General features: G+C 42.8%; 121 protein-coding genes, 2 tRNA genes and 2 pseudogenes (2 of these 125 running past the window's edge). 92 read left to right on the top strand and 33 right to left on the bottom strand.

Annotated elements, in window-relative coordinates; all coding sequences use genetic code 11:
• The 8 genes from NXZ84_RS09530 to NXZ84_RS09495 all read left to right on the top strand — a co-directional run.
• A protein-coding gene (locus tag NXZ84_RS09530) for a GNAT family N-acetyltransferase (protein WP_258840018.1) crosses the window boundary here: on the top strand, positions 1-143 show its end. The gene continues 421 nt to the left of window position 1, outside the view; the window shows 143 of its 564 coding nt (coding positions 422-564); its start codon lies beyond the left edge, outside the window; it ends in the stop codon at positions 141-143.
• Positions 144-260: 117 nt separating this feature from the next.
• Positions 261-761, top strand: coding sequence for a GNAT family N-acetyltransferase (locus NXZ84_RS09525; protein ID WP_258840017.1), 501 nt, complete (start codon positions 261-263; stop codon positions 759-761).
• A 198-nt stretch (positions 762-959) separates the two neighbouring features.
• Positions 960-1604, top strand: a complete 645-nt coding sequence (locus NXZ84_RS09520; protein ID WP_258840016.1) for a hypothetical protein — start codon at positions 960-962, stop codon at positions 1602-1604.
• Between the two features lie 4 nt (positions 1605-1608).
• The gene (locus NXZ84_RS09515) at positions 1609-3303 is read left to right on the top strand and encodes a GMC family oxidoreductase N-terminal domain-containing protein (protein WP_258840015.1); all 1695 of its coding nucleotides are present in this window, start codon (positions 1609-1611) and stop codon (positions 3301-3303) included.
• A gap of 152 nt (positions 3304-3455) precedes the next feature.
• On the top strand, positions 3456-5069 hold the full coding sequence (locus tag NXZ84_RS09510; RefSeq protein WP_258840014.1) for a long-chain fatty acid--CoA ligase: 1614 nt from the start codon (positions 3456-3458) through the stop codon (positions 5067-5069).
• 118 nt (positions 5070-5187) lie between these two features.
• A complete protein-coding gene (locus tag NXZ84_RS09505; RefSeq protein ID WP_258840013.1) occupies positions 5188-6591 on the top strand; it encodes a cobyrinic acid a,c-diamide synthase CobB in 1404 nt (467 codons plus the stop codon).
• 68 nt (positions 6592-6659) lie between these two features.
• The gene (locus NXZ84_RS09500; RefSeq protein ID WP_258840012.1) at positions 6660-7724 is read left to right on the top strand and encodes a type III polyketide synthase; all 1065 of its coding nucleotides are present in this window, start codon (positions 6660-6662) and stop codon (positions 7722-7724) included.
• A gap of 124 nt (positions 7725-7848) precedes the next feature.
• Positions 7849-8412, top strand: a complete 564-nt coding sequence (locus NXZ84_RS09495; RefSeq protein ID WP_258840011.1) for an isoprenylcysteine carboxyl methyltransferase family protein — start codon at positions 7849-7851, stop codon at positions 8410-8412.
• Between the two features lie 83 nt (positions 8413-8495).
• Here the strand turns inward: NXZ84_RS09495 and NXZ84_RS09490 are convergent, their stop codons facing one another.
• Entirely contained in the window at positions 8496-10049 is a 1554-nt protein-coding gene (locus NXZ84_RS09490) for an FAD-dependent thymidylate synthase (RefSeq protein ID WP_258840010.1), read from the bottom strand.
• Between the two features lie 284 nt (positions 10050-10333).
• Between NXZ84_RS09490 and NXZ84_RS09485 the strand changes: the two genes are divergently transcribed.
• The 9 genes from NXZ84_RS09485 (at position 10334) to NXZ84_RS09445 (ending at position 19116) form a co-directional block, all read left to right on the top strand.
• On the top strand, positions 10334-11353 hold the full coding sequence (locus tag NXZ84_RS09485) for an ABC transporter ATP-binding protein (protein WP_258840009.1): 1020 nt from the start codon (positions 10334-10336) through the stop codon (positions 11351-11353).
• On the top strand, positions 11322-12293 hold the full coding sequence (locus NXZ84_RS09480; protein WP_258840008.1) for an ABC transporter ATP-binding protein: 972 nt from the start codon (positions 11322-11324) through the stop codon (positions 12291-12293). Before NXZ84_RS09485 ends, NXZ84_RS09480 begins: the two co-directional genes overlap by 32 nt.
• Before the next feature lie 104 nt (positions 12294-12397).
• A complete protein-coding gene (locus tag NXZ84_RS09475) occupies positions 12398-14011 on the top strand; it encodes an ABC transporter substrate-binding protein (RefSeq protein WP_258840007.1) in 1614 nt (537 codons plus the stop codon).
• 74 nt (positions 14012-14085) lie between these two features.
• On the top strand, positions 14086-15096 hold the full coding sequence (locus tag NXZ84_RS09470) for an ABC transporter permease (RefSeq protein WP_258840006.1): 1011 nt from the start codon (positions 14086-14088) through the stop codon (positions 15094-15096).
• Between the two features lie 5 nt (positions 15097-15101).
• Positions 15102-16013 carry an ABC transporter permease gene (locus NXZ84_RS09465; RefSeq protein WP_396654017.1) on the top strand — a complete coding sequence of 304 codons (912 nt, stop codon included), beginning with the start codon at positions 15102-15104 and terminating at the stop codon, positions 16011-16013.
• Positions 16014-16040: 27 nt separating this feature from the next.
• The gene (locus tag NXZ84_RS09460; protein WP_258840005.1) at positions 16041-17000 is read left to right on the top strand and encodes an MBL fold metallo-hydrolase; all 960 of its coding nucleotides are present in this window, start codon (positions 16041-16043) and stop codon (positions 16998-17000) included.
• Between the two features lies 1 nt (position 17001).
• Positions 17002-17235, top strand: coding sequence for a glutaredoxin family protein (locus NXZ84_RS09455; protein WP_258840004.1), 234 nt, complete (start codon positions 17002-17004; stop codon positions 17233-17235).
• A gap of 241 nt (positions 17236-17476) precedes the next feature.
• A complete protein-coding gene (locus tag NXZ84_RS09450) occupies positions 17477-19003 on the top strand; it encodes a sodium-dependent transporter (protein ID WP_258840003.1) in 1527 nt (508 codons plus the stop codon).
• Entirely contained in the window at positions 19000-19116 is a 117-nt protein-coding gene (locus NXZ84_RS09445; RefSeq protein WP_258840002.1) for a MetS family NSS transporter small subunit, read from the top strand. The genes NXZ84_RS09450 and NXZ84_RS09445 overlap by 4 nt, the downstream gene beginning before the upstream one ends.
• A gap of 86 nt (positions 19117-19202) precedes the next feature.
• Here NXZ84_RS09445 and NXZ84_RS09440 read toward each other — a convergent pair whose 3' ends face one another.
• On the bottom strand, positions 19203-20204 hold the full coding sequence (locus NXZ84_RS09440; protein WP_258840001.1) for a M23 family metallopeptidase: 1002 nt from the start codon (positions 20202-20204) through the stop codon (positions 19203-19205).
• Between the two features lie 173 nt (positions 20205-20377).
• On the opposite strand from NXZ84_RS09440, the gene lipA reads away from it, so the two are divergent.
• Positions 20378-21286 carry a lipoyl synthase gene (gene lipA / locus NXZ84_RS09435; RefSeq protein ID WP_258840000.1) on the top strand — a complete coding sequence of 303 codons (909 nt, stop codon included), beginning with the start codon at positions 20378-20380 and terminating at the stop codon, positions 21284-21286.
• Positions 21287-21350: 64 nt separating this feature from the next.
• Here lipA and NXZ84_RS09430 read toward each other — a convergent pair whose 3' ends face one another.
• Positions 21351-21932, bottom strand: a complete 582-nt coding sequence (locus NXZ84_RS09430) for a YhcN/YlaJ family sporulation lipoprotein (RefSeq protein WP_258839999.1) — start codon at positions 21930-21932, stop codon at positions 21351-21353.
• On the opposite strand from NXZ84_RS09430, the gene NXZ84_RS09425 reads away from it, so the two are divergent.
• Positions 21921-22358, top strand: coding sequence for a YutD family protein (locus NXZ84_RS09425; RefSeq protein WP_258839998.1), 438 nt, complete (start codon positions 21921-21923; stop codon positions 22356-22358). The genes NXZ84_RS09430 and NXZ84_RS09425 overlap by 12 nt on opposite strands.
• 76 nt (positions 22359-22434) lie before the next feature.
• On the opposite strand, the gene NXZ84_RS09420 is transcribed toward NXZ84_RS09425, so the two are convergent.
• The 4 genes from NXZ84_RS09420 to NXZ84_RS09405 all read right to left on the bottom strand — a co-directional run bounded on the left by NXZ84_RS09420 (position 22435) and on the right by NXZ84_RS09405 (position 25023).
• Positions 22435-22737, bottom strand: a complete 303-nt coding sequence (locus NXZ84_RS09420) for a hypothetical protein (protein WP_258839997.1) — start codon at positions 22735-22737, stop codon at positions 22435-22437.
• 80 nt (positions 22738-22817) lie between these two features.
• A complete protein-coding gene (locus NXZ84_RS09415) occupies positions 22818-23087 on the bottom strand; it encodes a DUF3055 domain-containing protein (RefSeq protein ID WP_258840380.1) in 270 nt (89 codons plus the stop codon).
• Between the two features lie 61 nt (positions 23088-23148).
• Entirely contained in the window at positions 23149-23787 is a 639-nt protein-coding gene (locus tag NXZ84_RS09410) for a helix-turn-helix domain-containing protein (RefSeq protein WP_258839996.1), read from the bottom strand.
• Between the two features lie 186 nt (positions 23788-23973).
• Entirely contained in the window at positions 23974-25023 is a 1050-nt protein-coding gene (locus NXZ84_RS09405; protein ID WP_258839995.1) for an acyltransferase family protein, read from the bottom strand.
• A gap of 249 nt (positions 25024-25272) precedes the next feature.
• Here NXZ84_RS09405 and NXZ84_RS09400 point away from each other — a divergent pair, with 249 nt between their 5' ends.
• From NXZ84_RS09400 to NXZ84_RS09380, 5 genes are read left to right on the top strand one after another with little or no spacing between them, the layout of a single operon-like run.
• Entirely contained in the window at positions 25273-25725 is a 453-nt protein-coding gene (locus NXZ84_RS09400) for a DUF86 domain-containing protein (protein WP_258839994.1), read from the top strand.
• A 47-nt stretch (positions 25726-25772) separates the two neighbouring features.
• Complete coding sequence (locus NXZ84_RS09395) at positions 25773-26501, top strand: class I SAM-dependent methyltransferase (protein WP_258839993.1); 729 nt, start codon at positions 25773-25775, stop codon at positions 26499-26501.
• A 33-nt stretch (positions 26502-26534) separates the two neighbouring features.
• Positions 26535-27500 carry an MBL fold metallo-hydrolase gene (locus NXZ84_RS09390; RefSeq protein ID WP_258839992.1) on the top strand — a complete coding sequence of 322 codons (966 nt, stop codon included), beginning with the start codon at positions 26535-26537 and terminating at the stop codon, positions 27498-27500.
• A 35-nt stretch (positions 27501-27535) separates the two neighbouring features.
• Positions 27536-28426, top strand: coding sequence for an SDR family oxidoreductase (locus NXZ84_RS09385; RefSeq protein WP_258839991.1), 891 nt, complete (start codon positions 27536-27538; stop codon positions 28424-28426).
• A gap of 25 nt (positions 28427-28451) precedes the next feature.
• A complete protein-coding gene (locus NXZ84_RS09380) occupies positions 28452-29531 on the top strand; it encodes a phosphotransferase (RefSeq protein ID WP_258839990.1) in 1080 nt (359 codons plus the stop codon).
• Between the two features lie 95 nt (positions 29532-29626).
• Here NXZ84_RS09380 and NXZ84_RS09375 read toward each other — a convergent pair whose 3' ends face one another.
• Positions 29627-30001, bottom strand: a complete 375-nt coding sequence (locus NXZ84_RS09375; RefSeq protein WP_258839989.1) for a DUF3899 domain-containing protein — start codon at positions 29999-30001, stop codon at positions 29627-29629.
• Between the two features lie 353 nt (positions 30002-30354).
• Here NXZ84_RS09375 and NXZ84_RS09370 point away from each other — a divergent pair, with 353 nt between their 5' ends.
• The 6 genes from NXZ84_RS09370 to NXZ84_RS09345 all read left to right on the top strand — a co-directional run bounded on the left by NXZ84_RS09370 (position 30355) and on the right by NXZ84_RS09345 (position 38202).
• Positions 30355-32019 (top strand): peptide ABC transporter substrate-binding protein, encoded by a 1665-nt coding sequence (locus tag NXZ84_RS09370; protein ID WP_258839988.1) that lies wholly within the window; start codon positions 30355-30357, stop codon positions 32017-32019.
• Between the two features lie 92 nt (positions 32020-32111).
• Positions 32112-33044 carry an ABC transporter permease gene (locus NXZ84_RS09365; RefSeq protein WP_258839987.1) on the top strand — a complete coding sequence of 311 codons (933 nt, stop codon included), beginning with the start codon at positions 32112-32114 and terminating at the stop codon, positions 33042-33044.
• A gap of 1 nt (position 33045) precedes the next feature.
• Positions 33046-33969 carry an ABC transporter permease gene (locus tag NXZ84_RS09360; RefSeq protein ID WP_258839986.1) on the top strand — a complete coding sequence of 308 codons (924 nt, stop codon included), beginning with the start codon at positions 33046-33048 and terminating at the stop codon, positions 33967-33969.
• 15 nt (positions 33970-33984) lie between these two features.
• The gene (locus tag NXZ84_RS09355) at positions 33985-35007 is read left to right on the top strand and encodes an ABC transporter ATP-binding protein (protein ID WP_258839985.1); all 1023 of its coding nucleotides are present in this window, start codon (positions 33985-33987) and stop codon (positions 35005-35007) included.
• Positions 35008-35207: 200 nt separating this feature from the next.
• A complete protein-coding gene (locus tag NXZ84_RS09350; protein WP_258839984.1) occupies positions 35208-36833 on the top strand; it encodes a peptide ABC transporter substrate-binding protein in 1626 nt (541 codons plus the stop codon).
• A gap of 352 nt (positions 36834-37185) precedes the next feature.
• Positions 37186-38202: an ABC transporter ATP-binding protein gene (locus tag NXZ84_RS09345; protein WP_258839983.1), complete on the top strand. Its 1017-nt coding sequence runs from the start codon at positions 37186-37188 to the stop codon at positions 38200-38202.
• Positions 38203-38268: 66 nt separating this feature from the next.
• On the opposite strand, the gene NXZ84_RS09340 is transcribed toward NXZ84_RS09345, so the two are convergent.
• Positions 38269-38550, bottom strand: coding sequence for a NifU family protein (locus NXZ84_RS09340; protein WP_258839982.1), 282 nt, complete (start codon positions 38548-38550; stop codon positions 38269-38271).
• Positions 38551-38746: 196 nt separating this feature from the next.
• Between NXZ84_RS09340 and NXZ84_RS09335 the strand changes: the two genes are divergently transcribed.
• From NXZ84_RS09335 to NXZ84_RS09320, 4 genes are all read left to right on the top strand, one after another.
• Positions 38747-39679, top strand: a complete 933-nt coding sequence (locus NXZ84_RS09335) for a PLP-dependent cysteine synthase family protein (RefSeq protein ID WP_258839981.1) — start codon at positions 38747-38749, stop codon at positions 39677-39679.
• Positions 39680-40822: a bifunctional cystathionine gamma-lyase/homocysteine desulfhydrase gene (locus tag NXZ84_RS09330; protein WP_258839980.1), complete on the top strand. Its 1143-nt coding sequence runs from the start codon at positions 39680-39682 to the stop codon at positions 40820-40822.
• A 37-nt stretch (positions 40823-40859) separates the two neighbouring features.
• Positions 40860-41183, top strand: a complete 324-nt coding sequence (locus NXZ84_RS09325; RefSeq protein WP_258839979.1) for a DUF1462 family protein — start codon at positions 40860-40862, stop codon at positions 41181-41183.
• Between the two features lie 82 nt (positions 41184-41265).
• Positions 41266-41523: a DUF1450 domain-containing protein gene (locus NXZ84_RS09320; RefSeq protein WP_258839978.1), complete on the top strand. Its 258-nt coding sequence runs from the start codon at positions 41266-41268 to the stop codon at positions 41521-41523.
• 53 nt (positions 41524-41576) lie between these two features.
• Here the strand turns inward: NXZ84_RS09320 and NXZ84_RS09315 are convergent, their stop codons facing one another.
• Positions 41577-42647, bottom strand: a complete 1071-nt coding sequence (locus NXZ84_RS09315; protein ID WP_258839977.1) for an aminopeptidase — start codon at positions 42645-42647, stop codon at positions 41577-41579.
• A gap of 254 nt (positions 42648-42901) precedes the next feature.
• Between NXZ84_RS09315 and NXZ84_RS09310 the strand changes: the two genes are divergently transcribed.
• Both NXZ84_RS09310 and NXZ84_RS09305 read left to right on the top strand, forming a co-directional pair.
• Positions 42902-43120, top strand: coding sequence for an aspartyl-phosphate phosphatase Spo0E family protein (locus NXZ84_RS09310; RefSeq protein WP_258839976.1), 219 nt, complete (start codon positions 42902-42904; stop codon positions 43118-43120).
• 95 nt (positions 43121-43215) lie between these two features.
• Positions 43216-43566, top strand: coding sequence for a HesB/IscA family protein (locus NXZ84_RS09305; protein ID WP_258839975.1), 351 nt, complete (start codon positions 43216-43218; stop codon positions 43564-43566).
• Positions 43567-43626: 60 nt separating this feature from the next.
• On the opposite strand, the gene NXZ84_RS09300 is transcribed toward NXZ84_RS09305, so the two are convergent.
• Positions 43627-44052 carry a hypothetical protein gene (locus tag NXZ84_RS09300; protein WP_258839974.1) on the bottom strand — a complete coding sequence of 142 codons (426 nt, stop codon included), beginning with the start codon at positions 44050-44052 and terminating at the stop codon, positions 43627-43629.
• 212 nt (positions 44053-44264) lie between these two features.
• On the opposite strand from NXZ84_RS09300, the gene NXZ84_RS09295 reads away from it, so the two are divergent.
• The 3 genes from NXZ84_RS09295 to NXZ84_RS09285 all read left to right on the top strand — a co-directional run bounded on the left by NXZ84_RS09295 (position 44265) and on the right by NXZ84_RS09285 (position 45926).
• Positions 44265-44567 carry a hypothetical protein gene (locus tag NXZ84_RS09295; RefSeq protein WP_258839973.1) on the top strand — a complete coding sequence of 101 codons (303 nt, stop codon included), beginning with the start codon at positions 44265-44267 and terminating at the stop codon, positions 44565-44567.
• A 146-nt stretch (positions 44568-44713) separates the two neighbouring features.
• Positions 44714-45265: a GNAT family N-acetyltransferase gene (locus NXZ84_RS09290; protein WP_258839972.1), complete on the top strand. Its 552-nt coding sequence runs from the start codon at positions 44714-44716 to the stop codon at positions 45263-45265.
• A gap of 154 nt (positions 45266-45419) precedes the next feature.
• The gene (locus tag NXZ84_RS09285) at positions 45420-45926 is read left to right on the top strand and encodes a DUF2179 domain-containing protein (RefSeq protein ID WP_258839971.1); all 507 of its coding nucleotides are present in this window, start codon (positions 45420-45422) and stop codon (positions 45924-45926) included.
• 44 nt (positions 45927-45970) lie between these two features.
• On the opposite strand, the gene NXZ84_RS09280 is transcribed toward NXZ84_RS09285, so the two are convergent.
• The 3 genes from NXZ84_RS09280 to NXZ84_RS09270 all read right to left on the bottom strand — a co-directional run bounded on the left by NXZ84_RS09280 (position 45971) and on the right by NXZ84_RS09270 (position 47510).
• Positions 45971-46216, bottom strand: coding sequence for a hypothetical protein (locus NXZ84_RS09280; protein ID WP_258839970.1), 246 nt, complete (start codon positions 46214-46216; stop codon positions 45971-45973).
• Position 46217: 1 nt separating this feature from the next.
• Positions 46218-46418, bottom strand: a complete 201-nt coding sequence (locus NXZ84_RS09275) for a hypothetical protein (protein ID WP_258839969.1) — start codon at positions 46416-46418, stop codon at positions 46218-46220.
• Between the two features lie 102 nt (positions 46419-46520).
• Positions 46521-47510, bottom strand: coding sequence for an NAD(P)/FAD-dependent oxidoreductase (locus tag NXZ84_RS09270; protein WP_258839968.1), 990 nt, complete (start codon positions 47508-47510; stop codon positions 46521-46523).
• 274 nt (positions 47511-47784) lie between these two features.
• Between NXZ84_RS09270 and NXZ84_RS09265 the strand changes: the two genes are divergently transcribed.
• On the top strand, positions 47785-48981 hold the full coding sequence (locus NXZ84_RS09265; protein WP_258839967.1) for an NAD(P)/FAD-dependent oxidoreductase: 1197 nt from the start codon (positions 47785-47787) through the stop codon (positions 48979-48981).
• Positions 48982-49256: 275 nt separating this feature from the next.
• Complete coding sequence (locus tag NXZ84_RS09260; RefSeq protein ID WP_396654036.1) at positions 49257-49409, top strand: YuiA family protein; 153 nt, start codon at positions 49257-49259, stop codon at positions 49407-49409.
• 83 nt (positions 49410-49492) lie between these two features.
• On the opposite strand, the gene NXZ84_RS09255 is transcribed toward NXZ84_RS09260, so the two are convergent.
• The gene (locus NXZ84_RS09255; protein ID WP_258839966.1) at positions 49493-50242 is read right to left on the bottom strand and encodes a chlorite dismutase family protein; all 750 of its coding nucleotides are present in this window, start codon (positions 50240-50242) and stop codon (positions 49493-49495) included.
• A 200-nt stretch (positions 50243-50442) separates the two neighbouring features.
• Here NXZ84_RS09255 and NXZ84_RS09250 point away from each other — a divergent pair, with 200 nt between their 5' ends.
• Positions 50443-50712 (top strand): YuiB family protein, encoded by a 270-nt coding sequence (locus tag NXZ84_RS09250; protein ID WP_309495820.1) that lies wholly within the window; start codon positions 50443-50445, stop codon positions 50710-50712.
• 28 nt (positions 50713-50740) lie between these two features.
• On the opposite strand, the gene NXZ84_RS09245 is transcribed toward NXZ84_RS09250, so the two are convergent.
• Together NXZ84_RS09245 and NXZ84_RS09240 are read right to left on the bottom strand one after the other, a co-directional pair.
• Positions 50741-51568: a cobalamin-binding protein gene (locus NXZ84_RS09245; protein ID WP_258839964.1), complete on the bottom strand. Its 828-nt coding sequence runs from the start codon at positions 51566-51568 to the stop codon at positions 50741-50743.
• Positions 51569-51604: 36 nt separating this feature from the next.
• On the bottom strand, positions 51605-52087 hold the full coding sequence (locus NXZ84_RS09240; protein ID WP_258839963.1) for a divergent PAP2 family protein: 483 nt from the start codon (positions 52085-52087) through the stop codon (positions 51605-51607).
• Between the two features lie 595 nt (positions 52088-52682).
• Here NXZ84_RS09240 and NXZ84_RS09235 point away from each other — a divergent pair.
• A complete protein-coding gene (locus NXZ84_RS09235; protein WP_258839962.1) occupies positions 52683-53372 on the top strand; it encodes a TerC family protein in 690 nt (229 codons plus the stop codon).
• Between the two features lie 52 nt (positions 53373-53424).
• On the opposite strand, the gene NXZ84_RS09230 is transcribed toward NXZ84_RS09235, so the two are convergent.
• Entirely contained in the window at positions 53425-54681 is a 1257-nt protein-coding gene (locus NXZ84_RS09230) for a tetratricopeptide repeat protein (RefSeq protein ID WP_258839961.1), read from the bottom strand.
• Positions 54682-55048: 367 nt separating this feature from the next.
• On the opposite strand from NXZ84_RS09230, the gene NXZ84_RS09225 reads away from it, so the two are divergent.
• Entirely contained in the window at positions 55049-56257 is a 1209-nt protein-coding gene (locus tag NXZ84_RS09225) for an MFS transporter (protein WP_258839960.1), read from the top strand.
• Positions 56258-56262: 5 nt separating this feature from the next.
• On the opposite strand, the gene NXZ84_RS09220 is transcribed toward NXZ84_RS09225, so the two are convergent.
• Positions 56263-57057, bottom strand: coding sequence for a divergent polysaccharide deacetylase family protein (locus tag NXZ84_RS09220; RefSeq protein WP_258839959.1), 795 nt, complete (start codon positions 57055-57057; stop codon positions 56263-56265).
• A 199-nt stretch (positions 57058-57256) separates the two neighbouring features.
• Between NXZ84_RS09220 and NXZ84_RS09215 the strand changes: the two genes are divergently transcribed.
• Positions 57257-57802 carry a hypothetical protein gene (locus tag NXZ84_RS09215; RefSeq protein ID WP_258839958.1) on the top strand — a complete coding sequence of 182 codons (546 nt, stop codon included), beginning with the start codon at positions 57257-57259 and terminating at the stop codon, positions 57800-57802.
• Positions 57803-57877: 75 nt separating this feature from the next.
• On the opposite strand, the gene NXZ84_RS09210 is transcribed toward NXZ84_RS09215, so the two are convergent.
• The 4 genes from NXZ84_RS09210 to NXZ84_RS09195 form a co-directional block, all read right to left on the bottom strand.
• Complete coding sequence (locus NXZ84_RS09210; RefSeq protein ID WP_258839957.1) at positions 57878-59416, bottom strand: multicopper oxidase family protein; 1539 nt, start codon at positions 59414-59416, stop codon at positions 57878-57880.
• A gap of 162 nt (positions 59417-59578) precedes the next feature.
• Entirely contained in the window at positions 59579-60733 is a 1155-nt protein-coding gene (locus NXZ84_RS09205; RefSeq protein ID WP_258839956.1) for a thiolase family protein, read from the bottom strand.
• A 74-nt stretch (positions 60734-60807) separates the two neighbouring features.
• Entirely contained in the window at positions 60808-61662 is an 855-nt protein-coding gene (locus tag NXZ84_RS09200) for a 3-hydroxyacyl-CoA dehydrogenase family protein (protein ID WP_258839955.1), read from the bottom strand.
• Positions 61663-61680: 18 nt separating this feature from the next.
• On the bottom strand, positions 61681-62826 hold the full coding sequence (locus tag NXZ84_RS09195) for an acyl-CoA dehydrogenase family protein (RefSeq protein WP_258839954.1): 1146 nt from the start codon (positions 62824-62826) through the stop codon (positions 61681-61683).
• Between the two features lie 235 nt (positions 62827-63061).
• On the opposite strand from NXZ84_RS09195, the gene NXZ84_RS09190 reads away from it, so the two are divergent.
• Positions 63062-65125 carry a thioredoxin domain-containing protein gene (locus NXZ84_RS09190; protein ID WP_258839953.1) on the top strand — a complete coding sequence of 688 codons (2064 nt, stop codon included), beginning with the start codon at positions 63062-63064 and terminating at the stop codon, positions 65123-65125.
• Positions 65126-65178: 53 nt separating this feature from the next.
• Here the strand turns inward: NXZ84_RS09190 and NXZ84_RS09185 are convergent, their stop codons facing one another.
• On the bottom strand, positions 65179-65409 hold the full coding sequence (locus NXZ84_RS09185) for a YhzD family protein (RefSeq protein WP_258839952.1): 231 nt from the start codon (positions 65407-65409) through the stop codon (positions 65179-65181).
• 70 nt (positions 65410-65479) lie between these two features.
• Positions 65480-66319 (bottom strand): mechanosensitive ion channel family protein, encoded by an 840-nt coding sequence (locus NXZ84_RS09180; protein ID WP_258839951.1) that lies wholly within the window; start codon positions 66317-66319, stop codon positions 65480-65482.
• A 195-nt stretch (positions 66320-66514) separates the two neighbouring features.
• On the opposite strand from NXZ84_RS09180, the gene NXZ84_RS09175 reads away from it, so the two are divergent.
• On the top strand, positions 66515-67825 hold the full coding sequence (locus NXZ84_RS09175; protein WP_483869637.1) for an NCS2 family permease: 1311 nt from the start codon (positions 66515-66517) through the stop codon (positions 67823-67825).
• A 130-nt stretch (positions 67826-67955) separates the two neighbouring features.
• On the top strand, positions 67956-69146 hold the full coding sequence (locus tag NXZ84_RS09170) for an MFS transporter (RefSeq protein WP_258839949.1): 1191 nt from the start codon (positions 67956-67958) through the stop codon (positions 69144-69146).
• Positions 69147-69151: 5 nt separating this feature from the next.
• Here NXZ84_RS09170 and NXZ84_RS09165 read toward each other — a convergent pair whose 3' ends face one another.
• Positions 69152-69709 (bottom strand): hypothetical protein, encoded by a 558-nt coding sequence (locus tag NXZ84_RS09165; RefSeq protein WP_258839948.1) that lies wholly within the window; start codon positions 69707-69709, stop codon positions 69152-69154.
• Positions 69710-69853: 144 nt separating this feature from the next.
• On the opposite strand from NXZ84_RS09165, the gene NXZ84_RS09160 reads away from it, so the two are divergent.
• The gene (locus NXZ84_RS09160) at positions 69854-70390 is read left to right on the top strand and encodes a GNAT family N-acetyltransferase (protein WP_258839947.1); all 537 of its coding nucleotides are present in this window, start codon (positions 69854-69856) and stop codon (positions 70388-70390) included.
• A gap of 48 nt (positions 70391-70438) precedes the next feature.
• Here NXZ84_RS09160 and typA read toward each other — a convergent pair whose 3' ends face one another.
• A complete protein-coding gene (typA, locus tag NXZ84_RS09155; RefSeq protein ID WP_258839946.1) occupies positions 70439-72265 on the bottom strand; it encodes a translational GTPase TypA in 1827 nt (608 codons plus the stop codon).
• Positions 72266-72557: 292 nt separating this feature from the next.
• On the opposite strand from typA, the gene NXZ84_RS09150 reads away from it, so the two are divergent.
• From NXZ84_RS09150 to NXZ84_RS09140, 3 genes are all read left to right on the top strand, one after another.
• Positions 72558-72908, top strand: coding sequence for a DUF4870 domain-containing protein (locus tag NXZ84_RS09150; protein ID WP_258839945.1), 351 nt, complete (start codon positions 72558-72560; stop codon positions 72906-72908).
• A 30-nt stretch (positions 72909-72938) separates the two neighbouring features.
• Positions 72939-73517, top strand: a complete 579-nt coding sequence (locus NXZ84_RS09145; protein WP_258839944.1) for a YdcF family protein — start codon at positions 72939-72941, stop codon at positions 73515-73517.
• Between the two features lie 110 nt (positions 73518-73627).
• Positions 73628-73984 carry a DUF4870 domain-containing protein gene (locus NXZ84_RS09140; protein ID WP_258839943.1) on the top strand — a complete coding sequence of 119 codons (357 nt, stop codon included), beginning with the start codon at positions 73628-73630 and terminating at the stop codon, positions 73982-73984.
• A 57-nt stretch (positions 73985-74041) separates the two neighbouring features.
• Here NXZ84_RS09140 and NXZ84_RS09135 read toward each other — a convergent pair whose 3' ends face one another.
• On the bottom strand, positions 74042-74776 hold the full coding sequence (locus NXZ84_RS09135) for a hypothetical protein (protein ID WP_258839942.1): 735 nt from the start codon (positions 74774-74776) through the stop codon (positions 74042-74044).
• A 237-nt stretch (positions 74777-75013) separates the two neighbouring features.
• Between NXZ84_RS09135 and NXZ84_RS09130 the strand changes: the two genes are divergently transcribed.
• The 11 genes from NXZ84_RS09130 (at position 75014) to NXZ84_RS09080 (ending at position 83386) form a co-directional block, all read left to right on the top strand.
• A complete protein-coding gene (locus NXZ84_RS09130; RefSeq protein WP_258839941.1) occupies positions 75014-75601 on the top strand; it encodes a TetR/AcrR family transcriptional regulator in 588 nt (195 codons plus the stop codon).
• A 41-nt stretch (positions 75602-75642) separates the two neighbouring features.
• Positions 75643-76551: a 1,2-phenylacetyl-CoA epoxidase subunit PaaA gene (gene paaA / locus NXZ84_RS09125; protein WP_309495818.1), complete on the top strand. Its 909-nt coding sequence runs from the start codon at positions 75643-75645 to the stop codon at positions 76549-76551.
• Positions 76552-76569: 18 nt separating this feature from the next.
• Positions 76570-76938 (top strand): phenylacetic acid degradation protein, encoded by a 369-nt coding sequence (locus tag NXZ84_RS09120; RefSeq protein WP_258839939.1) that lies wholly within the window; start codon positions 76570-76572, stop codon positions 76936-76938.
• A 2-nt stretch (positions 76939-76940) separates the two neighbouring features.
• Entirely contained in the window at positions 76941-77726 is a 786-nt protein-coding gene (gene paaC / locus NXZ84_RS09115) for a 1,2-phenylacetyl-CoA epoxidase subunit PaaC (RefSeq protein ID WP_258840378.1), read from the top strand.
• Positions 77707-78237, top strand: coding sequence for a 1,2-phenylacetyl-CoA epoxidase subunit PaaD (gene paaD / locus NXZ84_RS09110; protein WP_258839938.1), 531 nt, complete (start codon positions 77707-77709; stop codon positions 78235-78237). The genes paaC and paaD overlap by 20 nt, the downstream gene beginning before the upstream one ends.
• Positions 78238-78339: 102 nt before the next feature.
• Entirely contained in the window at positions 78340-78660 is a 321-nt protein-coding gene (locus tag NXZ84_RS09105; protein WP_258839937.1) for an EthD family reductase, read from the top strand.
• Positions 78657-79511 carry a 3-hydroxyacyl-CoA dehydrogenase family protein gene (locus NXZ84_RS09100; protein WP_258839936.1) on the top strand — a complete coding sequence of 285 codons (855 nt, stop codon included), beginning with the start codon at positions 78657-78659 and terminating at the stop codon, positions 79509-79511. Before NXZ84_RS09105 ends, NXZ84_RS09100 begins: the two co-directional genes overlap by 4 nt.
• Positions 79501-80238, top strand: coding sequence for a 3-hydroxyacyl-CoA dehydrogenase family protein (locus NXZ84_RS09095; RefSeq protein WP_258839935.1), 738 nt, complete (start codon positions 79501-79503; stop codon positions 80236-80238). The genes NXZ84_RS09100 and NXZ84_RS09095 overlap by 11 nt, the downstream gene beginning before the upstream one ends.
• A complete protein-coding gene (locus NXZ84_RS09090; protein WP_258840377.1) occupies positions 80231-81436 on the top strand; it encodes a thiolase family protein in 1206 nt (401 codons plus the stop codon). Before NXZ84_RS09095 ends, NXZ84_RS09090 begins: the two co-directional genes overlap by 8 nt.
• 48 nt (positions 81437-81484) lie before the next feature.
• A complete protein-coding gene (locus NXZ84_RS09085; RefSeq protein ID WP_258839934.1) occupies positions 81485-82978 on the top strand; it encodes an aldehyde dehydrogenase family protein in 1494 nt (497 codons plus the stop codon).
• A 15-nt stretch (positions 82979-82993) separates the two neighbouring features.
• Complete coding sequence (locus tag NXZ84_RS09080; RefSeq protein WP_258839933.1) at positions 82994-83386, top strand: thioesterase family protein; 393 nt, start codon at positions 82994-82996, stop codon at positions 83384-83386.
• Positions 83387-83457: 71 nt separating this feature from the next.
• Here the strand turns inward: NXZ84_RS09080 and NXZ84_RS09075 are convergent, their stop codons facing one another.
• Positions 83458-83790, bottom strand: a complete 333-nt coding sequence (locus NXZ84_RS09075) for a hypothetical protein (RefSeq protein WP_258839932.1) — start codon at positions 83788-83790, stop codon at positions 83458-83460.
• Positions 83791-83994: 204 nt separating this feature from the next.
• On the opposite strand from NXZ84_RS09075, the gene NXZ84_RS09070 reads away from it, so the two are divergent.
• The 4 genes from NXZ84_RS09070 to NXZ84_RS09055 all read left to right on the top strand — a co-directional run bounded on the left by NXZ84_RS09070 (position 83995) and on the right by NXZ84_RS09055 (position 87852).
• Entirely contained in the window at positions 83995-84987 is a 993-nt protein-coding gene (locus NXZ84_RS09070; RefSeq protein ID WP_258839931.1) for a LacI family DNA-binding transcriptional regulator, read from the top strand.
• A gap of 162 nt (positions 84988-85149) precedes the next feature.
• Positions 85150-85234: transfer RNA gene (locus NXZ84_RS09065), tRNA-Leu, on the top strand.
• Positions 85235-85578: 344 nt separating this feature from the next.
• Positions 85579-85655: transfer RNA gene (locus tag NXZ84_RS09060), tRNA-Pro, on the top strand.
• A 214-nt stretch (positions 85656-85869) separates the two neighbouring features.
• Complete coding sequence (locus NXZ84_RS09055) at positions 85870-87852, top strand: SBBP repeat-containing protein (RefSeq protein ID WP_258839930.1); 1983 nt, start codon at positions 85870-85872, stop codon at positions 87850-87852.
• Positions 87853-87996: 144 nt separating this feature from the next.
• Here the strand turns inward: NXZ84_RS09055 and NXZ84_RS09050 are convergent, their stop codons facing one another.
• The gene (locus tag NXZ84_RS09050; RefSeq protein WP_258839929.1) at positions 87997-88680 is read right to left on the bottom strand and encodes a B3/B4 domain-containing protein; all 684 of its coding nucleotides are present in this window, start codon (positions 88678-88680) and stop codon (positions 87997-87999) included.
• Between the two features lie 114 nt (positions 88681-88794).
• Here NXZ84_RS09050 and NXZ84_RS09045 point away from each other — a divergent pair, with 114 nt between their 5' ends.
• The 12 genes and pseudogenes from NXZ84_RS09045 (at position 88795) to NXZ84_RS08990 (ending at position 101148) form a co-directional block, all read left to right on the top strand.
• Positions 88795-90498 (top strand): ABC-ATPase domain-containing protein, encoded by a 1704-nt coding sequence (locus tag NXZ84_RS09045; RefSeq protein WP_258839928.1) that lies wholly within the window; start codon positions 88795-88797, stop codon positions 90496-90498.
• Positions 90499-90509: 11 nt separating this feature from the next.
• Positions 90510-90944 carry a ribonuclease HI gene (gene rnhA, locus NXZ84_RS09040; protein WP_258839927.1) on the top strand — a complete coding sequence of 145 codons (435 nt, stop codon included), beginning with the start codon at positions 90510-90512 and terminating at the stop codon, positions 90942-90944.
• Between the two features lie 150 nt (positions 90945-91094).
• Positions 91095-92270, top strand: a complete 1176-nt coding sequence (gene queG / locus NXZ84_RS09035; RefSeq protein WP_258839926.1) for a tRNA epoxyqueuosine(34) reductase QueG — start codon at positions 91095-91097, stop codon at positions 92268-92270.
• Positions 92271-92287: 17 nt separating this feature from the next.
• Positions 92288-92830, top strand: a complete 543-nt coding sequence (locus tag NXZ84_RS09030) for a methylated-DNA--[protein]-cysteine S-methyltransferase (RefSeq protein ID WP_258839925.1) — start codon at positions 92288-92290, stop codon at positions 92828-92830.
• Positions 92831-92966: 136 nt separating this feature from the next.
• Positions 92967-93482, top strand: coding sequence for an amidase domain-containing protein (locus NXZ84_RS09025; RefSeq protein WP_258839924.1), 516 nt, complete (start codon positions 92967-92969; stop codon positions 93480-93482).
• A 42-nt stretch (positions 93483-93524) separates the two neighbouring features.
• Entirely contained in the window at positions 93525-93989 is a 465-nt protein-coding gene (locus NXZ84_RS09020; protein ID WP_258839923.1) for a tRNA (cytidine(34)-2'-O)-methyltransferase, read from the top strand.
• 27 nt (positions 93990-94016) lie between these two features.
• Positions 94017-94742, top strand: coding sequence for an HAD family hydrolase (locus NXZ84_RS09015; protein ID WP_258839922.1), 726 nt, complete (start codon positions 94017-94019; stop codon positions 94740-94742).
• 320 nt (positions 94743-95062) lie between these two features.
• Entirely contained in the window at positions 95063-96961 is a 1899-nt protein-coding gene (locus tag NXZ84_RS09010; RefSeq protein ID WP_258839921.1) for a PrkA family serine protein kinase, read from the top strand.
• 25 nt (positions 96962-96986) lie between these two features.
• Positions 96987-97658: pseudogene (locus NXZ84_RS09005) on the top strand (DUF444 family protein); the annotation flags it as partial.
• 634 nt (positions 97659-98292) lie between these two features.
• A complete protein-coding gene (locus NXZ84_RS09000; RefSeq protein WP_258839920.1) occupies positions 98293-98607 on the top strand; it encodes a hypothetical protein in 315 nt (104 codons plus the stop codon).
• A 463-nt stretch (positions 98608-99070) separates the two neighbouring features.
• Complete coding sequence (locus NXZ84_RS08995) at positions 99071-99598, top strand: hypothetical protein (protein WP_258839919.1); 528 nt, start codon at positions 99071-99073, stop codon at positions 99596-99598.
• A gap of 1160 nt (positions 99599-100758) precedes the next feature.
• Positions 100759-101148, top strand: a complete 390-nt coding sequence (locus NXZ84_RS08990) for a phBC6A51 family helix-turn-helix protein (protein ID WP_258839918.1) — start codon at positions 100759-100761, stop codon at positions 101146-101148.
• Positions 101149-101927: 779 nt separating this feature from the next.
• Here the strand turns inward: NXZ84_RS08990 and NXZ84_RS08985 are convergent.
• Positions 101928-102272, bottom strand: coding sequence for a hypothetical protein (locus tag NXZ84_RS08985; protein ID WP_258839917.1), 345 nt, complete (start codon positions 102270-102272; stop codon positions 101928-101930).
• 1210 nt (positions 102273-103482) lie between these two features.
• Between NXZ84_RS08985 and NXZ84_RS08980 the strand changes: the two genes are divergently transcribed.
• The 9 genes from NXZ84_RS08980 (at position 103483) to NXZ84_RS08940 (ending at position 108464) form a co-directional block, all read left to right on the top strand.
• Positions 103483-104328, top strand: a complete 846-nt coding sequence (locus NXZ84_RS08980) for a DUF6973 domain-containing protein (protein ID WP_258839916.1) — start codon at positions 103483-103485, stop codon at positions 104326-104328.
• A 20-nt stretch (positions 104329-104348) separates the two neighbouring features.
• Complete coding sequence (locus NXZ84_RS08975) at positions 104349-104624, top strand: hypothetical protein (RefSeq protein WP_258839915.1); 276 nt, start codon at positions 104349-104351, stop codon at positions 104622-104624.
• Positions 104625-104990: 366 nt separating this feature from the next.
• A complete protein-coding gene (locus NXZ84_RS08970) occupies positions 104991-105209 on the top strand; it encodes a hypothetical protein (RefSeq protein ID WP_258839914.1) in 219 nt (72 codons plus the stop codon).
• A 9-nt stretch (positions 105210-105218) separates the two neighbouring features.
• Entirely contained in the window at positions 105219-105659 is a 441-nt protein-coding gene (locus tag NXZ84_RS08965; protein ID WP_258839913.1) for a hypothetical protein, read from the top strand.
• A 23-nt stretch (positions 105660-105682) separates the two neighbouring features.
• On the top strand, positions 105683-105868 hold the full coding sequence (locus NXZ84_RS08960) for a hypothetical protein (RefSeq protein WP_258839912.1): 186 nt from the start codon (positions 105683-105685) through the stop codon (positions 105866-105868).
• Between the two features lie 33 nt (positions 105869-105901).
• Entirely contained in the window at positions 105902-106387 is a 486-nt protein-coding gene (locus tag NXZ84_RS08955) for a hypothetical protein (RefSeq protein WP_258839911.1), read from the top strand.
• A gap of 5 nt (positions 106388-106392) precedes the next feature.
• On the top strand, positions 106393-106848 hold the full coding sequence (locus NXZ84_RS08950; protein ID WP_258839910.1) for an SMI1/KNR4 family protein: 456 nt from the start codon (positions 106393-106395) through the stop codon (positions 106846-106848).
• Between the two features lie 262 nt (positions 106849-107110).
• Complete coding sequence (locus NXZ84_RS08945) at positions 107111-108055, top strand: PrsW family intramembrane metalloprotease (RefSeq protein WP_258839909.1); 945 nt, start codon at positions 107111-107113, stop codon at positions 108053-108055.
• A gap of 10 nt (positions 108056-108065) precedes the next feature.
• Positions 108066-108464, top strand: coding sequence for an SMI1/KNR4 family protein (locus tag NXZ84_RS08940; protein ID WP_258839908.1), 399 nt, complete (start codon positions 108066-108068; stop codon positions 108462-108464).
• 67 nt (positions 108465-108531) lie between these two features.
• Here NXZ84_RS08940 and NXZ84_RS08935 read toward each other — a convergent pair whose 3' ends face one another.
• Positions 108532-109089 carry a tyrosine-type recombinase/integrase gene (locus NXZ84_RS08935; RefSeq protein WP_258839907.1) on the bottom strand — a complete coding sequence of 186 codons (558 nt, stop codon included), beginning with the start codon at positions 109087-109089 and terminating at the stop codon, positions 108532-108534.
• 1594 nt (positions 109090-110683) lie between these two features.
• Here NXZ84_RS08935 and NXZ84_RS08930 point away from each other — a divergent pair.
• The 4 genes and pseudogenes from NXZ84_RS08930 to NXZ84_RS08915 all read left to right on the top strand — a co-directional run.
• Positions 110684-111229, top strand: coding sequence for a hypothetical protein (locus NXZ84_RS08930; protein ID WP_258839906.1), 546 nt, complete (start codon positions 110684-110686; stop codon positions 111227-111229).
• Between the two features lie 1071 nt (positions 111230-112300).
• Complete coding sequence (locus NXZ84_RS08925) at positions 112301-112483, top strand: hypothetical protein (RefSeq protein WP_258839905.1); 183 nt, start codon at positions 112301-112303, stop codon at positions 112481-112483.
• A 53-nt stretch (positions 112484-112536) separates the two neighbouring features.
• The gene (locus NXZ84_RS08920) at positions 112537-114072 is read left to right on the top strand and encodes a recombinase family protein (protein ID WP_258839904.1); all 1536 of its coding nucleotides are present in this window, start codon (positions 112537-112539) and stop codon (positions 114070-114072) included.
• A 26-nt stretch (positions 114073-114098) separates the two neighbouring features.
• A pseudogene (locus NXZ84_RS08915) lies at positions 114099-114470 on the top strand (DUF444 family protein); the annotation flags it as partial.
• 52 nt (positions 114471-114522) lie between these two features.
• Here NXZ84_RS08915 and NXZ84_RS08910 read toward each other — a convergent pair.
• Positions 114523-115343, bottom strand: the 3' portion of a protein-coding gene (locus NXZ84_RS08910; RefSeq protein WP_258840376.1) for a recombinase family protein. The gene runs 727 nt beyond the window's last position; the window shows 821 of its 1548 coding nt (coding positions 728-1548); its start codon lies off the right edge, out of view; the stop codon is at positions 114523-114525.

The following is a 115343-nucleotide window of genomic DNA, read 5'->3' as shown; positions in this document are numbered from 1 at the left end:
GCCGAGCTGTGGCTGAGCGCTTAGGTTTCCGTTTAGAGGGGACGATTAAAGAGGGAACACCTGTGGGTGGGGAATATGAAGATAGATTAATTTTTAGAATGTTGGCGTCAGAGTGGAAGAATCGAGGTACGATTGAGGGATAGGTATTTCAGTGTTTAGATTAATTACCCAGCGCGACGAAGTCATCTCTGCGGTGGGTTGTTTGTAATCCTTCGTGAAAAATGAATGACGATGGCTGATGGGAAAGAGGTAATAAATAAATGAAAATGCGAATGCTTGTTAAGGAAGATGTTTACTCATTTTTACATTTACGTATGCAAGCACTGCGTGAGCATCCCGACGCGTTTTGTGAGGATGAAGATGATTTTGCTCGAAAGTCACGTGAGCGGTTAGAAAGGGAGATTGAATCGGACTGTCATCATTTTATCTTAGGGGCTTTTCAAGGAACAGATTTAGTGGGGATGGTTGGTTTTCAGCGTGAGGAGGGGAGAAAAATCAATCATAAAGCGGTGGTATGGGGCATGTATATCATTCCAGAACTGAGAGGGAGTAGAGTGGGGCAAGCGCTGTTAGAAGAGGTGATTGCGCGCGCACGTGCCATAGAAGGAGTGGAACAGATACAATTAGCGGTTGGAAGTTGGAATAATGGAGCAAAGAAGTTGTACGAACGTTGTGGATTCCGGTCATGGGGTGTTGAACCGGGAGCGATGAAAGTGGGTCAACGTTATATAGATGAGGAGTGGATGGTGTTATCGTTGTGACGGATGAGGGCATGTGACTGACGGTATGTGAGTTCATGCTCTTAAGCTTGCGTAATTCAAACAAAATGATGTAGTTGTAATGTAGTGAATCATGTAGGTTCAGCCAGCAGTTACGTGATTTAGATCTTACTAGGTATATCAGTGCATTTGAGCTAATACATACATATTACGATGTCATAGCTCTCGAGGAGTACATCTATGAACACGCATGTTCTCCCCTTGCTTCAACCTTATTTTTTTATGAAAGAAACGTATCAAGCTTTTGCTGAAACGGTGATCCCATATACACCGAGCAGCGAGGATCGGAAGTGGGAAGCGAGCGGGGCAGCGGCAGAACGGATTGATGAGTTTCTGATCTGGGAGATGAACCGGTTGTTTGCGATAAAGGTGTCAGAGCGAATGGTAAATGTCCCACTCGCTCTACCAACTGCTGCGATGTTAAATATGGCGGCAAAATATTATATTCAAGATAAGAACATTCAGTCAAGGGTTAACGAGAGGATAGATAGAAGGTTATTTGCAGAACTACCTCCTTTTAATCGCATGGACTGTTTTTATCAACTTATGAATGACCAATTTCCACATGTGATGTTTGCTTGGCCATTTCAACAGTATAAGGAGCTCGTCACATTGGCAAGTGAAACCTTGTTTCGACTTGTATTTATTGGATACTATTCAGAGTGGTCAGGGTATCAGACTGGAGCACATCACATGCCGCTCGAGCTAAAGCTTCATCAAATTCCTATAAGTTGGTTACAAACGGGCTATCCCGGCCCCGCTGATGGTTACCGTGATTTGCGGGGGTATTTGATTCCACCGACACGTAAAGAAGGAGATGAGTAAATAAATGGATGCGGATGTTATTGTGATTGGTGCAGGTGGGGGCGGAGCCGTTATAGCAAAGGAATTAGGGGAGCGAGGAGTTCAAGTATTGGTGTTAGAAGCAGGTCCGTGGTATGGAAATAAAAAATGGAAGCGTCCGGAAAATGAAAGGGGAGCACAATCTAGTTGGGATTACAATGATTTGGATGGCGCACTATATAAATCACAGTTAAATGCATTGGAGTATAACATGAATGACTATACGTATGGGCGTTTTCGGTGGGGGCCGGCCAATCGTCATCGAGCCCCATGGATGCGAGTAGGAAGAGAAGGGATGGGTATTTGGCAGAGTGCGGGCGTGGGAGGAACGACGCTTCATTACACTGCAAATTCCCCTCGTGCTTTTCCCTTGCGTATCGATGGTGAATGGCCGCTTTTTTACGATGATCTACTCCCTTACTATGAACGGGTGGAGGCAACCCTTCCTGTCCATTTTGCACCGACGACCTCTAAAGAAGAGGTTTTTTATTATGCGGCAAAGAAGGCAGGGTGGAACTTTACTCCTACATTAAACGTGACAGAGGCTGGATATCGTCCACAGCCGAATGCGATTCTTCCGCCTAATAAAGAGCTGATGAACCCGAAATACTCACTCTCTCAACTAGCACATATGGAAGGGTGTACACTAGCTGGACATTGTGAGAGTGGCTGTGCTGTTGGACCTTCGCTAGAAAAATCAGCGAAGCGTTCTACCAATGTAAGTTATATTCCGCTCGCTATGCGCACTGGTAATGTGGTCATTCGTCCCAACACATTTGTGACAAAGATATGGAGTGAACGTAAAGCTGATGGGAATATACATGTAACGGGTGTAACGATACGTGATACGTGGACAGGGAAGAACGAAAAACTTACTAGCATGGTGGTTGTGATGGCTGCAGGTGGAATTGAGTCACCACGATTGTGGTTAAATTCAGACTTACCATTTAATGAGTGGGTGGGTAGGGGACTCACGAGTCACTACATGAATTGGATTGTAGGTATCTTCTCAGAGCAACAATTAATCCGCTTGCTGGGAAAGCCAGAGGTGTCCCCGTTCGTCGGTCCTTCTTCAGGTGGGCGCTTAGATATTCCTGGGCTGGGATCAGTAACTGTAGCGGGTTTAGATCCAACGCTATTCTCCTCTTTTACATATGGATATGGGCGATCTGATTCTCCGTGGGTAGAGAAACCGCATCCCACAGAGGGGGTGTATCGTGGACGTATGGGTGGGGCAAAGATGAAGGAGTTGATGGCACGTTATCGACAGTCCCTCGGGATGGCAGTCATTACAGATGATGAAGTAGATCCTGCTAACCATGTTAGAATTAACTCATCTATAAGTGATGAACACGGACCGATTCCAGTCGTTCGATATGTACCGACTACAACCACTATCAGACGTCGTCAACGATTAACTAAGATAGCGATTTCTCTATTGCAACAAGCGGGGGCAGAGACGATCATTGATAGTGATTGGGGAAACTCTTTTATCCATTTGCAGTGCACGATGCGCATGGGATATGTGGTGGATTCGTATGGGGAGGCGTATCAAGTGAAGAAGTTGTATGTGGCAGATAATAGTGTTCATACAAATTCTTTGGGTGGCCCAAATCCGACATTGACGACACAAGCTCTCGCCGTGCGAACTGCTGAAAAGATGATAGAGCGATATTTTTGAAATAAGTCTTTCGTTCTTTTTCCTTCATCTTACAAATTGATTAAATCCACTACACAAATGAGGTATTTTAATATAAAATGGAAGGGAATTAAAATTCGATTAATATAGGGTTATCGTATTATTCTGTATTTAGAGCTGAGGGGGCGATGGTTATGAAAGCGACGATGATGGAGTATCCATTAACTTTGGTTCATTTGTTAGAGCGAGCAGGCGAGCAATTTGGAGCAGCGGAGATTGTAAGTCGTATGCCTGATAAATCATTACATCGGCATACGTATGGGGATTTCTATCGGAGAACACGTGCTTTGGCAGAATCACTGCAGAAAGCTGGATTGAAGCGCGGGGAGCGAGTGGGTACTCTTATGTGGAATCATTATGCTCACCTCGAAGCTTACTTTGGAATTCCAGTAGCAGGTGGCGTTTTGCATACGTTAAATATTCGTTTGCATCCAAGTGAAATCGCTTACATTATAAATCATGCAGAAGATCGCTTCTTGATCGTAGATGATATTCTTCTCCCACTTTATGAAGCGATAAAGTCGCAGGTAAAGGTGGAGCGGGTATTTGTTGTTCCTCTAACGGGCCAACCCATTCCAGAAGGATATGAAAATTACGAGAGTCTATTAGAAGAAGCGACAGGTGAGTTTACGTATCCCGAGTTGGAAGAGAATGAGCCAGCAGGAATGTGCTATACCTCTGGCACGACAGGCCAACCAAAGGGGGTTGTTTATTCTCACCGATCTACTATCTTACACTCTTTCGCATCTGCTCTTCCAGACGCATTAGGGGTGAGCCAAGCAGATACTGTTTGCGCAGTAGTACCGATGTTCCATGTTAATGCATGGGGATTACCGTTTACTTGCACCATGATAGGTGTGAAACAGGTGTTCCCAGGTCCACATCTAGATCCAGTTAGTTTGCTGGACTTGTATGAAGCAGAGAAAGTGGGGATGACAGCAGGTATACCGACGATTTGGCTGGGAATCCTTCAAGCTTTAAATAAATTTCCTGGGAAATGGAGTTTGGTGGACAATCTGCGACTCGTCGTAGGTGGCTCAGCAGCGCCTGAGTCATTGATTCGTGGATTAGACAAACATGGCTTGGAAGTGCGTCACTGCTGGGGGATGACAGAGACAAGTCCATTGGGCTCGGGAGCGATAATAAAGCCCCACCTCATAGAGAATGATGAGGATAAAATTTATCAATTACGAGCTACTCAAGGGTATTCTGTTGCATTTGTCGATACTCGTATTCGAGTAGAAGATAAAGTACAGCCTTGGGATGGTGAATCAATAGGTGAGTTGGAGGTACGTGGTCCATGGATCGCGGCAAGTTATTACAATCACCCGGGAAGCGAACATTCCTGGAGTGAAGATGGTTGGTTTAAAACGGGTGACATGGCGACGATTGATAAGGATGGATATATTAATATTGTGGATCGAACCAAGGATTTAATCAAATCGGGTGGGGAGTGGATCAGTTCTGTTGCTCTGGAGAACACCTTGATGGGTCATCCAGATATTGCCGAAGCGGCTGCCATTGGAGTTCCACATCCCAAGTGGCAGGAGCGGCCTCTGGTTGTTGCAGTTCCAGCAGAAGGGAAGAAGCCGACTGTAGAAGAATTAAATGACTACCTCAGCACGAAGTTTGAAAGTTGGATGATTCCAGATGCCTACGTATTTGTAGATGAAATCCCACGCTCTTCCGCAGGTAAATTTCTTAAGCGTGCTTTGCGGGAGCAATATAAAAATTGGAACTGGGAATAGAGTAATGTAGTCTCAGTATGTCATTCATTGAAGTTATTATGGTGGGTATTTACCGGGAGAATGGAAGGTCAAAACCTTCTACTCTCCCGGTTTGCTTTGAGAGGAGAGGGGAAATAAGATGGGTTGTTCTTATACACGTCCGCGCATTCTGATTGCAGGGACGGGAAGTGGTGTAGGGAAATCGACAGTTACTTTGGGAATAATGGCGGCTTTTCAGCGAAGAGGCCTCCGTGTACAGGGATTTAAGTGTGGTCCGGATTATTTAGATCCTACATATCAAACGGCAGTAACAAAGGTTCCTGCGCGCAATGTAGATTCGTGGATGGTAGGGAGGACGAAGGTACAATCTATTCTAATTACGGGGAGTGAAGAGGCTGACATCTCTGTTATTGAGGGAATGATGGGATTATATGATGGGGTGAATACGCTAACGGAAGAGGGAAGTACTGCTGAGATTGCACAGCTGTTGGATTCACCTGTGGTATTGATCGTTGATGTGTGGAATATGTCACGGAGTGCAGCGGCGGTAGTAATGGGTTTTCAACAGCTGAATCGGAAAGTGAAATTGGCTGGAGTGGTGTTGAATCGGGTAGGGAGTGATGGGCACTATACCGAGGTAAAAGCGGTTATTGAAAAATGTGCTCATGTGCCAGTTGTGGGATATCTTAAGTATGATACTTCGCTTGCCATCCCGGAAAGACACTTGGGCGTAGTCCCAACGATCGAACGAGGAGATTTAAACTCCTTTTTTACTCACCTGGCTGAAGTGGTCGAGCAGAGTATTGACCTGGATGTACTCCTTGATATTGCTGAAGGTGCCCCAATAATAGAGGTGAAGGAAGAAAGTTTATCGCTAGAAAAAAATAAATATCCTGAAGTGGTTATTGCAGTCGCGAAGGATGAGGCTTTTCATTTTTACTATCATGATAATTTACAACTACTAACTAGAGCAGGGGCAACGATTACTTACTTCAGTCCAGTTGCAGGAGAAGAAATACCAATAGAAGCGGATGGTTTATATATTGGTGGAGGGTTTCCTGAAGAATATGTGAGGCAACTAAGCACGGCAGAACAGACGAGGCATTCAATTAAACGCGCTTACGAGGAGGGGATGCCTATATATGCCGAGTGTGGCGGCTATATGTATTTGTCGCATTCATTGACGACGATCGCAGGAGAACGCTATCCGATGGTGGGGATTATTCCTGCACATATACAGATGGAGAAGCGATTACAAGCGCTGGGATATCGTGAGGTAATCGCAATTGGAGATCAGCTTTTACTCAAACAGGGGGAGAAAGTGAGAGGTCATGAGTTTCGCTATTCTTATATTGAAAAAGAAGCAGACTGGCAAGATGCATTTACGTTTTTTCAAGGGGAAAAAGCAGTGTGTGAGGGGTATCAAAGGGGGAACGTGTTAGGGAGTTATATCCACTTGTATTTTCCTTCCTATCCTGTGATCGCATATCGATGGTTGGAAGCGTGCACATCATATCGAAAATATAAGCAAGGTGAGGTATAGCGCTATATGGATATGATTGGTTATAAAAGGGCATGTTAAGGCTATCCATTTTTAGTGGGAGGTTTATTATGTCTCGGATTGAAGCTGTAGGAACAGCTGTCCCTCCATATCGTTTGACACAAGGGGAGGCAAAGGAATTTGCCCGAACGTTGTTTCACGAAGTATTTTCTGATGTGGATCGTTTACTGCGTGTGTTTGATCGAACACATATAGAACAACGATATATGAGTCGTCCGCGCTCGTGGTTTGAACAGGAGCGGTCGTTTTCCGAACGTAATCAAGCTTACATAGAAATAGCGTGTCAATTGGGAGAGAAGGCAATTCGTCAATGTTTAGATGAAGCGAAGATAGGTGTAAGTGAAGTGGATCATCTCGTTTTTGTTTCCACATCAGGCATCGCAACTCCAAGTATTGATGCTCATATGATAAATCAGCTTTCATTTTCCCCTCATCTCAAAAGGACCCCAATCTGGGGGTTAGGATGTGCGGGGGGCGCTGTGGGACTGGCACGCGCTTTTGATTTTGCTAAAGCGAATCCGAAAAGTAGAATTCTACTACTAGCGGTGGAATTATGTACCCTCACATTTTCAAGAAGAGACCGGTCGAAAAGCAACTTGATTGCTACATCGCTCTTTGCAGATGGAGCGGCCGCAGTGTTGATAGTAGGCGAAGAAGTTGAGAATCGTTCTTCTACACCTGTTCCTCATATTGTGGATAGTATGAGTCAGACATGGGAGGATTCTTTAGATGTGATGGGATGGGAAGTAAATGAGGATGGACTTAAAGTTGTTTTTTCACGGGATATCCCTACGATTGTGCGGAGATCCATCCCTACGGTGGTGGAGCAATTTTTAGAGCGTTCAAAGCTGACATTAAACGATATTAGCCGCTTTGTCACCCACCCTGGAGGGGCAAAGGTATTAGAAGCATATCAACAAGCGCTCGGACTGGGCGAGGGAAAGTTAGAGTCTGCACAAAAGGTACTGCGCTCTTATGGCAATATGTCTTCGGTTACTGTACTTTTTGTGCTTCAAGAGGAATGCAAGCAAGTTGCTAAGGCAGGTCAGTATGGGCTGTTATCTGCTTTAGGTCCTGGTTTTAGTGCGGAGCAAGTATTATTGCAATGGCGGTAAGAAGTGTTGTCAGTGATGAGTAAAGCCCCGTGTGTGGAGTGATCTGATCGGACTTTACATAGGAGAAAGACGGATGAGTAGTCATTGCTTCAGTATATAATCGTGGTTGCTAGGAGGGTGAGATATGAATGAGTGGTTTTATATCATCGTGGGGATAGTCGTGGTGCAGCGGCTTGTGGAGTTGTGGATATCGAAACAAAATGCAGATTGGATGAAGTCAGAAGGGGGATACGAGGTAGGAAGGCAACATTATCCTCTGATTGTGGTGCTTCATGTTTGTTTCTTTCTCAGTTTATGGATTGAAGCTGGGATGGGGAGCACCATAATCCCCTCGTGGTGGATGTTGGCGGCATCTTTGTTTGTGTTGGCGCAGGGATTACGTATATGGTGTTTACTTTCATTAGGTAAGTATTGGAATACACGTATCTGGATTGTACCTGGACACCAGCCAGTTACCAAAGGGCCTTATCAATATATGCGGCATCCAAACTATGTCATAGTGGGAATTGAAATGCTAGCGTTACCGCTCATTTTCGGTGCATATGGGACGGCTGTTACATTTTCATTGTTGCATGCAGCAGTTACGACGTTTGTTCGTGTGCCTGTGGAAGAGGAGGCTTTAATAGCTAAGACTCCTTATTTGGAAGAGATGCAAACACGTCGCCGTTTTTTGTATTGGCGGAGATAGATGAAGAAGAAGGGTAATATAGAGAGGCTTACATAAAGCGCCAGCGAAGTTAAACTTACGCTGGCGCTTTGCTGTTGATTGCGTTATAATCTCCGTTTGGCATATCGAGCCAGTATAGGATGTTGATTTGACCAGGTTGAGAGCAACTCTTCAAATACAATACGAATATCCCACTGTGCTTCAGGAGAAGTGCGGAGGTTGATCAGATGATACATTTCCCACATCGAAGCAGTCATCGTGATTTGACGGTGATGTGCATTGGTGACACAGTATGGTGCGATTAGAGGATGAGATTGTGCCAGCTGCTGCTGTATCGTAGTAGCTTGCTCGATAAAGGAAGAGTAAAGCTTTGTAAGTCCCGCTTCTTTAATATGAGGGGGAATGGTATATCCAAAGCGCGTGGTGGGTTCCCCATATGTAAAGCGGGCTCCGCGGTTGTGACGCAGTAACTGATGCCAGTTTGCTTCAGAGATTTTCATCTCCACTTGATAGTGGACATGTTGGAACAGTTCCATCGGATTATCGAAGAATTGTAAATGCTGAAGAGCATCTTGCATTCTTTCTTCCTTCTCTCCGATAGTAAGAGACTTGGAATGTGTATGTGCTTCCTCATAGGAATAGCCCAAATGAATCAAAAGTTGCTCCATCAGTTTGTTTAATGTTGTTTCATAATCGGGTAGCTCGGTAAAACGAGCACTGGGTTGGTGGGTTGTCCCACTAATCTGTTCTGTAGGAGCAGCTTCTCTTTTTGCTAGTGCTTGCCGAGAGTGATGCAGATATTGATTAGGTTTTACATGGCGCAATAATGTAGGTATCACTTGGGATATCTCTTTTTCCAATGCATGAGCTAGTCGCTGTGATTCAGGATAGGGACTGGTTAGAAGGCGTACGAGCGTATCGCGTAAAGCACGGCCATTGCCTGTCATCCCTAAGCTTGTTTGTGTGGCAAGAGTTAAGACATAACGAGCATCTTCAAAAGCAATTTTTTCTATGCGTGATTGAAATGCCCGTTCACTTTCTTTTTCTCCTTGCGACAGGGTGCTCTTAAGGTGAGGGATAAGTTGGGTCAACAGTTGTTCGTATACGGTATATGCCTCTTCGTTTAGTCGAATATACGTTTCTTTTGTTTGGGGATCGCTCTCTAGTTCCGGAGGAAGGTAATACTCTCCCCGTTTAGGACGCTGGTAGCGCTGACTGTATTCGGTGAAGCTATTAAAGGAATTGGCCAGCTCTAACTCAGCCGAGGCGAGACGACTAATCTTTTCTACGCCGATATGGGCAATTGCGTGCTCAGCTACGCTAGAGTGACCATAACCTACTACCCATTTCTCATGGAAACGAGAAGCTTTTTGTGAAACGAGCCGTGCACCGTGGGCATGGTGATCAGAGACTGCCAATTCTTCGTCGGCTAAAAGTTTGGCCAGATTGTCTCGAAAACTAGCCGAACTACGACTAACATAGGCAAATATGACTGCGATCACTTCTTCGGGCAGGTTGAAAATCGTATACACGTTTTCATCAAGATTGGACACATATTGGGACAGGTCGATTGTATTAGTTGAATTTGATGACATGAGAAAAGACGGTGTTGTGCCATTTGTAACTGTAAGATGGAACTCCCGTCTAAACACCTCCATATATAGGGATGGGCAAACAAATAACATTCAATACTATCTATTTTACCAGATTCGTAGCTCCACATGAGGATAATCTTCTACCTTGATTTTACAGGGATGTATTGCTTGTTCTAGTGTCAAGATTGTTGCATAGAGTGACTATACGAAGAAAGGAGATCGAAAAAATTATTCATCAGAGGAAGGGTTTTTATAAGTTATATCGAATAAATAATAGTTAATAGACTATTTCATATCATATTTTCTTTCAGTACTATAAGACTTTTGTTTAATTGAGGTGTATCGACATGTCTGAGCAAGCACTATTAAAAATTTCGCAGCTAGGGATCCATTTTCATACAGACAAGGGGAAAGTGAAGGCTGTCGATGGTGTGGATTTAACTGTGCAAGAGACTGAGATCGTCGGAATTGTTGGCGAATCAGGGTGTGGAAAGAGTGTTACCTCTCTTTCGATAATGGGCTTGGTACCGCAACCACCAGGTGAGATAACGGGATCGATCCGCTTTAATAATGAAGATTTAACGAGAGTTTCAGATAGAAAAATGCGCGCATTGCGCGGTAATGAGATCGCGATGATCTTTCAAGAACCAATGACTTCTCTTAACCCTGTGTTTACGATTGGTGATCAGATGATCGAAACGATTCGCATACATACACGGGTGTCTAAGCGAGAGGCGAGTGCACGTGCGCTGGAAATGTTGGATAAAGTCGGGATCACACGTAAAGGGATTTTAAAGGAGTATCCACACCAGCTCTCTGGTGGCATGAGACAACGAGTGATGATTGCGATGGCGATGGTTTTACAGCCACGATTGTTAATTGCTGATGAACCAACCACTGCACTGGATGTAACGATTCAGGCGCAAATTTTGGATTTGATGCGTGAGTTAAATCAGGAATTTAAAACCGCTATCATGCTAATTACACACGATATGGGTGTTGTGGCAGAGATGTGTGATCGCATCGTGGTGATGTATGCCGGACAGATCGTGGAAGAGGCGAAAAGTCGGCAGCTCTTTCAAAAGCCTACTCATCCATATACACAAGGGCTACTAAAATCCATTCCGAATATTAATAACAAGAAGAGCGAGCGCTTGTACTCTATCCCGGGACAAGTGCCAAGCCCTATTCAGATGCCAACGGGATGTCGTTTTGCCGACCGTTGCGAACATGTGATGAGTAAGTGCATTGAAGAAGCCCCACCACTCATTGAATCAGATACTCAACATTATAGTCGCTGTTGGTTATATGGAGCAGAGGAGGAAGCAGACAAAAATGGAATCAGCAACGCTCTTGCAAGTTCGTAATCTCAAGAAGTCCTTTCCTATTAGAGGAGGTATATGGGGGAAAAAGGTTGGAGAAGTAAAAGCAGTTGAAGATGTATCCTTTAACGTCCGCTCAGGAGAAACATTGGGTTTAGTGGGAGAGAGTGGCTGCGGAAAGTCCACCACAGGCAGGGCGTTGATGAGATTGATCGAGCCCACTAGCGGAGAGATTGAATTTGATGGCATCTCATTGATGGGATTAAATACGGAGGAGATGCGAAAGCAGAGACGAAACCTGCAGATGGTATTTCAGGACCCATTTGCTTCCCTCAATCCAAGGAAGAAGATTAAAAGCATCTTAGAAGAGCCGATGAAGGTGCATGGATTGGGGGCTAATCAGTTAGAGCGACAGGAACGCGTGCGAGAATTATTAGAAGTAGTTGGATTAAAAGGTGATTATGCTAACCGATATCCACATCAATTTAGTGGTGGTCAGCGACAGCGGGTTGGAATTGCTCGTGCGTTGAGTGTTCATCCCAAATTGATCGTAGCAGATGAACCAGTATCAGCGCTAGATGTGTCGGTACAGTCCCAAGTACTTAATCTGATGGAAGATTTGCAAGAAAAGTATGCCCTAACTTATCTTTTTATCGCCCATGATCTTAGTGTGGTACACCATATCGCAGATCGAGTTGGGGTCATGTATTTGGGGCGTTTGGTGGAGTTGGCAGACCGCGATGAGCTGTACGATCATCCCCAACATCCATATACGCAAGCATTGTTATCAGCCGTCCCGATCCCCAATCCGGAGGCTAAGTCGGAGCGAATTATTTTACAAGGGGATGTACCAAGCCCGGCTGATCCACCGAATGGGTGTGCTTTTCATCCGCGTTGCCCCCATGTGATGGAAGTTTGTCGCACCACCCGTCCAGAGTTCAAGGATCATGGCAATGGGCATTTTGCCGCGTGTCACTTGCTGTAGCCGTAAAGGAGGTGTTGGGGAAAACAAAGGATAGACCAAAGTAGGTATGATGTTAGCTGTTCTTGCAGACTGAATAATATAGAGAATTTAAGGAGGAGTATGCTATGCCGAGACGAAAGCATCTGATCATAACGCTTGCCTTATTATTTATTCTTTCCACCATCCTAGCCGCGTGCGGCTCTTCTGAACAACAAGCGGATCAAGGAAGCACTCTGGTATTTGGGCGTGGGGGAGACTCTGATTCATTGGATCCTGCTCAGGTGACAGATGGTGAATCGATTAAAGTGACACAAAATTTGTATGAGACACTGGTGAAATATAAGAAAGAAAACACGGAAGTAGAACCTGGATTGGCGACGGAATGGGAACCATCGGAAGATGGACTTACCTGGACATTTAAACTGCGTGAAGGTGTAAAATTTCACGACGGCACCGACTTTAATGCAGAAGCCGTTGTGTTCAACTTCAACCGCTGGATGGATAAGAATAACGAATATCATAAGGGCGGAGAATTCCCTTACTACGGATATATGTTTGGTGGTTATAAAGGGGATGAAGGCCACGTCATTAAAAGCGTAAAAGCGATGGATGATTATACCGTTGAATTTACATTAGAGAAGCCTCAAGGTCCGTTTTTGAATAACCTAGGAATGCCGGCTTTTGGGATCGCTTCACCCACAGCAGTAAAGAAAGATCCTGAGAAGTTTGGTGAAAATCCAGTTGGTACAGGTCCATTCGCCTTTGTAGAATGGAAGAAAGAAGATAGCATCACGTTGAAGAAAAATACGGAGTATTGGGATGAAGGAAAACCATCTCTGGATCGAGTTATCTTCCGTTCTATTCCAGATAATGCAGGGAGACTGACAGCATTAAAATCAGGGGATATTGATTTGATGGATGGATTAAATCCTGATGCAACCCAATCGATTGAAGATGATGACAAACTTAGTCTTTATACCCGTCCACCTATGAATGTTGGCTACCTTGCTTTTAACACGGAAAAGAAACCTTTTGATAATGTGAAAGTGCGCCAGGCGCTCAACCATGCGGTAAATAAAGAAGGGTTGATCAAAAGCTTCTACAATGGGTTGGCTGAACCAGCAAAAAATCCAATGCCACCTTCATTGTGGGGCTATAATGATGAGATAACTGATTACGAGTATGATCTTGACCAAGCGAAAAAATTGTTAAAAGAAGCAGGATACGAAGATGGCTTTAAAATGGAATTGTGGGCGATGCCAGTGCCACGTCCATATATGCCGGATGGTAAGAAAATTGCTGAGTATTTAAGTGCTGATTTTGAAAAGTTGGGGATTGAAGTAGAGATTATCAGCATGGAATGGCAAACATATCTTGAGAAAACCGGTAAGGGTGAACATGAGGCTGCACTCTTAGGTTGGACGGGTGATAATGGTGACCCAGACAACTTCTTGTATGTTCTGTTGGATCAAACGAATGCCAAAGGTCCTGATGCGGGGAACATCGCATTTTATAAAAGCGAAGAATTGCATAAACTTTTGTCAAAAGCGCAAGGCTTATCTGACAAAGAAGAACGTGCCAAATTGTATAAAGAAGCTCAAAAAGTGATTAAAAAAGATGCTCCTTGGGTTCCTATGGTTCATTCTACACCACCACTTGCATCCCAATCGTACGTGAAAGGGTTTATACCGCATCCGACGGGAAGTGAAAGTTTAGAAAATGTCTCGATTGAAAAGTAAGTACTAAAGGATGGGGTGGCAAGCGCCAATCGCGTGCCACCTCTTTGTGATTGAGCAAAGGAGGATTTAACCAAATGTTGAGCTACACCATCCGTAGATTATTACAACTCATCCCAGTACTGTTCGGCATATCGCTCCTTACATTCTCAATTGTACATGCCATTCCGGGTGATCCTGCTCGCGCAATTTTAGGCACGAAAGCGACAGCTGGACAAATTGCGGAAGTGCGTGAAGAGCTAGGCTTAAACGAACCATTGGTGATGCAGTATGTGGACTATGTAAAAAATTTATTTCAAGGGGACTTAGGAAAATCATACTTGACTAACCGGGATATCGGAGAGGAAATGTTCCCCTATTTGGCGGCAACGGCAGAATTGGCATTTGTTGCATTGGCATTGGCCACTTTTTTCGGAATGAACTTAGGGATCCTATCGGCATGGCGACAAAATTCATGGTTAGATTACTCTGCGATGTTGATTGCACTAATAGGTATTTCAATGCCGGTCTTTTGGCTTGGTTTATTGGAACAGTGGGTGTTTGCACAGGAATTAGGGTGGCTTCCCTCTAATGGTAGATTAGATGCCCGTACGCTGTTTGATCCGATTACGGGAATATATACGTTAGATGCGCTTCTTACGGGAAACTGGTACGTTTTTGAGGATGCTTGGAAGCACTTAGTGCTACCTGCAGTAGCATTGGCAACCATTCCAATGGCGATGATTGCGCGCATGACTCGCTCTAGCATGTTGGAAGTGATGCGATCTGATTATATACGGACGGCCCGTGCTAAAGGAGTGTCAGAATTTTGGATTGTGTATAAACATACATTGAAAAATGCATTTATTCCAGTATTGACAATTATCGGTGTACAGATGGGACTCCTTTTAGGGGGCGCTATTCTGACAGAAACGATCTTTAGTTGGCCAGGAATTGGTCGATATGTATATGAAGCGATAGGAACGAGAGATTATCAGGTGATCCAATCGGGTATCTTGGTTATCGCCACGCTATTTGTCATCATTAATTTGATCGTTGATTTACTTTACGCAACCATTGACCCACGAATCCAGTACGGAAAGGAGTAAAAATGATGTCTACACTAGAAGCACAACCTACACCTATGACCCCATCTCCTACTCCCCAACCAGACTCAGAACAGCAAAATCGCCCTTTCTTTGACTTTTGGCGTTCGTTCCGTCGGCATAAGTCTGCGATGATTGGCTTAATTCTTATAAGTGCTTTTGTGCTGTTAGCAATTTTAGCTCCTTTCCTTAGCTCATATGGATATAATGAAATCGATGCGGACATTCGCTTGCAAGCACCTTCTGCAGAGCATTGGTTTGGTACAGATGACCTTGGGAGAGATGTTTTTACTCGCATTTTATATGGCTCAAGACTTTCATTGATGGTAGGTTTCTTCGCTGTGACAGGCTCTATACTAGTGGGCTCAATCTTGGGGTTAATTGCTGGTTACTATGGTGGGGTTCGGGATACATTGATTTCGCGCATGTTTGATATGCTGTTAGCGTTTCCAAGTATTTTGCTTGCTATCGCGATTGTGACCATTTTGGGCCCTAGTTTACAAAATGCGATTATCGCAATTACAATCATTAATGTTCCGACATTTGGACGCTTATTGCGCTCGCGTGTGCTCAGTGTAAAAGAGGAAGATTTTATTTTGGCGGCAAGGTCGATCGGTATGAAAGATCGACGGATTCTCCTCCATCATATTTTGCCTAATTGCTGGACTCCTGTTATGGTACAGGGCACATTAAGTTTTGCGATTGCGGTAATTGAAGCTGCTGCCCTTGGCTTCTTGGGTCTAGGCGCTCAACCTCCTGAGCCAGAATGGGGAACAATGCTAGCGGATGCTCGTAATTTCATTCAATTAGCGCCGTGGACAATGATCTTTCCAGGATTGGCAATTATGCTCACGGTACTGGGCTTTAACTTGTTGGGGGATGGATTACGTGATATTCTTGATCCCCGCATGAAACAGTAGTTTGTGTGAAGGAAAGGGAGAGTGGAGATGAGAGAGCATACCCCTAAGCAGCTGCATGAGCAACTATATATGATTGATGGTTTTGACTTGTATCAACCGGAGCGCACAGGGATATATGTGTTGCGAATAAAAGAAGCGGTTACATTGATTGAGACAGGGCCTAGTATTTCAGTGCCTCATGTGCTAAAGGGTTTGGCCTGTCTCGATATCGATTCGGCTGATGTCCGTTATATCATAGTGACTCACATTCATTTGGATCATGCTGGTGGTGCAGGATTATTGATGAAAAGCTGTCCTCAGGCTGAAATAATTGTGCATGAGCGAGGACAGAAACACTTAATAGATCCCAGTAGATTGATTATGGGGGCACGGCAAGTGTATCAAGATGCTTTTGATGATTTGTTCGATCCTGTCCTTCCCGTGGAGGCAAATCGGGTACTGGTTAAAGGAGAAGGGGATGTATTAAGATTAGGTGCGGAAAGAAAGCTCTACTTTATCGATACTCCAGGGCACGCGAAACATCACTTTTCAATCTATGATAACGTGTCAAAGGGGGTATTTACAGGAGATACAGCGGGAGTACGTTACGTGGATGGATTGGGGGAAGGAAGGGACTTTTTTCTTCCTTCTACATCACCTAACCAATTTGATCCGGAAGCTATGATAGCCTCTATAGAACGTCTTCGCTCATTTTCTCCGCAACGGCTTTTCTTTGGGCACTTTGGAATGAGCGACGAGGTGGATAAAGCTTTAGATGAAGTAACTTACTGGATTCCACGTTTTGTAGAAGCAGGAGTTGAAGCACTTCAGGCAGGAGAAGGAGCAGCTGGAATAGAACGACGACTATTGCAATCGATCGCCTCGTACGTAAGAGAGTTCGGAGTGGAAAAAGAGTCTCCTCTATTCCAAACATTAACTTTAGATCTACCAATCTGCGCATTAGGAATTAAGGATTACATTGATAAAAAAGCCCGCAAGGAGGGGTAGTATGGCAATTACGTTGTATTCACGCTCCCACTGTATCGAATGCAATGTCTTGAAACGATTTTTACATGATCAAGGTTTAAAGTATGAGGAACGGAACTGCTCTCTCTATCCAGAGTATTTAAAAGACGTAGAAGCGATGGGTTACTTAGGGGTTCCTGTCACCGTAATCGACGGGCAATCGGTACAAGGTCTAGATCCAGACGAGATTTTACGCTTATTGGGGAAAGAGAAATAAATATTAATAGATAATTTTACCTTTATATTGGATATATTTCTATGTGAATCTTTCTTCCCCAAGCAGGAAAGATTCACATAGATGACGAATATATTTGCATTAAGAAGCAGACTATAAATCCGATAAGGAGGAGATATAGAGGAGAGTGGAATCAGCTATTTTTAAGTTAATTTTCCGAATCTAAAGAATCAAAAGATGAGACTTATATTTCTGAAGTTAGGGTGAATAAGGAGGGACTTGGATGAAGCAACAATCGGAACAATGGGGCAGTAGAGCGGGGTTTATCCTTGCAGCAGTTGGATCAGCGATTGGTTTGGGCAACATATGGAGATATCCTTATGTAGTGTATGAAAATGGAGGAGGCGCCTTCCTCGTTCCATATTTCATTGCTCTTTTAACAGCGGGTATTCCTATACTATTGCTAGAATATACACTGGGTCATCGTTTTCGTGGTTCAGCTCCCTTATCCTATCGACGGCTATCGAAAAATTGGGAATGGCTTGGATGGTTTCAAGTTCTCTTATCATTCGTTATTGTCTCCTACTACATGGTTATCATTGGATGGGCATTAAGTTATAGTTACTTCTCCTTTGGAACAAAGTGGGGGACGGATACCGAGTCATTCTTCTTTAACGATTTCTTGGCTATGGATACAAAAGGGGAAGCTTTTTGGTCGACAGGCTCGATTTCTTGGCCAGTACTCATATCGGTGGCTATTATCTGGGCAGTTACTTACGCCATTATGCGTCGAGGTGCTCGGAGTGGTATTGAGAAAGCAGCTAAAATTCTAATGCCACTGCTCGTCTTGATGCTCTTAATCGTTACCCTTCGTGGAGTAACATTAGAAGGTGCTTCTGAGGGTCTTAATGTTCTCTTTACCCCAGATTTTAGTATGCTGACCAACTTCGACGTTTGGATTGCAGCCTACGGACAAGTATTTTTCTCACTTAGTATCGGCTTTGCAACAATGATTACGTATGCTAGCTATTTGAAGAAAGATCAAGACCTAACAAACAGCGGCCTGATTGCGGCGTTTGCAAACAGTGGGTTTGAATTTTTAGCAGCTATCGGAATTTTTGGTGCATTAGGATTCTTAGCGGCAACCACTGGAACGGATGTTGAGAATGTAGTGTCGCAGTCGATCGGATTGGCATTTGTGGTATTCCCACAAATTATTAATGCTTTCCCAGGATTTAATTCTTTGTTTGGTGTTCTCTTCTTCGGATCGCTTGTTTTTGCAGGGCTTACATCTGCCATTTCCTTGTTGGAGCCAGGAGTAGCGGCACTACGTGATAAGTTGGGGATTAGCCGTACCAAAGCTGTAAACTGGCTTTGTGGTATTGCTGCCTTAGTTAGTGTGTTGTATTCAACAGGAGGGGGAATTTACTTCCTCGATGTGGTAGACCATTTTACCAATCAGTATGGATTGTTAATCGGTGCTTTGCTAGAAGTAATAGCGATCGCGTGGGTGACAAAGCAACTCGGTTTCATGCACACTCATATCAACTATGTATCTGATATTCGATTAGGTGCGTGGTGGAAATGGATTCTCTTTATCACCCCCCTCATTCTAGGTGGATTGGCAGCCAAAACCTTGTATGGCGAGATTTCTGCTGGAGAACCGTATGGAGGTAGCTTAGGTGGAATGCTTGTGTTTGGTCTGGGTTCACTAGGATTGGCACTCGTACTTGGCTTTGTGCTACAAGGGATGAAATGGAAAACAGATATATCCTTCAAACGTGAGGAAGGGAAGGAGCATGCATCATGAGTGGTGGAGCATGGATTATGTTTTTAATCGGAGCGCTCGTATTGTGGGGAGGGTTTCTATTCTTTCTCACATCGGCATTGCGGACAGATAAGAAAAAGGGAAGAGCGAAATAAGGTGTTACGCTAGAAATGGCATGAACACCCCTCAAGGGATATAGCTCCTTAGGGGGTGTTTTTGTTTTAATGGAGTGGTAGTTTGTTTAAAGGGAACGACGTTTGGAAGCACGTTCCCAATTTCTTAGGTAAGGATAGGGATTAAAAGCGTAGGTGGTCTTGCCATTAAATTTGTATATGCCATAATGCAAATGGGGAGGAAACTTCCCTGAGGTTCCAGGAGGTCCATAACCAGATGAGCCCACATACCCTAAAATTGAACCGGGTTCAACAACTTGCCCTTGAGCAATCTTCTTGTCAAAACTGCTCAAGTGAGCAAAGTAGTGATAGTTATTATTTAAATCCCGTATGCCAACTCGCCATCCCCCGAACCGGTTCCATCCCTTCAGCTCAATGTAACCATAGCAAGGGCTGAGAACTGGGGTACCATAATCGGCAAAAATGTCTGTTCCTTCATGGATACGAAGTCCACCAAAGCCCCGACGATCACCAAATGTACTATGATAAGTATAGTTATAGCGCATAGGCATGACGAATGTGCGTTCATCCAACTCGAGGGAATTAAATTGCTGATATACTTTACTCATATGAGTAATGATGTCTACAGCGAGGGGATGTTGGTAATATTGCCAAAGTCCGATACGTATGTTCTCTGCTGTTACCCCGTAGGAGCTTAGGTAACGAGCAATAGTATAGGTAACATCTACTTCATTTCCTTGATCCGCTTTACCATCTCCATCCCCGTCTTGTCCGATACCAGTGAAAAATTGAATGGATGCTGGCTCGTTATCAGCAGAATCAGGATTTAATTCTCCTGACCAGCGTGAGGGAGGGATAGTGATGGAAATAAGACCCTCTTTTTCACTCAAATCTCGGCGGACACGTTGTAAATTACGTTCATATTGATCTATGGCAGCCAAGACACTCCAAGGCACTCCTGTTACGAGTTCTACACTTTCAAAGAGCGCTTTTCGTGCATCACTTTCGTTTGATGCCTTGTTATCATTTTCTCCTACTGCGAAGACAGAAGATGTCAGAGAGAAAGAGATGATAGTGGACAGAAGAACCATAAAGCCTTGTTTGAACATGCTAATATCACCGCTTTAATATGAGTCAAGTATTGATGAGGATGTAAAAAAATGTAGGTTCACACATAATGTGCCCAACATCGATGGATCTTATCAAGCGTGAAAAAAGCTTTTTTGTGGTAATATAAGACTTGTATCATAAAACTGAAGTCATCCTTCAAGGAGGAATATACTTGAAGAAAGATCGTCGTCACCAACGACCGCAACGAAAACCCGAGTGGTTGAAAGTAAAATTAAATACGGGGGAAAACTTCGGCAAGCTTAAGAAAATGATGCGGAGTAAGACCCTTCATACGGTGTGTGAGGAAGCACGATGCCCCAATTTATATGAGTGCTGGTCTCATGGAACAGCAACTTTTATGATTTTAGGCGATATTTGCACGCGGGCATGTCGCTTTTGTGCAGTAAAGACAGGATTGCCGACTGAATTAGATTGGGCAGAACCTGAGAGAGTGGCAGAAGCGGTAGAGCAGATGGAAGTAAAGCATGCTGTTGTCACATCGGTTGCACGCGATGATTTAGCTGATGGCGGTGCAGCTATCTTTGCTGCTACTATACGCGCGATCCGCAAACGTAACCCAGGAACTTCGGTAGAAGTATTGATTCCTGACTTTCTTGGGAACTGGGATGCATTAAAAGTAGTTATGGATGAGAAACCCGATATCTTAAACCATAATATTGAAACGGTTGGACGTCTTTCCGATCGTGTTCGTTCTAAAGCGAAATATCCTCGTTCCTTGGAATTACTATCGCGGGCAAAGGAGATGCAACCTTCTATTCCGACAAAGTCAAGCTTGATGGTTGGTGTAGGAGAAGAAATTGAGGATATTTTAGAGACTATGGATGATTTGCGAGCACATCATGTCGATATTATGACCATTGGACAGTACTTACAGCCAACATTTAAGCATTTGAAGATTGTACGGTACTATATGCCGGATGAATTTGTGATGTTAAAAGAAGAAGGATTGAAGCGTGGATTTAGCCATGTGGAATCAGGTCCGCTTGTACGGAGTTCCTATCACGCGCATGAACAAGTACAGTCGGCACAGACAAACATCGCTGCTGTAAATGAAGGCTAAGCACGAGAGATGGTATTAAAAACCAACCAATTCCCATTGTGAGGGAGTGGTTGGTTTTTTGAGGTTACTGCTGAATGGGAGGGGTGTGATCTCCCATTTGGCGAAGCAAATCGTTGATGTTGTCACTTTCTTCGCTTGTGGTCTCACCCTTTTTCACTTGTTCACCGATTTGCTCCATTTTAGATCGTAAATGTGGGTCTCCGGTCACATGGATGTCGAAGTAGCGAGGACTGATACTAGCAGTCGTTCGTTCAGCCGCACTTATGCTTTCTGAAGTAGGGTGATCTAGCCCTACAAAGATGTGGTCGTCTGTTACGAGAACCGTACATTCATCTACTTTGGATAGGCGTGTTACTAACTCTCCGATTTGACGGGCAAGGACGTTGCGGTCGATAAACGCATCAGGTTGTTTATCATCCCGATGTTGAGATGCTTTGAAACGAATATAGCCGAGCTTACTTTCTTCTTTGTTCAGATGAGAGGGGTTACTTAGCCCGGTCCCTAGGTATTGAACATGGTTTTTATCCTCACGCCCATCTTTATAGTTAGATTCTTGATCGCTATCATTGGAGCGAGCCTGATTGGAACAGGCAGTTACGAAGAGGGATAGGCATAGAAACAGAAGCAGTGAACGATGTTTCGTCAAGATGAACACCTCCTGTCTCTTAATGTGCCCGCTGATGAGCGTAGCTATGAAGATAATGAAAATAACGGCATGTATCAAAAATGGGTAAAGATGTGGTACTATGGAAGTAAGAACGGAAGAAAGCAGGCATACAAGATGGGTATGGTACACATTCAACAACAAGTATACGAACTGCTGACGGATCATAAAGAAGGATGGAAAAGTGAGATCTTCCATAAACGATATAGTGAGATATTAGGGAAATACGATTATATTGTGGGGGATTGGGGTTACGGTCAACTGCGATTAAAAGGGTTTTATGAAGCAGGGAGTCCGCGCGTGACGAGGGAGACAAATATTCATCACCTCCAAGAATACCTTACAGAGTACTGTAACTTTGGCTGTTCGTATTTTATTCTCCGCAAGATGAAAAAGGAGCGCATATAAAAATAAAATGAAAGGATCTAGCTAGTGTGAGACAACACTGAGCTTAGATCCTTTCATTTTATATAATGAGGTACTTTTACGTATCCTCATCATCGTGAATGTGATGACTACCAGGATCTTGTCTAGGAATACCTTCGTGGAATTGCCGATCTTCATAGGTAAAGCGGGGGGAAGCGTGTTGATTCTTGTACCAAGGGGTTCTCTTTCCCAGATGCTCTTCATTATGAGCGGCTCCATATGGACCATCTGCAAACTCTTCTGGTACAAGCTCACTTCGCTGTGAAATGACAGTATCTAGTTCCTGGAAGTTTTCTTCCTCGTCATCCCTATTCCGTTTTTTGTTACTCTCTTCAGGCGGTGGGGACGGTTTGTTATGCATTTTGATCACCTCATCGCTAGTGTGAGCGAGTAGCATAGAAGATATTCGGTCCATCGATGAGGTGAACAAGAAGCACTTGATTAGAGCAGAGTATTGAGAAATGAACGCAATTCATCTGCTTCTTCGTGATTGATTTGAAACGCATACTCGAGGTTTCCCTCTTCCTCCAAATCGTCAGATCCAATAAGAGCAAAACGATTTGATTGTAAATCGAGCACCATCATTTTCCCATAAAAGCGACTTGTTTGCACAAGAGCTAGATCAAAGCGATTGCTTTTTCCAACAAAGCTTAGAAAGCGAGTTGAAGTATCCTCTTGCTCATCATATAAAAAAAAGAGACCATCATTCATTGTTGTCATACGCGACTCCTTTGCCACCATTATTCGCCATTATTCATTATTTTAGCATATTCTAAAATAGAAGAAAACGGCTTCCCTTTTTCTGCTTCCGTGGTCCTAATTCTGCCGGAGAAACAGCAGCGGCAGCTAAGCGATGAGAGAAGGTGGCTTGACGCAATTCGATTTTTAATTGATCTTGTTTTCTTCTGATCTCCTCAAACATAGCAGAGACCTCTTCGGTTTTCGCGTATTCATGATTAGATTGGTGAATGCGATGCTCTACTTCTTCCAACGCGTCAAACAAATCGAATACATGATCTTCAATGCGCTCCATCCGTTTTGTCAAAGACTCTATCCATTTTTCCATGTTTGTCATGCTTTCCATGATTTGATCCATAGTGGCTTCTACCTTCGGCGGTAGATGAGGAGGAGAAGGAATTGCTAGATTGGAGGGATGCGATAGACCGCGAATTTTCCCTTCTTCCTTTAGGAGTTCCCGAACCTGACGCATAGAACGATTTTTTTCCTGTAGTCGTCGTTGGATTTCTTCTAAGCGTTCAAGGCCGCTTTGTGTGAGTAAATAATGACCGCGCTCGTTTGTTTCTGGTTGAATATATTCAGCGAAAGTATCGATCCATTTACGGATGGTACGAGCATGAACGTGAAGCTGACTTGCAGCCTCAGCAGTAGTAATATAAGTTTCTTTTGACATCATGCATCAACCCCTTGATACAAGAAACTCTCTCCTCCTCATATTCTTAACTTAGAGTGCAATTCCTTCATGCGTGACAAAGGATGTCAGGCTATGACAAACAGAGAAGTGAATTGACAAAATAAGAAACGACAAGAGGAGCAAAGGAATACTTGCGCGCCTCTTGTCGTTTCTTTGTTTCACTGTTTAAGTGGAGGGAATATTGATGGAGCCATGTTTAGGTTTCCCTAGGAGCCAGTGCAACCGAGGTTGTACGAGTGGCTTTGTTAAACGAAGTGTCCATGCGGTCGATAAAATATAGGTGATCAAAATAGAGAGCAGAACCGCATATAAAATGGACCAACTAGAATCTACTTGCTCGTAAATCTCTAAGGTGAAGAGGGTTCTGATCAAGAAACCATGTAACAAGTACACATATAATGTTCTTGTTCCTAGGTGGGTAAAAAATGTTTTCTTTGTAGGTGCAACGGCGAGAAAACTGAGCGACATGACGATACAAATACCATACAAGATAAAACGATACAGCACACCAACACCAACACTTTTCCCAAGTTCCACATATGGAGTGGAAAAGTATAACCATTTACGGATCTCCATATGAAAAGGTAGATAATGAAGTTCCATTAGATAGAGTGTGATAAAACTAAAAATAAGAATAAGTGCAGAGATGGTGCGTACGCTTTTTCTTTGTAGTTTGGTGATTAGTTCTGCGCTGGTGAAATAGCCCAGGATAAAGAATGGGAAGAAGGCAATCGTCTTATGGAAGGACAAAAATTTATCTGCATCTGTAAACCCAATCAGTAACCCAAGTGCAATAGAGATCATGAGAGGATATTTTAAGTTTAGAAAGTATGGGAGCAGTGTCTTCCACAAAAATAAACTAAACATAAACCACATAAGCCAATAGGGTGATAATAAATCAAGTTGATTATTAGAGTCAGGTGCATAGATGAAAGATTGATAAACTTCGTAAAGAAATTCAAATAAGAGGTATGGAACAAGAACGGTTGCAATCAGTTTTTGATATTGCCCCTTCTTGTGAATGTTTTTAGAAAAATAACCCGCAATAAAGATCATCAAAGGCATATGAAAGGAATAAATCCATAAATACAATGCGTTCATGCTATCAAATTGATCTGCCAAAGGTCGGATGGCGTGTCCTAGTACGACCAAAAAGATAAGCAAGAACTTGGCATTATCAAAGAAAGCATTGCGTGACTCGTTTGAGGTGCTCATGATGTTGCCCCTTCCTTGTAAAGAATCTATATATAGTAATGGAAAGTTTAACTCATTTGTTTCAATAAATGAATAAATAATATTTTAAAGAGTGAAGGGATAGAAAACAACCCCCTTCTTTTTGAATAGATCACTTAATATGGAATATAATTGAGCCCTGAAATGGGGGTATAGGGTAGAAGATTCATTGCATCCACTTACAAAAAGAGATAAAGTGATAAGGTCGGTGAAGAGGCAAAGAAGTCCTATTTGAAGGGAGAAGAAGGCATGATGTACGAAGTGGATACGACCCGTATAAACGCTCAGTGTGACATTTTACAAACTGCACTTACTGTGATGGAAGAAGTAAAAGAAAATGGAAATAGAGACTTGATGGAGCAGTTTGCGGTAGCGCGTGCTATTCATCTAGCGGTTGAAAGTGTAATAGATGTAGGGAATTCGTTAATTGATGGTTTTATTATGAGGGATCCAGGAGGATATTTAGATATTATTGATATTTTAGAGGATGAACGCGTCATTCCTGTGGAAAGCGTAGCCGAACTAAAGGCATTGGTTTATTTTCGTGAACGATTGGTTCGTTACTATCATGAAATGAAGGCCGATGAAGTATGGGAGTGGTTGAACCGCACGGATGTACTTTCTTCGTATCGAGGGTGGATACAAAGCTATCTTGCTAAAGAATTGGAGAAAGAGGCGCTTTAAGCGAATAGTATGATAAAATAGGTATTGAAATGGAAGGAGTAAGCTCGATGTCACCATGGTATGAAAAAAGTTTTGGAGAAGATTACTTACTTGTATATCGGCATCGTGATCAGGTTCATGCATCTAAGGAAATTGATGCGATCTGTACATGGATGGAATTAGGTGGAGGGGAGACTGTACTGGATCTCTGCTGTGGAACGGGACGTCATTCAATTGAACTGGCGCATAAAGGTTTACATGTAACGGGGATGGACCTGTCGACTACCCTGTTGCGACATGGGCGCAGGTGTAATCAACATGAAAATGTACATTATGTGCAGGGAGATATGAGGAAAGTTCCATTTGCTGATCACTCTTTTGATGCAGTTATGAACTTATTTACTTCGTTTGGCTACTTTATAGAAGATCATGAAAATAGCAAAGTCTTGACCGAAATTAAGCGGGTATTAAAACCGGGTGGGAAATTTGTGATCGATTTTCTTAATCGCTACTCGGTTGAGAAGCACTTAATTCCGGAGAGCCGTAGGCAGGAAGAGGATACTCTAATTGTAGAGGAACGCAAAATTGAGGGCCCATTTGTACATAAGAAAATAACAGTTACTGATAATGAAGGGACGCGTACCTATCAAGAACGGGTGAAGATGTACACGAGAGATGAGATGGTGCAGATGATGGGACAAGCTGGATTAGCGATTGATGCAGTGTATGGTGATTATGAAGGGAAGATGTATAAAGAAGAGAGTGCACGCATGATTTTTGTGGGTACTGCTCGCTAGTCATAACGCATTTATTTGAAGGAGAGATTCATTATGAATAGTTGGAGTGAAATTACGAAGATTCGATTGCCGTTACCCTTTCCTTTAAAAATAATTAATGCGTATTTGCTTCGTGGCGAATATGGTTATACGGTGCTGGATACGGGTCTTCATACAGCTGATAGTATTCATGTTTGGGAGGAAGCGCAACGGAAAATGGGATGGGGGTGGGATGATGTAGAGAAGATTGTACTTACACACTATCACCCTGATCATTATGGCTTGGCAGGGTGGATGCAGGCTCAATCTGGGGCTCCAGTCTATTTGTCACGCATCGATTATGAACAAGCTCATAATTTTGTCGGCGCAGGCAGCACTTTTGCTCAGGGTTTGGTAAAGTCGTATGGAGAAAATGGCTTGTCGTCACAATGGGTGGAGCAGATTCCAGGGCATATTGAACATTTTCGTCCGTGGGTAGAGCCGCATCCCACACCTAGTTTTATTGCCGCAGGGGAGATGATCCGTTTAGGAGATCGCCAGTATGAGATTATGCATACACCTGGCCATGCGGATGGTCATCTCTGTTTTTATGATCGTGAACGGGAGTGGTTATTGGCGGGGGATTTTTTGTTACCTAAAATTACGCCTAATATTAGTATGTGGCCGGGCGGGCATCCAAACCCACTTCGATTATTTATGGAGTCATTAAATAAGATGAAGGAACTTCCGGTGCAAACGGTTTTTCCTGCTCACGGCACTGTGTTTCATTCTTATCGCGAACGAATAGAGGAGCTAGAACGACATCATCGTGAACGACTTGACCATATGAAGGGGATTTTGTCTCAATCAAAGGGGGGCATGACAGCGGTAGAATGTTGCTTTCAACACTTTGGTGACCGACTCTCCATTCATAACTTGCGCTTTGCCTTATCGGAAACACTAGCTCACTTAGAGTATTTACGATTGGCTGATGAGATAAGTCGTAAGTGGATCGATGATCACTACGTTTATTTGGCATAAAGGCGTGGTCAAGTTAGGGAAGGGGGAGGCGGCGAATGAATAATCAAAAAGGATTAGATGCAGGAATAAGGCTTAAAGACTTACAGGAATCCTACGATGTGAAGCTTCGACGGGTTGTGCTAGTTACAGGGAGTAGCAAAGGGTTAGGAAAAAGTGTGGCGATCTCGCTTGCTCAAGCAGGTTGGAATGTGGCTGTACATTACCACTCATCTAGGTCGGCAGCCGTTCAATTAGTCCATACTTTGCGTGATCAGTTTGGATGTGAGTCGGCTCCTTTTCAAGCCGATTTGAGTAAAGGTGGAGAAAGTAAGCGCCTTGTAGAGCAAGTGAGTACGTATTTTGGTCGTTTAGATGGTTTGGTGCATGCTGTAGGTCCGTTTGAACGTAAACGACGACATTTTGTAGACTACTCACAGGCAGAGATTGAAGAACTTGTTTATAGCAATTTACATAGTGCTATGCTAGCGGCGCATACGGCTCTTCCCTATATGCGTGAGCATCACTTTGGACGTATTGTGTTATTTGGCTTTGCGCGTGTACAGGAAGCTCCAGCATGGCCCGATCGTGCGACTTATGCTGCAGCAAAGGCAGGCCTTGTTTCCTTTGTTAAAAGTGTGGCGGTGGAAGAAGCTCCGTACGGAATAACCGTGAATATGGTTGCCCCGGCAGACATTGTTGGTGAAAACAAGGAGAAGACGATTGAGCAAGTAAAAGACATTTATGACGCGGAAGTACCACGAGGCCGTCCTGGTGCAGGAGAGGATGTGGCACGTGTGGTTCGCTTTTTGTGTGAAGAAAAATCGGATTTTATTACGGGGAATCAAATTACTGTTTCTGGGGGACTAGATATGATCCATCCCACATCTAAAGCGACAGAGACGGTGTCTCCTTCTCGGCATACACCTCCTTCTGATGGCATACATTAGAGTGAAATGAGAGGAGGACTGCGATATGGGATCAACGGCGAGATCGGTCAAGAGAACCGATATAGATGAGCCGCGGTTGGCTGAGTTGATCCAACATCATTATGGACTCACGATTGAGTCATCGGAGACGATCGGTGGGATAATTCGCTTAGAAACCGATCAAGGGCGATATGCCCTGAAGCGAGTGCGCCCGCGTGCGGAAGATCGGTGGCTGTTGATAGAGGAATTGGGTTCTTATACGGATGAAACCGACTTACTTTATATACCAAGACCAGTTAGAACGAAACGCAATTTATTAACAATAAATGGGTTTCACTCACGGTATGTATTACTCGATTGGATTGAAGGAGAGCCATTCCTCATTCGTTCAAAGCGGGATTGGGGATTGGCAGCCCGTTTATTGGCAGAAATTCATCGTGCTTCGCGTTCGATCATGGAAAGCAGCGAACAGGTGAACATCCCAAAGGCGATTGCATGGAGTAAGGATTGGGATAAAATGAAAAAGCAGATGCACCTATATCATACTGCTGCTTCATGGGCAACCAAAACACATGACATGGATCAATTATGGCTCCGCCACTCTCCATATATAGAAGGAATGATTGATGCTGCTCTTTCTTATTTAGAGCGAATCGGTGGGGATGAGGTTTGTCGTGATACGCTTCGCTATAGTCAGCTCTGTCATGGAAGTGTATATGCGCGCAACTTCCTTGTTGATGAACAAGGGTACTTACAGCTAGTAGATTGGGATCGGTTAGAGGTGGATGTAAGAAGTCGTGAATTGGCGTCTTTTTTGCAATATGCTTATGGCAAGACGCGGAATGCGGAAACGATCCCTGTCATTTTAGCGGCATACCAAGATGTATCCTCCTTAACTGAAGCGGAGTATGCACTGATCTATGCCCGGTCCATTCTGCCGGATCGGTCGATTCGAATTCTCAATCAGATTTATGGAGGTCAAACTGTCCCACTGGAGCAGGCAGAGATTCGCTTTCGCAGAGAGTTAAATAAAGAGGAGATCAAGGAGCAGTGGTTGCGTACCTATCCGACTCAGGTGGAAGAGGCTTTTGGTGTGAAGATTCCAAGGCTGGAGTGGCTCTCGTAGAAAGAAAGAGAGGACGAAATCCTAAAGAGGGGATAAGCCTATATTTCTCTTTGTGACACAGGGCACAAAGAGAAATATAGGCTTTATTTTTGTAGTTACTTTATCAGCAAGAAGGAGAGGAGGATATCAATCGTTCCAATGATAGTGATACTAATAATTAACTGTGAAAGGAGTCGGTGTTTATGAGACGAACTTTCATTCTGGAGGTGATCAGGTGCTTCTTGAAAACCTTCTAAGCGACTGCTCTGTCGTGGGAAAAGATCGCGAACGAGTTTAAACCCTTTCCCCATGACACTAAAGAACCCACCAACAATGACATAATAGATCCCAGCAATCATAAGGCAACATAACCCTGTTAGAAAAAGAACATTTAGAAGCTGTGTCATATTATCAGTTATTAGAATGAGTAAAACATATTGGGAAATAAGTAATGTGCATAGTACGAACGGAAATGCTCCCTTTTTTTTCAACTATTCAAGCACTCCTTTCTAATGTAGAATGTAAACAGACTGGTCAGATTACTTACGATTTTTTAATCACTTATAACACTTATTTAATGCTATTATATCAGCTGTGACTAGAAACAACTCAATTTAGAATATACCACATATCACTTTGTGAAAAAGGGTAATTCGCATTGAAGTTGAATATAGGGTATAATACAATTAATATAGTAGTAAGCAAGTGTTGTGGCGGTCTTTTATTTTCTGCTCGTATTCCGATAATTCATGAAGCAGAAGAGACAGATTAATTACCTAATGAAGTGAGCTCTAGCTCTATGCTATTGCTATATAAACATCATAATTTCTCAGGGGGTAATGGAATGAGCAAGTCGAAATGGTTGAAGAGATCTTTAGCCATTGGTATTGCGTCCAGTATGATTTTTACTGCGGCATGTACCGGTGGTGGAGAAGAAAGTAAGAAAAAATCTGGTAGCGAAGAGATGGCTGAAGAGCAGGTCTTAACTACCGCTCGTTTAAAAAGTGAACCACCGGCATTGGATCCAGCTAAAGCAGAAGATTCTTCTTCCGGTACGATTGTAAGATCCGTAATGGAAGGTTTAGCTAGAGTAGATGAGAATGGTATTCCCGAACCAGGGGTTGCTGAAAAGTGGGAAATTAGTGAAGATGGAAAGAAAATTACGTTCCACTTGCGTGATACAAAATGGTCCAATGGAGATGCAGTTACTGCAGGGGACTTTGAATATGCTTGGAAGCGCGTGCTCGATCCTAAAACAGCAGCACCATATGCTTACCAACTTCATTACTTGAAAAATGGTAAAGCCTACAATGAAGGAAAAGGTAAAGCTGAAGATGTAGGTGTAAAAGCTGTAGACGATAAAACCTTGGAAGTTGAGCTGGAAAAACCAGCACCGTACTTTGTTAGTTTAACTGCTTTTTATACATTGATGCCTGTAAATAAAAAAGTAGTTGAAGAAAACGCAAAATGGGGAACGGAAGCAGATAGCTATGTATCTAATGGTCCTTTCGTACTAGATACGTGGGAGCATGATAAAAAAGTTGTACTTAAAAAGAATGATAACTATTACGGTAAAGACCGTGTTAAATTAGATCAAATTAATATGCCAGTAGTTCCAGACGAACAAACTGGTTTACAGCAGTTTGATACAGGTGAGTTTGATGAAGGCGATAAAACCATCATTCCAGCAGATCTAGCTGATAAGTTAATTAAAGAAGAAAAAGCAGTTGCAAGTCCAATTATTGGAACCTATGCATATGAATTCAACGTAGAAAAAGAGCCATTTACCAACAGCAAGATTCGTAAAGCTTTCTCGATGGCGATTGACCGTAAGTCCATCGTTGAAAATGTAAGTCTTAGTGGCGAGAAGCCCGCTACAGGCTGGATTCCTTGGGAAATGCCAGATGTTCATGCGGAAAAGCCATGGCTTGAAAGTGGCGACTACAAACCGTTCATCAGCGAAACTGCTCAAGCTGAAGATGCGAAAAAGTTGTTAGAAGAAGGAATGAAAGAAGAAGGATATAAAGAGCTTCCAGACGTTACTTTGTCTTACAACACCAGCGATGGTCACAAAAAAATCGCTGAAGCTGTTCAACAAATGTTGAAAAAGAACTTGGGTGTTGATGTGAAACTGAAAAATTCGGAGTGGAAAGTCTTCCTTGAAGAAAAAGGGAATGGCGATTTCCAAATGGCACGCTTTGGTTGGCTGCCTGATTATATTGATCCAATGACCTTTATGGACATGTATGAAACTGATTCTGGGCAAAACGACCCAAGCTTTAGCAACAAGGAATACGATAAGTTGATCAAAGAAGCGAAATCAACGATCGATCAAGAAGTTCGTATGGAAGCTATGCGTAAGGCTGAGCAAGTGCTAATGGATGAAATGCCTGTAGCACCAGTATACTTCTACACTGAGAGCCACATGTCGAAAGACTATGTTAAAGATGTAGTGTATACTGTAGATGGACAAGTAGACTTTAGCGAAGCATACATCACCAAGCACTAGAGCATAATTTTTAGAGAAGGGTTGCGGGGAGTCACCCTCATAAGGGTGACTTTCCTGTGTCCTTCAGTTTAATTTCAAGGAGGTGGCGAATGATGATTCGTTATATAGGGAAGCGATTTATCATGATGGCAATTACATTATGGGTAATTGCAACCTTGACGTTTGTATTAATGAACTTGATTCCAGGTGATCCATTTACGAGCGAGAAAAAATACTCGGAGGAAATTCTTAATAACCTAAGAGCCGAATATAACTTGAACGAGCCACTACCTACGCAATATGTGCTCTATCTCAAAGATCTGGCTCAGTTTGATCTAGGACCTTCTATTAAACAAGCAAGCCGTGGAGTGAACGATCTTATCGCTGAAGGGTTCCCAGTGTCCGCTGTTTTAGGGATTGAAGCGATGATCATTGCGGTTATTATTGGTCTCTTTCTAGGAATTATTGCATCCTTACAGCAAAATAAGCCATTAGACTACCTAGCAATGTTTCTAGCAGTAATTGGATTATCTGTGCCCAGCTTTGTTATCGCACCTTTATTCCAAAAGTACTTTGGCGTAGAATGGGAGTTGCTCCCTTTGGCAGGGTGGAACGGGTTTGAGTACACGATACTACCTGCAATAGCGCTCTCTTCATTACCACTCGCTTTGGTGACACGCCTAATGCGTTCCAATATGTTAGAAGTGCTGGGACAAGATTATATTCGGACAGCCAGAGCAAAGGGACTATCACCTTATTTTGTTGTAAGCCGGCATACGGTACGTAATGCTATTTTGCCTGTTGTAACCATTATCGGTCCATTAGCTATTGGAATATTAACGGGAAGTTTTGTTATTGAAAAGATTTTTGCTATCCCAGGAATAGGGAAGCATTTCGTTGAGAGCATCAGTAACCGGGATTATCCTGTAATTATGGGTATGACTATCTTCTACTCTGCACTATTAATCATGGTAAACTTCTTGGTTGATATTGCTTATTCCTGGATTGATCCTCGCATTAAGTTAGGTGGAAAGGAGGCAAAATAAGATGGCAATTCCAGCAGAAAAGTTTGAGCGGCTAACTCAAAATGACAATAATGCAGAAGATATTAAGCGACCTAGTGTAGGTTATTGGAAAGATTCATGGAGAAGGCTAAAACAGAACAAGTTAGCCCTTACTGGTCTTATTATTATTATGGCACTGATATTGATGGCGATTGCTGTACCCGTATTTAGTGATATCTCTTATGAAGAACAGGACCTTTTAAATCGGGATGCGCCTTTATCAGGTGAGCATTGGTTTGGTACGGATGACCTTGGAAGAGACGTGTTTACACGTACTTGGTATGGTGCAGGGGTTTCTCTAACGGTAGGGATTGCTGCTGCTTTGATTGACCTTATTGTGGGTGTTATTTATGGTGGTATTTCAGGTTTTCGAGGTGGGCGAACAGACGAGTTTATGATGAGGATTGTGGACGTTCTGTGGGGACTGCCTTATCTGTTGGTTGTTATTTTACTCCTGGTGATTATGGAACCAGGCCTAGTAACGATTATTATTGCTCTATCCATTACCGGGTGGTTAAATATGGCGCGTTTGGTACGTGGACAAGTACTCCAGTTAAAAGAACAAGAATATGTATTGTGTGCGACCACAATGGGAGCAAGTACCTGGAGATTGTTATCTAAACACTTGATTCCAAATTCGATGGGACCTATCTTAGTTTTGGTTACGTTTACGGTTCCTAATGCCATCTTTGCAGAAGCATTTTTGAGTTTCTTAGGCTTAGGTATTCAAGCACCCTTTGCTAGTTGGGGTACGATGATTAATGATAGTTTGATTGTTATTTCTCCTTATATTGATTCATGGTGGCGTTTGTTCTTCCCCGCCTTTTTCTTGAGTTTAGTGCTATTAGCATTTAATGCATTAGGCGATGGGTTGCGCGATGCACTTGATCCAAAAATGCGGAAGTAAAGGAGGTTGGAAACAGTGGATCATTTATTGGAAGTAAAAGACTTACATGTCTCTTTCCACACATTTGCAGGGGAAGTTTATGCTGTGCGTGGAGTAAATCTTACATTAAATAAAGGCGAAGCTCTCGCGATTGTAGGGGAATCAGGGAGTGGGAAGAGCGTGACTGCGCAGTCGATAATGCGTCTGATCCCTATGCCTCCAGGTGAGATTAAAGAGGGCAGTATTCAATTTGAGGGCAAAGGGCTAACCGAGCTACCTGAAAAAGAAATGTATAAAATGCGCGGGTCAGAAATTGCGATGATCTTTCAAGACCCGATGACCTCACTTAACCCGACTATGACCATAGGACAACAAATTGTTGAAGGTCTGCTCTGGCACCAAGATATATCTAAAGGGGAAGCGTGGAAGCGCGCAGAGGAAATGTTACGTTTGGTAGGGATTCCTCATCCGGAAAGCCGCATTAAATCGTACCCTCATCAATTTAGTGGAGGAATGCGACAACGTGCGATGATTGCGATTGCACTTGCATGTAATCCTAAGGTGTTAATAGCGGATGAGCCGACAACCGCTCTAGACGTTACGATTCAGGCTCAAATCCTTGATTTAATGAAAGATTTACAAGAAAAAACCAATACTGCTATTATTCTTATCACCCATGATTTGGGTGTTGTTGCTGAAACGGCGCAACGTGTAGCTGTGATGTATGGAGGAAAAGTGGTAGAAACGGGCACCGTGGAAGAAATCTTTAATAATCCACGCCATCCTTATACATGGGGCTTGATGGGTTCGATGCCTTCTTTAGATTGGCAAAAAGATAATGATCTGAAGCCGATTCCAGGATCGCCACCTGACCTTTTGCAACCACCACAGGGATGTCCGTTTGCTGATCGTTGTCCTCATGCTATGAAGATTTGTAAAGAGGAATGGCCGGAGGAATCTGTGATTTCCGATACGCACAAAACATTTTGTTGGTTAGAGCATCCAGATGCTCCACCAGTAGATCGCGAAAAAATACTAGAAGAAATTGGTTCAAAATAACATTGATAATCGGAGGCCATGACAATGTAGGCCTTCGATTCATCCGTTATTCAGGATGAAATCGCTTTCATCCTGAATAATGTGCGTGTAGACTTTTCTAAATTGCAATCTTTATTTATACTATAGATAGAATCAGATTATATAGTATGGGGATTGTGCAGTTTAGGAAGTGTATACTTGAAGGCTAAGGGGGATATATGATGCAGAAGTGGGTCAGGTCGACATTGGTTGCAGTGATATCGAGTGCAGTCGTACTGTCCGGATGTAGTGGACTCGATGTGGAGAGCGATAGTGCTAAAAAAGTAGAGGGAGAGCAGAAACTTACTTTAACGACTACACAAGATATTGTGACGTTGGATGTATCAAAGGCAATTGACACTTCTACTTTTAACGCGCTCGATAATACGATGGAAGGGCTAATGAGAATTAATCAGGATGGGAAGCCTGTAAAAGCGATTGCGGAGAGTGTTGAAATTAGCGAGGATAAGAAGAAATACACCTTTCATTTGCGAGATGCTAAATGGCATGATGGTGAGGAAATAACAGCACAAGATTTTGAATATTCTTGGGAACGGACGCTAGACCCGAAAACAGGTGGCGAGTATTCCTATATCTTTGATTCGATTTTAAATGCGAAAGAGTATCGGACTGAGGAAGCGAATAAAGAAGATGTGGGAATTGTATCGATCGATGATAAAACGTTACAAGTACAGTTAAATGAACCCATTCCATACTTTTTAGATCTCATGGCCTTCCCTTCTTTTTATCCACAGAGAAAAGAATTTGTAGAAAAGTATGGTGAAGAATATGGGCAATCGGCAGAGTCGGTAGCGTATAACGGTCCGTTTGTTCTGTCGGAATGGAATAAAAATGAGTTTTATAGGATGAAGAAAAATGATACGTATTGGGATCGTAATGTAGTATCAATAGAAGAAGCGAGAGTAAACGTACTAAAAAAGACATCTGATGGAGTCAAGCAGTATATGTCTGATAAAGCAGATGTAGCACAATTGAGCCAATCTTTCACTAGTGCGTTTAATCAGACGAAAGAATATATCACCGTCACGAAGGCGACGACCTCATATCTAAACTTTAATACGAAAAATAAATATCTCCAAAATCAAAATGTAAGGAAAGCGTTAAGTGCAGCTATTGATCGAGAAGCATGGTCAGAAAAAGTCCTAAAGGATGGATCTGAACCTGCAGGCGGACTTATCCCGCCTACGATTTTTATTAGTGGACAACCTTTTCGTGATTATCCCATTCAAATCTTTGAGCCTGTTGAAGCGAAATCATCTTTAAAGGAAGGGTTACGTGAGCTGAATACTTCGGAAAAACCAACGTTTACGCTTCTTGTTTCTGATGATGATACTACCCGTAAGAAAGCTGTTTTTTTGAGGGAACAATGGGAAAAGTATCTAGGTATCACCGTAAACGTGAAAGCGGTGCCGTCTAAAGTGCGCTATAAATTGGAAGGAGAAGGGGCGTTTGATGTATCGCTTATGGGTTGGATCGGAGATTATAACGACCCGATGACCTTCTTAGAATTATTTCAAATGGACAATGAATTGAATTATGGAAAGTGGATGAATGAAAGGTATCATAACCTGGTGGAAGAGTCGAAGAGTACCACTGATTATGAAAAGAGGGCAAATGATTTGCGTGAAGCGGAAAGAATCTTGTTAGAAGAAGCCGCAATCGCAACACTGGATTACGGTAAGGAAGCGTATGTAGAGAAATCTTACGTAAAAGATATCGCCAGATATGCATTTGGCTCAGATTTTTCTCTGAAGTGGGCGTATATTGATCGAAGCGAAGATGAGTAAAGCTGGTTTGGGGAAGAAGAATCGCTCGTGGCGGTACCCGCGAGCGATTCTTCCTTGCGAATGGAATCAGACTGCCTTAGGGTGAATCAGTCCAGATGGATAGGCATTTTAGGTGCTCAATTATTGGTACAGGGATTAAATCTCATTGAAGTATGAGTGATTTCTAAGTATAATCAAAGAATACGTGTATCGGTGACTCTGTGAAGTATGAGATATCAGACTGAGATTAGCCTAACTTATGGATGGATGCTTATTTTTAATGATGTATAAAGTGATAGAAGATATTATTTTTAATTTATCATTTTTATTAAGCTACGAATTAGTGGATACTATGTGATCGGAGGGTGACATCATGGCAAAAACAGCAGAGAAAATTCTCGAAGTGAAAAACTTAACGAAGCACTTTAATATGGGTCAAGGAAAAAAAGTAAAGGCTGTTGATGGTGTAACATTTGATATATATCAAGGAGAAACATTTGGCCTTGTGGGCGAATCGGGGTGCGGTAAATCTACAGTTGGTCGTACATTAATTCGTCTGTATAATGCGACTGATGGGGAAGCTATTTTTGATGGAGAAGATATTTATAAACTAAAAGGGAAAAAGCTAAAAAAGTTTAATCAAGAGATGCAAATGATTTTTCAGGACCCTTATGCATCATTAAATCCGCGGATGACGGTTATGGATATCATTGCAGAAGGAATTGATATTCATGGATTGTTGAGTGGTGAAGAGCGTCGCAAACGTGTGCATGAACTATTAAGGATTGTGGGACTGAAAGAAGATCATGCTTCTCGTTTCCCACATGAGTTTAGTGGTGGCCAACGGCAACGGATTGGGATTGCTCGTGCTTTGGCGCTTAATCCAAAGTTTATTATTGCAGATGAGCCTATTTCAGCGTTGGATGTATCAATCCAGGCTCAAGTGGTTAACTTGATGAAAGATTTACAACGCAAAGAAGGTCTTACCTACCTTTTCATCGCCCATGACTTATCGATGGTAAAATATATTAGTGATCGCATTGGTGTCATGTATTTGGGTAGCATGGTAGAGTTGTCAGATAGTGATGAGCTATATGAGCATACACTTCATCCATATACACAGGCGTTACTCTCTGCGGTGCCAATTCCAGATCCAAATACGAAGCATGAGCGTGAGCGTATCATTCTTGAAGGAGATGTACCAAGTCCAATTGATCCACCGAGTGGATGCCGGTTCCGTACTCGCTGCCCACAAGCGATGGATATTTGTGCAAAAGAAGTTCCGGAATGGCTAGAAGCTCGTCCGAAACATTGGGTTGCTTGCCATCTATATCAAGAAGAGTCAATGAAAAAAGAAGGAAGACCTGTTCATTCCGCTGATGCAACTTAAAATAAAAACCCCGCTTTGGATCACTCCAAAGCGGGGTTTTTAGCGTATATACGTAGTAAAGAGAGTTTAGAGAACTTGCTCAACCTCTTTTACACCGGGAACTTCCTCAACCAATGCACGTTCGATACCTGCTTTTAAAGTGATGGTGGAGCTAGGACAGCTGCCACATGCACCTAGTAAACGTACACGAACAATGCCATCTTCGATCTCTACGAGTTCCACGTCGCCGCCATCTTGTTGGATGAAGGGGCGCAATTTATCCAAAACAACTTGCACTTGTTCTTCCATATCGCGTACACTCCTTTCCTCACCATTATAATCGCTCAGTTGAAAAAAATCCATGAGCATATGGAGATAGAAAGGAGAGGAAGAGGGCAAAAACTAATTTCCATGATGTGATGGAAAGTGATAAGATAAAAGTAGGATGGGTTTATTTCCGATAAATCCGATGAGGTTTTACTTGATTAACTGCTAATGATGAGGAACGAGGATATAATATTGAAGGGGGGAGTTGGTCTTAAGTGAGTAGACCAACGAATATGTGATGAAGCATGTATATGATGATATAAAAGAATTGATTGGTCAGACCCCGATTGTACGTATTAATCATCATGAAGTACCAGATGATGTAACCCTCTATGCTAAGCTTGAGTACTTCAATCCTGGAGGTAGTGTAAAAGACCGCCTTGGTATGGCTTTGATCGAAGCAGGGGAACGTTCGGGGGAATTAAAGCCGGGAGGAACAATTATTGAACCAACGGCCGGGAATACGGGGATTGGTTTGGCATTGGCGGCAGTTCGTACAGGCTATAAAGTGAAGTGTATAGTCCCAGAGAAGTTTTCACATGAGAAACAGGCATTAATGCGTGCACTCGGTGCAGAAGTGATCAACACCCCAACCAAGGATGGAATGAAAGGTGCGATAGAACGGGCTAAACAGTTAACGATGATGGAAGAAAATTCTTACTTGCCCTTGCAGTTTCAAAATCCAGCAAATCCAGAGGTCCATTATCGGACGACAGGGCCTGAAATATGGGATCAAATGGATGGTAAAATAGATATTTTTGTGGCCGGAGCTGGTTCAGGTGGAACTTTTATGGGTGCCGCCAAGTACTTAAAAGAGCAGAATCCATCTGTGAAAGCAGTTATCGTGGAACCGGAAGGTGGACATTTGAGTGATAATCCGGGGGCCCCTCATGATACTGAAGGGATTGGCATGGAGTTTTTACCTGCATATATGGATCGTTCCTATTTTGATGCTATTCATATTGTCTCGGACGAAGAGGCATTCCATTACGTGAGAGTATTATCTGAGCAGGAAGGGTTGTTGGTAGCCAGTTCTTCAGGTGCTGCTTTTGTAGCCGCCTTGCGGGAGGCAAAATTAGCAAAGGCGGGTACGAATATTCTCGTTGTCTTCCCAGATAGTAGTGAACGATATTTGAGTCAAGGGGTATACGCAGAAAGGGGTAGAAAATAGATGAAACTAGATACGAAAATGATACATGGTGGAATAGTTGGTGACAAGTATACTGGAGCGGTTAGTGTTCCGATCTATCAGGTTTCTACGTATAAGCAGGATGGGGTGGGAGAATTAGTTGCAGGCTATGAGTACTCTCGTTCGGGGAATCCGACACGAGCAGCTCTGGAAGCACTGATTGCAGATTTGGAAAACGGTGTGCGTGGCTTTGCTTTTGCTTCCGGAATGGCAGCTATCTCCACTATTGTCTCTTTATTTAATAAGGGGGATCATATCATTATCGGAGATGATGTATATGGTGGAACGTATCGCGTCCTACATCATGTATTTTCGCGCTTCGGTATTGAGATGAGCTTGGTAGATACGAGTGATGTGAACGAAGTTAAGAAAGCGATTCAAGAGAATACGCGGGCTATTTTTCTAGAGACACCAACTAACCCTCTCTTGAAGGTATCTGATATTAGTGCGATTGCAGACATGAGCAAAGAAAGTGATTTGCTCCTGATTGTAGATAATACATTTATGACGCCATACTGGCAAAACCCATTAGATTTGGGGGCCGATATGGTTGTTCACAGTGCTACCAAGTATTTAGGTGGTCATAGTGATGTGGTGGCAGGTTTGGTTGCGGTTAAAGATGAGGAATGGGGAGAGAAACTGTTCTTTGTCCAGAACTCGATCGGTGGTGTACTAGGACCACAAGATTCATGGTTGTTAATGAGGGGCATTAAAACACTAGGTTTACGAATGAAGCAGCATGAGCAATCGGCACGCCGATTAGCGGAGTGGTTAGAGACAAGAACAGATGTTGAGAGAGTCTTTTATCCAGGACTTAAGTCTCATGCTGGACATGAACTTGCCAGTACACAGGCACGTGGATATGGAGGTATGATCTCTTTTGATGTGGGTAGTGCAGAGCGAGCAGATCGCATCTTGAAGAAAGTTCAGTACTTTACACTGGCTGAAAGTTTAGGGGCAGTAGAAAGTTTAATCTCGATCCCGAGTCGAATGACTCATGCTTCTATTCCTCCACATCGGCGCTTGGAGTTAGGAATCACAGATGGTCTTGTGCGAATCTCAGTAGGAATTGAAGATATTGATGACTTGCAGGCAGATTTACAACAAGCATTAGATGCGAAGTAATGTTGGAGCTTGGATACAAGGAGAGGAGGCGAGTTCGATGAAAGATGGGGAGCAAGTCGATTTATGGGTGTACGGGACAGAAGAATTGTGTGCAAGCTGTGTTAACCTGCCTTCATCTAAGGAGACAGCTGTCTGGTTGGCAGCTGTATTGGAACGTAGGTATGGCAAACAAGTTCAAGTGCATTATGTAGATTTTGAAGAACCTCAAGATGAGGTACAGAGTAAGCTAGCTACACAGATTATAGAGGAAGAATTATGGTACCCTGTGATCGTGCTCGCTGATATGGTAGTAAGTGAAGGCAATCCACGTTTGCCACTTCTATATCAGAAATTAGAATCATTAGGAGTAAAAGTAAAATAATAGGGCTTGCAAATCATTTATTAGCCATGGTTATAATGGACGTTATAAGGAGTAGATGGAGTGAAGGATTGTGCGTCCTCTTGTGGAGTTTTGCGTTAATAATTTGTCGGATGAAATGAAGATGTTGAAGGATGAGTTGGAGCAAGATCCCACCTTGGATGTCGTCGAGTACGGCTGTCTAGGTAATTGTGGAGTATGTGCAGAGCGCTGTTTTGTCTTCGTCGATGGTGAATCGATAGAAGCAGATAATGCAGTAGCATTGCGAGAAAAAATAAAGAAAGCGCGGGCAGAGAGTGTAGATCCATATGATGTGGATTTTGATCTTGACCGCTTGCCATAGAAACACAGCCCGTGGGAGTAGCGATCACGGGCTGTTCTGTTCTCTTTCTTTTATTAAAATACCCACTCCCCATTTTTTTGTACTAATCTCCCATCTAAATAGATTTCTCCACCGGGTCGTAAATCCTTTACCATGTCCCAATGGATGGTAGACTTATTTGTTCCACCACAGCTATCATAAGCTGCGCCGAGGGCTAGATGGACAGTTCCTCCGATCTTTTCATCAAAAAGAATACTTTTACTTTGCCGGGTGATCCCATGGTTACAACCAATGCCTAATTCTCCGAGATAACGGGCTCCATCGTCTGTATTAAGAGCTTCTAACAAGAAATCTTCGCCTTTATCTGCAGTGGCATTGACGACTTTCCCTTGATTGAAGGTGAGTTGTATGCCGGCTACTTCTCGACCAGAGAAGACTGCAGGCCAATCGTATGTAATGGTTCCTTCTGTCTTATGTTCCAATGGGGCGTAGAAGAATTCTCCGCAAGGGATATTGTGTATTTCACTCGTATCTAATACGCCCTTGCGTCCTTCAATATTGAGTGTAATATCTGTGCCACTTGCCTTAATGCGCACCTCACGCGCCTGGTCAAAGTGGACAACAGCTGTTTCCATAGAGGTGTGCATGGCCTCAATATCAATATCAACAGCTGAATAGAGAAAATCTTCATAATCTGAAAGACTCATATCTGCTTCTTGTGCCAGTGCAGGTGTCGGGAATGCTGAGACCACCCACCTCGCTTCTCCGCGTAAGAGTCGTTCAGTAAAAGGTTTGATCGCTTTTTTATATCGTTGGATGCGTCTAGGGTCGATAGTAGCTAGCTCACGAGTGTTTTGCGGAGCATACAATTGAATGGATGCATCAGCATGTTCATATGCATAGCGTAGAATGGAAGGAATGGAATCGAGATGATGATCCATTGCCTCAGTGAAAAAGATACGTTGTCGTTCGTCTGATTCGGTAAATAGAAGGGGATGCGCCCCGCGCTTTAGGACCAGAGTGTATAGAGCCATGGTGAGCGGTTCCGATAAGGAGGACGATGGAATGAGGATTTGTTCATGTTCTTGTATTTTCAATGCATTGACAATGACGCGAGCAAGTTGATTAATACGAGGATCAGGCATATGGTATACATCCTTCCAAGCATAATAATGATTTCATATATCCGATATACTAAGAAATAAAATTCACAAATATTTTTTCATGGATAGCTTTACTTATTATTCAATATTATATAATATACTGTTTATAATACAATTTGTAAAGTCTGGTTCATCAATGGATGAAGCGGGTATAGAAAAATTAGCTGATGATCAGCTTTAAAACCCTATTTATGAACCAATATTGCCTATCGTATGATGATTAAGGGGGAGTTTGGGTGATTGAACGGCAGGCATTGGAGATGTTAATTGAAGAAATCAGGCGTCAAATGGTAGAAGCAGGGGACAAACTGGGCTTTCATCACCCTACCGTGTATCAATTAAGCTGCCGTTTGGATGAGCTTCATAACCAGCTAATTCGTTTGGAGCGTGAAAAGGGATATTTGATTAGGCGGTTTGATTCGCGCATTCGTGAAGCTCATGTGCTTCCTTATTAAAGAAGGTAGGGGTGTGCCTGGTTGTTTCGCTGCAAACTTCCCTGTATACTAAAGTTAGATGATAATGTTGATATGAGTTTGGAGGGAATCGGTACATGATTACCTTAAGCGAGCAAGCGATTTATAAAATTAAGGATATGATGAAAGATGAAGAGGGGCCGACTTATTTGCGCATTGGTGTTACTGCCGGTGGGTGTAGCGGATTCTCTTATGGAATGGGATTTGATGAAGAAAAGACGGATAAAGATGAGTCCTTCGTACAAGAAGGGATTCCGATTCTGATAGATAAAGCTAGTCTCGATTTGATTCGAGGATTGCAGATCGATTATAAAGAGTCGATGATGGGTGGCGGTTTCACGATCCACAATCCAAATGCGACAGCAACTTGTGGTTGTGGATCTTCTTTTCGGACAGCTACGCAGGCAGGAAAACCAGGCGATTGTTAATCATAGTAATAAAGAAGAAGAGGGTAGATGCCCTCTTCTTCTTTATTGTTTGGATTTTGGCTATCTCATTAAATTTAGAGGACGTTTTAATATTAATTCCGACTGCAAAATACGATCAAATACTCCCTTAGTCCCCGTGATGGATAGTTGTGCGAAGTTAACAGCTAAGAAGTCTTCCATACCGTCAATATCAATCCGAACTTCGGCTTCAAATATGGGATTGTCGGAGATAGCCAGGGGGAACAATTCTGGGGGGGCAGTGGTTTCACAAACAGCAGTTCGACCGGCAGCGATGGTTACATCGTCGCGGAATAGCAGTGTTTTACTTTGATTTGATTGTAACCGTAGCAAGCGGACACGTACTCTAGCAATATTGCTATCTTTTGGACTACTATTCATCACTTTAAAAAGTATAGCTGGACCTTCTACTGGAACTTCAGAAAGGTCATTAGCGACTATGGGTCCCGTTGTATAAAGTAATGCCATAAATTAATCTCCTTTCATTCTATTACTATGATATGAAATTAAATAGATTTTGTAGCGGCAGTTACATAAAGAAGAAAAAATTAGGTGTGGTTTTGTGATGTGATTTAAAAGAGAGGTGAGGGATTGGAATGATTTGATTGTTTACGGAGAACGCGGAGGGGGAACGACTAATGTAAGCATATAAGAACAACTGTCGAAGAGGTGGAATTAAGATGGGATCCAATAAACACAAACCCGAAGATAAAGAGCGTCAAGAAGAAAGAATGGTTGGTGAGGGGTTGGCAGGTGGTGAGGTTACCTCTTACACGAGTATAGAAACAGATGAAGCGTATCGCACAAAGCAAGATCAGAAAGAGGAGTGTTGTGATCACGAGCACGAAGGACGGGATCGTTATTTTTTAGATGTAGATCGCATGATGAATGAGGGTATGGCAGGCGGGATTGTGAGTGCTTACACGGGGGTTGACGAAGGCGACGACTTAAAGCCAGAAGAAAAGCCTAAGCATGATAAATGACTGTGATGGGTTGGGTATGATCACATTCGTTTCTTTTAGAGATGAGAAAGGATGTGATCAATTTTTTTATCTTTTTTAATCAAGCGCGTTTTGTTTTTCCAGAGGGAGGGTATATAATGTGTGGAAGATCTAAAGGAGGAGAACAAGTGAATTATTACGATCGTTTGAACGATTACTTTCCTGAACAAGAGATGAAGGACCGTGATCAGCTTAGTGATTTGATTAAGGAAAAAGATTTCTACTTTAAGGATGAAACAGAGGATTATGTACTCATGTATGCGGAATTTTCCTCTTTTCTATTTGTAGATTATATACTCGTGGATGAACGTGCGCGTGGTAAAGGGGTAGGCTCTAAGGTTATTGAAAAACTTAAAAATAAAGGGAAGACCATCTTGTTAGAGGTGGAACCCATTGATAAACAAGATGAGGATACCAAAAAGCGAATTCAATTTTATGAGCGAAATGGTTTTGTTAAAGCAGACCGCATTAAGTACCAACGGGAAGATGATGATGGCAACCAATTTGATATGATTATTTACTACTGGACGCCTGTGGAATTAACACAAGAAGAAGTGATGGATAAGATGGCGAAAGCATGTGAGGAAATTCATAACTTCCGTACGAAGAAGTATTACGGACGTGTGCTTGCAGATCCAGACGAAGTGTTGGAACTGAAGGAACCAGCCGTGCAATCTTAAGACCACCACCTTGTAAACGCTCACATCCCGGGAGCTCCTGGGGTGTGTTTTATTTTGCCTGAAGTGATTGCATCATACCCCTTCTATCCGATAGAATAGGGCGAACGTAAACTTTTCTTTAATTGAAGGATGGGTTGTCCCAATGAACTTTTTGATGATCCTTTTATTTATATTTGTTATTAATATCGCCTATGTGACGATCTCCACAGTGCGCCTTATTCTGATGATGAAAGGGTATCGTACAGTTGCATCTGCCGTGAGTTTTGCAGAGGTGTTCGTCTATATATCAGGGCTATCCGTTGTGTTAGACCACATGGACAGCATACTTAATGTTATCGTATACTGTCTTGGTTTTGCGATTGGTGTATATACAGGCTCTTTGGTAGAAGAGAAGTTGGCGATGGGATATGTAACCGTGCAAGTAATTACGCGTCAGGAAACTTCTGATATGCCTAACCAGTTGCGTGACGCTGGCTTTGGTGTTACTTCGTGGTATGGAGAAGGTCTCACTGGACAGCGGTTGGTGCTATCGGTGTTGACGAAGCGAAATAGACAGAAAGAGTTGGTTGAGCATGTTCATGGCATAGATCCTCATGCCTTTATTGTTTCGATGGAGCCCAAAACATTTGTAGGTGGATTCTGGGTTCGTCGTACACAGTAAGAGGCGTAGGGGTAAGAAAAGCGTCCCTTTGTAAAGGGACGCTTTTACTGTTCGTTTACCATCGCAATGTCGGAGTAATAACATTGACGGCAAAAGGTAGTATGTGGACACTGGTGAGTGTGGAGATCGAGTAGATTGTCGCTCAATTTCCCACCATCTATCGGTTCGTATGGACTGTAGTCGCCAAAGAGATCCATATAGCGACCATGATCTTCTAACGGGCTGGCACATTGAGGGCAGAAAGCATCGAGGGACTCATATCCATTGCAGACGGGGCATAGCCACTCCATTTTATTCGTCGCGCCTCCCTAGTATATTGGGAATGATCAGATATGCCATTAACACGATGAAAGCTAATATCCCCCCGACCCAGCCTGAGGTAACTTCATCACCACGAGTAAGTACACTCCCAATGATAGCAAGAGGGATGAAGAGGGAAATAACGATCAGTCCGATGTAATAAATGGTTCCTAGAATACGCCGTCTGTACACGATCCGGTCAGCCTATCTCTATAAAAGCTGCGATAGCTGACACTCACCTCGCTTTTATCCGTAGAATAGCCTTAGCTTGTCTCATACGCCCTTCTTCATACTCTAAAATTTCATGTTGGAACTATGCCCAGGTTGTAGGCGAGCGTCTGGATTAATATATTGCATGGCATTATTTACAGCTGTTGGAGCTTCGCCAAAGCCAACAGCAATCAGCTTTACTTTGCCAGGATACGTATTTATATCGCCGGCGGCATAAATGCCAGGGATATTTGTTTCCATGCGGGAGTTCACAATAACATTTCCCTTCTCAATCTCTAATCCCCACTCCTTAATCGGACCCAATGTAGAAACAAAACCGTAGCTAACTATTACAGCATCAACAGAAAGTTGTTCGTGTTGACCTGATTTTTTATCGGATATAGTGACGCGCTCAATCCGTTCGTTACCATACAACGAAGTGATATCGCGCGGCGTAATCACTCGAACCTTGGAAGCATGCATTTGCTCTACACTGTGCTCATGAGCTCTAAATTTATCACGTCGATGAACCACAGTTACACTTTTTGCAATTGGCTCAAGCATAAGGGCCCAATCGACTGCAGAGTCGCCTCCACCTGCGATTAATACGTCTTGACCAGTAAAGCGACTTAAGTCTTTGACAAAATAATGGAGGTTGGTCTGTTCGTATTTTTCCGCTCCCTCTAGTTGAAGCTTGCGGGGCTCGAAAGCGCCAACGCCCGCGGTAATAATGACTGCACGTCCATGGTGGGTGGTTTTATTGGTAGTTACATGAAACGAGCCATCTTCATTTTTTTCAACATTTTCTACTTTTTCATCCACACAAAAAGTGGGATCAAACTTTGTTGACTGTGTGATGAGATTATCGACTAATTCTTGGGCGCGAATTTTAGGGAAGCCTGCTACATCATAAATATATTTCTCTGGATATAATGCAGAAAGTTGTCCACCTAATTGGGGCATACTTTCGATCACTTTTACAGTTGCTTTACGCATTCCAGCATAAAAGGAAGTAAATAGTCCCGCGGGTCCCCCGCCGATGACGATAATATCATGTATGTCTGTTTTTTCCATGGGTGCACCTCCGGATGATTTTGGTAGTTCTTAGTATTCTATATTGACTGGTTGATCTACCTTTGTCCTCTTTTTCCATTATACTGGTCTGTCAGTGGGTTGAGAAGAGGATACTACAATATGTGATGGGCACAATATGATTATTCATTTCCCCTTGTCAAAAGTTCGTGAAATAATTATCATAGTGTAAGTGGGGTTTGTACGGAAATGATGGATACGTCCTTATTACCGAATTTATTAACCGATAGTATTATCGATGGAATGGGTGAGAAATATGAGTAAGCCAAAGATATTAATCCTTGGGGCTGGTTATGGCGGTCTCATGACAGCTAAGGGTTTACAGAAAGGGCTTTCCTATAACGAAGCGGAAGTAACCTTGGTAAACCAGAATCCCTATCATTATGTGACGACAAAGTTGCATGAACCTGCGGCTGGAACGCTTCATCATGATTATACACGTGTACCGATCAGCAGTGTGCTGGATGAGCGTAAAGTACGGTTTGTACAAGATCGTGTTACAGCGGTCGATCGTGAGAAAAAAGTAGTAACCTTGGAGAATTCCAATGAAGGTTTAGCGTATGATTATCTCGTGATGGCAATGGGGAGCGCGCCAGAAACATTTGGCATTCAAGGGTTGTTGGAAAATGCATACTTCATTCGGAATATCAACAGTGTACGAATGATTCGTGAGCATATTGAGTACCAGTTCTCTCAATATCATCTGAAAGGCGAGCGCCAAGATCTTGTTACCATCGTAGTTGGTGGAGCTGGCTTTACAGGCATTGAGTTTGTGGGTGAGTTGGTAGATCGTATTCCTCAATTGTGCCGTGACTACGATATTCCTCAGAACAAAGTGCGTTTAGTTAATGTGGAAGCGGCTCCAACGGCCCTACCAGGGTTTGATAAAGATCTGGTTGAGTATGCAACCAACTATTTAGAAAGCCGTGGAGTAGAGTTTAAAATTGGTATTCCGATTGAATCGTGTTCCCCTGAAGGTGTTGTACTCAAGGGTGGAGAGGAAGTTAAAGCGGCTACCGTAGTATGGACTGGTGGTGTTCGTGGTAACAAAGTGGTTGAAGAATCAGGTGTAGAAACCATGCGTGGGCGCGTGAAAGTAGATGAATTCTTGCGCGCACCAGGTCATGAGGATATCTTTGTAATTGGGGACAGCTCTTTAATCATCAATGAAGAGATAGACCGCCCCTACCCACCAACTGCTCAGATGGCCACACAGCAAGGAGAATGGTTAGGTAGAAACTTACCCCTCCTCATGCGCGGTGGAGATGTGAAGCCATATGAGTTTGACATGAAGGGTACGTTGGCCTCATTGGGTCGCAATGAAGCGATTGGAATGGTGGGAACGAAAAAGATGTTTGGTTCGACCCCTGCTTTCCTCAAGCGTGCTAACGACTTACGCTGGTTCTATAAATTAGGTGGAATCTCCATGGTATTGCGTAAAGGGAAACTGTAAGTAGACGATGAAGAAGGCAAAAACACTGATTATCTGCAATCGGTGTTTTTGCTTTTTTTGTACTGTGAATTGCAAAAGAAGCAATCATATGATTCTCTACACAAAATGTTAACAAATTATTTTAAAATAGGAGAAGATGCTAGAATTAATAGTGATGTAAACGCTTTCAAATAACAGGTAAACGCTCTCATTTCCACCAATCCCCCCTTTTCAAATGATTAAAAGTATTGTACTATAAACAGAAAATTAGAATTAAGAAGAGGGAGCTGAACATGATGGGTATAACGATCGCAGAGATTCATCTAGAAGTATGTTCAATGTGTAAAGGGGATGGTTACGTGCAACTCCTGCTCGGCGGATCTGAAACCTGTCATGCATGCAAAGGATCAGGAATACGTGAAAAAGAAGCAGAAAAGGGGGAAAAGTAGAGAAGTGAAGAGGCTAGCTGTCTTACTATATAAGAAGGAGCCTTCCCATGCGGGTATGGCTCCTTCTTTGTTTGGTTCGTACCTTATAGAGTGTGGAGAGCGTCGATGATATCCTTGTGGCTGACACAAGTAAACATCGGTGTGTCTACTAAGGTATACCGACTTGCTTCTGTCTCACGTAGTTCCTGAACTAAGTGAAGAAAGTCTTTGATTTCGTCTGTTTCAAAGGCGACGACAAACTCTTGGTCATCGATTCCGAAGGAGTAAGTGGTATTTAATTTTACAGAGGGATATTTTCCTCCTACTTGGATATGTTCATCCATCATTCCTTGGCGGGCAGGGAATGAAAGTTGATACCAATCTCTTGTCTTAATGAACGGATAGACAAAGAGGTACTTACTCTGTCCAGGAATAATATAAGTGCGCGGATTCTGATGAGAAGGATCCAGTTTATCCACATATATACTACGTTTACTTATGGAAAGATAAGAATAGCTAAGTTCCATATACTTTCCTAGACCAGTATGCAAAAGGCGATGAGTCATTTCTTGAAATGATTCTACATCTTTGGCAATGCGCCAGAGCACAAGGTCGACATCGGCTCGAATACCGATAGTGGAGTAACTAAGCACCATCATGTCATTGCGAGCATGGTACTCTTTCACGACAGCGGCGAATTCTTCTTTTCCGCGTTGTTGTTCTTCTTCACTTAATCGACGGAAAGCAGGGTCTAGCTTAAAGAAAGAGAAATTAATGTATTGGGTAGGTAGAGTTGGTTTCTCTCCTGTCGTTTCAGTCCCAGTTGATCCAGGACGAGCTGAACGTGGTCTCATAAAATGATTCCTCCTTTGATTCATACACTTACGATTGTACCCAACTTGGAATAGCATGCGCAAATTGATAATGGAATTGTCGCTTACATGACACAGATTAAATCGTGCTGACATTGACCCCTCTATCGATTTTTTGTAGACTATACAGGAACTACATGTAGATAGGAATCGCAAGTGGGAGGAGGCGATGAGCGATGATGATGAGTATACCCCAATTAATAATCTCTATCCTGCTTTTTATGGCATTAGCTTTCGGAGTTGGTTTTATCTTTAATATGATTTTAAAGACGACATGGCTTCCGATTATAATATACGTAGCATTGGTAGCGTGGTTGATGTTTGACCTCTTCAGCGAAGGTCGTCAAGCCCTAGGTGGCGATCTTATCGTATTGGTAAGCGGATTGATCGGTGCATTCCTAAGTGGATGGGTAATTAAAACTTTAAGAGATAAAGGCTTTCAGATGTTCTAAGTGTCCTCTTTTATGGAGGACACTTTTTTTATGTAACGGGGATGTTAGAGGTGAGTGGGTGGTTTGGGTCAGGGGCGAGAATATGATTAGGATAGAGCAGATGGGCTAAATATTGAATTCCGGTTAGTAAGCGGTAGGATGGTCTACAGTACCAGCCTTCTTCTAAGATCGTGACTCGTTCTGGGTGGGCGATAGGGGTATTCTGCCAAGCTGGACGTTGCAAGATAGGCTCTTTCTTCACTCGTTCAATCGGCACACCTGTCCATACGATCAGCGCTCGATCCGGGTTTCGGTCAGCAACCTCCTCCCAAGTGCTCTTCACATTTTCTTCAGGTTGGTCCGCAAAGATATTAACTGCACCTACAAGTTTACTGACTTCACTTAGCCAGTTTCCACCTCCAGGAGTAAAAACAGGTTTGGGCCACCACTCCCAATAGAGGCGGGGCGGGGGTGTTAGTTGAGGGATATGGGCACGTAGGGTGGAGAGTTGATTTGTTATTTGGGAAACCACCTTCTCAGCTTTTCTTTCTTGCCCACAGTGTTGACCCACGGTTCTTATATCTGAAAGAATGTCTGAAATCGACTTAGGGTTAAGGATAAGGGTATTGATATTTTCCTTTTCTAGTCGCTCGATATTTCGTTCCATTCCAGGGACACTGAGTGAAGCGAGTACCAGATCTGGCTGTAGGCGCTGCACTTTGTCGATATCGATGTGAAGATCGGGCCCACAACGGGGGAGATGTGAGATAGAATTTGGCCAATCAGAATAGTCGTCGATCCCCACCAATCGATCCGTAAGTCCTAGTGAAGCGAGCACTTCGGTATTGCTAGGACAGATGGATACTATCCGTTTCATAAGCTATTCCTCCTTATGTTCTCTTCCCCATCTTTTCTAATGCCAGAAGAAGGAAACAAGTAGCGCAACCGCAAACCCAAACCAGGCACCTGTAAACACTTCGATCGGTTGATGCCCTAATATTTCTTTGAGGTTGACGCGGGTTTCATCTGGGCTCTTCTCTTTCATCTGTCGCAATTCGTCCATGAGACTGGCAAAGTCATTACGTAGTTGATTGAGCACTTGAGCATGCATGCCAGCTTGTCTTCGCACACCGGTAGCGTCATACATGACGATAACAGCAAAGACAGCAGATAAGGCGAAAATAGGTGAGTCCATTCCTTCTTGTAAGCCGACAGCAGTGGCTAAAGAAGTAACAGCTGATGTGTGGGAGCTCGGCATTCCCCCAGGGTTGACCAACCAATTCCAATCCCATTCTCGATTCATAAAGTAGTGCCAGGGTAGTTTTATCACTTGCGCGGACAAAATTGCGATTGCAGCTGTCCATAATGGATAATTAGTAAGTAGGTCCCTTAGCATAAGTTCATCCTTTCTAGCGTTATCCCTGCGCTTATTTCATTCTACACCTTAATTTTAACATAAGCAGGATTGCGGCTCGTCTTAAATCGCTCAAAATGTACATCAAAATGTACATATAGAGAAGAAAGAAATCTACATCGGGGTCAAGGAAGTAAGACCTTGGTAGGTAGGAAAGGTGTAAGTTCAGCTATGTTATAAGAGGAGCTAAGCAATATTTCTAGTTACTCGCATAAAATATAATGAGTCAACAGAGAATACAGGAGTGATCTCATCTTCCTCTATTCCTACACGATGGGGAAGATAAATCGGTTTCCTTTAGTGTAAAAAAAAGAGTGAGAAATATGTGTATGAGTGGGAAATCCATTATTTTCGGATTGACGAATAGCCCAGGGATTCGATATAATAACGGTGAAGGGGAGTAGCTGCACATTAAAGTCGTCATTACGGGTTCGTCCCCGGCTTTAGTGGCAACGAAACGTTGTTAGCGAGACCTTTACCGATGATAGGTAAATGGTCTATTTTTATGGATTTTTATGAGACTTTTACCTAATCACGGTAAGGGTCTTTTTATTTAAATAAAAGGAGTCGAGATCCATTGGAACTGGGTTCAGAATTTATCGGAGCATTAATTACAATTATTATTATCGATCTACTTTTAGCAGGGGATAACGCGATTGTAATTGGACTCGCTGCCAGAAGGCTTCCGAAAGAGCAACAGAAAAAAGCGATTGTCTGGGGAACCGTAGGTGCGATTGGGATTCGCATCCTGGCTACATTAGCGGTTGTCTGGTTGTTGAAAATCCCGGGTTTGCTGCTTGTGGGTGGACTTCTGCTGGTATGGATCTCATACAAACTGTTGGTAGACGATGGAGAGCATGATATTGAAGCGGGCAACAATTTATTTGCTGCCATCCGTACGATAGTGATTGCGGATGCAGTGATGGGACTGGATAACGTGATTGCGATTGCAGGTGCTGCGCATGGGGATTATGTACTGGTTATTTTGGGGCTACTGATCAGTGTACCCATTATGATTTGGGGCAGTGCCATTATTCTTCGCTTAATGGAACGCTATCCAATGATTATATACTTTGGAGCAGCGGTTCTTGCTTTTACAGCCGCTAAGATGATGGTAGGAGAAGGGTTTGTGCAACCATTCTTCAACCAAAATCCATGGATGCAATGGATTGTGATCGTAGCGATAGTGGTAGGGGTATTATTGCTTGGTTGGTGGAAGAACAAAAATGCTGAAGAGGGGGAGAAAGGAAAGAGGGAAGTAATTTAGTGTGAGTATGAATAAAGAGAGCATCGGCTGGAAATGCCGGTGCTCTCTTTATTCATACACGTGCTAAAAATGACCGGTGTGCATCTGTTAAAATCCCTTCCTCATCCCACTTTTGCAGTAATAGTTCTAATTTACTAGAATCTGGGTGGTTCGTTTTTCGGGCTAATTGAAGGGCGTTTACTCCGGCTGATATATTTTCTGGATCTAGGTCTAATGTTTTTTGATAGGCTGCAATAGCCTCATCGTCACGCTGTAGTTGTGAAAGTGTATAGCCACTCATAAAATGGGAGAATGTGAGTCGAGGGAGTCCAATCGTAGCTGCTTTATGGTACATGTCTAATGCTTCATCGAAGCGCTTGAAGTGGCTATATACTTCAGCTAATTCTTGATACGATATGCTCCAGTGTGGATCTAGCTCAATCAAATTACGTCCCGCTTGTTCGGCGAGGGAAAATTGACGGGATAGATAGAGGTGCTCTTTCACTTCTGATTCGTAGGCTGTTTTCATCGCATCGGCTCGTTTTACTTCTTCTAAGGGAGTGCGGGGAGTGGCGATCATAGCATAGTGCAAAGCTAGTTTCATGATTTCTCTTGTCTCTTCTACTTTTTTCTCTTCAGCTGGAATCATGGCATAGGCCCGATGAAAGGTGGAGAGCGAAATGTAATCTTGAAAGTCGACGCTGTGACTCAATTTTTCTTTTGCTTGCAATCCACACTGTACAAACCATTGATATAAAGATGATTTTACGCTTTTTTGCTTAATATACCAGACAATCGCTTGTGAGGACATATTAAGTTGAATGCTTGCTGGAATTGTGTTTTCTGTGATGATGTGTTTGATGGATGTGAACTCTTCATCAACAGCGATAACACCTAGTCTGTTCTTAATGACAAAGGTGAGTAAGTAGAAATATAATTGTGCGCAAGGGGTTAGTTGATAGCGATCCATGCTTGTAAGTATACTCCATGCTTGTTCAAAGCGGGAGATTGCAGTGAGATGGAAAGCAATGTTGAGCTGTTCTAAAGGGGAGAAGTGAGAGCGGTTCTCCCAATTTTTTTGGAGGGTTTCAATTGGGCCATCTAAAGGATATTCCAACCGACTAACTTGTTCCAATGATAGATTGGCGACTTGAGCAACTTCAAAGAGCGTGGTTGGCTCCATTACTTGATTTAGATGATAAGGTACCCGTGTAAAGTCAAAAGAAAAGTTATACTCTGGGAGCGCGCGGCAAATATTTTTGCACCAAATACTCGTATCATTAGTTTCCTCTTTTAGGTGCAGGATAGCTGATAAAAAAGATGATTGCATGGTTTCACCTCTCTATAAGAGTATTGTTATTCAAATGAGCCTAGTTTCTCTTTATGAATGAAAAGTGAATCCCCATGGGGATTCACTTTTTTGAGATGATTAAAAAATTTAGATTAAGCAGGGAACAATGCGGACAAGGATTTTACGTTTTTGCTTTCGAATTTCATGTGGCATGCCTCCTTTCTATAATACTGACTTTATTATACACTAAGTTTAGAAATTTTCAATTATTTTTTTAATAAATTATACCAATCATCTTAAAAATAGAAAATGAATAAAAAAATTACTTATTCACACTTTTGATGTGGTAAAATAAAGGTGATAGGGTGTGTATGGTCACTTTAATAGGAATGAAGGAGGATGTGAAGTGGGTAAACAAGGACAAGCGTTGTGGACGAAAAACTTTGTAATACTTTCCCTTAGTAACTTTCTCATGTTTGCTAGTTTTTATATGCTACTTCCTACGTTACCTGTCTTCGTGGTGGAAGAGTTAAGCGGAACAGAAGCACAAGTTGGTTTGATTATCGCGCTATTTACTACTGCGCAGCTTATTTCGCGCCCTCTAGCAGGGGTATGGTTAGATCGTTGGGATCGTAAGAAGGTTTTTCTTCTTGGGAGGATTTTATTTTTATTAGCGACCCTTTGTTATCTCGGTGTAGTTGGGTTATTTATGCTATTGTTGTTACGATTATTTCATGGCTTTGGTTTTGGGCTCTCGACAACAGCGTCGGGTACGATCGCGGCAGATATTATCCCAGAAAGTCGAAGGGCAGAAGGGCTTGGAATTATACATAGCTTTGTTAGTGTTGCGCTTGCTATAGGTCCATTCTTCGGTTTGTGGGTGATGGGAGTATGGAGTTATCAGGTGTTGTTTTCTGTTTGTTCGGTAATAGCATTACTGAGTATTATTTTTGCCGGCTGGATTGAGGTGAATAAAGTAGAAAGTAGTGTTAAAACTGAGCCTAAGCGGTTTCAGTGGAAACAAATTATAGAGAAAAGTGTGATTCCGACAGCAGTAATCGCAGGTATACTTTTCTTTGTATATGGTGGGCTAGTCTCTTTTTTGCCATTACATGTGAGTAAAGTTGGGTTGGTAGAGGCTGCGGGTTTGTTTTTCGGAATTTATGCGACTGCCATGATGTTTGTACGTCCTTTTGCAGGAAAGTTAGCAGATAAACGTGGATTTAGTGTTGTGGTTTATCCTGGGTTTCTCTTTTCCATTGTGGGGATTGTGCTGTTAAGTTGGGCGGATAATCTATTATGGATCGCATTGGCGGCTGTTTTCTTCGGTGTTGGCTTTGGTGCGGTACAACCGTGCTTGACAGCATTAGTGTATCGTGAGATCTCGCCCGAACGTAGGGGTGCGGCTACCGCTACTTATATGATTGTGGCCGATGTGGGCATTGCTTCGGGTTCCTATCTATTAGGAGTGTTAGCAAAGTTTACAGGATATACTGCCATGTTTATGGGGTGCTCATTGGTTTTGCTTATCGGCGTGCTACTTTATTATATTCGGATGTCCACTGCTAAGAGCGTAAAGCAAGAAGAGGAGATGTATAAAGTAGAGGCGAAGTAGTAGACCTATAAATCAAAAAATCCTTCAGTCTCATGGATACGAATCAACTCAGAAACGGGGACGATTTCGATGCCAGCTTCACGAAAGAACGGGAGCATGGATTGTATGGCACGAGCGGTATTTTTCCCTGGTATCCCAACATGGCCGATCCCAATTGCCCAGCCACGCGTCTGTGCTTGCTGGGCCAAAACATGTAATTGTTTTTGAATATGAGTTGGGTTATTTTCATTATCTAAGAATACGGTACGCCGAATATAAGGAACACCTAACTCTCTAGAGAGGGTGGGGATCTTCGTTTCTTCACTGGTGCGGCTATCTACGACGAACAATTCCTTTTCTTTCGCCACTTCCAAGATATTTTTCACTACACGTGGATCGGCTGTTGCACGCGAGCCCATGTGATTGTTGAGACCGACAACGAAGGGGATATGCGCTAGATCATTATGGAGTTGATTCTTAATTTCTTCATTACTCATCTTCGTTGTGATCGCTCCTGGACCGAGCCAATGAGCCGGACCGGTTGTCGCCTCTAAAGGAAGGTGCAAAATTACTTCAAATCCGTGCCGATGAGCACGATATGCTTCCTGTTTTGTCTGAGGAAGGCAGGGCATAATGGCTACGGTGAGTGGGGCATCAATGGTAAACATTTCTTCGGTTCCTTCAACACCATTGCCCAAATCATCAATAATGATAGCCACTTTTGGAGAGGGATGGTGAGAGGAAAGGGAAGCGTACGTGACAGACTGATTCGCTCCTAAGATAAGCGCTAGTAGAATGGAAAAGGTTAGGGTAACTCTCATGGGCGGCCTCCTACAAGATTATATCAACTACTAATATGTGCGATATCTAGCCGAAACATACATAGTGTAAGGATTGGAGAGATGGGGTTTGAACAGTATAATCAGGTTTATGGGGATCATGTTTTTACTCCTCGGAGGGCTCTTCACATATCAATATTATAAATTCGAACATGTTTTCTCAGGAAGTTTTTTTTCCTATATGGGTCCAATCTTTTTTGTGCTCGCTTTTCTCTGCTTGATAGGATTCCCGCTCGTCAAAATGATAAGAAGATGGAACCAGAGGTATTTACGCTTATATGGAAAAAGAGTAGAGGCTGAAATTACGAGGGTGTATATTGATTATCGTCTAAAACGTAAAGGGATGGGTGTATGGAATACCAGTTCGGGACAATCCCCTTATGTGATTGAAGCTCATTGGGTAGATCCCGTCACAAAGCAAGATTATATATTTACAAGTGGCTATTTGTGGCATGATCCATCGCCATATTTGGAATCGCAGATTGAAGTGTACATAAAGGAACAAAACCCTCATCGATATTATATGGATTGTCGCTCAATTGAAAAGTTAGCCCCAAAAGAAAAGGCGGGGTTTGATTTTACGATGATTCTATTCTTCCTTATGGCTATATTAATAGCGGCACAATTTATTATCCCTGTAACAGTGGTGGATCATGAGTTACTGCGTACACTCTTAATAGGGGTATCGATTCTCATACCGATCTCCGGATTAATAAGTAGTCGATAAGATTGTATATATTGTTAAAAGGGAACAGCGAAGAGATCTCTTCGCTGTTCCCTTTTGGGATTTAAGTTTTTCTGTTTATCTAATGACAAGGAAAGGGCGCATCATCTCGTAATCCTCATGCTCTAGCATATGACAATGCCAAACATATCTACCGGTATAAGGGCTGAAGCAAGAGATAATGCTAGTCACCTCTCCTGGGGGAGATATGACTGTATCTTTCCATCCTGCCTCCGAAGGAGACGGAGGGCGTGATTGTTGTGTGAAATGAATGCGCCCTGTCGCTTGATAACGCTCAACATCGAAGGAACGACGACAAAGAATGAGAAATTTGACTAGATGAAGGTGAATAGGGTGAGATAACTCTGTTGTGTTGATAAGGTTCCACACCTCTTGGGTTCCAAGTTGGGGACATATGGAAACAGGGTCATTCCAGCGCTCGTGGTGAAGAAGCATAAGTGGGCGCCCGTAGTGGTCTTTGCTCTCGTCAAGGGACAGAAGTCGTATGGGTGTGGTTGGAGTAGGTTGAAGTCTCTTTATGGGCACGAGTGAAGGGGGGATTTGGCTGATGTCCTCTTCTTCTAAGGTTTCTTGGACGCGAAACTGCATCACATGTTCTGTGCTGTCTCCCTCTATTGGTTTCCCATGGGGATAAGGGGTGGGAGCGTTGTTTTTGAGAAGTAGGCTCTCTCCAGCTTGGGTATGGAAATCAATAATGATGTCGGCTCTTTCAGCGGGGCCGAGAAGGAGCTGTCGAATGGTGATCGGATGAGGTAAGAATCCTTGGTCTGTGCCGATTTGAACGAAGAGCTGATTAGAGCTTAGTTGTAGGCGTAAAAAGCGAGAATTACAGCCATTGAGGATGCGAAAGCGATATTTACGTGGTTCTACTGATAAATAAGGCCACACTTTTCCGTTTACGAGCATGGTATCGCCAAAAAAATAACGAACAACAGACGGATAAGGCCAATCGGACTGGGTGTATTCCGGTTGATTAGGGTAGTATAATGAACCATCCGCTTGAAAAGAGCGATCTTGGATGATGAGTGGAATCTCATAAGGGGATTGCGGAAGGTGAAATCGGTGCTCTTCTGGATCACGAATAATATATAATCCAGATAAGCCGGCATAATTGTTGAGACGTGTAATTGCGAGAGCATGGTCATGGTACCAGAGGGTGGCGGAGGGCTGTTCATTGCGATAAAAATATAGGGGGGAAACAAAATATGGACCACGCTCTCGGAAATCTCGTGTAAACCAGGCTTCAGGATACCCATCATAATAAGTAGGATTTATACCACCATGTAGGTGTGTAACGGTACGTACATCGGGAAGGCAAGAATTTGCCCCTTGGATTGAGTGATCTATGGGAAGTAGATGATTACTAGGTAGTTGATTGCACCAGGAGACGTAGAGGGGTTGACCAGAACAAACATCAAAAGTGGGGCCAGGGTAGTGACCGTTAAACCCCCATACCATGGTGGAAGGGAGTTGTGAGTGCAGGGATTGGCGAAATTGCGTCATCTTCATCTCGTAGTAAGGTAAGTGGTTATACGTACCGATGGGACGGGCTAACGGTGGGATAGGCAAAGCGTCCCTATATTTTTCTAGCTGCATGTATGCTCACCTCTGCTACAGCGTATGGAAAAGCGGGAGTGGGTATGAAAATTATTTCTTGGAACACTTTGGTTGCTAGGATGGCCGATGATCTCTCCACCCAAATAAGTTCTGTTCCTTAAAGGAACAGAACTTATTTGGATATAAATAAAGTTAGGTGAATTAATCTAGTCTTTCAATAATAGAAGCAGTGGACATGCCATGTCCAATACAGATCGTAAGTAGACCGTAGCGACCCTGGATTCTTTCTAGTTCGTGTAGCAAAGTAGTGATCAGTTTTGCTCCTGTTGCCCCGAGAGGATGGCCAAGAGCGATGGCTCCACCATTTACATTTACTTTGCTCATATCTGCTTGCAACTCTTTCTGCCAAGCCAGCACAACGGGGGCGAAAGCTTCATTAATTTCAATTCGATCCATATCAGCTAGTGTGAGACCAGCTTTTTGAAGTGCTTTGCGGGTGGAAGGGATGACCCCATCCAACATCATAGTGGGATCGGAACCGACGACTGCTTGACTGATGATGCGAGCACGTGGACGACAGCCAAGTTGTGTAGCTTTTTCACGGCTCATAAAGAGAACAGCAGCTGAACCATCGCTGATTTGACTGGCGTTACCTGCAGTAATTACCCCATCCTCTTTAAAAACAGTTCGTAGAGTAGACAGTTTTTGAAGAGAGGTGTCTGCGCGGGGTCCTTCATCAGTTGTAAACAGAAATTTGTTTTCGTTTGAGTCTTGACCATACAGAGGAGCGATCTCACGTTCAAAATGACCAGCTTCTATAGCGGCGAGAGCACGCTGGTGACTTTGATAAGCATATGCGTCTACATCTTGACGGTTAAAGCCCCATTTTTCGGCAATCATTTCTGCCGATACCCCTTGGTGCACGAAGGGGTATTTTTTATGAAGAGATGTGGGAATTGTGCGCTCATTGCCATCGGATCCGATAGGAACACGGGTCATGCTTTCGACACCAGCTCCGATGGCGATCTCCATGTCGCCAGAAGCGATCGCTTGAACAGCAAAATGGGTGGCTTGTTGACCCGATCCGCACATGCGGTTGATGGAGACTGCGGGGACGGTGGTCGGAAAGCCTGCTTCTAGTGAGGCTAACCGTCCAATATTATACCCTTGTTCATCTATGGGGGAGACGCAACCCATTACAATATCTTCAATGGATGCAGGGTCTAATTGCGATCGGCTGATAAGTGCTCTTAAGGAATGAGCAGCTAGTTCAACTGGATGGATATGGCGTAATGCGCCGTTACGTTTACCGACAGGTGAACGAACAGCTTCAGTAATGACAACTTCTCTTAACATAATGATGACCTCGCATTCTTGTAAGTGATTCACGAGCGCAGGAGGAAGAAGGGGCTGCTATTTCCTCCTTCTTATTATGAATCGTAATGGTAAAAGCCTTTTCCTGTCTTTTTACCATAATGACCTGCTTCGACTAACTTTTTCAACGTTTGTGTAGGACGAAAACGGTCTCCATATGCTTCTACCATCCCCTCTGTGGCGTAAAGAAGGGTGTCTAATCCAACGAGATCGGCTAATTCAAAGGGACCCATGGGATGGTTTAAACCGAGTCGTATAGCTTTGTCAATATCTGCGCACGAAGCAATTCCTTCTTCATAAATACGAAAGCTTTCAGCTAAAAGGGCAGAGAGTGCGCGTGAGGTAACGAATCCTTGTCCATCCTTTACGATGACAGTCTCTTTTCCGATCTGTTGGGAAAATGATTCAATGGTGGCAATGGTGGATTCATCCGTATCGACGGCACGCACAATTTCAATCAAGCGCATGACGGGAGCAGGGTTAAACCAGTGCATACCGATCACTTGATGTGGGCGTGAGGTGGCGCTAGCAATAGCAGTCACACTTAACTCGGAAGTATTGGTTGCCAAAATAGAGTGGCGTGGAGTTAGACGGTCCAACTCGGCGAACAATTCTTTTTTTAAGTCCAGATTTTCTGGGATTGCCTCGATCGCAAGTTGGACTTCACGACTAGCTTCTGCTAAATCCATGGTGACAGAGAGGCGTTTTAGTGCTTTTCCAGCCTCTTCTTGCGTGAAATGTCCTGCCTTAGCAAAACGGTATAAGCTTTTTTCAATACCGACTTGTGCGCGCTCGATCGCATGTTGTGAAATATCATACAAGATTACATCGGCGCCCCCTTGAACGATGGCTTGTGCAATACCAGCACCCATCAATCCTCCACCGAGGACTGCGATTCGTTCGATCTTCATGGTAACTGCCCCCTTCAATTAAAGTCCGAGGTTTTTGGCCACGATCATTTTCATGATTTCGTTAGTGCCTGCGTAAATGGCAGCTACTGGAATATCACGGTAGCGACGAGCGATTGGATATTCTTCCATATAACCATAGCCGCCGTGAAGTTGCATACACTGTCCAGACACCCGCTTTGCCATATCGGTAACCCAGGACTTTGCCATAGATACTTGTGTAACTACATCGTGTCCAGCCATATGTTTAACGATGAGGTCATCTAGATAAGTACGGCCAAAGGAAACTTCTGTAGCGAGATCAGCAATGGTGAACTGGATATGCTGCATTTTGCTCAATGGTTTCCCGAACGCTTCCCTAGCTTTAACATATTCAATGGTCATTCGAACCATCTCTTCTGCTGAAACTTGTGCGAGCAGAGCAGCAAGTAGACGTTCTGGTTGCAGTTTATGCATCAAGTAGTGAAAGCCAGCACCCTCTTTTCCTAATAAATTGTCCTTGGGAACGCGGCACTCTTCAAAGATGAGTTCAGCGGTATCTTGACTGTGTAATCCTACTTTGTCTAATTTACGACCACGTGAAAATCCTGGGGTATCTGCTTCGACGACCAGGAGGCTAATCCCTTTATGTGCAGGAGTGGCATGAGGGTCTGTTTTGCAGACGACAACGATGAGATCACCAAGAATCCCGTTTGAGATAAATGTTTTTTGTCCATTAAGAACATAATGATCCCCGTCAGAGATGGCAGTAGTGCGGATGTTCGCAAGATCAGATCCAGTACCTGGCTCGGTCATGGCAATAGCGGTGATCAGTTCACCTGAGATACAACCAGGCAACCATTTCTTCTTTTGTATCTCTGAACCGTAGGTGGAGATGTAGGGAACGACAACATCACTATGGAGGCTGAAGCCCATTAGCCCTGTGCCCACTTTCTCTAATTCTTCCGCAATAATAACAGAGTAGATAAAGTCGGCATTTAGTCCTCCGTATTTCTCATCTAAGCAAGGCGATAGATATCCTTGTTCACCCATCTTAAGCCAGAAGGAGCGCGGAACCATCCGCTCTTTTTCCCACTGTTCAAAATAAGGACGCGCCTCTTTATCCAAAAATTTGCGTAGTGATTCCCGTAAAATTTGGTGCTCTTCTTTTATATATGATGCTTGCATGATAAGTGCCCCTTTCAGTGCTGGATAAGTGAGGGTATCATTTGTTATACATTGACGCTAAGAAAAGGCTGATTGATTTCACTATTTCTTCTTTCCTCCATATTCTAACACGATTTACGTCTGTGGGTCATCGTAGTCACTCTCACGAAAAGTAAGTAAAATCTTAGTAACGTATTGTTTTTTTGTTACACTAGAGCTATAGGATAAACTTACATACATAAAGGAGACGGTAATAATGGTTTATAAGAATCGCTTAGGTGAAGAGAAGTCACCTTATCTCTTGCAACATGCAAGCAACCCCGTTGATTGGTATCCCTGGGGAGAGGAAGCCTTTGCACAAGCAAAAAAAGAAGATAAGCCGATATTTCTATCTATAGGATATTCAACTTGTCATTGGTGCCATGTAATGGAAAAGGAATCATTTGAAGATGAAGAGGTGGCCGAACTACTCAATCGTGACTATATCTCAATTAAAGTGGATCGAGAGGAGCGCCCCGATATTGACCATATCTATATGACAGTGTGTCAAGCTCTGACTGGACAAGGAGGATGGCCGCTCACAGTGATGATGACACCAGAGAAAAAGCCGTTTTTTGCGGGAACCTATTTCCCCAAACGAAGTCAGCGTGGGATGCCAGGGATGATCGAATTGCTAAATCGTATTTCGGACGTATGGCAAAATGAACGCGATAAATTACTTGAGTCAGGGGAGAAAGTGACTGCTGCTATTCGAGCGTATGCCAAAGCGGATCAGTCAGGTGACTTGTCGCTAGTCATAACAGACTCTGCTTATGAACAGGTGGCACAGCAGTTTGACTCTGCTTATGGTGGCTTTGGGCAAGAGCCGAAATTTCCACGTCCACACGACTTTCTGTTTTTACTACGTTATTGGAAGCAAAGCAATGTGTCTGAAGCACTCACGATGGTTGAAAAGACTTTGACAGCCATGCATCAAGGTGGAATCTACGATCACTTGGGATTCGGTTTTGCTCGCTATTCTGTCGATCGAGAATGGCTTGTTCCTCATTTTGAAAAGATGTTATATGATAACGCCCTGCTGGCGTATGCGTATTTGGAAACGTATCAAGCAACGAAAAAAGAGAAGTACGCACGTATAGCGGAAGAAATTTTCACTTATGTGTTACGTGATATGACCTCACCGGAAGGAGGGTTTTATTCAGCTGAAGATGCCGACTCGGAGGGGAGAGAAGGAAGGTTTTATGTATGGTCCCCGGTAGAAATCGAACAGGTTCTAGGTGAAGAAGAGGGGCAACTCTTTTGTGAGGTTTACGATGTAACTCCAGACGGCAATTTTGAAGATGGTTTGAGTATACTTAATCGGATTCACGATCCATTGCATGCTGTAGCTGCACGTGAGGGGATGAGTGAAGAAGAGATAGAGGAGCGTTTACAGAAAGCTCGTGCACAATTATTATCTGCCCGCGAGCAGCGAATTCACCCTCATAAGGATGATAAAATTCTCACCTCCTGGAATGGACTGATGATCGCCGCGTTAGCAAAGGGGGCGCAGGTATTGGGCAAGCCGCATTATGCAGAATCAGCTGCTCGAGCTGTTCAATTCATCGATCAACATGTGCGCCGTGCTGATGGAAGACTACTGGCACGTTTCCGTGATGGAGAAGCCGCATTTCCTGGCTATGTAGATGATTATGCTTTTTATTCATGGGGTTTGATTGAGCTATACGAAGCGACAGGGAATGTACACTATTTAGAACATGCGTTACAGGAAACTGAGCGGATGATGGATTTGTTTAATGATGAGGAATATGGTGGTCTTTTCTTTTATGGACATGATGCAGAGCAATTGTTGACACGACAGAAGGAAATATATGATGGCGCTCTTCCTTCAGGGAACTCGATTGCTGGCTGGAATTTAGTACGCTTGGCAAAAATGAGCGGTAATGAGCATCTACATCATCTAGCCAAAAGACAGCTAAGTGCGTTTGCTCGTAATGTTGAGCAAGGGTCGATGGCATATACAGCTTATTTAGTGGGCTTGCAGCTGCATCTAGGGGCAACTACTGAGATTGTGATAGTGGGGGATTCAAACCTGCCAGTAGTGAAGGAGATGAAGCGCATCATTTACTCAACATATCTGCCGGACGCCGTTATCCTGTTTCGCGATGGTCAAAATCAGGATAAGCTTGCTCAATTTGCGCCCTTTACAGCTGAGCAGCATGCACCAGCAGGAGAAGCCAGAGTTTATATATGTAAAAACCATACTTGCCAAGCACCATTGGCAACCGTGGAAGAGTTGGAATTGGAGTTAGGCAAGTAGATGAAATAAAAAAGGGCATCCTCTTTCCTGTAGGGAAGAAGATGCTCTTTTTTCTATTCTTCGTTGGCTTGTTTTTGTTGCAGCACAAATGCTTTTTTGTATTTATGAGCATTAAATCGAACCAGATAGCCAGAAGAATGGAAGATTCGATATGCTTTCTCCAAATAGTTCTGCTCATGAAGCCACTTTAATCCCTTTTGAATCGCTTCATCATCCGTCTTGGCTTCGAGTGGTTCGTCGTGTAGAGTGCTTGCATCTTGATCGTATACGGTAATGTGGTACATCGCACTTCCCCTCCTTCTTCTTTATTATAGCAAATGGGAGGGGATTTCCTCGACTTTCGTAAAAGGAAAATTAGTGAGCAGGAGGTTGTTGCTGTTGATCGTTGGGATACATGGCAGAGGGAGATTGGCATCCGATAGGAATACCAGCTTCGTCCAATGCTTCTTTGAGGCATTTACGAAGCTCTCTTTCTACCGTCCACTGGGCCATGTTTTGTGTACGAGCCAGGATTCGAATCACCATCTCAGATGAGGATAATTTTTGTACACCTAAAACATCCGGTCCCTCGATTATTTGAGGGGTATCTGTTTTAGCTTTATCGCAGGTACTTTGGAGAATGTGGATAACATGGTTTATATCAGATGTTGGGGCGATACTGATGTCGATGAGTGCTCTCATGTTCCCACGCGAATGATTGGTGACGGTGTCTAACTTCCGATAAGGGATAAGGTGAATGTCTCCACTAAATCCGCGGATTTTTACTATTCTGCGCCCGATGTTTTCTACGATACCAGAATAGGTACCAACGCTTACATAGTCACCTACACGTATTTGATCCTCTTGAGTGATGAAGTAGCCCATTATAAGGTCAGTAAGAAGTCCACGGGTACCTAATCCTACTATGAGGGTACACATGCTTGCAATAATAGCTAAACTAAGTAAACTAGCCCATATATCCATACCCCATAATGAGAGGAGGGAGAAAGCGATAAGATAGAGAAAGACGAAACGAACGATGGAAGTACTTAGTGTAGAGATATATTGTTGCCCTGCAGGAGAGGTCTCCTTATAGAGAAGGTTTTTTCGTATCGATCGTTTGAGATACTTCTGAGTCAAAACATACATAAGGAGTAAGGTGATTGAGATGAGGGTGAATTGAATGTATGGGATGATAATGCTGGACAAGTTCATGAAGGATCACTCCTTTCCATAATAATTGGGATAAAAGGACACCTGTTGTTCATTATACGCACCCATCTTGAAATATTTCCTGGTCGATAAGAAATCGGTAACTCGAAGATCATGGTGGATTGATTTTTTTATTAAAAACGATTATTATGGTGGTTGGTTAAATTAATGTTCGTTATTTAGTTGATTTAGGAGGTAATAGTATTGAATTTATTTTCATTAGAAGATAAAAAAACGAACGTTCGCACTGAGGTGGTAGCTGGATTGACTACCTTTATGACGATGGTATATATCGTGGTGGTCAATCCGGCGATTTTACAACAAGCAGGAATGGATTTTGGAGCAGTCTTTGTCGCTACTATTCTCGCTACAGTGATTGCGACACTAATTATGGGTTTATTTGCAAACTACCCAATTGCAATCGCTCCAGGGATGGGATTAAATGCTTATTTTGCTTATAGTGTTGTAGGACAGAGTGGGATTCGATGGGAAGTGGCATTGGGTGCCGTATTGGTAGCAGGGGTTTTGTTTGTGCTCCTCAGTGTTACTTCTTTTCGTGAGCAACTGATAAAAGCAATCCCGGATAGTTTAAAGTATGGAATTACGGCAGGGATAGGATTGTTTATTGCTTTTATCGGACTAAAATCGGCAGGAATTATTGTTGGAGATGAAGTGAATTTGGTAGGTTTAGGAGATTTTCATGCACCAATGACGATATTAAGCCTGGTAGGGCTTTTTCTCACGTTGGTATTATTCACTTTCCGTATACCAGGTTCTTTGTTTATAGGGATGGCGTTAACGGCATTGATCGGAGGAATGAGTGGGTTGTTTGTCAGTCCAACAACGTGGGTGACTGCACCTCCTAGTTTAATGCCTACATTAGGGGCAGCAGTCATCTCACTGCCAGAAGTGTTTTCTCAGGGGTTGTATGCCGTGATTTTTGCCTTCTTGCTGGTGACTCTTTTCGATACTACAGGAACGATGATCGGGGTAGCGGAGCAGGCAGGTCTGATGGGTAAAGATGGTTCTTTTCCACGGATGCGCTCAGCTTTGTTAGCAGACTCTATTGGGATGACGGCCGGTGCCTTGATGGGTACGAGCCCCACCAGTGCCTACATTGAATCATCGACGGGAGTGGCATCAGGGGGGCGGACTGGCTTAACAAGTGTGGTCGTAAGCTTATTATTTCTGTGTATGCTCTTTTTTGCTCCGGTGGTAGAGGCGGTTGCAGGAGTACCTGCGATAACCGCTCCAGCGCTTATTATTGTAGGGTGCTTTATGATGGGGGGACTAGCAAGGGTAGAGTGGGGGAGGTTTGATGAAGCATTTCCCGCCTTTATTGTAATGATCAGTATGCCACTTACTTTTAGCATTGCAACCGGCATCGCCTTTGGATTTATTACTTATCCTTTATTAAAAATCATTCAGGGGCGTTTTCGTGAAGTGCATCCACTGCTGTATTTGTTTATGGTATTGTTTTTACTTCAGCTTATTTTTCTTCCAGAATAGGGGTTGGAAAGGAGATTTGTCCCTTGCAATGAGGGAAGCAATGCTGGTGTATTTGGACTGTAAAAATGCTTCCATGGTATAATCAAGCGATGGAAAACGTTACAGCTACTGAAGAATGGGAGATAGATGGATGATGGTAAAAGGCTGGACGCAAGGGCGATTTTCCTTGCTTATTTTTATCGTACTAACATCAGGGTTTGTTCAAGGACTACTGCTCCCATTGCAGGCAACGATTTTAGAACAACAAGGGATAAGTTCCAGTCTAAATGGATTGAACACGATGGCACTCTACCTAGGGGTACTTGTTGTGCTCCCTTTTTGTGGGGGTGCGGTGCGGCGCTTCGGATATCGGGGCGTGATTTTGATAGGAGGGGCAATGACGTTAGTTAGTGTTCTTTTATTTCCTCTTTTCTCTCATTTGACGATTTGGATCGTATTACGCTTGCTCGTTGGTGCAGGCGATAGCATGATCCACTATGCGACACAATTATGGGTTGCAATAGCGAGCCCAAAAGAGCAACGTGGAAAATTGATCTCACAGTATGGGGTTGCATTTGGTTTGGGATTTGGTCTGGGACCTCTAGGGGTAAATTTATTGGTATTTGGTGAGTGGGTACCCTTTGCAGTTATGGCGGTGCTCCTTATGTTAGCCATATTGTTAGCGGTACGTTTAGATCAAGCTTTCCCTCCGCAACAGAACAAAGAGAGGAAATATAGCTGGAAAAAAAGCATGCTCATGGTATATAGACTTGGTTTCGTCGGCTTAATAGCAACACTGATTTATGGATTTTTGGAGGCATCGATCGCGGGAATGTATCCTGTATATGGTTTGCGAGCAGGTCTTAGTTCTGGAATGATCTCCATCGTAATAACCGCTTTTATTTGTGGGAGCTTACTGTTACAACTGCCGTTGGGGATACTTAGTGATCGTTATGGACGAAGACGAATTTTGCTTTTCATAGCGATGATTGGGATGGTAGGGATGGCTCTACTACCTTGGGCACATACAACATCGGCATACATGGTTATATTGCTGTTTGCTCTGATGGGGGCATTTGTAGGTTCACTCTACTCACTAGGATTAGTTTTCCTAGCAGATAGGGTACCGAAGGAACAGATGCCAGAAGCCAATGCTCTAGCATCTGCACAATTTGCTATAGGTAGCATGATGGGACCGCTTATTGGCGGGGTCTTATTACAGACTATCGGTGGAGGAAGTTTATTTTACTTTTTGGCGTTGCTGTTTGCTGTTTTTATCGTGATGATTGTGATTGATCAATTACGTCCCATACATGCGGAGATGGAGTATCCAGCTGCGTGATTTTTCTAATTCTTACTAGAGTAGTGCTGCTTCGCTTGGGTTAGAATTTCTTTAGTTAAACGTTCACTTCTACCAGAAGAATTTTTGATCTCCTCTATGACAGTGGAAGGGAATATATTTTTGATTTCATCCATATAATTGACACCTTCTTGTGGAAGGTAATGTTGTGTGATTTGATAACTTCCATCTTGTAGTTGCTCTATAAAGAGAGCTAAGGGGAGTTGAATAGCAGAGCCTTCTTGTAATTCTCCTCCTTTTTTATTGTATTCGATCGCCTTTGCCCAAACATAGACACGCAGTTTGTTCTCTTTTACTTCGGTACCTAACACTTCGTGTGCGGCGAAAACGATTCCCTCCTCGCTTTGAATACCAATATGATCCACAATGTATTGGTTTAAATCGAGCCCTGCTATTATCTGCTCATGGTTGTCAAAAGTGGCTGTTTGATCTGTAGGAGGATTACCTGTAGGGGCTGATTCTTGTTGTTTGTCATTGCTGCTACATGCGCTAAGAACAAATAAGATGACAACAGTAGATAAGAATAATGACATATAGCGCTTCACGATCAAAACCTCCTCTTTTTCTTCTCTCTCTATCTTAGCGAATAATGAGGAGGAGGAATAGGGGGAAGCGAAAATGCGTCAATGAAAAAGAGAATTTTGGGAAACACCAAACGTCAGTAACGGGACACGAGAGGAGGCTTACGTTTGTTAAAAGAGCAGATATGGAATGTTCGTTTATATGACCCAGCACTAGATGAGGAAGAAGTTGTTCAACTTCATATCGATCTTTTACTAGAGCATTATCGTCTTTGGGCGCAGATATTGGATGAGGAGTATGATGTCAACGACGGTGAGCGACGTATAGTAGAACATGATGAACGGGCAAAGTGGGCACAAGAATTGCGCAGTAGTGTAAGCGATGATAATTGCCGAGTTTGGGTGTTTACTCACAGGGAGAATGAAGAGATTTTAGGGTTTTTGTATGTGGAAATAAGGCAAGACCATCTTACCTTTTCTCAAAGTGGGGTTATTAGTGAGATTCATGTTCATCCAGACTATCGACGACAGGGATTGGCGCGTTCCATTCTTCAGTATGGTGAGGCGTGGTTTGATGAACAAGGGATATCTCACCGCCAAGTGTTTGTTACGAGTAATAATCTAGCAGCTGTTAAATTATACCGTACCTGTGGGTATGAAGTAGCCGATTATCGCATGGTGAAAAAAGAGAAACCAAAAAAATAAACACCCTTGAAACCATCTGGTTTCAAGGGTGTTTTTATAAAAGAGGTTTTATTCTCGGCGACCGCCTTGTTTAGCTAAACGACGGCGTTCGTTTTTAGCCAGGACGCGTTTACGAATACGGAAAGATTCCGGAGTAACTTCCAATAATTCGTCTTCGGCTAGGTATTCGAGTGCATCATCTAGTGATAAGTCTTTTGGTGGTTCCAAACGAAGGGAGTCATCGGAGCCGGAGGCACGGAAGTTGGTTAATTGCTTTTTCTTACAAACGTTAACCTCCAAGTCGCCCTCGCGAATATGTTGTCCGACCACCATGCCTTCGTAGACGGGTGTTCCAGAAGGGATGAAAAGCTGCCCTCGCTCTTGAGCGGCATGTAAACCATAGTTGTTTGTTTCACCAGGCTCCCAAGCTACGAGTGACCCATGGCTACGGGTTTGGATATCCCCTGTAAAGGGTTGGTAACCAGCAAATAGAGTATTGATTAATCCTTCACCACGGGTAGCAGTGAGGAATTGTTGCCGGAACCCGATCAATCCACGAGTTGGGACGAGGAAAGTGTAGTGAATGAGACCATTATCGCGCAGTTGCATATCTTGCATCTGCCCTTTACGTTGTCCGAGCAATTCAACTACGGCGCCTTGGTAAGCTTCACTCACCTCTACCTCAACACTTTCGAAGGGTTCATGCCACTTGTCTTCGATCTTTTTCAGAATCACTTCAGGCTTGCTCACTTCAAATTCGAAGCCTTCTCGGCGCATGTTTTCAATTAAGATACCGAGATGAAGTTCACCACGACCGGAGACATAAAATGTTTCCGCGGAATCCGTTTCTGCCACCTTTAGAGCCACATCGCGTTCAGATTCCAAGTAGAGGCGTTCGCGCAGTTTACGGGAGGTGACAAATTTACCTTCACGTCCAGCGAAAGGACTGGTGTTAATACCAAAAGTGACACGCAAAGTAGGTTCTTCCACTTTAATACGAGGCAACGCACGTGGGTTGTCTGCATCTGCGATGGTATCCCCAATGCCTACATCGCCTAATCCTGTCAATGCGATAATATCTCCGCAAGTGGCTTCCTCTACTTCCACACGGTTCAGCCCTTGATGAGTAAACACCTGTGCTGCTTTTACAGGTAGATGAGAACCATCTTCTGTAATATGAATCAGGGGTTGATTTTTTTGAATGCGTCCGCTGTTTAGACGACCAATGACGATTTTACCTTTATAGTCATCAAAGCCCATCAGAGTGGCTTGCATCTGTGTTGGCTCATCTAATGAAACATTAGGGTGAGGCAAGTACTCAACGATTTCTTCAAAAAGAGGCTCCAGGTTTTCTGTGAGCTCTTCGGGTTCTTTTCCAGCAATACCAGCAAGTGCACTTGTATAGATGACTGGGAATTCAGCTTGTTCCTCTGTTGCTCCCAAATCGACAAATAGGTCAAAAGTGGTATTGATCACATAATCTGGACGTGCGTTGGCGCGATCGATTTTATTGACGACCACGATTACTTTGTGACCACGTGAAAGAGCTTGTCGAAGCACAAACTTGGTTTGTGGCATGGGGCCTTCTACTGAGTCGACCAGAAGAAGTACACCGTCTACCATATTCATGACGCGCTCTACTTCACCACCGAAATCAGCGTGTCCTGGGGTATCAATAATATTGATCTTAATATCTTGATAGGTGATAGCTGTGTTTTTTGACAAAATGGTGATCCCACGTTCACGTTCCAAGTCGTTGGAATCCATGACGCGATCATCTACATGTTGGTTATCACGAAAAATTCGGCTCTGTTTGAGCATCGCATCAACGAGAGTGGTTTTACCGTGGTCAACGTGAGCGATAATAGCTATGTTACGGATATCAGTTGGTTTCATGTAATGTAGGTACGCACCTGTGGCGCACCCACCTCCCTTTTATCATTAATCACATCTCTTCACCGTGTGAAGAGATCGTTGTATCCCGAAATCATTTGCATCCAAAGGGAAATTATATCATAGTAGCGACGGGATGACTACTCTTTCAACAAGACCAACCTAAGGTGGTTTATCATACATATTTACAATGAAAAGGGGATTGCGCCTGGTCAATAATAGTATTACCGTATAGAATGAATAAAACGCCTAGCAATATAGAGGATTGTGAAGAAAAAAAGAGGGGGAGAGTAGAATGACGACAACAAAAGAGGAACGCACATGGGGGATGATTTGTCATCTTAGTGCACTCATAGCCTATTTGACAGTAGTCCCTCTAGGGACGATTATTGCGCCATTGGTGGTTTGGCTGTGGAAGAAAGAGGAGTCTTCATTTATTGACTACAACGGAAAGGAATCCATAAACTTTCAGATTAGCTTTTTAATCTACGTGTTAGTTGCTTCTCTATTATGTTTTATTCTCATAGGTTTTATTATTTTGCCTATCTTATATGTGTGGGGAATAATCTGTACAGTTTTAGCCACTGTGCAAGCAAAAAAAGGCGAGGAGTATCGTTATCCGCTGACTATTCGTTTCCTACGATAGAAAAAGAGGGGAGAAAGGAAAGGGGATATGGTGAAGAAAAAAAGATGGGCTGTGGTATTGGGGATTCCCCTACTAATCGGTTTAGGTGGCTTTGTGTATGTGTGGAATTTAGTCTCTGCCCATGATGAGACAGCGATGCCGACAGAAAAAAGAGATGTAGCCATTGTTCTAGGGGCGGCATTGTGGGAGGGAAAGCCAAGTCCTGCATTGGAAGAGCGGCTTCAGATGGCGCTTCAACTTTATAAAGAGAAGCGCGTGGATGTGTTACTTCTCTCGGGAGGAGTAGGAGATGATGGCATCTCGGAGGCGGAAGGAATGAAGCAATATTTGGTCGAAGAGGGGGTTCCGGTAGGGGCACTTCTACTTGAGGAACAGGCAAGAAGCACAGAAGAAAACTTACGTCATGCCCGTACTTTGATGAAGGAGAAAGGACATCACACAGCTTATCTGGTCACCCATGATTATCATATTTATCGTGCACTCAAGTATGCTCATAAAGCGGATGTTACGGCGAAGCCGGCGGCGGTTCATTCAGAAGTGTTATGGATGGGCTTTCATAAGACGAGGGAATCACTTGCTGTAATGAAAGGCAGTTTGTTTGATTGGTAAGGAAAAAGTAATAAAACGGAGTAAAAGCGTGTATGAATGATCGAGATTGAGCGTAAAGATAAGGGGATCAACCAGCTAAAGTTAGTTGGTGGAGCGAGGAGGAGTGGAAATTGAGTCAAACTCTCTCTGAAAAAGAGGAGCGCGCTTGGGCGATGTGGTGTCATTTGAGTGCCTTGATTGGATATTTTCTTATTCCTTTTGGCAATGTATTAGGACCTCTTATAATCTGGCTCATCAAAAAAGATGATTCTAATTTCATTGATCAGCAGGGAAAAGAGTCGCTTAATTTTCAAATCACTATCACGGTATATATGATCGTATCCATTATCTTGATGGTGATTTTGATTGGGTTTGTACTGGCTGCTGTTCTTTACGTGGGGGCGTTGGTATTTATGATTATAGCCTCGATTAAAGCAAACGAGGGTAAAGAGTACCGCTATCCACTCACGATTCGCTTTATTGGATAGACAGCTTGTTGATAAGCCACCTGGTCTGATGACGAGGTGGCTTATTGTTGTACTACTTTATCTTTCAATTGTGAGTGGGCCCACTTCCATCGATGTAAATGATAATGCTTCATCAAAGGCAGCTTTCTGATCGATAAATTTATAGGAGTTGGAGATTTCACCACTATCTAAGTTGATCGGGGCTAGGATGAGTGAATCTCCATAGTAAGCGATTACCACATGGGGAGATGGAGAGAGAGTAACTAAATACTCCTGTTGATTTTGTGCGATGATTGAGCCGCTGGAATATGAGATAGAAACCACGATAAGTGCGAATGTGATCATGGCTGCTTTGAGGCGACGAGAATAGACGAGCATGAAAAGGAACCATGCTGCGAATAAGTAAGTGAGATAAACCCCTAGGATGAATGGAAACTTAGCCCAAGAGAAAGTAAAATTCATTTTGGTAGCCAATAGGATGCCGATCGCAGTGATAAGCAGGAAGGGAAAGAGATGGCGTCCATACTTTTGCATAAATGGACTGTCGATCGCAATGATGAGAATGAGAAAACAAATGACGAGAATGGAGATCGAGAGGATAACGGTATTTATTCCGATGTCAATAAACATAGAGGGAATTCCAAAATAACTCTTGTAGGCAAGGTCACTAAGATAGGCGGAGAAGTAACCTAGTCCTGTGATTCCTGCAAGGATGAGCCCATCAGATAAAAGTTTGGAGGCATAATTAAACAATGGATTTGAAGAGGTGGGGTGTGGTTTTAGTGAAAGAGAGCGGCGGTTTAATCCAATCATGTAAGAGCCTCCGTTTGTTAGAGTAGTGGTGTTTAAAGCTGAATGTCAGGTGATAGGTTCCTTTTTCATACATACCTTTACTATTGTACTGAAGAGAGCATAGAAGGAAAATAGTAAAAGTCATATTTATGAAAATGAATAAGGTGGAGGTACCTAATGATGATTGACAATACGAACTAATTGTTATATTCTAAAAACAAGCAAGCGCTTGTATTGAGAAGAAGTGGAGAAAATCTGATGGGACGAAGTCAAAGGCGTGAAGAGATTATTGAAGTGGCGAGCCGCTTATTTCATTCACAAGGATATGCAGCCACAACGATCCGAGATATTGCCGAACAAGCAGGGTTGTTGTCAGGAAGCTTATATGCTCATATCCAATCAAAAGAAGATTTATTATATGAGATTAGTTGTCGTGGTGCAGATGCTTTTTTAACAGCAATTACCCCCATTGTGACAGAAGCGGGTACAGCAGAGGAGAAATTGCGTCGTGCCTTAGCTGCGCATGCACAAGTGGTAGCCGATCATTTAGAAGCGGCGACCGTATTTTTTCATGAATGGAAAGCGCTTTCGTTTGAGCGGAGAGAAAAAATTCAAGCGAAGAGAGATGAGTATGAAGTTTGTTGGTCACAGATTATTGTGTCAGGGATGGAGACCGGGGAGTTTCGACAAGAAGACGAAAAATTTATTCGGCTTTTACTTCTCTCAGTGGCTAACTGGATGTATGAGTGGTATCGCCCTGATGGGGAATTGCCGCCGAGAAAAATTGCCGACCGATATGCGGACATTTTGCTGGAGGGTCTAGCAACAAAGAAAAAGGGGGGATAGACGTGAGTGAAAGACAGGAGGGTGAACATACGGTTCGTTTTATGGAGCGGCTGCAAAGTGGTGACAAGATAGAGGCGACAGATTGGATGCCAGAAGAGTACCGTAAATTGCTCATCAAGTTGATTCATATGCATGGTGTAAGTGAGATTATGGGTGTGTATCCCGAGAAAGAGTGGGTGCCAAAAGCACCTACGTTAAGGAGAAAACTAGCATTGATGGCCAAGGTGCAGGATGAGATGGGACATGGTCAATTGCTTTTACGAGTAGTGGAGGATTTAGCGGCTCCCTTGGGTGTGTCACGGGAACAGTTAATAGCGGATATATATCTGGGAAAAGTGAAGTTTCATAATGTTTTCCATATGAAAACGTACTCGTGGGCAGATGTGGGTGTAATTGGATGGCTGGTCGATGGTGCAGCTATTATTAACCAGACCGCTCTACTAGATACCTCGTATGCCCCATATGCACGTGTATTAAAGCGAATTTGTGCAGAAGAGAGCTTTCATATGCAGCACGGTGAAAATATTGTGTTAGCGCTAGCAGGAGGGACAAAAGAGCAGCGCAAAATGTTACAGGAAGCCGTTGATCGATGGTGGGAACCATTGCTGTTTTTTTTCGGTCCGCGCGAGGTAACACAAGCAGCGCAGAGAATGATAGATTACCGTATCCGTACGAAGACGAATGAAGAATTACGACAGCAATTTTTTGATAAATATGTGCCTCGAATGAAGTCTATCGGACTTAGAATTCCAGATCCACACCTCCATTATGATGAGGAGAAACAGTGTTGGATGTACACGGATCCGGATTGGAAGTGGCACCAAGAGATGGTAGTAAAAAATAAGGGGCCCATGTCGTCAGAACGAATTGTTTTACGAAAAGAAGCGCATGAAGGGCAGCGGTGGGTACGTGAAGCGATGATGTACGCATCTGCACATCGAAGCGGATAAGGTAAGGAGGGGAGTAAAGTGAGTCAACAAGGACAGCAAGGGGAATATGAAATCTATGAAGTTTTTGTTCAGAAAACACATAAGGATATGCACATGCATGTGGGGAGTGTAAAAGCGCCTTCAGCGGAGTTTGCACTCCAGGTTGCACGCGAAAACTTTTTACGTCGGGATGAGGCAATCAGCTTATGGGTGGTGCGACAAGCGGTAATTCATCATGCCCCAGGGGAGCGATTTTTTACACGTTCGATGGATCGGAGTTATCGGGAAGTGAAGGGTTATACGGAAAATGGTCGTTTATGGCGTACCTATCGTGAACATCCGTTACCCGTAGAGAAGGAAGAGCAGAGGGTGACTAAAAGCGAAGCGGTAGAGGAGGGATCCGTTTGATAATGATAGATGAACAGAGATCCGAACACCCCGTCTATCGCTCGGCGGTACGGGATCTTCTCTATCAACTGGCAGATGATGAGCTGTGTATCGGACATCGCGCTTCAGAGTGGCTGGGGAAAGCACCTGATCTGGAGGGAGATGTCGCGTTTGCTTCGATTTCGCAAGATGAAGTGGGACATGCGTTATGTTACTATGAGCTACTTCATGAGTGGGGAGAACCAGAACCAGATGCCCTCGCATTTATGAGAACACCAAACGCATGGCGAAATGCAGTGTTGGTAGAGCGAGATAATGGGGATTGGGCACATACGATTGTACGTCATTTTTTCTACGATATGTTTGATGACATTCGACTCGAGGCGCTGGAACGAAGTAGTTATGCTCCGTTGGCACAAGCGGTGGAGAAAATTCGTAGGGAGGAGCATTATCACCTGCTTCACTTCACACTTTGGTTTACTCGACTGTTGCAAGCGGGAGGGGAAGCACGACAACGGATGGAAAGAGCAATCTCTGACATCTGGCCCGATGTAAGTGGCTTGTTTTCCTTAGGGGAGAAAGAAGAGCAATTATGTGATTGGGGAATTATGCCGTTATCTTCTGTGCACATACAAGAGAAGTGGGAAATGAAGATGCGTGCACTTTTTGCAGAAGTACAGCTACCCTGGCCAGGGGAACTTCCACAACAGGCGATAGCGGGACGAGTGGGACAACATACACCTGCATTAACAAGTTTGTTAGCTACGATGACGGAGGTGCTGCGTGTAGATGCTACTGCTCTCTGGTAAGACGAAGAGCACTGAGCTAGGAGTGATAAAAGTGATAGTGAGTGAGCAGGAGATATGGTTGGAGCTACAAGAAGTGAAAGATCCCGAAATTCCAACTGTAAGCGTTGTGGAACTGGGGATGGTGCAGGAGGTGGAAGTTGACGGTTGTCGGGTTAATGTATTCCTCATCCCTACTTTCGTCGGATGTCCTGCAATTGAAATGATCAAGAAAAATGTGAAGGAACGTCTCCTGGCTTTAGCGAATGTAGAGGAAGTAGTCGTCACTTTTTTGCGCACACCGATTTGGACAAATGATCGTATTTTACCTGTCGGGAAAGAAAAATTAAAAAGCTTTGGAATTGCACCCGCACAAAGCACACTGAAAGAGCATGCTCCTCCTTCCATTCCAGCATGTCCGTACTGTGGAAAGGAAGAAGGTGAGGTAGAAAATCTATTTGGTTCAGCCGCTTGCCGCTCTCTGTATTACTGTAAAAATTGCAGACAACCATTTGAAGCGATGAAACCAGTATAGAATCATGGTGCGAAAAAATGTATGCGCTTTCATATGTATGGAAAGCAGGGTGAGAATCAAGAAAGAAGTTCGTAAAAACCAATGTTTAAAGGAGAATGATCAATGCATAAGCTCGTAGCTATTTACAAGCAACCGGAAGATACCTCTACGTTTGATGAGCATTATTTTCATGTTCATGCCCCACTAGCAAAAAAAATGCCAGGCTTAAAGAAGATTGAAGTGACACGTTTTACGGGCACGCCGATGGGAGATAATGCTCCTTACTATTTGCAGGCAGATTTATATTTTTCTGATCGAAGTAGCTTGGATGCTGCTATGGGCTCTAAAGAAGGGAGAAGTGCGGCGAAGGACGTGATGGGATTTGCAGGGAAACTGGTTACGATGATGGTGGGAGAAGTAGTGACCGAAGAGGATCTAGTGTGATTTTTCCTCGCATAGCGGTAATCGGTGCAGGTACTATGGGAGCAGGTATTGTGGAGTGTTTCGTGCGCGCAGGTTGCACGGTTCAACTATACGATGTGGATGAAGAAAAAGGAAAGAGGGCATTGGAGCAGCTCTCACAGCGGTTTGCTAAGCGAGTGGAGAAAGGAAAGATGAGTGATAGTGAACGGGATGAATGGCTTACCCGAATTCAACTGATTCCTCAATTGTCCCAATTGAAGGAGATTGAGTTGGTGATTGAGGCCGTTATCGAAGATTTGGATGTAAAACGAGAGTTATTCGCAGTCTTAGAGTCGTATGTGGGTGATAATACGATCCTGGCAACAAATACATCCTCCTTTTCCATCACGGAGATAGCGGGGATGACAACCTTTTCACATCGTGTATTAGGGTTACACTTCTTTAATCCAGCTCCCGTTTTGCCTTTAGTAGAGGTTATTCGTGGAATGAAGAGTGGTCAAAAGGAAGTAGAGCAGGTATTGTCGTGGGTGAAGTTGATTGGAAAAGAGCCAGTTATTGTTGAAGACTCACCTGGATTTTTGGTGAACCGGCTGGCACGTTCGTTTCATACAGAAGCGTACCGTTTGGTCGGTGAGCGTATCGCTAGTAAAGAACAAGTGGATCAACTGCTTACAGATAATGGTTTTGCGATGGGTCCGTTTGCATTGCAAGATTTGATAGGCATAGATGTAAATTATGCCGCTTCACTCTCTATCTTTGAACAATTTTACTATGATGCCCGCTATCGTCCTCACTATTCTCAGCGGTTGCTGGTTGAAGGTGGACAGTTAGGAAGGAAGAGCGGAAGGGGGCATTATTCGTATGAGGGATAGAGTATGGCTGATCGGAGAAGGTCCACTTTTAGAAGAAATGTATGCTTTCTTAAATGAGAGGGATTGGCAGGTAGTGATAGAAGGGGAACCACTGCGGGAGAGGAGATTCTCAGCAGTTGTTGATGTGCGCAGTGGAGCAATAGAAGAGAAGGAAACCGTATTACGGCGTGTTGAAGAGTGGATTGATCCTTCGGTTCCTATTTTCTCTTCTGCTTTGCATGTTTCAGCTACGCGGATTGCGTCATGGTTGAAACATCCTCAACGGATCTATGGTTTTTCCCCTCTGTTGATGGCGGAAAAAAAGATAATGGAAGTAAGCCGACCTATGCAGGCTGAAGAAGAAGGATGGGAGAAAGGAAGAGTATTCTGGGAACGAATGGGCATGCATGTGGAAGTAGTGGGTGATGAACCGGGATTAGTATTTCCGCGTACACTGGCTTTACTGGTTAATGAGGCTGCCCTCGTTCTCAATGAAGGGATTGCATCGAGGGAAGATATTGACCGCGCGCTCTGTTTAGGAATGAATCTCCCAACGGGTCCCTTATCCTGGGCTGATCGGGTGGGAATTGATCAAGTAATTTGGGTGTTGACTGGCTTAGTAGAAGAGCTGGGAGATGATCGGTACCGGCCCACCCCGCTCTTGCGGAGAATGGTTTATGCTGGACGGACGGGGGTAGCAGTAGGAAGAGGGTTTTATACTTACGAAGAGAGTGATGCACATGCGTGAAGCGGTCATTGTGGATGCTGTTCGGACACCGATTGGACGTTTTCGTGGGAGTCTGCGAGAGGTGCGTCCAGATGATATGGCTGCCCATGTACTGCGGGCTTTAATCGAACGAAATCCTACACTGCCCCTGGAGCAAGTGGAAGATGTGTTTTTTGGTTGCACCAATCAGGCAGGTGAGGATAATCGTAATGTGGCACGTATGTCATTATTATTGGCAGGTTTTCCTCAAGAAGTAGCGGGAGTAACCGTTAATCGCCTTTGTGGTTCTGGTTTGGAAGCAGTAAATCAGGCTGTATCGACTTTGCATATGGGGTGTGGCGACGCATTTGTTGCAGGGGGAGTGGAAAGCATGACGCGCGCGCCCTTGGTGATGCTTAAGCCGGAAGAACCGTTTGTGCGTGGAGAACAGATGATGGTAGATACGACCTTAGGTTGGCGTTTTGTTAACCGAAGATTGGCAGCAATGTATCCTCCACTCGCTATGGGGGAGACGGCCGAAAATGTAGCCAAAAAATTTGATATTACGAGAGAAGAACAAGATGAATTTGCTCTTCAGAGCCAGAAGCGTGCAACCGAGGCGTGGGAAGAGGGGCGTTTTTCTACTGAGGTTGCTCCGATCACTGTTATCGGCAAAAACAAAGATCACGTTTTATTTCAAAAAGATGAGCATATACGTCCGTACACAGATAGGGAGGCATTGGCGAAACTAAAACCGGCCTTTACTAGCACTGGAACCGTGACCGCAGGTAACTCTTCAGGAATTAACGATGGGGCAGCCGCTCTTATCATAATGGAACGAAAGCGAGCAGATTCATTAGGGCTCAGAGCACGAGCACGAATTGTCTCTTTTGCTGTCGCGGGGACTGATCCCGATTATATGGGGATGGGACCCGTTTATGCGACCAAAAAACTTTTGCACCGAACTGGGATTTCTAGTGAGCAGATTGATTTAATTGAATGTAATGAAGCATTTGCGGCACAGACGCTGGCAGTGATGAAAGTGATGGAATGGGATCCGAACAAGGTAAATGTGAATGGCGGGGCCATCGCATTGGGGCATCCTTTAGGGGCTAGTGGAGCACGGTTGGTAACAACGCTCGTACATGAGTTGGAACGTCGACAGGGTCGTTATGGCTTAGTTACGATGTGTATTGGTGTTGGTCAAGGGATTGCTACTCTGATTGAGCGAATAGAGTAGATGTGGGGATAAGTGATAAATTTCTAAAGGGAAAAGGAGAGGTATAAGATGTTAAAAAGCTCTATTGTAAAAGAGATGTACCCATTGTTTATTAATGGTGAATATGTACAAAGTTCCTCAGAGGAGACTTTCCCAACCTATAATCCCGCCACAGGGAAGCCGTTGGCACAAATTGCAAAAGCAAATCGTGAAGATGTAGACCAAGCTGTGAAAGCTGCAAGGTTGGCGTTGGAAAAGGGAAAGTGGGCAAAGTGGCCAGCCTCGCGCAGAGCTCAGATTTTAAATCGAATCGCGGGTATCATGAGGGAGCGCTTTGAGGAATTATGTGAGCTAGAGGTATTAAATAGCGGCAAGTCATTATCGGCGGCGCAGGGGCAAGTACATCAAGCAATAGAAGATTTTGAGCTGTATGCGGGTGCATGTACCACTTTGTCAGGTCAGACAAAGCCAGTTCCTAATGGATTCTTCCACTACACAAAGAAAGAACCAGTAGGGGTGTGTGCTCAAATTATTCCATGGAACTATCCATTGATGATGGCGGCGTGGAAAGTAGCCCCTGCATTAGCAGCGGGATGTACTATCGTTTTGAAACCAGCTAGTCTTACTCCTATTACAGCTTATGTATTAGCTGATATTTGCCACGAGGCGGGGGTGCCTAGTGGTGTGATAAATGTGGTAACAGGAAGCGGCGCTGATATCGGGGCTTATCTGACAGAACATCCAGGTGTAGATAAAGTTGCTTTCACAGGTGAGACCAACACAGGTAAAGATATTATGAAAAATGCTTCTGCTACTTTAAAGCGGATTACGTTAGAATTGGGTGGAAAATCTCCTAATCTTGTGTTCGCTGATGCGGATTTAGAAGGAGCAGTCGATGGTTCTCTTTTTGGGATCTTTTATAATACTGGACAATCGTGCGAAGCACGTTCTCGGCTATTTGTGCACGAGTCTATTTATGATTCATTTATTGAGCGGTTTGTGGAGAAGACGAAAAAATTGAGGCTGGGTAACCCATTACAGAAAACGACCCAGATTGGCGCTATAATTTCCGCGGCACAGTGCGATACGATTGATTCCTATGTCCAATCTGCGATAGCGGAAGGAGCACGTGTGTTGTGTGGGGGTAAGCGCCCTGAGGGTACGGATTTTCAAGAGGGGCATTGGTATGAGCCGACGGTCATCGTAGACTGTCATAATCAGATGAAGGCAGCCCAAGAAGAGATATTCGGACCGGTTGTGATGATCATGAAGTTTAAAGAGGAACAAGAAGCGATCCAATTAGCCAATGAAACAGAATTTGGGTTAGCAGCGGCGGTGTGGACGCAAGATTTCTCCCGTGCACATCGGGTGACAGAGAAGCTGAAAGCAGGGGTAGTAATGATCAATACGCCTTTCTCTGCTATGCCAGGATTGCCTTTTGGTGGGTATAAACAGTCAGGCTTCGGGCGTGAACTGGCGATTGAGTCCCTGGACCTTTATTCAGAAACGAAAAGTGTTCTCTCTTTTATTGGGCCAAAACCGCTTAATCCGTTTGGTGTGTAAAAAGGAGGGAACGGGTTGAAACCAGGTTTGATTCCCGGTATACGGAAAGAGAAAACCATTACCGTCAAGGAAGAGATGGTGGCCTCTTTTGGAGGGGTGAAAGTGCACCCAGCTCTTTCCACTGTGACAATGGTCTACTATATGGAGTGGGTGGGGCGGGAAATTATTCTCCCTTATTTAGAAGAGCATGAGGAAGGGATCGGAGCTAAAATCCAAGTTGTACACCATGCCCCAGCTCCAATAGGAAAAGAAGTTACGTTTGTCGCAGAAGCGGTAGAGGTAAAAAAGCGTCAAGTGATATGTCGAATAGAAGCTCATCATGATCGTGCAGTGGTGGGGTCAGCTCATTTTACGCAAGCAATCTTACCTAAAGAAGAAATCAAGGTACGAATTCAGGAAATGAATTAGAAAAAGCCAGTTAGGGCCGGTTGCTCTAACTGGCTTTGTTATCATATTGGGGGGAGATGCAATAATTATAATTACTGCTTTGGAATCCCTAATTCTTTCAATTTCTTTTTTGTTGTTGTCGTTCCGAGATCATAGATCTTTTGATATAAATCCTGCAGAGCGTAATCATATTCTTTGTCTTCTTGTGAGGCAGAGTCGGCGACTAAGAAGGGAACGTGGGTTTTGATTAGACCGTCGAAGTCTTCTTTGGCAGTTCTTTCAAAGAGAATTTCTAGTTCATTTCGTTCATCTGTTGTAGCTTCAATCTCAAAATCATAAAATGCATCGTTCTCATCTTTGGTTTCGCGAATTTCAGCTGGGGATTCTCCAGAGTGAAACGCGACGTAATATATTTTTTTATCCATGATGTCACCTTTCTTTATTGATCGTTTTACAAAAGAATAGGTAAGGCTGGTGTGATAAATACTTGCTTATATCTTCACCTAACCGTCTTTTTCCATACATTCTAATCTTGACTTTAAGGGTTACTGATAATAGGGTTGTGGTATTAGAGGTGTAGAGGAAGTGAGTTTGTTAAAACAAAGACTTTATAGAAGAAGGGGAGAGACATGACAGCGACCTTATATGATGTCGCTGTGCGTGCCGGTGTTTCTGTCTCCATAGTTGCACGAGTCATCCATCAGAGCAAAAACGTGGAACCAGACGTTCAGCATCGAGTACAGCAAGCGATAGAAGAATTGAAATTTAGACCCAATTTGTTTCTTCAGCGTAAACAAACGCAACAAGTGGTTACGATTGCGCTCATCATCCCCGATTTAGAAAACCCTTTCTTTTCAAAATTAGCACGAGCGGTAGAGACAGCTGCGAGACAGAGAGGGTATACGGTTTTTATTTGTGTATCTGACGATCGTGCTGATCGCGAAAAAATATATATTGATACATTAAAAAAGAATTTGATCGATGGGATCATCTTAGCCTCCAATACTTTGGGACCTGAAGATCTATATGAAATGAAGATTAACGCCATCCCTTTGGTTGTATTAGACCGTATGGACCATGTGCGTGATCACGATCTATGTACCGTTCTTTCTAATAATCGTAAGGGGGCAAAAAAAGCGGTTCAGCATCTGATCGAGATCGGATGTGCTAAAATTGCTCATATTGCAGGACCAGAAGCGATCTTACCAGCGAAGGAACGAAGGCAAGCATACTGTGAAATGATATATCCTCATCGTATCGTTACTGGGGACTTAACATTGGATGGAGGTATGCAAGCAATCCAATCCTTACTAGAACTTGAACCTGAGGTAGATGGAATCTTCGTCGCCAATGATTGGATGGCGATAGGAGCTGTAAAGATGCTAAAGCATCTAGGGAAGCGGATTCCCGAAGATATTGCAGTATGCGGCTTTGATGGCATTGAACTAGGGGAGATGATCGACCCTCCATTAACGACGGTGGCGCAACCAATAGATGAAATGGGAGAGGTAGCTGTAACGATTTTGATTCAAAAGATAGAAGGAAGAGATTTTGCTCGTTCGGATACATATGAATTAGAGGGTAAGCTCATGATTAGAGAATCGACCACAAAAGGGGTATGAAGATAAAACCTTTGTGGAAAGCGATTCTCTTTTTTCTGCTTTGTTGAAAACAAAAAATAAAAATTATGTCTTTTCCTATTCACTTGACGAAGGAGTGGAATGCATAGTATAGTATTACTTGTCAGCGAGATATCAGCAATATCATTTGCCTTTTTACACCAAGCCGAAGTGGCGGAATTGGCAGACGCGCACGACTCAAAATCGTGTTCCTTCGGGAGTGTCGGTTCGACCCCGACCTTCGGTACCATACCAAGAGAGCAGAGTTCGTATCATACGGGCTTTGCTCTCTTTTTTTAGGTAAGCATACTAATATCTACTGAGGATGTTGTGGGTCTGAGTTGGGCGGATAGATATAAGAATATTTTAACTTATATTTAAAAAAGATAGAGATGAAGAAAAATGGTACCAACTAACTAAATATATAGGTAAACAAACGGCTATAGTCGTTGGAATGACAGGGTTTTACCACTATATGAAACTTTTTATATCTAAAATGAAAAAAACCGTTGACTTTAAAGCTCTGTATAACGTATAATAAATCTTGTAAGAGAGAGCAACAAACAAACATTCGGGTCAGATAAAACAACATAACGGGACGTGGCTCAGCTTGGTAGAGCACCTGGTTTGGGACCAGGGGGTCGCAGGTTCGAATCCTGTCGTCCCGACCACACAGGACAAGTCTTTGAGGACTTGTCTTTTTTATTTTTTTCACAGAGTGTAGGCGAATCGCAAACGTATATCGTGACTGTGGATGAAAGAAACACCGTGAATAGATAAAAGGTAATCCCAAGTATACATAGTAGGTCGTTCTTTTTTTGACTCATTCTTAAATTAGGTGTTATAGCATAGTCTACAGTAGCGTATTGAGGAGGAGGGAGAGGAATGATACAAAGCCATGTTCTTCGCAATTTAAGTGATGCAGGAATTGACTATGCTTATTGTCCTCATGGAGTAGTCCTTACCTTACAAGACTCTTACGAATTGATGCTGACATTTGAACATACAGGTACAGGGCGATGGTATGAGGAAAAAATATATAGCGAAGAGAGCGAAAGTTGTGTGAAATCGTCTTGGTATTCTTCGGTATGGTCAGGAGTGGACCTCTGTTTTACGGAATTCGAGGGGTCTTTAAAATATGATGTGTATCTTTCTCCGGGTGCAAAGGTGACAGATGTTCGATTAAGGTACTTGGGTGCAACCGGCTTATCTATAGATAAGGATGGTAACTTATGTGTGGACACCCCATATGGAGAGTTGATAGAACAGAAACCTAGCGGTAGTCAATGTATAGGGGGAGAGAGTATCGAGGTTCCGATTCAATTTAAACTTCTTGGGGAGGGATGGTTTGGTTTTGCGTGTGATACATGGCCTTATCCTGATTTGCCTTTGGTCATCGATCCCCTCCTTCTTTATTCAACGTACGTGGGAGGAAGAGGGGATGACGTGGGGAATGCGATTGCGGTGAGTACGAGTGGTCATGCATATGTTACAGGAACGACATTTTCCGACGATTACCCCATCACCACAGGTGCATTTCAAAGTATAAAGCCGGGAATTAATAGTGCTTTTATTACACAGCTGAACGTAAACGGAACATCACTTATCTACTCTACTTACTTGGGAGGGAATATGGGAGACTTCGGTTGTGGTATTGCCGTTGATGAAGAGGGAAGTGCGTATGTGACCGGCTCCACCCTGTCGAAGGACTTCCCCATTACTTCAGGTGCGGCACAAACCGTATTTGTTGGAGACGAAAGCTCGGTTTTTGCTAGTAAATTAAATGCAAGTGGAGCCTCCCTGCTCTACTCTACTTTTATTGGTGGTCGCAATGATGATGAAGGGAATGCGATTGCGATTAATAATAATGGAGAGGCATTTATAACGGGTACAACTCTTTCAAGGGATTTCCCAGTGACACGAGGGGCGTTTCAACAAGAGCTAAAAGGGACGACTGCAGCTTTTGTTACACACTTGAATGATACAGGAACTTCATTTTTGTATTCCACGTATTTAGGTGGGGGAATGGAAGATGGCGGTTTTGGAATTGCAGTAGATGGAGCAAGCTCAGCATATGTGACCGGCTCCACCTTCTCTTTTGACTTTCCCGTCACAAGTGGTGCCTTCCAAACCCAATTGGCAGGAAGCTCAGATGCGTTTGTTACCAAGTTTAATTCTGCAGGCTCTTCTCTGGTTTACTCAAGCTTTCTTGGGGGTAGTGGTGGCGATGTAGGTAGGGGAATAGCGGTGGATCAAGATCGGGATGCTTATGTAATAGGTATTACGGCATCAACCGATTTCCCCGTTACTGCAGGTGCCTTTCTAACGATGGCATCAGGGGGATCGGCATTTGTGACCAAAGTAAATGATACGGGGACTTCACTTGTTTATTCCACCTATCTTGCCAATGATACGATAGGATTAGCGTTGGCCGTGGATTCGATTGGGAATACATGGATTACAGGTAGTGTCTCATCTCTTCAGTTTCCTACTACAGAAGATGCATTTTCACCTCGCTTTAATGGAGGCTCAGAAGATGCCTTTATTTCACAGCTAAGTTTGACTGGTGCAAATTTAATCTATTCCTCTTACTTGGGGGGATCAAACTTAGATATTGGTTCAGGAGTGGCTGTGGATGGGAGAGGAAATGCGTATGTAGCAGGGCAAACAGAGTCGGTCAATTTCCCTACTACTCCGGGAGCTTTCCAACGAATGTTGGCAGGCGGATGCGACGTGTTTGTAAGTAAAGTTGGTTTGTCGGCAGTACAAGGGGTTACTGGCGCTACCGGCCCTACAGGCCCCCGCGGACCTCGGGGGCCTCGGGGAGCACGAGGTCCGCGGGGAATGGGAGGCACGGAGCAGGCTTAAGGTAGATAAGTGTGAGATGTTGTTCGGATCACATTTGCAGGTGATTGATAAATCTCGTCATCTACGCTCAATCTATGAGGCGGGAGATTTTTATGATGAATAGTGTGAGAAATGATAGGCTGTCTAGAAGATCTAGACAGCCTATCATTCTACAATCGTCGTTTGACGCACTTCGCCACCATTTACTTGAGTAAATAAAGTACTTACCTCATGAGCGATGGAGTGAAGAGAGGACGCTGTTGCTCCTTTAAAAGAGAAGATCACTTGCAGGCAATTCGTTGTTTCCTTCGTTACTTGACTTATTTGTGAATCGACATAAGGGCTGCCGAAGGGGCGATTCACATCTTGTAATACAATCTTATTTGCTAGGGAGATTTCACGTCCATTGAGACCGAGATAGTGATCTTCTGTGTTCCCGATTGTACAGGTAATGGGCGAGGTAAGTGCAGAAGCGTTGTAGATGCCAAAGGGGAGAAGATAGCGAAGGGAAAAGAAGTTATTGGCGTCAACAGCGCTATTGACAAAATAAAAAGGATCTCCTTTTAAGATGCGTCGTAGCAGGGCTTCCGCAGACGGGCGATAACGGGATGGAGAACTGCCCACTTGTTTGAATGCATGTCGGAAGAGTTGAATAGGGGGCAACTCGGTTATAGTGGTCGTCTCATATTCCAAGCGTAAATGCTCCGTAAATAGCTGGGTACGATCTTGGAACATGTGTGAAGAGTCGTTAATTTCACACCCTACATAATGAAGGAGCGCTAATTGAAGATCGGGTACTCGTTCCTTTAGCTTGTTGTCTAACGTGAGTGAGATCAATTTGCGATTCACCTTCCCTTCGATATAACATAGAGAAGTATAGTGTAAGTAGTACTCGTTTCTTCTCTACTTTAGCCAGTATAACATGAGAAATTGGGGCTACATAACAAGGAGGAAACAGCTGTTATGTTAGAACAATCGTTAATACGAATCGATGGGAAAGGGTATAAGGCATACAAAGATATTCAAGGGGAGTATGCTTTTCCTGATTACACTTTGTATATTGATTATGTACAAGGGGATCCTTTTGCCTCACCATCACGAATCCGCGTGCGGATGGAACAAAAGAAAGCACGATATCAGTTAGAATGGTTTAAAGATGACTATCGCAGAGTCGCATTAGAAGATTTGATATTACGAAAATGGGTGGATAAAATCAAGCATTATGCTTTCCGTGTTCATGGAACAGGTAAAAGTGGCATGATGATGGTAGATACACCAGGGCAGGAGATCCTCCCTCGAACGGCTGTTGTAGTAACATCCGAGTATGTAGAGGTGCGGATGTCGGTTGGCTTACCTGCACAAGGCCGTCGGGTATTGGGCAGAAAAGCGGCACAAATGTTGTGTCAGGATCTCCCGCAGTTGGTGGCAGAAGCGTTACCGATGGAGAAAGTAGGATTGAACGCAATAGAGAAAAGAATGAGATTAATAGATAATCAGCGAGCGATTCGTCACTATCTTAAAAAACATCATGCAGTTGCCTTTGTGCAAGATGGTGCGATATTACCACGAGCGAGTGGAATTAGCGACCGTCCTTTGTCAGAGGGAAATGTGGTACCATTTGTGTCGCCGGAAACGATGTGTGTAGAAATTAACGTTCCCCATGGTGAAGTGATTTCTGGGATGTTAATCCCTCGAGGGATTACATTGATCGTAGGAGGTGGCTATCACGGCAAAAGTACACTGTTACGAGCATTGGAGCGGGGTGTATATGATCACGTAGAAAGCGATGGTCGTCACTACGTGATCACGGATGATCATGCGATCAAGGTGAGAGCGGAAGATGGACGGAGAGTGGAGAAAGTAAATATATCTCCGTTTATTAATAACCTTCCATTAGGGGGGGAAACCACTCGCTTTTCATCAGAAGATGCGAGCGGGAGTACTTCGCAAGCTGCAAATATTATGGAAAGCTTGGAAGTAGGGGCATCCACTCTCTTAATTGATGAGGATACCAGTGCGACTAACTTCATGATCCGGGATGGACGCATGCAAGAACTAGTCACTAAAGGGAAAGAGCCCATTACTCCTTTTATCGATAAAGTGAAGCAACTGTTTGAGGAGAAGGGAGTATCTAGTATCCTGGTGTTAGGTGGATCAGGTGATTATTTCGATGTGGCAGACCATATCATTATGATGGATGAGTATCGTCCCTATGAAGTAACAAAGAAAGCTAAGGATATTGCGCGTATACACACGCACAACCGTAAAGCTGAGGGCGGTAGTTTCTTTGGTGATGTAACAGCACGGGTAATGATGGCGCATAGTTTTGATGCGCGCAAAGGCAAGAAAGAGAAAGCGGATGCAAAAGGATTACATCAAATCATATATGGAAATACAGAGTTAGATTTATTGGGACTAGAACAATTAGTCGATCGTAGTCAAACACGTGCGATTGCGGATATGATGAGAGTGCTGGAAAAGCGCATGGATGGGAGTAAAACTCTTATGCATGTATTGGAGGAGCTATATAAACAAATCGAGAATGAAGGATTAGATTGTATCTCACCTTATCAACGAGGAGTGCATCCAGGGGATTTGGCGCTTCCACGTATGTTAGAATTGGCGGGTGCGATTAATCGCCTACGTACATTAAAAGTGCGAGTATAGGGGGCGTCGTGATGAAAGAAATACAGATTTACACTGATGGTGCGTGTTCTGGTAATCCGGGGCCGGGCGGTTGGGCGGCAGTTTTGCTGTATGAGGGAATGCGAAAAGAAATCTCGGGTGGTGAGAACCAAACCACCAATAATCGCATGGAATTGACAGCTGCGATAGAGTCACTAACCTGCTTGAAAGTTCCTTGTCAGGTGAAACTATATACTGATAGTGCTTATATGGTTAATGCCTTTCACCAAAAGTGGATTGAGAATTGGCAGAAGAACGGCTGGGTAACAAAAGGAAAAAATAAGCCAGTAGAAAATAAAGATTTGTGGCAGCGTTTGATTGCATTAACGCATAAACATAAGGTAGAATTTATTAAGGTAAAAGGGCATAGCGATGATGAGTTAAATAATCGATGTGATGAATTGGCGCGAGCTGCGGTACCGCGCTAGACGTAATATATAAATGGTGTAGCAGATTTTATATCAGTGATGACAGGATTGTAGCTTTCCTTCATGGTGCAAAAAGGGACCTGAAAGGGGGCTATTTCCTGTTTTAAAATCAGATATTGATAGATTACAAAAGGTGGGGAGGGGATAGGTGTGCATTCAGCAGAAATCAAGGCAGCATTGCAGGCATACGCGGGTGAGATTGGCATTGATCAGATCGGCTTCGCCTCGGCAGATCCATTTGTGGAACTAAAAGAACGGCTTGTTCGTCATCGGGAACTTGGATATGAGTCAGGGTTTGAGGAACCCGATTTAAAAAAACGTACGGAACCAACAGAGACTATACCTGCGGCTAAATCAATTATTGCGATCGCATTAGCCTACCCCTCAAAGATGCCTCATCCTCCGCGTTCTAAGGAAGGTGAGTATCGAGGCATTTTTGCACGTGCTTCGTGGGGAACTGACTATCACCATGTACTTCGAGCTAAGTTGGAAAAGTTACAGCAAAAATTATTAGAATTGGTTCCTGTGGCAACAAGCGAGATAATGGTAGATACTGGTGTGCTCTCTGACCGAGCTGTTGCTGAACGAGCGGGAATTGGCTGGAGTGGTAAAAATACATCCATTCTTTCCCCTCATCTGGGTTCGTGGATTTATTTGGGTGAGATGGTGACAGATATCTATCTTCCTCCTGATCAACCAGTAACACAGAGCTGTGGAGAGTGCACAGCATGCATGGATGCATGTCCTACAGGTGCATTGGTTCAACCAGGGCAGCTTAATGCACAAGCTTGTATTGCATATTTAACGCAAACAAAAGGGTTTTTAGCGGAGCAATATCGAGAGAAGCTGGGAAATCGTCTCTACGGATGCGATACGTGTCAAGTTGTTTGTCCGATTAATCGCAAAGTGAATTTTACACATCAAGAAGCTTTTACTCCAGACGTAGAAGAGGTAAAACCATTACTTAAGCCGTTACTAACGATGAGCAATCGTCAATTTAAGAATCGGTTTGGGCATATGGCGGGTTCGTGGAGAGGAAAAAAACCGTTGCAACGAAATACGATAATTGCGCTGGCGCACTTTAAAGATCATTCTTCCATCCCGTTATTACAACAACTGCTACAAGAAGATCCACGTCCTGTCATTCGAGGTACGAGTGCTTGGGCACTAGGAAAGATTGGGGGGGAATCTGCAATGGAGGCACTCCAATTGGCACAAGTGAGCGAAGAAGATGAAGAAGTGTGTGCTGAGATTGCGCAAGCATTGATACGTTTGGAGAAGGAAAGTTCTCATCGAGAAGAGAAAGAGAATGTAACATTTGGTTAGAGAGTGGGTGAGGAGAAATGAATCCGCAAACGCATATATGGATCTGGAGTCGAATGGAAAGTCCGATTGGACCGCTTACATTGGGGTGCACACAGAAAGGAGTGTGCGCACTCTCTTTCGGCAGTGGAGATGCTATTATCGCTCAGTTAAAGGCATGGGGGAAGCGCTGGTTTCGGTCGATTACGATCGAAGAAAATGAACAGGAGCTACAGTTGGTGGCAGAGCAACTACAAACTTATTTTAACTCCACCCGCCGATCCTTTGATGTTCCATTGGATTTATACGGTACGCCATTTCAAAAGAGAGTATGGGAGGTATTGGAAACCATACCGTATGGTGAATCGCGCTCATATAAAGAGATCGCACAAGCGATCGGCAGTCCGAAAGCGGTACGGGCAGTAGGGGGAGCAAATAATAAAAACCCTATTCCAATTATTATTCCTTGTCATCGGGTGATCGGACATAGTGGTTCATTAGTGGGGTATGGCGGAGGATTAGAGAAGAAAAAGGTGTTATTGGAGTTGGAAGGGCTACTATCACCTTCCTCTTCTGTGACATAAAAGGAAGATCGAAGGAGTGTATAGTTCTGAAGAGGAACTGTACACTCCATTTTTATACGATAGAAAGTAGCATAAGTTGCATTTCTTGCTACCGTTCATAGTATGAAAGGAGAACGGACGGGAAGGGGGAGGGGAATTGAAGGTTGGTATTGGTAGTGCCCGTTACAATCGATGGGCAGCAAAACAATATGCAGAAAAATGGTGGAATGGATATAATCCGCGCTATCAAAAGTTCGAGGTGGATTGCACTAATTTTGTTTCGCAATGTATGCGAGCGGGAGGCATTCGCTTAGATGAACGGGGGAGTAGAAGCCAGGGATGGTGGTATCGTGGGCAAGGTACATCTAGTGATCAGTGGAGTTTTAGCTGGGCTGTCGCTCATAGTTTGCGTTATTATTTGTTAAGTGGAGGAGTGATGAAGGCCAAGAGGGTGGAGACAGCGATGCAATTGCAGATAGGGGATATCATCTGCTATGATTGGGAGGGAGATGGTAAATGGAATCACAATACCATTGTAACTACACATGATGGTGCTGGGATGCCATTAGTTAATGCCCACACAATAAATAGTTATCATCGTTATTGGGCATATCGAGATTCGCATGCATGGACGCCGCAGACGAAGATCGAATTTTATCAAATCCAGGCGTAATAGGTAAACGTACGAGGGGCGAAGATGAGGGAGGTAAACAACATGTCCTTTCATATTGTATTAGTTGAACCAGAAATCCCACAAAACACTGGAAGTATCTCCCGTACCTGTGTTGTGACAGGAACGGTCCTTCATCTTGTTCATCCACTTGGATTTACGATTGAAGACAAATATGTGAAGCGTGCGGGGATGGATTATTGGCCCCAAGTAGATATACGCCATTACAACTCTTTTGCTGAGCTAACATCCACATATCCAGAAGGGCGCTTTTTCTGTGCCACGACCAAGGCAGAGAAACCATATACCGCTTTTACTTATCAAGAAGGGGATTTTTTTGTTTTTGGGAAAGAATCGGCGGGCTTGTCGCCAGAGATTTTACATTCACATCGAGACCGTCTGATTCGGATACCCATGGATCCAGATTATCGCTCTCTTAATTTGGCAACTACGACGGGGATTGTCCTATACGAAGCTTTACGGCAGGTAGATTTTCCACACTTAATTTAATATCAGAGGGAGAAAGGAGCGAATAAAATGCGACGTGTTGTCTGTTTTGACCTAGATGGTACCTTATTGCCGATGAATACGGGTGCCTTTGTTCAAACGTACATGGAATCGATCACACCACATATGATGGAGGTTGCACCCCCGAAGCACTTGTATCAAAGTGTGATGGATGCATTCAAGCAAATGGTGAAGAGTACAGATGGGGTAAAAACAAATGCGGAAGTATTTTGGCATCACTTTTTACCTGCCATCGGTAAGGATGAAGCAGAGATTCTCCCCATATTTGAGCAATATTATGCCGATCATTTCCCAAAGTTAAAAAGATATGTAGAGCCAAATCCACTATCTCGCCAGATTGTACAAACCTTGATTGAACGTGGATATGATGTCGTGGTGGCGACCAACCCAGTCTTTCCACGGATTGCGATTGAGGAGCGTTTACAGTGGGCAGGTGTTTACGACCTTCCGCTCAACATGGTTACTTTTAGTGAAGAGACCCATTACTGCAAACCCAATCCTCAATATTATCAAGAGATCGTTGATCGTTTGGGTGTAAAGGCAGAAGATTGTATGATGATCGGAAATGATGTGCAAGAAGATCTGGTAGCACAAACGTTGGGGATGAAGACATATTTAGTTACGGACTGTCTTATCGATCGAGGAACTCCGCAATATCAGCCAGATGAACAAGGGAGCCTTGAAGATTTATGGAAAATGATTCATACAGATAAGCGCTGGTTGGAAGTGGATTGACTGACCAGCCAGCACAAGGAGATTCACTCTCATATGTCATATTTTTGAGAGTGGGTTTGTATTGTGTAGCAAACAGTGATCATTCATTTTAAGAAAGAGATCTTTGTATTGCGTAGAGAAGGTGTGTTCACCTTCTCTTATTTTTTGGACAGGAAAAGGAAGCACCTTTTTAGTCGCAACATTGTCCGCCTATACGCATAAATATATATAAATTTTCTTTACTACCTGACAAACTTTGCAGTGGGTGTGGATGATTTTTAGAGAAGAGACAATGTCTAAAAGCAAAAAAGAAGAAGCTGTTCGTAAAGGAGAGAGTGTGTATGGACATCCTGAAACGCATCGCAGAACAGCGAGAGCAGGCAGAGAGACTTCGATGGGAAGGTAATTTTTCAGAATATTTAAGTCTTGTGCGAGAACGACCGGGTATTGTACAAACCGCTCACTCTAGGGTATACCAGATGATCGCGGATCGTGGAATAGAGAAAGATGTTCATGGAAATAAGCGTTACACTTTTTTCAGTAATGAGATTTATGGGCTGGAACGAGCGATTGAACGTTTAGTAGAGGAGTATTTTCATTCGGCAGCTCGTCGTCTGGATGTTCGCAAACGAATATTGTTGTTAATGGGACCTGTAAGTGGAGGGAAATCAACTATTGTAACCCTTCTTAAACAAGGATTGGAACAGTACTCTCGTACGGATGCAGGAGCGGTTTATGCTATTAAAGGTTGTCCCATGCAAGAAGATCCACTACACTTGATCCCCTCTCATCTTCGTAAAGAGGTGGAAAAAGAGCTAGGTGTTCGGATTGAAGGGAATTTATGTCCTTCTTGTCGATTGCGCTTGGAAGAGGAGTATGGAGGAAGAGTAGAAGATGTTATGGTTGAGCGTGTCTTTTTGTCAGAGGACGATCGTGTAGGCATTGGTACCTTTAGCCCCTCTGATCCTAAATCTCAAGATATTGCAGACCTAACAGGGAGTATCGACTTTTCCACTATCACTGAGTTTGGCTCGGAATCTGACCCCCGCGCATACCGTTTCGATGGGGAATTAAACAAAGCGAACCGTGGTATTATGGAATTTCAAGAGATGTTAAAGTGCGATGAAAAATTCCTGTGGAATTTGTTATCCCTTACACAAGAAGGAAATTTCAAAGCAGGACGATTCGCCCTGATTTCTGCGGATGAGCTTATTGTCGCTCATACAAATGAATCAGAGTACAAGGCATTTATCAGCAATAAGAAGAACGAGGCGCTACAATCACGAATGATTGTGCTACCGATTCCGTATAACCTGCGTGTCTCTGATGAGGAAAAAATTTATCATAAGCTGATTCAAGAAAGTGATTTGAGTCATATTCACATTGCTCCACATGCACTGAAAGCAGCTTCGATCTTTTCCATCCTGACCCGTTTGAAAGAATCAAAGAAACAGGGAATGGATCTGGTGAAAAAAATGCGCCTTTACGATGGAGAGAGTGTGGAGGAATATAAGGGAGCAGATTTGGAAGAGTTGCAAAATGAACATTTGGACGAGGGCATGTCTGGAATTGACCCTCGGTATGTAATCAATCGTATCTCCAGTGCGCTAATTCGCAGTGAAGCAACATGTATCAATGCACTGGATGTTCTGCGAGCACTAAAAGATGGATTGGATCAACATCCGTCTATCACGAATGAACAGCGCGAACGATATTTAAACTTTATCTCCATCGCTCGCAAAGAGTATGATGATTTGGCGAAAAAAGAAGTGCAAAAAGCATTTGTCTATTCGTACGAAGAATCAGCCAAAACCTTGATGGATAACTATCTCGATAATGTAGAGTCATTTTGTAATCGCAATAAAATAAGGGATCCGATCACAGGCGAAGAATTAGATCCAGATGAAAAGCTGATGCGTTCCATTGAAGAGCAGATCGGCATATCGGAAAATGCAAAAAAATCGTTCCGTGAGGAAATCTTAATACGCATTTCTGCATATGCCCGTAAAGGGAAGCGGTTTGATTATAACAGTCATGAGCGTTTGCGTGAAGCCATTCAGAAAAAGCTGTTTACAGATTTAAAAGATGTAGTAAAAATCACAACCTCAACCAAAACACCTGACGAAAATCAGTTGAAGAAGGTTAACGAAGTAACTGCGCGTTTGATTGATGAATACGGTTATTGTCCTGTATGTGCCAATGAATTACTGCGTTATGTGGGTAGTTTGCTTAACAGATAAGTCAAGGGGACGGAGGCGATGGGAAATGTCAGATCAGATGTATATCCTGTCCCGGGAAGACTGGTCCCTACACCGCAAGGGGCATCAAGATCAATTGCGGCATCAAGAAAAAGTACGGGAAGCAGTAAAGAAAAACCTACCGGATCTCATCAGCGAAGAAAACATTATCATGTCGGACGGTCAAAAAGTGATTAAGATCCCTGTCCGTTCAATGGAGGAGTATCGAATCCGCTATAACTACAACAAAAGCCAACACGTTGGGCAAGGTGATGGCGATTCTCAAGTAGGGGATGTGATTGCCCGCGAGGCTCCGACAAAAAAGGGGTCGGGAAAAGGAAATGGCGCTGGGGATCAACCGGGGCAAGATTACTTTGAAGCGGAAATTTCGATGGAGGAGTTAGAGGAAGTATTATTCGCAGAGCTAGAACTTCCTCGTCTGAAGGAGAAAGAAGAAGCAGAAGTTGAAGTAACAGATATTCGATTTAATGATGTTCGTAAAAAAGGAATGATGGGTAACATCGACAAAAAAAGAACACTACTATCAGCAATAAAACGAAACGCTCTCAGTGGAAAAAAGAAGAAAAAAGGCCTCATCTCAATCGATGATCTTCGTTTTAAAACATGGGAGGAAATCGTAAAGCCTCACTCAAATGCAGTTATTATAGCCATGATGGATACAAGTGGAAGTATGGGGGTTCCTTAACTAACTATAGGATTTATAGGGGTTTTGCGAGACTTCTCATTAAACAAGCAAGAGCTAGAAAAGCTGCAGAAAAGAAAGGTGAAAAATAAATTCCGCAATCCACTTGTATTTCACTCCTTCAGACGGCTATACGTTATAGAGGGAGTTTTTTCTGTTATGGCAATATATTATTCTTAATAAAAATAGAATGTTAAAGGAGAAATGAAATGAAGTTCAAAGGTAGTATGAGCAAAGAGGGAATTCTTTGTAACAGATTATTGATTATTCTGGATATACATATCTACTGACAGCAGTTCCTTTATTTTGTTTGGATACCATTGACAATACAGCGACAGAATGGAATAGTAGTTATGCTGGGGGTAAGGGAACACTGTCAGTTGTAATAAGGACCTGTGCTAAAACATATTTAATAGCTATGTACCTAGTGGACCAGTCACGTTAGGTATTGTTCCGAATACTGATTTTTTTCAGGACATGTGGGATGAAGTTAGATCGGACTATTCATATAAGCAAAAGATAACGGGTTCAACAACATATAGTCAGTAGAAGTTGAAGGTATCAATTTTGTTGAAGGGTACGCCGAACTTATGTGAAAGACCGTATTTTTTGATTTGAGGAGTGAAGGTGTATGGATATGGTTGTGTATGAACCTTTTTATATTTTTGTTCTAGTTCTTGCGTTAGGTATTGCATTTTTGTTCTATGCGGGTATCGTTCTCTCCAGAGTCAAGTTAGACGTCTTTGTTTCGATAATATTAGCAATTTCGGGGTTAACTTATCTACTGGTAGCTATATATATGACAGGGAAAGGTTACTATGTTGATGGGAACGATCCAGATAACATGATATTTCATGACTTTGGGTTTATGGAGTTATTAATGATAATAATTCCATATACTTTTCTAGCGATTGCAGCCAGCTTGGGTGTAAAGAAAGAAAAATAATTCTTTCAGATCGTGTTTTTTATCATTTGAATTGGAATATGCTTTTCTACCTTCATTAACCCGACATTAAGTTCGCTGATAATCCTATTCATAGATATTTTTGTAAACTACTTATTTCTCTCCTTCAAACGGTTATACGTCATAGAAGGAGTTTTTTTATTTCTTCCCGTCCACATGGTAGAGCCGATCGAACATATCGAATAGCACCAGGATTACCCGTCCATTGTGGCGTTTTTTGTGTCTTCATTACGCAAATAAGGAGGAGATGACTAATCGAAGAGTTACGAGAGAGAATGCGTCGTATTCGTTTGTATAAACCTGATGGACCGTTAAACCCGATAGGAGGAATTACTATGCTGACCATTCTGGCCGTCCATTTCAAATAATGTCACACTAGAAAATCGAAGCTACAAAGAAGTTCTTTAACGACGGGAAGGACCGTCGTCATTTTTCGTTTACCGATATGGGGGACATACGTGAGGTGATTCTTACGTTATCGACGGTTCATTGCGGTCACTTATTACACTTACAATGTTATATGGAGCTATTTACGGGGTTTCTGATTCGCGAAGATAGAGAGTACTCGACGTGGGACGACGCAAGAAAGGTACTTGACATTAGAAAGCGTTCCATTACGGATTTCAAGAAGGCGATGCTAGACAACGACATCATCGAAAGAACCGCGAATGAAGACGGAGAAGTCGTGTTGAGAGTGAATCCGCGATATCACTTCCGGAACGAATTACCGGAGAACAAGCGCGTGATTAAGACATTTACGAATCGGCTTAAGGAGATGGCCGAAGAGCTAAAGCCACATGAAGTCGGTATGGTCTACAAATTAAATTATTGCCGTATATCCATCAGAATACGAATTCGATCTGCGTTAATCCGTTTGAACGTGATCCTGCGAAGGTTAGGTAGCCAACGTGGGAGCAAGTCGCGGAGCTATGTGATCTCTCAAACGCAAAGATGTCACGGTATCTTCGTCTGACTGTCGGAGATCCACATGTCTTCGCGAAAGTCAGCGTAGGACGTAAGCGGTATTAAAAGTTGAATCCGTGGATCTTCTATCGCAAAAATGGTAAGCCAGACGATACCTTGACGGAGATGTTTGCAGTCAAACCGAATTTGAAGAGGGTAAAATAACGGTTCAATTATATAGCTAATACCAATTAAATTGTTTTACCTTTTTTATGAGTAAATGGATGTATCGCAGTCACAGTAAAGGTTACAGCTTATTTTTACATAAAAAAGTTCAGATTTTTTTCTTTATAGTCGTTATGAAACGAAGAAAATGGAAAGCCTTCACAAAAAAATATGGACTATAGGGACTAACGAATAGGCGCGTTTGGGTACCGTTGATTTAGTACGTAGGGGAGTAGATATGTCGGTATCATAACCTATTACGAAATCAACGGTGATGTGGTATTCGTAAGATATTTGTTCGAAGAGATGAATCCGACAGAAAATGTTAGAGAGATCTGCTGTACTACCATAAGTTAATTCTTTCGCTTGTAGGTATTTCTGTATTAACTCTTGTCGAGAGAACTTTTTACCGAAAAGTATAGCTTTGAAAAGTATAGCTTGAATATTAAACCCATCTATCCAATAATCACGTAATCATGACTGATTGCTAATCAGTCTTTATAGCAAGATATATACTCTAAGATACATCAACGGAAAAAGAAAGACACGACAAGAAGGAGTGTCCATTGGCGTAGTAATAATCCAATCCATACCGCCAAATATAGCGCAATAAACATCTATTACTATTAAATACTATTTATTTAAAGTTACTATACCCATATCCTTATTCGTGAGTAAGTAGTTAAGAGAAAGAAAAAGCACGGCAGGAGGGAGTGCCAGAGACGCAGTAATAACGCTAATCGTATCGCCATAAATAACGTTATTACTGTCAAGTCCTTACCTGTCCTTGATTTTTGTTGCGAGTAAATAAAACCAATCGGAAAACTGATAAGGAGGAATTTTATTGTGAAGTCCATTACGTCAAGAATACCGTGACGACTATCGTAATGACGTTTCTATTAACGCTATAGGCGTATTTAAGCCGCTTAGTCGCGCTGATAAGTCTACTGCGTTATCTAGCGAAGAGCTATGCAAACGAAAACCATACGGAAAGGAGGCGAAATCATGGCTTTAAAACGATTGGAACATCGCCAATTAAAAGCAATCGAATTACTGGCGCAACCGAATCGCGGTAGTAATAATCCGAAGCAAGCGCGTTCCATGAAGCATGTTGCGGAAATCGTAGGAGTAACGCGTAAGACGATATACGAATGGTTAAAGGATGACTTGTTTCAACGGGAGTTAAAACGAGAGATGTGTCGTTTAGTTGGTAATGATATTCTTGATGTGATTAAGTCGATGGTGAAACAAGGAAAGAAGGAAGCAAAGCATGCGGAGCTGTTGTTAAAGACGTATGGCGACATGTTAACGGATGATGTGCGTATAGATGCGACAGTGAATAGTGCTAAGACGATAGACTTTGACGAGATTAAAAGCGAGGGCAGATTCGTTTAAGAGACGTAAGCAGGAAGAAGATGATGGTTTGGAAACGGAGTAATAGCAAATTTTAAACGGGTAGGGTCCGGAATGTATCTAAATGATAGTGGGGCACAGCGTAATTAATGACGCCAGAGTTTCGTTTTAATAGCGGAGCACTTCGTTTTACTGCGGGTGTCACTTTCGTTTAACGGGGTTTACGTATAATAAGGTAGGTATCGTATTGAATGCGAGTGGGTGAAGGTGATTACGAGTTACGAGGTATCGTATACACCCGCTGCACTCCTTTTATGGACGCTACCCTCGAAACTTTCCGTATCCCTACCATTCTCATACCGTATATTTACATTTACTATACGCTATTTCATACATTACGGAGGTCCTATCTATTATTGGGACATGGGGGTATATTGCGTGGAGTATGCGGTGTATAGAGAAGGCGTAGTGCCATACGTATCAATGGTTAGAGACGTTTTGCATTACGTAGTTGTACGCATGGATACATAGTGCATACTGATGATGACGTTCATATACCTCTTATCGGTATACACGAGTGTAGTTGTAGCAAGCGATTGACGTTTCGTTCAATGTAACAAAACACATTTTTGTGATTTTCAATATGAGTCGATATGAATAACGATTCGTTAACGCAGAGAGACGAAAGGGTGACGATTCGTATACGCTATGAACCCCCCAGGCGGGGGTAGCGAAGGGATGGCGTCTGGCGTAAGTAGAATCCGCGTAATAAAAATAATGTTCGGAGGGAAATGTTGACATGCAAAAGGGAGGCGGAGGGATTACAGTAAAGTATCCTTCCTCTTTTTTACAACGAAATGTGACGCTAATATACCGATAATCGTAGTGCTTGTAAACCAACCTATGACATGTTCGATAAACGGTATTAGCGTATAACTGTTATCAATATCTAGATTCGTCGTTTCAGGAAAAGAGAAGAATGGTTTCAGTCCAACGAATATGGCAGGAAGAATATCGTTCATATTATCGCTATTATTGAGGTCTTCTATATGTTCCTTATCGAAAACCAATAGTTTTTCTTCTTCCCCTGCTTCTAGTTGGTTATCGGAGTAATAGTAGTAAGTGCTCCCGAAGGTCAAACCTGTAGAAACAAGGATCAGCCCCATGATCATTATATAACATAGGAGTTTCCACCATATCGAGATATCCCTAGGTAAAAAATTGATTAAAAAAGCGAAAGAGTAAAAAAGAACAGCCACTAATAAAATAAATTTTACTTCAAAATCATCGTCTGCAAGGAGGTAATCAGAGAACTCTATAGCGTAGAGAATCAATACAATGAATCCAAACATAAAGTGTGATCGGTAAATAACAATTAATATAGATAGCAATATTAGTACCCCGAAGACGAAGTCAGCGATCTTATTATCTAGAAAGATAGCTATTATTGCTGCGCAGATAGTTAGTAGTAGATATTCATATTTAATATCTATGAGACGCTCTAATTTCTTAAGTTTAGAACAAACGAGTTTTCTAATGTTTTTCAACAAAGAGGTGAAATCCCCTCGTGATGGCCTGTATATGTTGGACTTAACTTCTTTCCAGCTCTTAAACTGCTTTAGCAAAGCCGATTTTTTAGAGATATCTCTCCGAACTTTAAAATAAATCAAATAGAAAGAAGCCAAAGCAAGGATCGTCAAAATTGTTTTTAGTGTCATCATATTCACCTCGTTAAATGGTATATTTCCAATATTAAACTACATCAGGTTCTAAACCAACAAGAAAAAGAGTCGGAACGCATCTGCTTCTCATCCGTATCCATATCGCCAACCAATCGCTATCTTACGCCGGCCCCTACGAAGCCTTACGTTTCCGCCAGAAGAGGCGAAACCAAATAATCGCTAATACGATAACAACCATAATCGCACCGTAAATTCATCGGTTCGTCAGAAGCGATTTTCGACAGATTGCTACCTTTGCTATTTTTAACGGTATCCGTCTTTTTTTCAGTTTGCTTATTGTCATTGTGTTAGTGTTGTCAGGGGTATCGTTGTTATCGTCTTTTGGCTCTTCTGTGGTTTCTTCATTTGGTTAATCTTTTTTTGTCTTCGGGCTTCTTTTTCTTGGAATCTTGAATTTCGCCTTGAATTTCGCAAGGTTTATCCGGCCACAAGCTCGATTCCACTTCTTCTGCGATTAATTCAATATCTATATTTCCCTTACATTAACATATTCAAATATACTACAGTGGTTTAGGAGGTGCGTAGTGTCAAGCGTTACTAAATACCAAAATCAATACTTATAATAAACTATTTACAAATTAATCTATTTAGTGTAATATACAAAAGCATCAAAATTACATATGGAGGTAGATTAATGAAAAAATTGATGAGTTTATTTATGGTATTATTAGTGGGAACGACTTTCACACTTTCGAACACTTCATACGCAGAAACCCCGATTACAAAAGGTGAAGGAAAAGGGGGAAGTGCCGACTTTTACTTAGAACTCAGTAGTAAATTGCAGTCATATTTTGAGTCGATTGAAAAAGGGGAGATTACAGAAGAGAAATTTAAATCATTAGTTGAAGAGAATATAGCAAGTCAATTGCAAACCGAAGAAGATGAAAAAGCATTACTCGAAAGTGAGAGTAGAGTTGACTCACCTAATAAAATTGTAGGCCCTGAACAACCTCAAAAAGGTAGTATCTATGACTATTTTGGTAAATTTGGCTATAAAGGCACTGAAGTATCATTGTGTGCTAAAAATCCACTAGATTGTAGGGAAGCTCAAAAATTAGCAGAAAAAGCATTAAAAGATGCACAGGATCGTTATTCAGATTACACCTTGTGGCAAGGAAATGGTGATGCTTTTCGTCACGCGTATTGGTGTGCATTGATGACTAAGCATATTAGTAGGACCTTTGCTTGGAAAATGGGGTATGCTCACGAAGGGTATGCAACAGGAACCTATGATAAGATAGGAAATTTGGATTCAAAGATGGATGTGCGAAATAATCATTTAGGTAGAATTGATGGTACGAATTATAAAAAATATAAAGATGGCGTAATAGCAGACAAAATAGCGGATAGCGTTTCCAGCGGCAAAAAAGTTAGGATTCGTACTTATACAAAAACAAGACCTGCTGAATGGATGGGCGGTGTACCCACTAAGTATCAAGGTAAATTTGTTAAGACCTCTGATGGTGGAAGACAATACTAAACAAAGAGGGATGAAAATAGGTGAAAAAGTCGATGATTTCAGTTTCGATAGCCTTATTATTAGCTAGTATTGTATATATCCTCTGGAGAGTTACTGCTTCCCCATTATGGCTATCGGATATGTCAGTGGAAGCAAAGAACCCTGTCACTTTTAATTGGTTTACTATTTCAATTGATACGAAAGTTATTGAGCCAAGCAGAGATGAATCGGTGTACACTTTTTCTTTATTGCCGGTCTATATAATGGCGACAATTTCTTTGATCCTGGTGGCATTTTCTTTTAAGAAGAACAAATAATTGAGAAAGAAGAAAGGTGGCTGCTCGCCACCTTTCTTCTTTGCTATATAAAGCTCATAGGAGGTGTCATATGAATAACGAACGGAACCTCTGACAACTCCGCATCTCTAAAAATGGAAACGAAACGCCTACGCTTGGTAGTCGCTAAAGGTAGGGAGTTGTGTAGTCAGTACAGTAAGGCAATCGAGAAGATTAACGAAGAGACTTCACTAAGGAATTTGAAGCGAATGGAGAAGACGAGGTGTTTTTTAGCTCTACTCTCTTTGGGAAGATGTAAAAGATGCCGGTAGTAACATTGCAGAGGGAGTCGAAAACCTTTGGGAGGAACGAAAGAAAATAAGGAGTACATTTTCGCAGGTCTAACGATTGTCGCAGGCCAAAGATATTGCTCGTGATATGGCGTTTGATGGAATTCCGGGGATTATAGGTGGTGGGATTGGAGCAGTAGCGTCACGTGGAGCTATGGCAGCAGTTTCACGATTTGGCACGAGTGCTACAGGACGAAAGCTCATTCCAGGACTTGATGGAGGATTAGCTGGCGGGGGAACAGAGAACCCATCATATAATACCTTAAATGGAAAGTAGTTCAATTTAATGCTGCTACTGACGGGAGTATTTCTCGGAGTATTCGGCGGGAGTCAGATATTAGGCGCTGTTGACGAGTTTGGACCGATGGAAGGGCAGAAATTGGCGAAGGAAGCCAAGGATGTCATCGCCAAAATGGACGATGAAGATCAACTGGTCAACGAGCCTATTGAAAAAGAAATCGATGAGTCCAGTTGTTATCAATCCTTGCGACAGAAGTACCCAGAAGAGAAAGTACGTGCGATTGCACGTAATATTGAACAAGGCAATGCGTTTAATCGGAAAATACCCTCCGAATATCCGCATAACGAGGTGTACATCGAAAATAGTAAATCCCCGAGTGGATATGTGCGGTTGGATTCGTATAATCCTTCTACAGGAAAGATCGTCGAGGAAGTATACGCGGTTGGCAGATATTCAGTCACAAACAGCAAAGAGTTATATCAATGAGTTGAAGAATAAGTATCTGCGGGGTGCTAAAGATCGCAGATGTGAAGACACAGAAGAAAGAGTCAGGGCATCAGAATGAGGATTTAGCGGGATCTGAACTAGCTGATGACGGTCAAATGGTTTTAGAAGTACCCGTCCACAAAGGAAGCATTCCGAAGGAAATATTGGACTATGCAACTGATAGAAATATCCTTATTAGGGATGAATAAAGGGAATATATTGAATTAGTAGTTGAACTAAGAATGAAAATGGAATACTTCGAGCACTGGGGATCTCATTCGAAGAAAGGGATTGGGAAGCTATCTCAAGAAGAAGCATATTCATTTCATAAGAAAGAAAAGCCGTATGTGGGAGTCATCACGAAAGATGACACTCCACAATACATAGTTGAGGTTAAATTTAACTTTAAAGTGTATTTTTGTGGTGTGCTACATTTACATGAGAATCTTCGTTCAAGGTTATCGGAAGCGTTTGAATGGCGAGCTCAAAAACTTTTCTTGAAGAATGTGAAGAAGAGGTATATAGATGGAGGAGAAATCAGCTTAGTTACCTATCTCTATGAAACAGATGGAACTTACCGAAAAAACTTTTTCATTAATGGGAAGGGAACCAACACCCCAGAGTATGGAGAGTGTGATGTATCGAGTCACTTCCGCGAGATGATTCAATTCGGTAACTACGATTCGATCCTACCCGAAGAAGCAAAGAAAGGTTTACAGGAAGGTTGATCAAAATGGAATGGGAGCATACAAAACCCGTGTCACTAGAGACTATTTACGCAGTTGAAAGAAAAGTCGGCTTTAAATTTCCACAGGATTTCATAGACTGTGCCAGTAGAAATAATGGAGGGATGCCCGAGCCTCATGTCTTTGATCTAGGGTCAGTCAAAGAAAAAGTATTTGGTGCTTTATTCGATTTTAATGATTCTGGTAAGAACTTTTCTGTCTATGAAGCATATGAAACGGCTATTGAGGAACACGGGCTTCCAACTGAGTTATTTCCATTTGCAGATGATCCATCTGGTGACTTTTTCTGTTTTGATTACAGGTCCTTGGAAAACGGTGAGCCTATAATCGTGCTCTACGATCATGAACGCGAATATGATCCTGAAAACGAAAAGGATAGCCTACGCAAAGTTGCTAACTCTTTATCAGAATTCCTTTCAATGATGTATGACCCCGAAAATTGAATATAAAGTGACTCCCCTCTAAGGAGTCGCTTTTTTACGCAAAAGAAATCGACGTTTACAATTCGATTCCGACGGATTTCGTCCATATTGCTTTGTTCAATTCCGTTAACTGCCCTCAAAAATGATTAAATCCTATTTCTGAAAAGTATAAAGTGAATCGAATAGACTCAGTTTTTGCTTTGAAACTCTCTTTCCTGCCCTACCAACAAATGCTATAATACTAATGTTTGAGGATAGAAAAGGAAAGGGAGGGGGGATGTGCTTGCTCGAACTACTACGGTCATGGGGAATGACCGTTCTAAATTATAGTAAACTACGTCGTGAGAGATGGGCAGAGAATCATCCAACATTGTGTAGAGGTATGAAAAAGGGATATATCGGTTTCACTTGGCTTTTCTTGGGCTTAGCTGTCTTAGCATGGATGTTTATCCCTGCGGCCCGGGAAGCGCTCATACAGTTTTTGTGGAGCTATTATCTCTTGTGGCAGTTCTGGTTCTTGGCTCGAAGCAAGACCCTCACTTGGACAGGTACCGCTCGCTTTTTTGCGATGGGAGCCTGGGTGATTGCTCCGCTTTCGGCGATTGCGGTATATTTGTTTCATGGGTTATTTGCAGAGGGTTCTGTCACCGTCGGTGCGAGATGGAGTGTCGAAATCGTTGGTCCGATAATGGAAGAATCTTTTAAGCTAATACCTTTTCTATTACTATTTCTGTTTACGAACAGAACGAAGAGTTTTAGCCTTACCGACTATATGTTGGGGGGTGCTTCAGTAGGGGTTGGATTTGATTTTTCGGAAGAAGTATTGCGCCGTTGGGTAACAGCAGATCAAGAGGGAAGCTTATGGAGTCTTTTTGCAAGTTTATTCTCTGATACTGTACAAAATTGGGGGGTTTTCACCCTTTTCCCTGGTTATTTTTCAGATGGAACAGCGATGTCCCCGGGTCATGGAGTATGGACTGGGTTTATCACATTAGGAATAGGAATGGCTTTACATTTTCGTAACCGATGGGGGAAAAAAGCGTATCTGATCCCACTCTTCTTTTTTGTTTGGGCGACTTTCGATCATGGGGCATGGAATGCTCATAGTTTTGGAATGCCCGCTCTGGCTTCTTTTTTCTATGCGCTATCTTTCCACGGATACTTACTTAAGTGGGTTTTTGTCTTACTCATCGACAACTTGGGTAGAGAGAAAGGTAGCTATCTCTGAAACTGATGTATTGGAATTTGAAAGTAGACTCGGAGTCAATTTACCTAAAGACTTTTCAAAGTGGCTTTCTATCTATGGGAACCCTAAAAAGACATTGTATGGAGAGATAAATGGCGAAGAGTATGAACTAGATGATTTTTATTCATTTTCAGAGATAGAATATGAAGTTAAGGATATTTTAGATGACGTAGGTGGCTCCATAGAAGGAACTATTGTACCTTTTGCGTTTGATTCAGCTCTTAATCAGTATTGCTTCTTCTATCCAACAGAAAATAAAAAGAATCCTTCAGGTATTTTTCTACTCGGATCAGACGATGGTCCAAACGATGTATTTGATGGGGAGAAAATAAAAATAGAATTGTGGGTATGTACTTCATTTAGTGAATTCTTGGACGCTTTCTCTGAATAGGATTAAGTAATTGAAAAAGCGACTTCCTCCTCGGAGTCGCTTTTTCTACGCAAAAGAAAAACGCCATCTATAACTCGATTCCGGCGTAAATTTCGTCCATATCGCTTTGTTCAATACCGATATATCGCATCGTCTCGCGCTGACTCGAATGGTTCAGCGCTTTTGTGATATACGTAATGTCTACGCCAGATTTGAATCGATGATACGCGAAAGTCTTACGAAGCGTATGCGTTCCCACGTTCTCTTTGATGCCAACACGTTCTGCCGTCTGTTTAAGGATACGGAGCGCTTGGAAACGGGATATCGGTTTGTTTATACCTTTCCGTGAGGGAAATAGGTATGCATCATCGCTCTTATCGGAAGTTAAATAAGCGGTTAACTCACGTTTAATTGCGCCATTTACTAGGGACCTTTTCGACTTTTTCGTCTTCTCTTCGCGGACGAAGATGTATTCGGAGATGGTTCCGTCTTTATCACGGACATCTGCGACTCGAAGACGAAGGATATCGCTAATACGAAGTGCCGAGTTGATTCCGATGACAAAGAGAAGGCGGTCACGGTCGTTTAATTGGCGCTTCATGGCGTTAATCTTGCGCTTGTCTTTGATGGGGTGAACGATTTCCATGCGAATCATGCCTCCTTAGTGGGGAGTTTTTCTTTTAATCGTTGAATCGATTTTAATACGGCACTTCGGTTTTTGGCAGAGGTCATCCATTGAGGCAAGTGATTTTCCATACTTCGATTATGGTTGGACTCTACCTTTCTAAATTTAGCTTCTACGAGGTTTTCGAGGTACTCTAAATGCTCTTTGTTGAGCGCCCACAGCGTTTCTCCTACGCAGGAAATCTTTAAGTATAATGGATACCCAAAATAAAAGTCAGCGTCAATACTGATAGAGTTGGGATAAGGAGATATTTCATCAGTAAGACTGCATACGATACAGCAAAATCTTATCGGATTTTTAGTGTGCGGGGGATCTAAAGGGAAGGTGGGCTTGTCGGCAGGAAAAACCTTAGCGCATGATTGGCATCGGGGACAGATCACCAAGAACTCGTGACCGAAATGTCTCAAGATGAAAGATCTGTTTTTAAATCTTTTGTTCATGAATACCACTCTAATCTCGTTTTGTTACATTCATTATATGCGAATAAACCGGAAATAACAACGATCATTTACGGGATTTGATCGAAGCCATGGCGGAAAATATAGATGAGTTGTCTCCTAGTGAATATGAAGAGTTAGATTAATATATGACAGAGATGGAAGGCATAGCGTTAAGTAGAAGCAGCGTCCGGTTTTTGACTATACAGCAGTCCAATTTAACCAGATGACTCAACAAAGCACCTAATGTAGCTATATTTTCTTGTGGATGAAGGTTTTTCGTAGGTTATCGCGGATCGATACGAGATGTATATCTATATGATGATGGGAATTTTGGTTGACCCGAAGACACGGGGGATGGGTGATGGAGTAAACGAAGAGTAAGAAAGAAAATAGCCGGAGCAACTTGCTCCGGCTTACCTCTAATGTCCTATTGGCTCAGTGAGCTGAGTAGATTGCTCTTTCACTGACATTGAAGTAGTGACGTTTACTAGAGGAATGATAGTAATGATGGCAATAACAAGAGACACTTTAGCCCAATTTTTCAAGGTAGTCTCCTCCTTCTGAAAAGCAGTCTCTTATAGTAAGATTGTATCTCATACATATTATTTAAGCATCGGTTAAACTCCTGCTGATCGATGTTTTTCCACGATGATGCGAGTCTCTTGGAAATTTGTGCTTCTCTGATGATTAATTTATACGTCTTCGCATGCTTGAAGGCTTTTTCATAGTATGGGACACTTTCTTCGTTTAGACCTTGATGACAGAAAATATCTCCAAAAAAATTAAAGCATCGATTATCATGCCTCTCCTCAGCCACAAGTTAGTGGCTTTTCTTTTGCTCCTCTAGGGATCACCGCATTGGAACACGTGAAACAACAGGGTAGAGTATAAGCATTGCTCATGTATTCCAGTGGGAAAAGGTACCTTGAGTATCTGGTATGGAGAAAGTAGACCAGGTCCTTTTGAAACCGTTTTTCTTGTAATATATATCCCTATTACGGTGCTCCCGATAGACAATGAATACCTAGAAACAGAATCTATTTGATTGATAATCTAATTTATGTTACCTTTTCTATTGAAGGTATAAATAGGTTCAATAGGAGGAATAAGTAACAATGAGAATGGTCAAGTTTATTTTGGTTGCAACTTCTTTTCTTCTTGTTCTCTCTGTAACTCTTTCCCCAATCGCAAATGCTCAAAACAGTAACAAAGACTACGAAGATCGCTTGAAGGAAATGGAAGAAGCGCTTAGGTTTATTAGTGACGAAGCCTCACAACATGATGAAAATGGGAATGTTGTAGATTTAGATTTCAAGAAAATAAGAGAAAAATTCGGTAATGACCCAGCCTTAGACTTATTAGAAAAGGAAATACAACAAAATAACGCTATCTCCGGAATTCCTAACAGAAAAGGTTATCAGGCTGCTTCATGGTGGGGTTGTATGCAATCGTCTTTAATCGACTTTTTCGGGGTTAATGCATTTCAGTCAATGATGAACGCTGGGATAGCTCACTATATTAAAACGAGAGCATTTAAGGAAGCTGCCAAAATTGCTCTGAGATATTTTGTTGGTTCTAGTGTTGCAGGTTTAGCAGCAACATTAACCTACTATAGTGGAAAATGCGCCATCTACGGCATGAAGGAGAAGAAAATTGCTTAAACGTTTACTTTTTATAGTTGCACCGTTAGTATTCATAGTGAGTTTTGTTTTGTACAATCTCATATTTGGTGATAGCATCACTTGGGCCAGCGTTTTATTTGCTACAATCATTTACTATATTTTCATTACTATCCTTTTCATGGTGGTAATGAAAACAAGTAAGAAGGAGTAGTGAAGATAATAGTAGAGTGAGAGAGTGTCTGTAAAATAATACAGACACTTCTTCTCACAGATTTTTTGCACGCTGATCTTGTTTCTACAATTATTTATACATAACCCATCCAACTTCCCCTTGTCACTCAATCAAATCTCTTTCTTGAGATCTTAACTCCCTCTATATCATCAACATCGCTTAAATTGACCGGGAATGTATCATTAGTAGATAAAGCTTACCTAACTATAATTTAAATATTACGAATTATAATATCTTTTATGCTAATTGATCAAAAGGACTCTTTTGATCGAATTTATAGATCGGAAAATTTATCTTGTCCGTAGATATTCATTCAAACATAAAATTTCTTAGATATGCATCCTTTACGAGTCAAATATGGAAAGGAGAATAACCGTGTGTAAAAGCGAGGAGGATTTGAACTTCTTATTACCGATCTCCGACAGCCCAAGGAATATCGATACTGCCGCGAGAAAGGATACACGATATATGCGCAACTTGTTCGGATGAATTGGGTAGTGAACGAAAAGTTAGGACAACATATTTGACGCATCCACGCTCAACTACGAAATAGTAATGCATATTGACGGATTTGACGTTGATCACGAAACCGAAAACAGCGGAAGCTGGCGACCCTGGCAAAACAGGTCGGCATTTATAAACTGAATATTATGACTATATAATGCCAGGAAAACGAAGATCTTGTCGTCATTCGAATTAGCTTTGAAACCCCGGCTTTCGATGAATGGATATATTACTCTGACGGTTTGATCTAAATACGGATGGATACGATCGAATGATCGTGTAAATATAGTGAGTTGAGACTCAGACAGTAGTTATAGGACAAATTGTAAAGTTCGTATACTGTTATAAAGCTAAAGAGGAGGGAACCTTTTAAATTGAAAAAAGAGCCTATTATTATTAAAGAATATTCTGGGGAAAGTGATCTTTTAGAAGCAGTGACCATTTCATTAACACAGTACGTTAACGGACAACTAGGTGAAGATATATTAGTTATAGGGGAGCGAAATAAAGATACTTTACCGATAAAGGGTCTCGATTCTATAACTTTTCCGGACTAACGTAGACTGTATACGTTACATAACTAACTAAATCCCTCAGGGGGGTTTTTCTTTTGTCCACATCAATTCAAAAATCAGTATGTGCAGTTTATGCACGTGTTAGTTTGGATAGACAAGCAGAGTCAGTTGAGCATCAAGTGTCTTTATTAAGAGAATTTGTTAAGTCGCGAGATCTTGGATCGATACCTGACGAGTTGGTTTATCAGGACACAGGGGTATCAGCAACAAAGCATTCACTATGGACTAGACCAGCAATGAAACGGTTACTGAAGGATGCTGAAGAAGGCAAGTTTCAAGTTGTTCTTTTTAAAGGAATAAGCCGATTTGCGAGAAATACACAAGAGGCACTAGACGTGCTTGACCGTCTAAAAGTTAAAGGACTTCGAGTTGTTTCGTATGAAGAGAGTTTCGATAGTGCGAAGGACGATAGTAACTTTCTCTTTACGATTCATTCTGCTGTTGCAGAGTATGAATCAGAAAAAACGGCAATACGTGTTCGGCTTGGTAACAAGGAAAAAGCACGACAAGGTTTTTGGACGGGCATGCCGCCTTTTGGCTATACGTTAGAAAACCGAAAACTGATTAAGGATCAAGAAAAGTCGAGGATTGTAGAGAAAATTTATCAGATGTACACCGAAGAAGGCTTTGGCTCTTTTAAAATCGCGGAGTACTTGAATGAAAATAATCTGCTAAAGGATTCTGGACGTCTTTGGAGCAGGAAGACTGTTGCGGATGTATTAAAGAATGAGGCGTACACAGGGAAGGTTGTCTATAATAAAACTACGCAAAAGCGAGTGCGGGACTACGAAGATGGAACTCAGGGGAAGAAAAAATGGAAACGGATAATTAATGATCCCGATGAGTGGGTTATAGTAAGTGACGCACATGAGGCGATTATTGATAAAGAGACATTTAACCGTGCAAAGGAAATCCGTTCTAAAAGGGTTACACGTGAAGTAGCTCCAAATGCCTATCATCCACTAACCGGTATTCTTTTTTGCAATAAATGCGGTGGACGGATGATGTGCCAAAAACGGTCCCATCTGTCAAAGGAGTACCGCTACTATATATGTCAGACCTATCATATATACGGAAGGGCATACTGTAAACAAGCAAATATAAATGGAGAGGTATTAGAGAAGAAAGTGATAGATGCCTTAACAAAGAGGCTACAGATTGTATTTGAAGAGCTGAAAAGCCAAGACTACATTAGTCGTAAACCATCGAAAGTAAAGGGTACTGAGAAGGAGGTTAAAGAGTTGGATCTTCGGATTGATAAGTTAAATAAAGATCATGCAGACCTTTACTTTGAGAGAGAAAATATGAACCAAGAACAGTACCGTTATCTTACAAAACGAATTAAAAGCGAGATGGATAAATTAATCGACCAAAAGAAGCACCTTGAAGTGAGCTTATCCAAGGCAAGAGATGATGATTCTCGGAGCGATGAATTGATAGAGAGGATCGACGAGTATTTTAAAATGAACATAACCGATAAGAAGCAATTACGAACCTATCTTCATCTCTTTATCGAGAAGGTTGTATCTGATAACAATGAAATAGAGATATACTATAATGTGAGTATATAGCTGGTTTCTTCGTAGTTAGTTACGGAACTCATGGAAGTATGGGGGTATATGAAAAATATATCGCCCGCAGTTTCTTTTTTTGGATGGTGCGTTTTTTGCGCACGAAGTATGAGAAAGTGGAAATCGCTTTTATTGCTCATCACACGGAGGCAAAAGAAGTAAGTGAAGAGGATTTTTTCACTAAAGGAGAGAGTGGCGGTACTATTTGCTCCTCTGCATACAGACTGGCTTTAGAATTAATTCACCAACGCTATTCTCCGTCACGATACAATATCTATCCCTTTCATTTTTCTGACGGTGACAACCTCACCTCAGATAATGAAAAATGCGTAGAACTAGTTACAGAAATCATGAAATTATCTAATCTTTTTGGATACGGTGAAGTGAACCAGTATAGTTAACCAAGATATAACCGATAGTGGAAGCAAATATTATATGGGTGAGGAGACTTTACTTGATCCTCAAGTGTAACTTTATTTCAAACTGACCTTGGTTTGTCCAGCTAGGGTCACGAAAATACGTTACTTTTTCCAGAACCGTCTTTAAGAGGCGGTTTTTTTCTCTGATTTCTTCGGTTTGACGATAAGCGTCAAGTACGCTTTTTAATCTTGGAATTACTTCTCTCTTTTGTTTTTGGTGTATTTTTTCCTCTTCGATTTCTTGTTCTATTTGATCAAGTTGATCTTCGATCTTTTTTATACGCCTGCTCAATACCTGGTTTCTTTCCTTGAAAGTATCAACATCGTAGATTCCCTTTTCCAAAAAGTCGTGTAGCTTGTTTCTCTGCTCTTTTGTTTCTTTTAGCTCTGAATTGTATTTCTTTATGGCTTGTTCTTTGATGTTGATAGTATTTTCGTAATGATTGTTGTCAGTGTCATCTTTTAGCTCATATTGATTAGTAGTTTGTTTCAGAGCATCAATTATTGTCTCTTCTACTAGATCAAAGGTTGTTCCTTTTTGCTTTCCTTTGCAGCCTGGATAGGTACACCTCAGTGATGCGTTGGGACGGTTCTTTCTTGGAAACCGTCGTATTGCACGATTACACAGTTTACAAACCAAGACCCCTGCTAATGGGTTGCTAAGCTCGCTGGATTCTTTTGTAGGGGGTCGCCATCGACCGGAGTAAGATTCATTTGCGCGTTTGAAGAACTCCTCAGGTATTAAAGGTTCATGAGCGTTCTCGCTAATTTTCCATTGTTCACGAGGGAGCCGTTCTTGTTGGTATTTCCCGCCTCGCTTCGTATACTTTGTCTTTTGCCAGACGATATTGC

The organism is Mechercharimyces sp. CAU 1602, assembly GCF_024753565.1.
Taxonomy (GTDB): domain Bacteria; phylum Bacillota; class Bacilli; order Thermoactinomycetales; family JANTPT01; genus Mechercharimyces.
This window is presented reverse-complemented; position numbering and strand designations above follow the sequence as displayed.

What these genes read in the sequence shown, in the direction of transcription:
- NXZ84_RS09525 (WP_258840017.1), top strand. Translation starts at nt 261, where the DNA reads ATGAAAATGCGAATGCTTGTTAAGGAAGATGTTTACTCATTTTTACAT.
- NXZ84_RS09520 (WP_258840016.1), top strand. Translation starts at nt 960, where the DNA reads ATGAACACGCATGTTCTCCCCTTGCTTCAACCTTATTTTTTTATGAAA.
- NXZ84_RS09515 (WP_258840015.1), top strand. Translation starts at nt 1,609, where the DNA reads ATGGATGCGGATGTTATTGTGATTGGTGCAGGTGGGGGCGGAGCCGTT.
- NXZ84_RS09510 (WP_258840014.1), top strand. Translation starts at nt 3,456, where the DNA reads ATGAAAGCGACGATGATGGAGTATCCATTAACTTTGGTTCATTTGTTA.
- NXZ84_RS09505 (WP_258840013.1), top strand. Translation starts at nt 5,188, where the DNA reads ATGGGTTGTTCTTATACACGTCCGCGCATTCTGATTGCAGGGACGGGA.
- NXZ84_RS09500 (WP_258840012.1), top strand. Translation starts at nt 6,660, where the DNA reads ATGTCTCGGATTGAAGCTGTAGGAACAGCTGTCCCTCCATATCGTTTG.
- NXZ84_RS09495 (WP_258840011.1), top strand. Translation starts at nt 7,849, where the DNA reads ATGAATGAGTGGTTTTATATCATCGTGGGGATAGTCGTGGTGCAGCGG.
- NXZ84_RS09490 (WP_258840010.1), bottom strand. Translation starts at nt 10,049, where the DNA reads ATGGAGGTGTTTAGACGGGAGTTCCATCTTACAGTTACAAATGGCACA.
- NXZ84_RS09485 (WP_258840009.1), top strand. Translation starts at nt 10,334, where the DNA reads ATGTCTGAGCAAGCACTATTAAAAATTTCGCAGCTAGGGATCCATTTT.
- NXZ84_RS09480 (WP_258840008.1), top strand. Translation starts at nt 11,322, where the DNA reads ATGGAATCAGCAACGCTCTTGCAAGTTCGTAATCTCAAGAAGTCCTTT.
- NXZ84_RS09475 (WP_258840007.1), top strand. Translation starts at nt 12,398, where the DNA reads ATGCCGAGACGAAAGCATCTGATCATAACGCTTGCCTTATTATTTATT.
- NXZ84_RS09470 (WP_258840006.1), top strand. Translation starts at nt 14,086, where the DNA reads ATGTTGAGCTACACCATCCGTAGATTATTACAACTCATCCCAGTACTG.
- NXZ84_RS09465 (WP_396654017.1), top strand. Translation starts at nt 15,102, where the DNA reads ATGTCTACACTAGAAGCACAACCTACACCTATGACCCCATCTCCTACT.
- NXZ84_RS09460 (WP_258840005.1), top strand. Translation starts at nt 16,041, where the DNA reads ATGAGAGAGCATACCCCTAAGCAGCTGCATGAGCAACTATATATGATT.
- NXZ84_RS09455 (WP_258840004.1), top strand. Translation starts at nt 17,002, where the DNA reads ATGGCAATTACGTTGTATTCACGCTCCCACTGTATCGAATGCAATGTC.
- NXZ84_RS09450 (WP_258840003.1), top strand. Translation starts at nt 17,477, where the DNA reads ATGAAGCAACAATCGGAACAATGGGGCAGTAGAGCGGGGTTTATCCTT.
- NXZ84_RS09445 (WP_258840002.1), top strand. Translation starts at nt 19,000, where the DNA reads ATGAGTGGTGGAGCATGGATTATGTTTTTAATCGGAGCGCTCGTATTG.
- NXZ84_RS09440 (WP_258840001.1), bottom strand. Translation starts at nt 20,204, where the DNA reads ATGTTCAAACAAGGCTTTATGGTTCTTCTGTCCACTATCATCTCTTTC.
- NXZ84_RS09425 (WP_258839998.1), top strand. Translation starts at nt 21,921, where the DNA reads ATGTTTCGTCAAGATGAACACCTCCTGTCTCTTAATGTGCCCGCTGAT.
- NXZ84_RS09420 (WP_258839997.1), bottom strand. Translation starts at nt 22,737, where the DNA reads ATGCATAACAAACCGTCCCCACCGCCTGAAGAGAGTAACAAAAAACGG.
- NXZ84_RS09415 (WP_258840380.1), bottom strand. Translation starts at nt 23,087, where the DNA reads ATGAATGATGGTCTCTTTTTTTTATATGATGAGCAAGAGGATACTTCA.
- NXZ84_RS09410 (WP_258839996.1), bottom strand. Translation starts at nt 23,787, where the DNA reads ATGTCAAAAGAAACTTATATTACTACTGCTGAGGCTGCAAGTCAGCTT.
- NXZ84_RS09405 (WP_258839995.1), bottom strand. Translation starts at nt 25,023, where the DNA reads ATGAGCACCTCAAACGAGTCACGCAATGCTTTCTTTGATAATGCCAAG.
- NXZ84_RS09395 (WP_258839993.1), top strand. Translation starts at nt 25,773, where the DNA reads ATGTCACCATGGTATGAAAAAAGTTTTGGAGAAGATTACTTACTTGTA.
- NXZ84_RS09390 (WP_258839992.1), top strand. Translation starts at nt 26,535, where the DNA reads ATGAATAGTTGGAGTGAAATTACGAAGATTCGATTGCCGTTACCCTTT.
- NXZ84_RS09385 (WP_258839991.1), top strand. Translation starts at nt 27,536, where the DNA reads ATGAATAATCAAAAAGGATTAGATGCAGGAATAAGGCTTAAAGACTTA.
- NXZ84_RS09380 (WP_258839990.1), top strand. Translation starts at nt 28,452, where the DNA reads ATGGGATCAACGGCGAGATCGGTCAAGAGAACCGATATAGATGAGCCG.
- NXZ84_RS09370 (WP_258839988.1), top strand. Translation starts at nt 30,355, where the DNA reads ATGAGCAAGTCGAAATGGTTGAAGAGATCTTTAGCCATTGGTATTGCG.
- NXZ84_RS09365 (WP_258839987.1), top strand. Translation starts at nt 32,112, where the DNA reads ATGATTCGTTATATAGGGAAGCGATTTATCATGATGGCAATTACATTA.
- NXZ84_RS09360 (WP_258839986.1), top strand. Translation starts at nt 33,046, where the DNA reads ATGGCAATTCCAGCAGAAAAGTTTGAGCGGCTAACTCAAAATGACAAT.
- NXZ84_RS09350 (WP_258839984.1), top strand. Translation starts at nt 35,208, where the DNA reads ATGCAGAAGTGGGTCAGGTCGACATTGGTTGCAGTGATATCGAGTGCA.
- NXZ84_RS09345 (WP_258839983.1), top strand. Translation starts at nt 37,186, where the DNA reads ATGGCAAAAACAGCAGAGAAAATTCTCGAAGTGAAAAACTTAACGAAG.
- NXZ84_RS09340 (WP_258839982.1), bottom strand. Translation starts at nt 38,550, where the DNA reads ATGCTCATGGATTTTTTTCAACTGAGCGATTATAATGGTGAGGAAAGG.
- NXZ84_RS09335 (WP_258839981.1), top strand. Translation starts at nt 38,747, where the DNA reads ATGAAGCATGTATATGATGATATAAAAGAATTGATTGGTCAGACCCCG.
- NXZ84_RS09330 (WP_258839980.1), top strand. Translation starts at nt 39,680, where the DNA reads ATGAAACTAGATACGAAAATGATACATGGTGGAATAGTTGGTGACAAG.
- NXZ84_RS09325 (WP_258839979.1), top strand. Translation starts at nt 40,860, where the DNA reads ATGAAAGATGGGGAGCAAGTCGATTTATGGGTGTACGGGACAGAAGAA.
- NXZ84_RS09315 (WP_258839977.1), bottom strand. Translation starts at nt 42,647, where the DNA reads ATGCCTGATCCTCGTATTAATCAACTTGCTCGCGTCATTGTCAATGCA.
- NXZ84_RS09305 (WP_258839975.1), top strand. Translation starts at nt 43,216, where the DNA reads ATGATTACCTTAAGCGAGCAAGCGATTTATAAAATTAAGGATATGATG.
- NXZ84_RS09300 (WP_258839974.1), bottom strand. Translation starts at nt 44,052, where the DNA reads ATGGCATTACTTTATACAACGGGACCCATAGTCGCTAATGACCTTTCT.
- NXZ84_RS09295 (WP_258839973.1), top strand. Translation starts at nt 44,265, where the DNA reads ATGGGATCCAATAAACACAAACCCGAAGATAAAGAGCGTCAAGAAGAA.
- NXZ84_RS09285 (WP_258839971.1), top strand. Translation starts at nt 45,420, where the DNA reads ATGATCCTTTTATTTATATTTGTTATTAATATCGCCTATGTGACGATC.
- NXZ84_RS09280 (WP_258839970.1), bottom strand. Translation starts at nt 46,216, where the DNA reads ATGGAGTGGCTATGCCCCGTCTGCAATGGATATGAGTCCCTCGATGCT.
- NXZ84_RS09270 (WP_258839968.1), bottom strand. Translation starts at nt 47,510, where the DNA reads ATGGAAAAAACAGACATACATGATATTATCGTCATCGGCGGGGGACCC.
- NXZ84_RS09265 (WP_258839967.1), top strand. Translation starts at nt 47,785, where the DNA reads ATGAGTAAGCCAAAGATATTAATCCTTGGGGCTGGTTATGGCGGTCTC.
- NXZ84_RS09260 (WP_396654036.1), top strand. Translation starts at nt 49,257, where the DNA reads ATGGGTATAACGATCGCAGAGATTCATCTAGAAGTATGTTCAATGTGT.
- NXZ84_RS09255 (WP_258839966.1), bottom strand. Translation starts at nt 50,242, where the DNA reads ATGAGACCACGTTCAGCTCGTCCTGGATCAACTGGGACTGAAACGACA.
- NXZ84_RS09250 (WP_309495820.1), top strand. Translation starts at nt 50,443, where the DNA reads ATGAGTATACCCCAATTAATAATCTCTATCCTGCTTTTTATGGCATTA.
- NXZ84_RS09245 (WP_258839964.1), bottom strand. Translation starts at nt 51,568, where the DNA reads ATGAAACGGATAGTATCCATCTGTCCTAGCAATACCGAAGTGCTCGCT.
- NXZ84_RS09240 (WP_258839963.1), bottom strand. Translation starts at nt 52,087, where the DNA reads ATGCTAAGGGACCTACTTACTAATTATCCATTATGGACAGCTGCAATC.
- NXZ84_RS09230 (WP_258839961.1), bottom strand. Translation starts at nt 54,681, where the DNA reads ATGCAATCATCTTTTTTATCAGCTATCCTGCACCTAAAAGAGGAAACT.
- NXZ84_RS09220 (WP_258839959.1), bottom strand. Translation starts at nt 57,057, where the DNA reads ATGAGAGTTACCCTAACCTTTTCCATTCTACTAGCGCTTATCTTAGGA.
- NXZ84_RS09215 (WP_258839958.1), top strand. Translation starts at nt 57,257, where the DNA reads ATGGGTCCAATCTTTTTTGTGCTCGCTTTTCTCTGCTTGATAGGATTC.
- NXZ84_RS09210 (WP_258839957.1), bottom strand. Translation starts at nt 59,416, where the DNA reads ATGCAGCTAGAAAAATATAGGGACGCTTTGCCTATCCCACCGTTAGCC.
- NXZ84_RS09205 (WP_258839956.1), bottom strand. Translation starts at nt 60,733, where the DNA reads ATGTTAAGAGAAGTTGTCATTACTGAAGCTGTTCGTTCACCTGTCGGT.
- NXZ84_RS09200 (WP_258839955.1), bottom strand. Translation starts at nt 61,662, where the DNA reads ATGAAGATCGAACGAATCGCAGTCCTCGGTGGAGGATTGATGGGTGCT.
- NXZ84_RS09195 (WP_258839954.1), bottom strand. Translation starts at nt 62,826, where the DNA reads ATGCAAGCATCATATATAAAAGAAGAGCACCAAATTTTACGGGAATCA.
- NXZ84_RS09190 (WP_258839953.1), top strand. Translation starts at nt 63,062, where the DNA reads ATGGTTTATAAGAATCGCTTAGGTGAAGAGAAGTCACCTTATCTCTTG.
- NXZ84_RS09185 (WP_258839952.1), bottom strand. Translation starts at nt 65,409, where the DNA reads ATGTACCACATTACCGTATACGATCAAGATGCAAGCACTCTACACGAC.
- NXZ84_RS09180 (WP_258839951.1), bottom strand. Translation starts at nt 66,319, where the DNA reads ATGAACTTGTCCAGCATTATCATCCCATACATTCAATTCACCCTCATC.
- NXZ84_RS09170 (WP_258839949.1), top strand. Translation starts at nt 67,956, where the DNA reads ATGATGGTAAAAGGCTGGACGCAAGGGCGATTTTCCTTGCTTATTTTT.
- typA (WP_258839946.1), bottom strand. Translation starts at nt 72,265, where the DNA reads ATGAAACCAACTGATATCCGTAACATAGCTATTATCGCTCACGTTGAC.
- NXZ84_RS09150 (WP_258839945.1), top strand. Translation starts at nt 72,558, where the DNA reads ATGACGACAACAAAAGAGGAACGCACATGGGGGATGATTTGTCATCTT.
- NXZ84_RS09135 (WP_258839942.1), bottom strand. Translation starts at nt 74,776, where the DNA reads ATGATTGGATTAAACCGCCGCTCTCTTTCACTAAAACCACACCCCACC.
- NXZ84_RS09130 (WP_258839941.1), top strand. Translation starts at nt 75,014, where the DNA reads ATGGGACGAAGTCAAAGGCGTGAAGAGATTATTGAAGTGGCGAGCCGC.
- paaA (WP_309495818.1), top strand. Translation starts at nt 75,643, where the DNA reads ATGGAGCGGCTGCAAAGTGGTGACAAGATAGAGGCGACAGATTGGATG.
- paaC (WP_258840378.1), top strand. Translation starts at nt 76,941, where the DNA reads ATGATAGATGAACAGAGATCCGAACACCCCGTCTATCGCTCGGCGGTA.
- paaD (WP_258839938.1), top strand. Translation starts at nt 77,707, where the DNA reads ATGCTACTGCTCTCTGGTAAGACGAAGAGCACTGAGCTAGGAGTGATA.
- NXZ84_RS09105 (WP_258839937.1), top strand. Translation starts at nt 78,340, where the DNA reads ATGCATAAGCTCGTAGCTATTTACAAGCAACCGGAAGATACCTCTACG.
- NXZ84_RS09095 (WP_258839935.1), top strand. Translation starts at nt 79,501, where the DNA reads ATGAGGGATAGAGTATGGCTGATCGGAGAAGGTCCACTTTTAGAAGAA.
- NXZ84_RS09090 (WP_258840377.1), top strand. Translation starts at nt 80,231, where the DNA reads ATGCGTGAAGCGGTCATTGTGGATGCTGTTCGGACACCGATTGGACGT.
- NXZ84_RS09085 (WP_258839934.1), top strand. Translation starts at nt 81,485, where the DNA reads ATGTTAAAAAGCTCTATTGTAAAAGAGATGTACCCATTGTTTATTAAT.
- NXZ84_RS09075 (WP_258839932.1), bottom strand. Translation starts at nt 83,790, where the DNA reads ATGGATAAAAAAATATATTACGTCGCGTTTCACTCTGGAGAATCCCCA.
- NXZ84_RS09070 (WP_258839931.1), top strand. Translation starts at nt 83,995, where the DNA reads ATGACAGCGACCTTATATGATGTCGCTGTGCGTGCCGGTGTTTCTGTC.
- NXZ84_RS09055 (WP_258839930.1), top strand. Translation starts at nt 85,870, where the DNA reads ATGATACAAAGCCATGTTCTTCGCAATTTAAGTGATGCAGGAATTGAC.
- NXZ84_RS09045 (WP_258839928.1), top strand. Translation starts at nt 88,795, where the DNA reads ATGTTAGAACAATCGTTAATACGAATCGATGGGAAAGGGTATAAGGCA.
- rnhA (WP_258839927.1), top strand. Translation starts at nt 90,510, where the DNA reads ATGAAAGAAATACAGATTTACACTGATGGTGCGTGTTCTGGTAATCCG.
- NXZ84_RS09030 (WP_258839925.1), top strand. Translation starts at nt 92,288, where the DNA reads ATGAATCCGCAAACGCATATATGGATCTGGAGTCGAATGGAAAGTCCG.
- NXZ84_RS09020 (WP_258839923.1), top strand. Translation starts at nt 93,525, where the DNA reads ATGTCCTTTCATATTGTATTAGTTGAACCAGAAATCCCACAAAACACT.
- NXZ84_RS09015 (WP_258839922.1), top strand. Translation starts at nt 94,017, where the DNA reads ATGCGACGTGTTGTCTGTTTTGACCTAGATGGTACCTTATTGCCGATG.
- NXZ84_RS09010 (WP_258839921.1), top strand. Translation starts at nt 95,063, where the DNA reads ATGGACATCCTGAAACGCATCGCAGAACAGCGAGAGCAGGCAGAGAGA.
- NXZ84_RS09000 (WP_258839920.1), top strand. Translation starts at nt 98,293, where the DNA reads ATGGATATGGTTGTGTATGAACCTTTTTATATTTTTGTTCTAGTTCTT.
- NXZ84_RS08995 (WP_258839919.1), top strand. Translation starts at nt 99,071, where the DNA reads ATGGGGGACATACGTGAGGTGATTCTTACGTTATCGACGGTTCATTGC.
- NXZ84_RS08990 (WP_258839918.1), top strand. Translation starts at nt 100,759, where the DNA reads ATGGCTTTAAAACGATTGGAACATCGCCAATTAAAAGCAATCGAATTA.
- NXZ84_RS08985 (WP_258839917.1), bottom strand. Translation starts at nt 102,272, where the DNA reads ATGGGGCTGATCCTTGTTTCTACAGGTTTGACCTTCGGGAGCACTTAC.
- NXZ84_RS08980 (WP_258839916.1), top strand. Translation starts at nt 103,483, where the DNA reads ATGAAAAAATTGATGAGTTTATTTATGGTATTATTAGTGGGAACGACT.
- NXZ84_RS08965 (WP_258839913.1), top strand. Translation starts at nt 105,219, where the DNA reads ATGCTGCTACTGACGGGAGTATTTCTCGGAGTATTCGGCGGGAGTCAG.
- NXZ84_RS08955 (WP_258839911.1), top strand. Translation starts at nt 105,902, where the DNA reads ATGAAAATGGAATACTTCGAGCACTGGGGATCTCATTCGAAGAAAGGG.
- NXZ84_RS08950 (WP_258839910.1), top strand. Translation starts at nt 106,393, where the DNA reads ATGGAATGGGAGCATACAAAACCCGTGTCACTAGAGACTATTTACGCA.
- NXZ84_RS08935 (WP_258839907.1), bottom strand. Translation starts at nt 109,089, where the DNA reads ATGGAAATCGTTCACCCCATCAAAGACAAGCGCAAGATTAACGCCATG.
- NXZ84_RS08930 (WP_258839906.1), top strand. Translation starts at nt 110,684, where the DNA reads ATGAGAATGGTCAAGTTTATTTTGGTTGCAACTTCTTTTCTTCTTGTT.